The following is a 112,235-nucleotide window of genomic DNA, read 5'->3' as shown; positions in this document are numbered from 1 at the left end:
CTGCTCATTGCCGGCCAACAGCGCACGATAGGGGATGACGAGATCGATCTCGTCGGCGCCATCGGCGATCGCCTCGCGTGCTTCGGCGGCGACATCAGCCACTTCCATATCGCCGGCCGGGAAATTCACCACGGTCGCGATCCGCACCGCATGGTCGGTTCCGAGAATGCCGCGTGCCTGGGCGACGAAACGCGGCCAGATGCAGATGGCGGCGGTGTGGCCATAGGGTGACTGGGCGCGCGCGCAGAGCGTCTCGATCTGCGCCGGCGTGCAGTCGTCCTTCAGGTTGGTGAGATCGAGAAGGGAAAGCGCAACGGCCGCCGTTTCTCTAAGGGAATGGCTCGTCATTGTTCGTTTCCTCCGTCCGCAATCATTTCCTTCAAGATGGCGGCAAGGCGAGCGCCGCCGACCGGGGCCATGTCCTTCGTCTCTTCATGCGTAAGCTCGGCGCCGGTCATGCCAGCCCCATAATTAGTAATGACGGAGGCGGCTGCAACCCTCAGGCCGAAAAGTCGCGCAAGAATAACTTCCGGCACCGTCGACATGCCGACGGCATCGGCACCCAGAATGCGCGCCATGCGGATTTCCGCCGGAGTTTCGAAGCTCGGGCCTGAGAACCACATATAGACGCCGTGCGACAGCTTGACCTCGGCCTTTTCCGCCGCCTTGCGCATGCGCATGATCAGGTCGGTATCATAGGCACTGGTCATGCCGACGAAGCGCTTGTCGCTTTCCTCGCCGATCAACGGGTTCATGCCGGAATAATTGATGTGGTCGGTGATCTGCATCACCGATCCCGGCGGCATTTCCTCGCGCAGCGATCCGGCCGAATTGGTGAGGATCAGCGTCTCGACGCCGAGAGCCTTCAGCGTCTCGATCGGCACGCGCATGGCGTTGGCGTCGCCCTTTTCATAATAATGCACCCGGCCGGACAGCATGATAACCGGCACGTCGCCGAGATAGCCGGCGACCAGCGTGCCGGCATGACCGGAGACGGCGCTGACGGGGAAATCGGGAAGATCGGCATAGGGAATGCGCACGGCATCCCTCACCTGATCAACCAGGGAACCAAGGCCGGAGCCAAGGACGATGCCGTAGCGCGGCTGGAGATCACCGAGCTTTGCGGCCAGGAGTTCGACGGCGGCGCTCATCCCAGTATCTCGGTTTCGAAGCTGAAGGGCAGCATCTCGTCCATGGTCATGGTCTTCTTCACGCCGGTTTCGTCGCAGAGATAGATGCGGGTTTCCTTGCTGGCGAATTCGGCGATCTTCTGCCGGCAGCCGCCGCAGGGCGGGCAGAGCGGCAGCTTTTCGGCAATGACGGCCATTTCGACGATCTTCTTGGCACCGGCCATGATCATATGGCTGATCGCGGTCGGCTCGGCGCACCAGCCCTGCGGGAAGGAGAGGTTCTCGATATTGGCGCCGGTATAGACCTTGCCGTCCTCGGCGCGGATGGCCGCGCCGACGGGGAATTTCGAATAGGGGGCATGGGCAAAGGCCATCGCTCCGCGAGCGGCCTCAAACAGATCATGCGACATGGATCAGCGCTCCTTGGTGTAGGGCACGCCGCCCGCCTTTGGCGGTTTGGCGACGCCGATGAAGCCTGCGAGCAGGATGCAGGTCAGAATATAGGGCAGCGCCTGGAAAATCTGCACCGGCACTTCACCGATGCCAGGCACGGCCTTGCCCTGCATGAAGTTGGCGAAAGCATCGAGGAAGCCGAAGAGCAGGCAGGTGAACATGACCGGCACCGGCTTCCATTTGGCGAAGATCAGCGCCGCGAGCGCGATATAGCCCTTGCCCGCAGACATGTTGTTGATGAAGGCGGCCGATTGGGCGATGGCAAGATAGGTCCCGGAGAAGCCGCAGAGAATGCCGGCGACGATCAGCGACCGATAGCGCAGCCACTCGACGGAGATGCCGGCCGTATCGACGGCGCCCGGATTTTCGCCGACGGCGCGCAGACGCAGGCCAAAGCGAGTGCGATAGAGGATCCACCAGGAAATCGGCACGGCGAGGAAAGCGAGATAGGTGAGGATATTGTTGCCGGAGATGACGTTGGCATAGAGCGGCCCGATGAAGGGGACGTCATGGATGGCGTTGGCACCCGGCAAGGTGATCGAAGCGAAACGCGCCTCGGCCGGCAGCGTCGGCGTGCGTCCGCCCTGGCCGAACCAGGCCTGGCCGAGCACGATGGTCAGGCCGGCGGTCAGGAAGTTGATCGCAACGCCCGAGACGATCTGGTTGCCGCGGTTGGTGATCGAGGCAAAGCCATGCAGGAGGCCGAGGGCGACCGATATGACGATACCGGCGCCGAGACCAGCCCAGGCCGAGCCGGAGACGGAGGCGACACAGGCGGCGGCGAACGCGGACGCCAGCATCTTGCCTTCGAGACCGATGTCGAAAATGCCGGCGCGCTCGGAAAACAGGCCGGCAAGGGCCGTAAAGATCAGCGGAATCGACAGGCGGATGGTCGAGCCAAATATGCTGATGAGGAGATCATAATATTCCATCGTCCGATCCTCAGGCCCTGGCTAATTTTTGATAGGTGCGCACCATCGCGGGCCGGAACATATATTCGAGCGCGCCGGCGAACAGGATGACGAGGCCCTGGATGACCACGATCATGTCGCGCGTGATGTTGGGCATGTCGAAGGAAAGCGCATCGCCGCCCTGGTAGAGAATCCCAAACAGGATCGCCGCCAGGATGATGCCGACCGGATGGTTACGGCCCATCAGGGATACGGCGATGCCGACGAAACCGGCGCCAAGCACGAACTCGACCTGCAGGCGGGCCGAAGCGCCCATCACCGGATTGAGCGCCATCATGCCGGCCAAGCCGCCCGAGAGCAGCATCGCGATGATGACCGTGCGGGCATACGGAATGCCGGCATAGACGGCAGCCGTTGGGCTGAGGCCGAGCGTGCGCATTTCATAGCCGAGCTTGGTGCGCCAGACGAGCATCCAGACGAGGAAGCACATGACCAGCGCGATCAGGAAGGACACGTTGAGGGGTGCCGCACCGATCGTCGAACCGAAGATGCCCATTAGCCAGTCCAACTTCGGAAGCTGACCGCCCGCGAGGAAGGTACGGGTTTCCGGCGCCATCTTGCCGGGCACGATCAGCACATGCACCAGGATGAAATTCATCATCGCCGAGGCAATGAAGTTGAACATGATGGTGGTGATGACCACGTGGCTGCCGCGCTTGGCCTGCAGCCAGGCGGGAATGAGAGCCCAGAGCGCGCCGAAAATGGCCGAGCCGATGACCGCGAAAGGCATCGTCACGTACCAGGGTACATACTTGTCGAGCGTCAGCGCCACAAGCGCGCAGCCGAGGCCGCCGACATAGGCCTGGCCTTCCGAGCCAATGTTGAACAGGCCGGCATGGATGGCGACGGCCACCGATAGGCCGGTGAAAATGAAGCTCGTCGCATAGAACAGCGTGAAGCCGATGCCCTCGCCGCTGCCGAGCGCGCCCTGCAGGAGCAGGTTCAGCGCATCCAGCGGGCTTTCGCCGATGAACCAGACCACGAGGCCGGAAATCAGGAAAGCGATAACGAGGTTGAGGACCGGGATCAGGCCATAATTGATCCAATTGGGAAGCGGAACGGATGCAGTGCTCATCAAGGCCTCATGCGGCAATGCCGGCCATCATCAGGCCGAGTGTCTGTTCACCGGCGTCAGCCGTTTTCTCGCCGACGACGTGGCCGGCGAACATGACGAGGATGCGGTCCGAAAGCGCGCGGATTTCATCCAGCTCCACCGACACCAGCAGGATCGCCTTGCCGGCATCGCGCATCTCGATGATGCGGCGATGGATGAACTCGATGGCGCCGATGTCGACGCCGCGCGTCGGCTGGCCGATCAGCAGGGCCTTCGGGTCGCGCTCGATCTCGCGTGCGACGACGATCTTCTGCTGGTTGCCACCGGAAAAATTGGCAGTCTTCAGCCGGGCGTTTGGCGGGCGAATGTCGTATTTCTCGATCTTTTCGATCGCATCCTTGCGCATGGCATCGAGATCGAGCATGCCGGCCCTGCCGTATTTCACATCACGGTGGTAGCCGAGCATTGAATTTTCATATTCCTCAAACTTGAGGACGAGGCCCATGTGATGGCGGTCTTCCGGAATATGGGCGAGGCCGAGTTCACGCAAGGCCGCGGGATCGGCGGTGCCGATCGGCTCGCCGTGCAGGTGAATTTCGCCCGAGGCGGGCTTGCGGATACCGGCGATCGCCTCCAATAGCTCCGACTGCCCGTTGCCGGCGACGCCAGCGATGCCGACGATCTCGCCGGCACGGACGTCGAAGGAAACATTGTCGACCATGGTCACGCCACGGCCGTCCTTTACGGTCAGATTGCGGACGGAGAGCACGACCCCGCCGGGATGGGCAGAGCCTTTTTCGACGCGCAGCAACACGCGACGGCCGACCATGAGCTCGGCAAGCTCTTCGACGGTGGTTTCCGCCGTCTTGCGCGTGGCGACCATTTCGCCGCGGCGCATGACCGACACCGTATCGGTAATGGCCATGATTTCGCGCAGCTTATGGGTGATAAGGATGATGGTCTTGCCCTGATCGCGCAACACGCGGAGAATCCGGAACAGATTGTCGGCTTCGGCCGGTGTCAAAACGCCGGTCGGCTCGTCCAAGATGAGGATCTCGGCGCCGCGATACATGGCCTTCAAAATTTCGACGCGCTGCTGCTGACCGACGGGAAGCTCCTCGATCAAGGCGTCCGGATCGACATCGAGGCCATAATCCGTTTCCAGGCGCCTCAGTTCGGCGCGGGCAGCCGTGACACCCTTCGCCAACAAAGCGCCGCCTTCGGCGCCGAGCATGACGTTCTCGAGCACAGTGAAATTATCGACCAGCATGAAATGCTGGTGCACCATGCCGATGCCGGCGGCAATGGCCGTCTGGCTGTCGCGGATGGCGATGGGATTGCCGTTGATGCGGATCTCGCCGCTGTCGGCGTGATAGAAGCCGTAGATGATCGACATCAGAGTCGACTTCCCGGCACCGTTCTCACCGATGATTCCGTGGATCGAGCCCTTGGAAACGGTCAGGTTGATGTCTTTGTTGGCATGGACGGCACCGAACTTCTTGTCGATGCCCACGAGTTCGATGGCAGGCGTTTGGCTCACTACGCAGCTCCAGAAATCAGGCTTCCGGATAAGAAAAGGGCGTATGACGTTTGAATACGTCATACGCCCTTATTTCATATCAGCTCTTCGGGCAGGCGTTGTCGGTGGTGTAGTCGTGCACCTTGATCGTGCCGGAGATGATGTCGGCGGTTGCCTTGTCGACGGCGGCCTTCATTTCCGGCGTGACGAGCGGCTTGTTGTTGTCGTCCATAGCAGCACCCACGCCCTCTTCCTTGAGGCCGAGTTCCTGCGTACCGGCCGTGAACTTGCCGTTCTTGGCATCGGTGAAGGCGTTGTAAACGGCGAGGTCGACGCGCTTGACGACGGAGGTCAGGACCGAACCCGGATGCAGGTAGTTCTGGTTGGAGTCGACGCCGACCGAAAGCTTCTTGTTGTCGGCAGCCGTCTGCAGCACGCCGAGGCCAGTCGCGCCGGCAGCCGCGTAAACAACGTCAGCACCCTGGTCGATCTGGTTCTTGGTGAGCTCGCCGCCGCGAACCGGGTCGTTCCAGGCAGCGCCGGTCGTGCCGGTCATGTTCTGGAAGACTTCGATCTTCGGATTGGCGGCGCGGGCGCCCTGCTCATAACCACATTCGAACTTGCGGATCAGCGGAATGTCCATGCCGCCGACGAAGCCGATCTTGCCGGTCTTCGAAGCCATGGCAGCCATGACGCCGGCGAGGTAGGAACCTTCATTTTCCTTGAACTTGACGGAACGAACGTTCGGCAGGTCGAGGCTGTCGTCGATCAGAACGAACTGGGTCTTCGGATATTCGGCAGCAACCTTCTGCAGAGCGGACGTCCAGGCGAAGGAGACGGCGATAACCGGATTGAAGCCCTTGCTGGCGAAGTTGCGCAGCGCCTGTTCGCCCTGGGTGTCGCCCGTCGGCTCGAAGTCGCGATAGGCGACGCCGGTTTCCTTCTTGAACCTTTCGGCGCCGTTATAGGCCGCTTCGTTGAAGGACTTGTCGAACTTGCCGCCGGTGCCATAAACGATCGCCGGCTTAATGTCGGCCGCAAGCGCCGTTGCCGACATGGCAGCCAAGGCGAAAAGGGTCAAAAGGGATTTTTTCATGAGTTGCAGCCCTATTGTTGCTATCTTGTTGGGTCCTCCCGCAAGCCCGTTGACCGGACATGTCTGCGGAACCGCCGGCCTCCCCCGAGGCCAAGCTGGCGCATCCTTGCATGGCTGCAGGAAAAATTCACGAGAAATTTTTCAGTTGGTAAAGATTTGTGGGAATTGCCAAAAACCCGCCCAAGAGAGCTGATTTTTGAACATTTTAGCCCTCAAACTGCGATTTTATTAGCCAAACAAGGTCGGATGGCCGATGTGGCAAGAACGGTCTTAAACGCTTGCGGCATTCACGATCGGTTGCCTCGATACTCGAGTAATCTATATCAAAGCGATTGTCCAAAACGCATTTGATCGCCCGATTTCGCGAGGCAGCTCGTCGTGTCGAAATCCCTCAGTCATAAGCTTTTCATCATCGAAGTCAGAACCTCGCGCAGTCCGGTTCGGCCGCGTCTTATATCGCCGACACCCGGCTCCGCATCGATCCGTCCGGCATTGTGGGCGTCATACAATTCCGCAACCAGTTCGGCATAGCTTGCGCTTATTCCTCCCCGAACGAGTGCAGGGATCCAGTCCAGGCGAGGCATCTCGCTGGCGTTAATTTTCCGGCCGGCAAGCTCTCCAGCAATCCGCGCAACATCCTCGACGCTGTAGCGATCTGGCCCCTCCGCATGAATGATGCTGAGAGGTGCCTGGGTGCCGGATAGCAGCAATTCGCCCGCAATAACGCCGACATCGGGAGCCGACACGGTGGGAAATAGTTTGGTGACCGGATGATGCAGGCTTGGGAGCACCCCGGTCTCGATCGCGCGTCCGATCTGGCGGCTCCAATTCTGCATGTGTTCGGCCGAGCGCAGGAAGGTGAGAGCGGCGGGGAGCTTTTTCAGTTCGGATTCCAGATGATGGAAAATCAGCGTGATGCCTGTGTCGGATGCAAGATGCGCGCCGTAGTCGGAGATCGCTAGAACGGAGCTCGGCCTGCTCCGGTCGAGTGCATCGACGATCGTTCTTATGCTGTTTTTCATCTCCGCGGCTGCATCATCCGCCTGAACACTTGTGGGGCAGATGATCTGCACGGCCGTCGCGCCGCTCATGCTTTCACTGAGAGCCGCACTGTCCTGAATGTCGGCTATGGCGATATCGCAACCCATGGCACTGAGATCATCGGCGCTATTTTGACGTCGAACGACGGCTCTTACCGGCGCGCCATGGCGGCGGAGTTCGGCAATCGTCGCCCGCCCAATCTTTCCGGTCGCGCCCAAAATTACGAACATCTCTTCATCCTCAAACGTTCATCGTGGATGTGGAGCATGCTGTTTTTATGCGTCCTGTCGCACAGGATCGGACAATGGGGAGCAGAAACGGACAGCAAAATTAAGTGCCGACGCGACCTTCCCTGGACTATCGCCGCATGCGGGCGATGCCGGTCGGTGTTATGCCGAGAATGCGCTTCATCGCCTGTGCCATATGGCTCTGATGGGCGAAGCCTGCGGCGAGCGCGATCTGGCTGATCGACAGCTCTCCCATGGCAAGCAGGTGTCTGGCGCGCTCCACCCGGCGGCGGATCACATATTGATGCACCGGCATGCCGAACGAGCGGCGAAACAGCACCTTCAGATGCGAAACGCTGATCGCCGCCACCTCCGCCAACTGTGCCAGCGATAAATCCCCATCAAGATGGGATTCAATGAACTCGACCAGCCTGCGTCTCTGGTTCGATGAAAGCTTTTGCCTAGCCGAAACGGTTGTCGCATCGAATGTACCACCGATGAGCCGCACCGCCAGCGCCCTGCCAAGGCTTTCAACGAACAGGCGATCGGCGGGTTCATCCACCTTCGTTTGCGTTTCCAGCGCCAGGGCGATGTGCTCGATAGCTGGATCGCGATGCTGAAACTTGGGACGGATGGCAATGCTGTCGGGATCGATCTCCATATCCTCCGCCGCACTGCGCATGATCGCGGGGCTTATCCAAAGGCGCAGAATCGTGCAGTCGGCGTCGTCTTCCCACTCACCATCCAATCCGGCCGGAACGATATCGATATCGCCATGCGACTGAACGCGGCGATGCTGCCGGCCGTCGCACCGGCAGGAGGCGTTAACCGGCGCTCCCATATGAATTCCAAGACGGTGAAAGGGTGTTGCGGGAATGTATGTCAGGCCAGCAGCGATATGCCACCGGGTCGCTCTGATGCCGAAGGGGCCGAGGTCGTGGTCAAGCAAGTTCCATCTCCCGTCTCCAGCGCCCAGTGGACCGGATTCTTACTGCGCCCGGGCGGTCTAAACGCTGAAGCGACCGGCAACCGGCGGCTTCTTGTAGGCGGCCATCCACAAAAGCAGCGAGATCGCCAAGAACACCGCGAAAGCCGGCTGGAACAGCAACCACTGCACGGCCAGATCATAAAGGCGCGGATGGATATAATAGGAAATCAGCGACTGGACGGTCGCAAGGGACGACGGGCTGACATCGTTCCAGGCATCCTCCATCGGGGTCAGCACCACGGCGGAGGCCGCAACCGATTGGATGGAATCGATGGTGCCGGCGACCACCGCAACGACCAGCGCTACAAGGCTGGCAAAACGCAACAAGAAACGCATCGAACCCTCCGCATACTCACTTCCCGTCGGCCGTAGTCGACTGGGTTACTGCATTCCGCTCCGTCCTTCTTCTTAGATATGATCGGAGCCGGATAAGCGCAATGGACCAAAGGTCTGGAGTTTTCTGTCGGGAAGTCAAAAATCTGTCAGATTCGGGTTGATCCTAAGAAATTCATCGGTATATATCGCGGCCGTTCCGACGATTTGCCTCCTGACCGGTTGCGAAACGCCAAAGGACAGGTGGCCGAGTGGTTTAAGGCGCACGCCTGGAACGCGTGTGTACGTGAAAGCGTACCGAGGGTTCGAATCCCTCCCTGTCCGCCATTTTTGAAATTTTCGATAATCATTTCAGCTTTTTATTCTCTTGCCGTCGCCGCCAAGCGTCATGCCGATCGACAGCATGACGCCAGCGAGCATTAGGCGGCGAGAACTTTGAGTGTGAGCCGCATCGGACTCTCTCTTTTTTCTTCTTTTCAGTTTCTTGCCGCAGCCGCATCTATGCCACGCAGATGCCAGGGACCTCGACCTTCTGGAAGAGATGGGGCGAGGCAACGGACGAGGATGGATAGACTGAGATTTTTTTCTTGAACTCCGGATGCGTGAAGGCGGCTCGGAAATCAGCCATAGTCTCCCAGACGGCATAGTTCAGATAGGCGGGGCTCTCGCCGACCGCGCGATGAAGCTGGGTCGAAATGAAACCCGGCTGCCGCTTCATGAACGCGGCATCGTCTTGCCATGCATTGAGGAACGTCTCCTCATCCGCCTTATCGAGCGTGAAGAGATTCACGAGGACAACGGGGGCGGCTTCGACGGTGATTTGGCGGTCAATTGGAAATGAGGGGTCCATTGGGCGCATTGGTGACATGGTGTGCTCCGTTCGATATGGTTGCATGATGTCAATCTGACGCCATACACGTAGATAATTGACATTATGATGTCAAATAGAATATAGGATGACAAATGCAAGAGACCAAACGAACGCCGGTCGGAATCGCTCTGACCGGTCTGATTCTCGATCTATTCAGGCTTCACAGCCGCGTGCTCGCCTCCGGCGACAGGCTGGTTGCTCCGCTCGGCCTGACGAGTGCCCGCTGGCAAATCCTCGGCGCTATCAATTCGGCGGACCGGCCGCAGCCGGTTGCGTGGCTGGCGCGCGACATGGGAGCCAACCGCCAAAATGTGCAGCGCATCGTCAACGATCTGGAGAAGGACGGACTCGTTGCCTTCGAACCCAATCCGCACCACCGGCGGGCGCAGCTCATCCTGATGACGGACAAGGGCAAACAGACATTCGACGCCGCCATGCGTCTGCAAGCACCCTGGATCAACGATCTCTCGGACGGGCTCTTGGTCGAGGACATCGAAACGATGCGCGGGGTCATGTCGACGCTGCGCGGCAAACTGGAAAGAAATGAAGATGCTGAAGAGCAGGTCTGATCGCTATGGCGCTGTCGCAGTCTCAATTCACTGGCTGAGCGCCATCCTGATCCTGGCCCTGCTCGGCTCCGGTTTCCGGGCCGCAAATGCTATGGACGCGGCCAGCAAGGCTGCTTTCCTGCGTTTCCATATTCCAGTAGCGATCGCAATTCTGTTCTTGACGCTGCTTCGCATTGTCTGGTGGTGGCGTTTTGATCGGAAGCCACTGCCGGCGGAGGGATTGCCTCTCTGGCAGGAGCGCATCGCGGGCGGGGTTCACATCGCCTTCTACCTCGTCATTCTTGGTATGGCTGCCAGCGGCATCGGCATGATGATCCTAAGCGGCGCGGCACCCGCTATATTTGGGGCGCCTGGGGCGATGTTGCCCGACTTCACCGATTATCCGCCGCGAATACCGCATGGTTTGGGTGCCTTCTTGCTTGTCGGGCTGCTGGTGTTTCATGCCGGTGCGGCCCTTTATCACCAATTCGTTCGCCGCGATGGTCTGCTCCAGCGCATGTGGTATCCCGGGTCGTCTGGCAACTAGAGATGTGCTGAGTCCACGCGCAAGCCTCGGGACCTCACCTTCGGCCTCTTATTATTTCATTGCGATCCCGCCTTGCCTTTCGCCACCGTCCTCAGATGCTCGACCAAATCGCGCGCAAAGGGAGACAGGTCCTCAATAGCACGCATGCAGAGCAAGAGACGGCGTGTTGCCCAGTCGTCGGTCAGCCGGACAGAGCGAATGGGCATCGATCGACGGCATTTTTTCGCGGCGATTTCCGGCACGATCCCGATGCCGACGCCTTGCGCCACCATTCGGCAGATGCCCTCGAATGTTCGCATCCGGACCCGAAACTTCAGCGGATGGCCCGCACGGGCCGCATGCTCGTCGATATGCTCCTGCAAGGGGCTGCCGATCGTCAATCCGACGAATTCCTGTCCGACGACTTCCGCAAACGCAAGCGCCCTTGCCGAAGCCGAGGGATGATCGGCAGGCACGACCAGGACAAGGCGGTCGACGGCGAAAGGCAGGAGCTGCAAATTGCCGGCATCGACGGCATCCGAGATAATGCCGATCTCCGCCAGGCCGCCCGCCACCGCCTTGACGATCTCGGTGCTCAGCCGCTCATTCAGAACGATGTCGATATGTGGACGCGTTGCGAGATAGGGCGCAAGCGCCTCGGGAAGAAATTCCGTAATGGCGGCCGTGTTCGCCAGCAGCCGGATATTGCCCTTCAGCCCCTTGGCATAGACGCCCAACTCGCCCCGCATATGGTCGATCTGCCGAAGGACGATGCGCGCGTGGTGTGCCAGAGCCTCGCCGGCGGCCGTCGGCGTGATCCCCCTGCGGCGGCGTTCGAGGAGCCGCACGCCGCTCACCTCCTCCATTCCGCGAAGCCGTTCGCTGGCCGAAGGAAGCGCGAGGTTCGCGCGCACCGCTCCATGGGTGATGCTGCCCGCCTCGACGACGAGCAAGAACAGGCGGAGGTCGGTGAGATCGAAACGCATGGACCGGAAGGCTATCATGCCCCCAGCCTTCGGAACAGCCTAAGGCTCAGTTAGGATCATCCGCATTGCGGGCCGCTGACAGAATTGCCACAAATGGCGGCATGTTCGACCATTCTTCCTGGCTGATCCTTGCCACCGCTTCAACTTTCCTCCTCGCCGGCATCGTCAAGGGTGTCACCGGAATGGGCTTGCCGACGGTCGCCATGGGGCTGATAGGCGCCATCATGCCGCCGGTGGCGGCAGCCGCCTTGCTGATCGTGCCATCCTTCGTCTCCAATGTCTGGCAGTTGTTCGCCGGACCGAGTTTCGCAGCCCTCGCCGGAAGGCTATGGCCCATGCTGCTCGGCATTCTTGTCAGCACGGTCGCCGCCACCTCGATGCTGGCGAGCGACAATACGCAGTGGACCACGATGGCGCTGGGTGCCGCCCTGATCATCTATGCCGGCTACACCCTGTTTGCCCGGCAACTGTCCGTGCCGAAAAGGGCCGAACCCTGGCTGTCGGCGCTGATCGGTCTGATGACCGGCGCGGTCACTGGCGGTACCGGAGTCCTTGTCATTCCCGCCGTTCCCTATCTTCAGGCCCTCGGATTGGGGAAGGACGATCTGATTCAGGCGCTCGGGCTTTCCTTCACGGCTTCGACCATCGCTCTTGCAATCGGACTGGCGGCGCGCGGAGCCTTTCAGCTCGACAATCTGGCGATGTCCTCGCTCGCCGTCGCGCCGGCGCTGCTTGGAATGTGGCTGGGGCAGGCGATCCGGCGGAAGGTCAGTCCCGCAACGTTTCGCCAATGGTTCCTTGTCGCCCTCATCGTTCTCGGTGCGGAGCTCGCTCTGCGTCCGCTCTTCTAGCACAGCATCGGCCTGCGAAGCCCTCTTCCGGGTTTCGAGTTCACGGCGTCATGCGATATAAGGGCGGCATCAGGGAGGCGGATCAGCATGGAATTCCAGGACGACGATCTCGAAAAATTTGCCACAGACGGCGCGGCGGCGCTGCCGGCAACGGATATCCAGGGTCATGTCGAAAACGACGGCGCCCGCATTTGGTATGCGGCCTACGGGTCCGGCATGCCGGTGATCCTGCTGCATGGCGGTCTCGGAAACAGCGGCAATTGGGGATATCAGGTTCCGGCCTTGATCGATGCCGGCTATCGCCCCGTCGTCATCGATAGCCGTGGCCACGGGCGCAGCACCCGCGATTTGCGGCCCTATAGCTATGAGCTGATGGCATCGGACGTGCTGGCCGTGATGGACAGGCTGCACATTGAAAAAGCAGCCGTCGTCGGATGGAGCGACGGGGCATGCACCGGCTTGATCCTCGCCAGGACCAATCCGGCGCGCATTAGCGGCGTTTTCTATTTCGCCTGCAACATGGACCCCAGCGGCACGAAGGAATTCGTGCCCACGCCGATAATCGACCGCTGCTTTTCCCGGCACGTGAAGGACTATGCCGCGCTCTCGGCAACGCCGGATCAGTTCGACGCCTTCGTCCAGGCGGTCAGCCTGATGCAGCGGACGGAGCCGAACTATTCCGCCTCCGATCTCGCCGAAATCGACGTACCCGTCGCCATCGTGCACAGCGAGCACGACGAATTCATCAAGCGCGACCACGCCGACCATCTCGCCCGCAGCATCCCGGGCGCGGGGCTGATCCTGCTTCCCGCCGTCAGCCATTTCGCACCGCTGCAGCGGCCGACGCTGTTCAACGATGCGATGCTGGCTTTCCTCCGCAAGAACATCTGGTAGCCGAAGGCTCTGGCAGGAACGCGGCGGAATCATCATTCTCCGGATCTTGCTTGCGCGGGATTTGGTTGCGCGCGTCCGATTGTTCGGATAAATGATGGTCATCATATTTCGAATACTCCCCAGACCGAACCGCCGCTGACCGGCCCTTCCGCCCAGGGAGCAAAATCCGCTCCAGGCAGGAGAATTTCATGACAACTACTTTGTTTTCGCCGCTCGCCGTCGGTCCATACGAACTGGCGCATCGTGTCGTCATGGCGCCGTTGACGCGCATGCGTGCAGGCCAGCCGGGCAACGTGCCTTCAGCGATGAACGTCGAATATTATGCGCAGCGCGCATCGAGGGGCGGGTTGATCATTTCCGAGGGTTCGCAGATTTCGCCCGCCGGACAGGGCATGCCGGCAACACCGGGCATCCATACGCCGGAGCAGATCGCCGGCTGGAAAGCGGTCACCCAAGCGGTTCACGCCAAGCGCGGCCGGATCTTTCTGCAGCTCTGGCATGTTGGCCGCATTTCCCATTCCTCGCATCAGCCTGATGGCGACCTGCCATTCGCGCCGTCGGCGATCGCGGCTGCCGGAAATGCTTTCACGGCGTCATTCGAGCGCGTGCCCTTCGAGACGCCGCAGGCAATCGATACTGATCTGATGCCCCTGCTGATCGACGTCTACGGCCGGGCGGCTGCCAATGCGAAGGCGGCCGGTTTCGACGGCGTCGAAATCCACGGCGCCAATGGCTACCTGATCGAACAATTCCTGCAGGCCCGTTCGAACCAACGCAGCGACCAATATGGCGGATCGATCGAGAACCGGACACGCCTGCTGCTCGAAGTGATCGAGGAGGTGTCCAAGGTCTGGGGTTCGGATCGCGTCGGCGTCCGCCTCTCTCCCTTCGGCATTGCCAATGACAGCGGCGAGGACGATCCGTTGCGGCTCTACGGCCATGTCATCCGCGAGCTCGACCGGCTGCACCTTGCCTATCTGCACCTGATCGAACCGCGCGCCAGCGGCGCCGGCCAAGCCGAAGTCGACCACAAGAACGTACCGTCGGCAGCGGAGCTCTTCCGTCCTGCTTGGTCCGGAACCTTGATCGCCGCCGGCAATTTCAAGCCTGAAACCGCCGAGACTACCCTCGCCGCCGGCCATGCTGACGCCATCGCTTTCGGCCGACTGTTCATCGCCAATCCCGATCTGCCGGAGCGCATTCGCCGCGGCGCGAGCCTCAACCCCTATCATCGCCCGACCTTTTACGGCGGCGGCGCAGAGGGCTATACGGATTATCCGACATTGGACGCCAGGGAGGCTGCGGAATGAGTATGCCAAGCGCCATCATCGTTGGAGTGGGAGCGGAACAAGGTCTCGGCGCAGCCCTCTGCCGGCTGCTGGCCGACAAAGGCTACCATGTCATCATCGCCAGCCGGACGTTGGAAAAGATCACCAAGGTCGCTGACGCCATCAATGCCTCTGGCGGCAGTGCCGAAGCGATAGAAACCGATGCGACCAACGAAGCCGCGGTGAAGCGGCTGTTCGAGCATGCCTTTGCGCCGCAGGATGAGATCGATCCGCCGGACTTCATCGTCTTTAACGCCGGCATCAATCGTCATGTCGGCTTTCGCGGCGTCACCGCCGCCGAGTTCGAGGAGTTCTGGCGCATCTGCTGTTTCGGCGGCTTCCTCGTCGGGCGGGAGGCGGCCCGGCATCTCGTCCCCCTCGGACGCGGCACAGTGATCTTTACCGGCGCTTCGGCAAGCCTGCGCGGCAAGGCAGGATATGCGCAGTTCGCCGCCGCCAAGGCGGGCTTAAGGATGATCAGCCAGAGCATGGCGCGGGAGTTCGGGCCGCTTGGCCTGCATGTCGCCCACACCATCATCGATGGCGGCATCGACGGCGAAAGATTGCGGTCAAGGCGGCCGGACGTGGAGGCCGACGCACTGCTCAACATCGATGCCATCGCCGAGACCTACTGGCATATCCACCGCCAGCATCCCTCCGCCTGGACGCAGGAGATCGACCTGCGCCCCTATAAGGAAACGTTCTGAGGCCGGCGCTTACCAGCGCCGACCCCATAAAAATCCTCAGCCGGCAGGAAAGGGATTGCGTTCACTAAAGCCGCGCTGATGCCAATAGGGGTAGGTGGGCGTTTGGGCGCTGGCGGCGTCGAGGCGGGCGACCTGCTCCGTTGTCAGGTTCCAACCGACGGCACCGAGATTGTCGCGCAACTGGCCTTCGTCGCGGGCGCCAACGATAATGCTCGACACTGTCGGCCGCTGCAGCAGCCAGTTCAGGGCCACCTGCGGGATAGTCTTGCCGGTTTCCTTCGAAATCTCGTCAAGCGCATCGACCACAGTGTAGAGATACTCGTTGTCCACCTGCGGGCCACTGTCCGCCGTCTTGTGCAAGCGGGTGACCTCCGGCAATGGTTGGCCTCGACGAATCTTGCCGGTCAGGCGGCCCCAGCCGAGCGGGCTCCAGACGACGGTGCCGACCTTCTGATCGACAGCAAGCGGCATGAGTTCCCACTCGTAATCGCGGCCGACAAGCGAATAATAGGCCTGGTGCGCGACATAGCGCGGCAGGTTGTGGCGATCGGCCGCCGCCAATGACTTCATCAGGTGCCATCCGGAGAAATTCGAGCAGCCGACATAGCGAATCTTGCCGGCACGCACGAGATCGTCGAGCGCCGACAGCGTTTCCTCGACCGGTGTCATGGCATCGAAGCCATGCAACTGGAAGAGGTCGATATGATCGGTCTGCAGGCGCTTCAGTGAAGCTTCCACGGCCTTGATCAGGTGGAAGCGCGAAGAGCCGACATCATTCGGCCCATCGCCCGAGCGAAAGGTTGCCTTGGTGGAAATCAGCACCTTGTCGCGGCGACCCTTGATCGCCTCGCCCAGCACCTGCTCGGCAACGCCGCCGGAATAAACATCGGCGCTGTCGAAGAAATTGAGACCGGCATCGAGGCATATATCGATCAGACGGCTTGCCTCATTGACGTCGGTGGCGCCCCAGGCACCGAAAAACTCGCCTTTGCCGCCGAAGGTGCCGGTACCGAAGCTCAGGACCGGCACGCGAAAACCCGATCCGCCGAGATAGCGATAGTCCATAACATAACCTCCAAAAGGATGGATGCATCAAAGATGGCGCGCGAGAGCGAACCGTACAGAGGTCGGACCGCACTCGTGCTTGAGTGATGTGTGGCGGTTACCCGGTTTGTTCAACACCTTCGATGCCCGCCGTCCGCATCTCGATCACTTGGCGGGCGGCCGCTGCGGCGGCATCCTTCTCGCTTGCGACTTGGACCGTCGGGAAGGCAAAATGGATGTCGTTTTCATCGAAGGCCTGCTTGATCATCGCCAGGGCGTTACGACGGATGACGGAGACTTCGCCGGGCTTGGTGGTGATCGCCAGCCTAATCTCGATCGCGAAATCACCGAACTGCTCGACACCCTTCATCTTCAGCGTCTGGATGATGTTGGGTGCCAGTTCCGGATCATCGAGCAGTCGCTGCCCGATCTCCTTGATGATCCGCTTGGTCTTCGTCAAATCGGTGTCGTAGGTGACCTTGATGATGATCTTGTCGATCGCCCAATCGCGGTTCATGTTGTTGACCGCTCCGAGCGAGCCGAAGGGAACCGTCGCCAGCGGGCCGCGCTGATGACGAAGTTTCACCGAGCGAAGGCTGAACGATTCCACCACGCCCTTGTGGTTGCCGCTTTCGATATATTCGCCGATGCGGAAGGCATCATCCCAGAGATAGAAGATGCCGCTGATGACATCCTTGACGATGGTCTGCGCGCCAAAACCGACGGCAACGCCAACCACACCGGCGCCGGCGATCAGCGGCCCGATCTCGATACCGAGACCCGACAGCACCATCATGATGGCGATGATGCCGATGGCCACGGCAAGGATATTGCGGAAGATCGGCAGCAGCGTGTGCAGCCGAGCGCGCCGGGCCCTCATCTCCTCGCTGTCGCTGACGAGCGGCGCAGACGCGGACAGCTTGGCATTGATGTAGGTCCTCGACAGATGCCAGAGCAAATCGGCGGCGAGCAGAATGACGATGCCACCGATGATGCCGCGTGCGATGCGGTCGATCATGGATTCAGGCGGCCTCATCATCATGGTTGCTTCAACACCGAGCATATGGCCGAGCCAGAGGGCAGCAAGCGCGATGATGACGGCGCGTACGCCGCGGTCGAGCAGCACTGTCGCAAGCGTGCCAGCACCGAGAACACCGCCAGCCGCATCATGCAGCGCTTCCACCGCCCGCGACGACACCGAAAGCGCGCGCGGCAGCAGAATGACATAGATGCCAAGCCAGAGCAGACCATTGAAGCCGCTCACCCACAGGCACCAAAGCGCGGCGAAATAGATGGTCAACAGCCACGAGATGACCTTCCTGCCATTCGTTCCAGCATGCGCGGGACGCGCCCAGACAGCTTCGACGGCAATCAGGAACAGGCCGATGCCAAGCGTATAGCCGACAAGAGCGCGGGCGCCATCGGAGAAGCCGAGCGGCTCCATGGCCTGGACCACCGCCCAGCCGCAGGCGAAATAGATGACGAAAAGGGTGCCTCGCCTGTACCAGTATTTCGCGACGCGCCGCCGCTCGGCGATCCGCGCAGCGCCACCATCCTCATCGAGAACATCGCTCGCCCTTCGCATCGCTATCAGCTCCATCAGCAGTCTGCCGAGCGAGACCGCCAGCCTTATGGAGACGATCGCGATGACGCAGGCGATTGCAAAACTTTCGATGATCGGCGGCCAATCGAAGATGAGAAGCGGAACCAGCATCGCCACGCCATGAACGATGGCCGGCACCACGCCGCCCATGAACTGGAAGCGCGCGGCCTGCAATTCGGTCTCAACCCCGGCCGCCCGCTCGGTACGCTGCATATGCTTGGCATTGATCAGGCGGGCAACCACCAGTTCGGCCACGAGACCAAAGAAAAACAGCACCACCGCCTGAATGCCGATGCGCACCCGGCCCGCCGCCTCACCTTCGTTTTCAAGCCGCTTGGTGGCCGTCATCACCTCGGAAGGCAATGTCATCGCGGCTTGAGACACTATCTCCAGGTGCCGTCGGGTATGGCCGAGCGTATCGGACAATTCCGACATCTGGCCGCCGCCCGAGCTAGGATTGTCCGTCGACGCAGGCTTGGCATTCACCTGCGACGCAAGCCACTGTTTGACGTCGGGCTCGTTCATCAACTGAATGAGTTCGCGGACCTTCTCCGGTGGCGGAGCGGCGGCCGATGGTGCGGCCGCAGTTTGCGCATGGACCGCAGCCGGTACGGCAAATGCAATAAGACATAGAAGCAGAGCTCCAATCGACCGCCTGCCACCCCCGACAATACTCATATGCGCCGCCCTTCTCGCAATCGGCCCGACCAGCCTGTTTTTGCAGACTATACGCCTTTTTAGTGCGGACAAGCAGGCACTTACGCAAGTCACGCAATCAATTAGGTATCGGCATTGCACACGAGCTGGTGGCACGTTAGGTTTTGCAGGAATACCGCTTGGGGATGTATCGCGTGTTCAACTTCCTGAAAAAGCTCTTCGGCAGAGGCAAACGGCCGAACACGCAGATCGAGCCGCCAGCCCCGCCCGCGCCACAGCCTGCCGGCACGCCGGCGATCAAGAGCCTCGATCTCAACATTCCTGACGAAGCGCTGGAAAACGAGGCGCGCTTTGCCGCCTACCTGCAAGAGCGCCTGCCCTTTTTCGGTGAGGTTATCAAAGTCGACTATGATCCGGGCGCTGGCAGCCTGACGCTGCACAGCCGCAACGGCGACACGATGACGAAATTCCTGAGCAACGCGCTGCTGGCGCTGCGCGAAAAGAAAGGACAGGCGCGCGCCCGGGCTCTGCTCAACTATCTCAACATGACCGAAGCGTTGGAAGGCGGCGACGAGCTCGGCAAGGTGCTGCCGGTGCTGAAATCGCGCAGCTTCGTCGACGTGGCGCGGCAGCAGATGATACAGGCAGTCAAGGACGAACCCGAGCCGCCGCAATTCGTCTATCTCGATGAGGCCGAGAATCTGGTCAGGCTTTTCGTCGTCAATGGCGAGACCGCGGTCAGCTATGTCATGACCACCGCATTGGACGGCTGGGGCATTGACGTCGGCGAACTGGCGGATACGGCGCAGGATAACCTCTATAAGTTCCTGGCGAAGACCGGCGTGCAGATCGCCAAACGCAGCCAGTTCCAATATGTCGAGATCGACGGCCAGTTCGAATCTAGCGTCGCCTTCCTGCCGAAATTCTGGGCGCAGGTACAGGATCAATCCGGTGGCGCTGCGCCGATCGCTGCCTTCCTGTCACGCGACAAGGTATTCTTCACCCACGAAAACGACGCCCAGGGACTGCACCTGCTCGAATTGATCAGCACCGACCTCAGCGACGTGCCCTATGTGATCTCACCCGATCAATATCGCTGGGAGGACGGCAAATGGTCGCTGTTTAAGCGGGTGGGGCGGAGCGTGCAGTGAGGCGTTGTTATTTGTAACCGTCTTCGCGGCCGTGGCGGATAGCTGCTATGAGGACGTCTTCACCAAGATATTGATAAAGAACAATATAGCCATCCCGCCCAAACGTAACGATGAGCTCGCGTAATCCTTGTTCTGAGCCTTCCACGGGCCGCCCCATATCGGGCTGGCTCGACAATATCTGAATTGTTTGAATAATCCTTGCTGATGCCTTCCTCGCCGCGGCAGCATTTTTGGACCGCAGAAATGCCCTCATCCGCTCGAGGTCACGAAGAGCGCGCTGCGTCAGCCTTACCGATGGCATTCAGGTGGGGCCTTCTCATCGTCGTCGCCCCAAGTCTCTAACCAAGCAATGACTTCATCGCCCGTCACATGCAGGCCCGTCGCCTGATAGTCGTCCAATGAACGACGCACATCCTGCAACAGAGAGTCGCGCTTTTCCTCACGTTCCACATACTGCCTGACGGCTTCGTTCAGCAGCCGATTCGGGTGACGGTGGCGACTGGCAGCCAGCTTCTCCAGGCGCTCGTTCACGTCAGGATCAATTTCTACACTGGCCTTCAAAGCAGGTGACATCGAATTCTCCGGAGGTGGCCGATACCGACGATATAGTATCAGCCCCTTGCATAAAGAACCATCGGCTGGTTCCTGCCAAAGGAATGCTTACACCAGCACCTCTTGATCGACGCGATCCTCGGCTCCAAAGAACTTCAGATAACGTTCGACCTCTGCAGGCTCGCCCGTTGCCTTCTGCGGATTGTCCGAGAGCTTTACGGCCGGGCGGCCATTGGCTTGGATCACCTTGCAGACGATAGAGATCGGGTTGAGACCCTCGATTTCGGTGGGGGCGCAGCCGGCGAAATCATTGGTGAGGTTGGTGCCCCAGCCAAAGCCCATGCGCACGCGGCCCTCGAAATGCTTGTAGGTGGCGATGATCGCATCGACATCCAGGCCGTCGGAGAAGATCAGAAGTTTCTGGCGCGGGTCGCGGCCCATCTTCTTCCACCAGTCGATGATCTTCTCGCCGCCTTCGATCGGAGGTGCACTATCCGGACGAAAACCGGTCCAGTCGGCCACCCATTCCGGCGCGTTGCGCAGGAACGAAGCCGTGCCGAAGGCATCGGGCAGAACCACCAGCAGGTTGCCGCCGTAGAGGCGGTTCCAGTCGCGCAGCACCTTGTAAGGCGCCTTGCCAAGCTCATCGTCGGTCTTGGCGAGCGCCGCCGCCACCATCGGCAGCTCGTGCGCGTTGGTACCGACGGCCTCGAGATCGGAATCCATGGCGAGAAGGACGTTGCTGGTGCCGGTGAAGGCATGGCTGACGCCTTCCTTCAGCGCTTCCACGCACCAACGCTGCCAGAGGAAACTATGGCGCCGGCGGGTGCCGAAATCGGAAATACGCAGGTTCGGCAGCTCTCTCAGCCGCTCGACCTTTTCCCACATCTTCGCCTTGGCCCGCGCGTAGAGGACATCGAGCGTGAAGGGACCCAGCGCCTTCAGCGCCGCGCGCGATCGGAGTTCGTTGATGATGGCGAGGGCCGGAATCTCCCACATTGTCGTTTCCTTCCACGAGCCGTGGAAGTCGAGAATATACTGGCCGTCACGCTTGGATAGCTCGTACTCCGGAAGCTGAAAGTTCGACAGCCAGGCCAGGAATTCCGGCTCGAAGATCTGGGCGCGGCCGTAGAAGCTGTTACCCGCCAGCCAGATCATCTCCTTTTTGGCAAGCCTGAGCGTGCGCGCGTGATCGAGCTGCTCGCGCAATTCCTTCTCGTCGATCACTTCGGCGAGCCGGACGCTCTTGGTGCGGTTGATCAGGGAGAAGGTGGCGTCGACATCCGGATAAAGCTTCCAGATCATCTGCAGCATCAGAAGCTTATAGAAATCCGTATCGATCAGACTGCGGATGATCGGATCGAGCTTCCAGGTATGGTTATAGACACGGGTGGCGATATCCGTCTTCGTCATCTCGTTCCTGCCCGTCTCCCTGCGCCCCGGACGTCATGCGTTCCGCCTTCCAGCTCACTGGCGGCGGGTATAATGCTCTTCTTATCAAAAAATGTTGAGCGAAAGTCCAGTCACTGAAAGAAAATTGATACTAAATTAAAACGCGCTGCTCCGGATAGTGGCGGCGCGGCCTTGGATCGAGACTGATGACCAAATTCGTTACGGCTGGGAATTGCCTTGAACCGGCGGTTTTGGAGCCGTGGTCTGATCCTGGGTTGTAGTCTCTGGCGCGGTCTGCGTGGGTCTGCTGTCCCATAATTCCACCAGCGCCCAGACGACCGCTGTCAGGGCAAGCGCGACAAGGAGCACCGCCAACACCCGGCCGCCCATGTGGCCTTGTTTGGCCTCGGTCGCCGGCAACTCCCTTTCCTCATGCAGACGGCGATCAGAATCCTCCCAATGCGTATGGGTTTCCAGCTTCCGTGGCATGACAGCCTCCTTCCAAATTCGCCTTGCGGCGATGTTTTTTGGAAAACGGAGGCGGCTCTGGAAGGTTCCGAAGGCGCTCAATAGCCCCGGCGGCGATCCACCAGATATTGCAGCGGTTCGCCGCGTTCAAAGCGGGCGATTTGCTCTTCGACATGACGCATCAGCGAGTATTCCTCGGAAACCGCCGCATCATGCGGGGTGATGACGACATTCTCCATGCCCCAGAGCGGGTCGTCCATCGGCAGCGGCTCGACATCGAAGACATCGAGTGACGCGCCGCCGAGCACGCCGGTTTCGATCGCCGAGGCGATATCGGCCTGAACCTGGCTCTTGCCGCGTCCGGCATTGATGAACACCGGTTTGCCCAGAGAGCCGTTACGACGGAGCTTGGAAAAGAGCGAGCTATTGTAGAGCCCCGTCGTCTCCGGCGTCAGCGGGAGCAGGCCGACGAGAATATCGGTCCTCGCGAGAAAAGCATCGAGTTCGCCGGCATCGAACGTTTCCATGCCGTCGATCTGCTTTTTCTGCCGCGACCAGCCGATGACGTCGAAGCCCATGACCTTGAGTTTGGCGGCGGCATCGAGGCCGAGAACGCCGAGACCCATGACACCGACCGTGACTTCGCGCGCCTCAGGCGCCAAAAGATGGCCCCAGACGCGCTTGCGCTGGTGCCTGAAGTGACCGAAGACGTCGCGCAAATGCATGAGGCATTGCAGCACGACCCATTCCGTCATGCGCACCGTCAAGCTGCGGTCGACGAAACGGACGATGGGAATGTCGGGAAGGTCGGCGATATTCATCATGGAATCGACGCCGGCACCGCCGGAAAAGATCACCTTGAGGTTGGGTGCGCGCTGAAAAAGATCGGCATCCGGCTTCCATAGAAGGGCATAGTCGACCTGGCTCAGATCCGCGCCCTTGTTGGCGGGATCGGCGAGATTGATGCTGCCGCGATCCGCAAACGCGGTTTTAAGGGCTGCTACGATGGCCTCAGGCGTGAATTTCAGATCGACGAGAACAGGGCTTTTGACCGGCATGGCGATTGTCTTTTATTGCTGGACGGCGGCGGTGGGGACCGCCTCGATGTTGAAGGCTGCGGCGAGAAGCGCCTTAGTGTAATCCTCTTTGGGCGCACGGAAAATCTCCGCTGACGAACCCTGCTCGACGACCTTGCCGAAGCGCATGACGATCAGCTCGTTGGCAAGCGCCTTCACCACTTTCAGATCATGGCTGATGAAGAGGTAGGCAAGGTCATGGCGCCGCTGCAGGTCGCGCAGCAGATCGACCACCTGGGCCTGCACGCTCATGTCGAGCGCCGAGGTCGGCTCGTCGAGCATGACGAAACGCGGCTTCAGCACCATGGCGCGGGCAATGGCGATGCGCTGACGCTGGCCGCCGGAGAATTCATGCGGGAAGCGCCAGCGGGTCGAGGGATCGAGGCCGACCTCTTCCAGCGCCCAGCAGACGCGCTGATCGCGCTCTTCCGCCGACAAGGATTGCTCGTGCACCTTAAGCCCTTCGGCAATGATTTCGCCGACCGACATGCGCGGGCTCAGCGATCCATAGGGATCCTGGAAGACGACCTGAAGCTGGTTGCGCAGTGGCCGCATCTCCTTGAAGGAATAATCCGCAATGTCCTTGCCGACAAAACTGATGCGGCCTCTGGAGGAAATCAGCCGGGCCAGCGCCAGGCCAAGCGTCGTCTTGCCGGAGCCGGATTCACCGACGACGCCCAGCGTCTGCCCAGCCCTGAGCCTGAGATCGATGCCGTCGACCGCCTTCACATGGTCGACTACCTTGCGCATCAGCCCAGCCTTGATCGGGAACCAGACCTTGATGTCGGTGCCTTCCATGACCAGGGGCTTGCTGATGTCTCCCACCGGCGGCTCGCCGCGCGGCTCGGCGGCAAGCAGATGCCGGGTATACTCATGCTGCGGATTGGTGAAGACCTCCTCGACCGTGCCGGTCTCGACGATATGGCCCTTAGTCATGACGCAGACGCGATCGGCAAATTTGCGGACGATGCCGAGATCGTGGGTGATGAACAGCATCGACATGCCATGCGCACCCTTGAGGTCGCGCAGCAGTTGGAGGATCTGCGCCTGCACCGTCACATCGAGCGCCGTCGTCGGTTCGTCGGCAATCAGAAGCTCCGGCCGGTTGGCGAGCGCCATGGCGATCATCACGCGCTGACGCTGGCCGCCCGAGAGCTCGTGCGGATAGGCCTTGAGGCGCTTTTCCGGCTCGCGGATGCCGACCTGGTTCAGGAGATCCAGGATGCGGCTACGGGCCGCCGGGCCGACCACGCCCTGGTGCAGCGCCAGGATTTCGCCGATCTGCTTTTCGATCGTATGGAGCGGATTGAGCGAGGTCATCGGCTCCTGGAAGATCATGGTGATGTCGTTGCCGCGCACGGCACGCAACTCATTATCGGACGCCTTCAGCAGATCCTTGCCCTTGAACAGGATTTCGCCCGAGGGATGGCTCGCGGACGGATAGGGCAGCAGTTTCAGGATCGAATTGGCCGACACCGATTTGCCAGACCCGGATTCGCCGACCAATGCCAGTACCTCGCCCTTGGCGATATCGAAGGAGACGCCGTCGACCGCGGTCGAAGTTTGGCCGCCCTGATGAAAGGCGACGGATAAATTGCGGACGGAAAGCAATGGGGCGTGGTCTCCGCTCATCGGAACGTCTTCCTCGGATCGAATGCGTCGCGGACGGCCTCACCGATGAAGATCAGAAGCGACAGCATGATCGACATGGTGAAGAAGGCGGAGAGGCCCAGCCAGGGGGCCTGCAGGTTGGATTTGCCCTGCGCGATCATTTCGCCAAGCGAAGGCGAGCCGGGGGGCATGCCGAACCCTAAGAAATCCAGCGAGGTCAGCGTCGTGATCGAGCCGGAGAGAATGAAGGGCACGAAGGTCAGGGTTGCGACCATGGCGTTCGGCAGCAGGTGTCGGTACATGATCGTGATGTTATTGACACCGAGCGCGCGGGCGGCGCGCACATATTCGAAATTGCGCGCTCGCAGGAATTCGGCACGCACGACGCCGACCAAACCCACCCAGGAAAACAGAAGCAGAATGCCGAGCAGGATGAAGAAGCCGGGCGGCAGGACCGAGGCGATGATCAGCAGAATGTAGAGCACCGGCATCGACGACCATATCTCGATGAAACGCTGCAGGAGAAGGTCCGTCCAACCGCCGAAATAACCTTGGATAGCGCCGGCGGCAACGCCGACGACTGCCGAGCAGATGGTCAGCGCCAGGCCGAACAACACCGAGATGCGGAAGCCGTAGATCATGCGCGCCAACACATCGCGCGCCTGATCGTCCGTGCCGAGCCAATTGAGATTGCTCAAGGTGCAATTCGGATCGGCGACACCTTTTTCATAGCCGGAGCAGCGCTGTTCCTTGCTCATCAGCCAGAAGGGGGCGGTCGGGGCCGAGGTTCCTTTCGGAAGGTTCGAATTGGCGGTCTGGTAGGAATAGTGGATCGGCGGCCAGATCATCCAGCCGTTGGCGTTGATTTCGTCCCGAATATCCTGTGCGCGATAATCGGTCTGCGCGAGGAAGCCGCCGAACTTTTCCTCGGGGTAATCGACGAAGACTGGCGTCAGGATCTCGCCCTTGTAGGAAATGAGGATCGGCCGGTCGTTGGCGATGAATTCCGCCCCGAGACTGAGAACGAACAGGATCAGGAACAGCCAGAGAGACCAGTAGCCGCGGCGATTCGCCTTGAAATTCTGCCACCGGCGAACGTTCGTCGGGGAAAAGAGGCCTTTGCGCGGCGGCTTTACCGCTGTCGGGGTCGTCGAATTGGTCGCCACGTCCATCAGACGTCCCTCCGCTCGAAATCGATGCGCGGGTCGATCCAGGTATAGATCAGGTCCGAGATCAGGCCGACGAACAAGCCAAGCAGCGAGAAGATATAGAGCGTTGCGAACACGATCGGATAGTCACGCTGGACGACGGAGAGATAGCTGAGGCGGCCGAGGCCGTCGAGCGAGAAGATATTCTCGATCAGCAGCGAACCGGTGAAGAAGGCCGAGATGAAGGCCCCGGGAAAACCGGCGATGACGATAAGCATGGCATTGCGGAAGACATGGCCGTAGAGCACCCGCCGCTCGCTCAGCCCCTTGGCGCGGGCCGTGATGACATATTGCTTCTTGATCTCTTCGATGAAGGAATTCTTGGTGAGCAGCGTCGTGGTGGCGAAGGCGGCGAGCGACAGCGAGATCAATGGCAGGACGAGATGCCAGAGATAATCGATGATCTTCTGCCACCATGTAAGATCGGCAAAATTGTCGGAGACGAGGCCGCGCAGCGGAAACCAATCGAGGAAGGAACCGCCGGCGAAAAGCACGATCAGCATGATGCCGAAGAGGAAGCTCGGAACGGCATAGCCGATGATAATGACGCCGGATGTCCAGACATCGAAGGTCGAGCCATCCTGTATCGCCTTGCGGATGCCGAGCGGGATGGAGATGGCATAGGAAAAGATCAGGATCCAGATGCCGAGCGAGATCGACACCGGCAGTTTCTGCCCGATGAGGTCGATCACCGTCGTATTGCGGAAGAAGCTTTCGCCGAAATCGAAGCGAATATAATTCCACATCATCTGCCCGAAGCGCGTAAGCGGCGGCTTGTCGAAGCCGAATTGCTTGTCGAGCTTGGCGATCAGCTCCGGATCGAGCCCCTGGGCGCCGCGATATTTCGAACTGCTGTCATCGACGTTCTGCTGGCCGAGCACATCGGTGCCGCCGGAAAGACGGCCATTGGCATTGTCCGCCTGGCCGGTCAACTGCGCGATGACCTGCTCGACGGGACCGCCGGGCGCGAACTGCACGATGGTAAAAGAGATCGCCATGATGCCGATGATGGTCGGGATCATCAGCAGCAGACGTCTGAGGATATAGGCGCCCATCAGTCCGTCACTCCCCCATCGAGGAATATGCCTGCTCTCGCCTCAATCCATCCGTCGTTCAAGTCGCTTATTCCCTTCCGCCGAATTGAGCCGGCGCAGTCATTTCAGGCTGAAACTGCCGAATCGGCATAAGGCATTTGGAGCCCAGCATGCCCGTCATTGCAAGAGCCGCTCATTTGCCGGCGTTTTTCGACCACCATGTCTCGGGAAAGCCCATCGAATATTCCGGCAGGTTGGCGGGATGTTCGAACTTGTCCCAATAGGCGATGTGAAAGCTCGTGGCATAGAACAACGGAACGACATAGTGGTGGGCGAGCAGCGCGCGGTCGAGCGCCCTCGCCGATGCCTCCTTCTCGGCGACATTCTTGGCATAGATGACCTTGGTGATTAGCGCATCGATGCCGGGATCGGCTATGCCGGCATAATTTCGAGAGCCCTGGCGATTAGCGGAGGCCGAACCCCAGAAATCGATCTGCTCATTTCCGGGATTGAGGGTCTGAGCCCAGACATTCCAGATCATGTCATAATCGAAGCTGCGCACCCGATTGATATATTGCGAGGAATCGACCGTGCGCACGCGCGCGTCAATGCCAATCTTCTTGAGGTTCTGCGCATAGGGCAGCACCCATTTTTCAACAAAAGGGCTGCCGAGAAGAATCTCGATGGAAAAGGGCTGCCCGGTCTTGGCATTGACCATCTGGTTGCCCTTGATGACATAGCCGGCATCCTTGAGAAGCGCGATCGCTTTGCGAAGATTGTCGCGCGATTTCTGCGGATCGCCCCCCACGGGATTGCTGTAGGGGGTCGTAAAGACCTCAGGCGGCACCTTGTCCTTGATCTCGTTCAGAATATTCAGCTCTTCGCCTTGGGGCAAACCGGAGGACGCAAGCTTAGTGCCGAAGAAATAGCTGTCGTCACGGCGATACACACCATAGGCGACGGTGCGATTGATCTCTTCGAAATCAAAGGCGTAGTTGAGCGCTTCGCGTACGCGCTGGTCCTTGAACTGATCACGGCGCATGTTCGGCACCAGCGCCTGCATCACGCCCGTTGCGCGCAACGGATTGGGCAGGTCTTCGCGCTTGATGCGTCCATCCTTGGCAGCAGGGAAATCATAGCCTGTGACCCAGCGGCTGGCGCTGTTGTCCTGCCAGAAATCGACATTGCCGCCGCGAAAGCCTTCGAATTCTACATCGTCATCGCCGTAATAAGCGTATGAGATCGCTCCGAAATTGTTCTCGCCGACGTTCACGGGCATGCTCTTGCCCCAATAGTCGTCGCGAAGCTCGTAGCGGATGGTAGACCCGGGCGATACCGAAACGATCTTGTAGGGCCCGGAGCCCATAACCGGCTCCAGCGTCGTGCGCGTGATGTCGCGCGGCTTACCGTCAGGACCCGTGCCTTCCCACCAATGTTTCGGAACGACCAAAAGCTGACCGAGAATGGACGGTAGTTCGCGGTTGTTCTTTTCGTCGAAATAGAAGGTGATGTCGCGATCACCGGATTTTTCGGCTCGCGTTACATGCGAATAATAGCTTGTCAGGAAAGGATTGAGTTCTTTCGACTTTTCGAAGCTGAATATGACGTCCTCGGGGGTGACCGGCGTTCCATCGGCCCATTTCGCCTCTGTCCGCAAACGGAACGTGGCGCTTGAGACATCGTCCGGATAGGACACGCCCTCGGCAAGCTGGCCGTAGGAAGAGAAAATTTCGTCGTCGGCCGACTTCAGCAGGGTATCAAATACAAGGCTGAGCCCCGACGCCGGATTGCCTTTTAGCAGCACCGGATTGAGCGTGTCGAAGGTGCCGTTGGAGGAAAGCTTCAACTCGCCGCCCTTCGGCGCGTCCGGATTGACGTAGTCGAAATGCTGGAAGCCGGGCTGGTATTTCAGATCGCCGAGAATGGCCGTGCCGATGCGGAATTGCGGCTCGTCGGCGTTGGATGGCGCCGGCAAGGCCAGCAGGCAGAAAAGAGAAGCAACCAAGCCTGCTTTCAACCGCGACAACGCCATTCATGATCCCCTGTGATTTGACTGGAATCAAGCATAGGCCAAATACGGGCAAAAAACAGGACGGATTGCTCATCTCTTCGCAAACCGGCCCATTGCCATCGCATGAAATCAGGCTTTTGCCGCAGCTTCTTCAAGGCGTTTGCGCAGCATCAGGCGCAACTCGCGGACAAGACGCCGGTCGCCGGCCGCTTCCGGCTCGTTAGCGGCAACGACGGCGATGCGCAGCAGTTCGAGAACGATCGCCGACATCAAGGCGACATCGTCCGTGACTGGCGGCTCGGCTCGCCGCAGAATGGCGGAAATCAGCTCCTTCAGCTCGGCCCGCGAACGCATCTTGCGGTCCTTCGGCACATCCCGGCGGGTGGCAAGCACCGGAAATTCCGGAAACTCCTCGATGAAAGCGCCGAGCCTGTCGAAGATTGCCTCGCCGCTGTCGGCCGCCGAAAGGCCGCCGCTCTTTTCCGCGATGTCCTGAAGCACCACTTTCAGCCGCTCCAGCCGCTCGATATGCAGCGCTTCGGCGAGCAGCGGCTTTGTCGGAAAAAATTGATAGAGCGAGCCGATCGACGAGCGCGCTTCGGCGGCGATCTCCGTCATCGTGGCCGCGTCATAGCCCTTCTGAACGAAGATTTTTGCGGCCGCTTCCAAGAGCACGGCAACGCGATCATGCCCGCGGCGGCGCTTCGGAACACGCGTCTGCGGCTCCGCGCTTGATTTTTGCGAGGATTCGCTCATGTTTGTCATTGTGAGGATACCCTCATATTTCCCCGGAGCCCCCTGATGCCTCTTTACGATCCCCAAACCACCGCACTTGTCTCCATCGATCTGCAGGGCCTGGTTCTCAGCCGCCCGCTCGCACCCCACTCTGCGCAGCAGATCGTCGAGAATACAGCCGCCATCGCCAGGAAATTGAAAGCCGACGGCGGAACCACAGTCTTTGTGACGGTTGGATTTTCCGCAGACTATGCCGACGCTGTCAACCAGCCCGTGGACGAAAGCTTCAGCTTTCCAGAGGGAGGTTTGCCGCCGGCAGCTCTGGCGGCACCCGCCGAAATCGCTGCGCTGATACCCGACATCGCCATCGTCAAGCGCCAATGGAGCGCCTTTTACGGCACCGAACTCGATCTGCAACTGCGCCGCCGCGGCATCAAAACACTCATCCTTACCGGTGTCGCCACCAATTTCGGCGTCGAATCGACCGTTCGCGACGCCTATGCGGCCAATTATGCCGTCATCGTCGCCGAGGATGCGGTAACGACCTTGTCGCAGGAAATGCAGGATTTCGCCTGCACAAAGGTGTTGCCGCGGCTGTCGCGTATCCGCAAGACGTCGGAAATTCTGGCTGATTGATCATGCACTTAGCGCTCCGGAGCGCCGATATGCGACGGTGCATTAGCCTCGCGCGATAAAACACGGATTCACCAAAATCGCTTTTCAAGGTAGATTCACCCGCAAATCACTTCGGCCATCGCCGGCAGCTTCTCAAGGAACCACATGATTTCTTTCCTGGTTCGGACCCTCAATGTGTTCAGCAAATTTTCCCTCGCCGTAACGATCGGGGCTGGTCTCGTCAGCGGCGATGCGCTGGCGCAGCAGGCAACCCCGTCACCCGGCAGCGCCAAGGCGATTTTCGGGGCTGTGACACTGCCGACGCAGGGACCGCCGCAATCGCTGGGTTTTTATGCCAAGGGCTGCCTTTCCGGCGCCGAAGCGCTGCCGGCCGATGGGCCGACCTGGCAGGCCATGCGCCTGTCGCGCAACCGCCGCTGGGGCCGCCCGGAAATGATCGGACTCCTCGAGCGCCTGTCGCGCGACGCGGCCAAATATGACGGATGGCCGGGTATCCTGGTGGGCGACATCTCGCAGCCACGCGGCGGGCCGATGTTCAACGGTCACGCCTCGCATCAGATCGGCCTCGATGCCGACGTCTGGCTGACGCCGATGCCATCGCGGGCTTTGACAACGGCCGAGCGCGAAACCCTACCGTTCACTTCGATGCTGGCGAAGGACAAATTCCTGACGATCAACGACAAGGTCTGGACGCCGGAGCATGCCCGCCTCCTGATGCGCGCCGCCAGCTACCCCGAAGTCGAGCGCATCTTCGTCAATCCGGCGATCAAGAAGAAGATGTGCGACACGTGGACCGGCGACCGCACCAATCTCGGCAAGCTGCGCCCGGAATATGGCCATGACTCGCATTTCCATATCCGCCTCCGCTGCCCCGCAGGCTCGGCCAACTGCAAGCCGCAGGCACCCGTTGCCGCCGGCGACGGCTGCGACAAGTCGCTCGCCTGGTGGTTCACACCCGCGCCCTGGGCCAAGCCGAAGCCCAGCACGAAGCCGCCGGCAAAGCCGCGCGAAGTCATGGTTTCCGATCTGCCGAAGGCCTGCCAGACCGTGCTGAATGAACCTTCCGTCGCCTCGGCCCGCGCCGCCACCTTCGGCGCCAAGGCCGCCGCTGCTACCGCTGCGACCGGCGCGCTGCCGGTTTCCAGCGCCGATACGGGCAGCACTCCCCCGGACAGCATTCCGCAACAGTAAGGGCGGCAGGGCCGGTTCGGCCGGCTTGACCCGTCATTCAAAAGCCCGTCTTTCAAAGGGCTGTCTCTTGGTATAGAAGGCGGATAAATCGATTAAAAGTTTTGGGCGGAGTGAGAGTTTCATGGCCGGCAAATGCATCGCGCTGATCGCGCATGATCAGAAAAAGGATGCAATGGCGGAGTTTGCACGCCGCAACCAGGATGCGCTGGCCGATTGGCATATTGTTGCCACGGGCACGACCGGCGGCCGCGTGCTCGATGTCTGCCCCGGGCTTAAGGTCACCCGCATGAAGAGCGGTCCGCTCGGCGGTGATCAGCAGATCGGCGCCATGATCGCCACCGGCGAGATCGATGTGCTCATCTTCTTCATCGACCCAATGACCCCCTTGCCGCATGATGTCGACGTGAAAGCATTGACGCGGCTTGCCGTTCTCTACGACATTCCCATGGCTCTCAACGAAGCCACCGCAGAACGACTGATCAAAACACTGAACCATTAATCCGCCTCGGCGGCAGACCACGGACCTGGCCATGCCCAAACTCAGCCACAGCGAAGCCCCCCTGCCCTTTCCTATCCTGATCGGCGATATCGGGGGAACCAACGCACGCTTTTCCATCCTCGTCGATGTCTATGCCGAGCCGAAGCATTTCCCGAACGTGCACACCGCTGATTTCAAAACGATCGACGAGGCGATCCAGCAAGGCGTTCTCGACAAGACGGCGGTGCAGCCGCGCTCGGCGATCCTTGCCGTTGCGGCGCCGGTTCGGGGCGACGAAATTCCTCTAACCAATTGCGACTGGGTGATCCGCCCGAAGACGATGATCGAAAATCTCGGCCTCGATGATGTGCTGATCATCAATGATTTCGAAGCGCAGGCGCTGGCGATCGCCGGTGTCTCCGAGGAGCATCGCGAGACCATCGGCGAAACGTCGGAAGGCATGATCGCATCGCGCGCCGTATTGGGGCCGGGCACCGGGCTTGGCGTTGCCGGCCTCATCCATGCCCAGCATACTTGGATCCCGGTGCCTGGCGAAGGCGGACATATCGATCTCGGGCCGCGCAGCGCGCGCGATTTTCAGATCTGGCCGCACCTGGAGCCCATCGAGGGCCGCATCTCCGCCGAGCAGGTCCTCTGCGGCCGCGGCCTGCAGTATCTCTATCACGCGATCTGCAAGGCTGATGGCATCGAGCCCGTGCTGACACAACCGGCCGATATCACCACCCACGCACTCGCCGGCACCAACGCTCAGGCCGAAGAGACGGTGACCCTGTTCGTCACCTATCTCGGTCGTGTCGCCGGCGACATCGCCTTGATCTTCATGGCGCGCGGCGGCGTCTACCTTGCCGGCGGCATTTCGCAAAAGATCCTGCCGGCGCTGCAGAAGCCGGAATTCCGCGCCGCTTTCGAAGACAAGGCGCCGCATAGCGCGCTGATGAAGTCGATCCCGACGCATGTGGTGACCCATCCGCTCGCCGCGCTCGCCGGCCTCTCTGCCTACGCCCGCATGCCGGCCAATTTCGGCCTGGCGACGGACGGCCGCCGCTGGCGGCGCTGACCAAAGGGGCAGCAACAGATGATCAAGCGCGGTCGTTGAGAGGATCGAACCGGCGACCACGCGACGCCTTTTTGGAGGAGTGGCCTTACCTTATAATAAGCTTGGCTCCATGACCTGCCTTAACCAGTGCAACAGGCCATATCTAGCCAAAACCGTCCTAACTCTTTATAGACCCGCGAAAGCACGTGCCATATGCGGCTCGCTTGGTTTGAGACAGGAAGCCGATATTTGAAGTCGCCGGACACCAAAAAAACCGATATCGACAGTGAGACGATCGCCGCTGTGCTGAAGCGTATCATTGCTGAAAACGGTCGTGACCATATCTGGGGCTACTCGATCGCAATATTTTGCCTCGTTGTGGTCGCAGCGTCGACGGCGACGATGGCCGCGGTTATGAGACCGATCGTGAACGGAGCTTTCTACGAGCGCCGCGCCGAGGTTATGTGGCTGATTTGCTTTGCGATATTAGCCGCTTTTGTGGCCCGTGGTTTTGCTGGTTATTTTCAATCGGTCATTCTGTCCAAAATTGGCAATGACATCATTGCCCGTTATCAAAGGCGCCTCTATGCACATCTGATGACACTGTCGGTTGGCTTCTTCAGCGAAGCCCGTTCGGCTCAGATTGCGGCGCGAGTTAGCCAGAACGTTTCCGGTATCCGCGATGTGATGAACCTTATCATCACATCGACTGCGCGTGACTTTTTGTCATTTGTCTTTCTGCTGGCCAATATGGTCTATCAGGATCCGCTGCTCAGCCTCCTATTCTTCGTCATTGCGCCGCCTGTGTTTCTGGCCTTGCGCCACATCTCAAGGCGCCTACGCGCCGTTACGCGCGAGGCTGTCATTCTCAACAGCCGCGTGCTCGGCGCGATGCAGGAGACTATTCAAGGGGTTTCCATCGTCAAAGCCTTCACGATGGAGCGCGAGCTCGAACGCAAAGTCGATAAGCTGATTACGGCGGCTGAAAACCGACAAAACCGAATTGCTCGTATTTCCGAGCGTAATGGCCCGCTGATCGAAACGGTCGCCGGCTTTGCCGTGGCCGGTGTGTTTGCATACGCTGCCTATCGTTCGATCTATGAAAACGTTCCGCCGGGCGCAGTGTTTTCGTTCATCGTGTCGCTGCTGCTCGCCTATGATCCGGCCCGGCGTCTTGCCAAATTGCAGGTGCAGTTAGAGCGCGCCGTCGTCAATGCGCGCATGATCTACGAATTGCTCGATATGGAGCCGCGTCAGCGCGATCTGCCTGACGCGAAGCCGCTCGCCGTCACCGAGGCCCGCATCGAGTTTCGCGACGTTCACTTCGCCTACGGCGACGAAGCCGTTCTATCCGGCGTGAGTTTCGTTGCTGAGGGCGGAGAGACGACGGCCTTGGTCGGCCCTTCCGGCGCCGGCAAGTCCACCGTCATCAATCTTATTCCGCGCTTTTACGATCCCAAAGCCGGCAGCATCTTCATCGACGGGCAGGACATAGCGCATGTGACGAAGCAGTCGCTGCGCGAACAGACCGCCTATGTCTCGCAGCAGCCCTACCTCTTCGAAGGCACGATCCGCGACAACATTCGTTACGGTCGTCCGGAAGCGACGAATGCCGAAGTCGAGGAGGCCGCCCGGCTCGCCTATGCCCATGATTTCATCCAGGCGCAGCCCCAGGGCTACGACACGCCGGTCGGGGAAAACGGCGTGACGCTTTCCGGCGGCCAGCGCCAACGCCTGTCGATCGCCCGTGCGCTGGTGCGAAACGCGCCGATCCTGTTGCTGGACGAAGCGACGTCGGCGCTCGACACCGAGTCGGAAGCAGCCGTGCAGAAGGCGTTGGACGAAGCCATGAGCGGCCGCACCGTCGTCGTCATCGCCCACCGCCTGTCGACGGTCGTGCGGGCGGAGAAGATCATTGTCATGCAGAACGGGCGCGTCGTCGAAGAGGGCAACCATGAGACGCTTGCGACGGCCGACAATGGCCTCTACGCTCGCCTCAACAACCTTCAGCGGCCGGTCGTTTCCGGCACTTCCCGAAAATAAGACGATAGAGAAGACATGAGCGACGATGCGATGAAGCTGGTGGTGGTGGGCGCGGCAGGCCGCATGGGACAGGCGCTGATCCGCCTCATCCACACCACCGAAGGCGCAACGCTGCACGCCGCCGTCGCACGTCCAGGCTCCGCTTTCATCGGCAAGGATGCCGGTGAGATTGCCGGGCTGGGGCCGATCGGCGTTCCGGTCACCGATGACCCGCTTTCCGCCTTCCTGCATGCCGAAGGCGTGATCGACTTCACTACGCCCGCCACCAGCGTCACCTTCGCAGGCCTCGCCGCCCAGGCGCGCATCGTCCACATCATCGGTACGACCGGTTGCTCGGCGGAAGACGAAGCCAAGTTCAAGGCGGCCTCCCGCCACGCCCGCATCGTCAAATCAGGAAATATGGGCCTCGGCATCAACCTCTTGAGCGTCCTTATCGAGCAGGCGGCGCGCGCGCTTCCGCCGGCCGATTGGGACATCGAGGTCCTGGAAATGCATCACAGACACAAGGTCGATGCCCCATCCGGCACCGCGCTCCTGCTCGGCCAGGCGGCGGCAAAGGGCCGCGGCATCGATCTCGGCGAAAATTCTGTGCGCGTGCGTGACGGCCATACCGGTCCGCGGCCGACGGGCACCATCGGCTTTGCCACGCTGCGCGGCGGCGGCGTCATCGGCGATCACTCGGTCATCTTCGCCAGCGAGAGCGAGCGGCTGACACTTTCCCACAATGCCGGCGACCGCTCATTGTTTGCCCGCGGCGCGCTTCAGGCAGCGCTCTGGGCGCGCGACAAGAAACCCGGCTTTTATTCCATGCTCGACGTTCTCGGGCTTTCCACACGTTGATCCCATCCTGGAGCGGTTCAGCACGGAAACGCTCCAGCCTTTTGTTCTTACGCAATTCCGGACGGAAAACCGCTAAGCACTTTTCCTGGAATTGCTCTATCAAGGAGGAATATTTCATGAGCGGTACTCTCGTCCTCGTTCGCCACGGGCAGAGCGACTGGAATTTGAAGAATCTCTTTACCGGCTGGAAGGACCCCGACCTCACCGAACTCGGCATCGAAGAAGCCAAGACCGGTGGCGAGGCGCTTGCCGATTACGGCATCAAGTACGACGTCGCCTTCACCTCCGCGCTGGTCCGCGCCCAGCACACGCTGAAGATCATCCTCAATGAAGTCGGTCAACCGGACCTCGAGACCATCAAGGATCAGGCGCTGAACGAGCGCGATTACGGCGATCTCTCGGGCCTGAACAAAGACGACGCACGCGCCAAGTGGGGCGAAGAGCAGGTGCATATCTGGCGCCGCTCCTACGATGTTCCGCCGCCCGGCGGCGAAAGCTTGCGCGACACCGGCGCCCGTGTCTGGCCCTACTACCTCACGGAAATCCTGCCACGTGTTCTCGCCGGCCAGAAGGTGCTGGTCGCCGCTCACGGCAATTCGCTGCGCTCGCTCGTCATGGTCCTCGACCGGCTGACCAAGGAGCAGATCCTGGCGCTCAACCTCGCGACCGGGGTACCGATGGTCTACAAGCTCAACGCCGACTCCACCGTTGCTTCCAAGGAAGTGCTCGGCGACATGTCGGGCGCGCATTAACACCTAGAAATACTAAACCACCCCTCATGCGGTTGACGGCAGAGGGGTGGGAAATTTGGCATGACGTGTTACGTTGTACTAACGGTGTAACACATGACATCAGATATGACAGACGCCACGTTCACGTTTCGAGTTGAGGAAGACTTGAAATCTGCCTTCAACGAGGCGGCGCGGGCGCATGATCAAACCGCGGCGCAACTGCTTCGCGCATTCATGCGCGACTACGTGAAGCGCCAGCAGAATGAAGCTGAATACGACATCTGGTTTCGTCAGCAAGTTCAGGCGGGGCTTGATTCCGCCAATGCCGGCAATCTCATTCCAGCCGATGAAGTAGAAGCCGAGTTCGCTGCTTTGCGGGAAGAAACACGCCGCAAGCTAAGCAGAAAACCCTCGTGAATCTTATCTGGACTCCCGAGGCAAGAGCTGATCGACACGCAATTTACACTTATATCGAGGCGGATAACGCTGCCGCCGCGCTCGCGCTTGACGAACTTTTCGCCAAGAGATCAGCACAGCTTATTGCGCACCCAATGACGGGCCGTCCTGGTCGCGTGTCGGGAACGCGAGAGCTGGTCGTCCATAGACACTATTGCTGATTTACGATCTCGCGGACGAAACGGTGCGAATACTCCGCATTCTCCATGCTGCTCAGCAATGGCCTCCGAGCGGGATTGGACCGATTTCCTAAAGCCTTTCAATTCTCGACGGTGAAACGGACCCTGTCGGCGGCGAAGCGGGAAATCGAATATTGCACCGGAACATAATCGAGATCGGAATTGAGCGCCTGTGCGACCAGCACGATGGCGCCCGGGGATAATTGCAGGTCGGCCAGATCGCCTTCGTCGGCATGCGTCGCGGTGATCTCGGTGACGACGCGCACATAATCCGGCACGCCAAGCTCACGAAATGCCTTGGTGATCGATCCGGTCGTCCGGTAGATCTCGGCAATAGCGCCGAAGCGATCCGCCGGGAACCAACTTGTGGCCCGCGAAACCGGACGGTGATCCGCCTGACCGAGCGTTTCCAGGCGCACAAGCCGTGTGCCGGTCTTGATCTTGAGCTGCCGAGCCAATTCCGTACTCGCAGCCTCCTCGCTGGCGGCCAGCAGGATACTACGGGTCTCGCGCACCTGATCGCCAATGCCTTGCGAAAACCGCGTTCGCTTTGAAATCGGGAAGCTCAGGCGCTCCTTGCGCTCGATCAACGTTCCGCGCCCCTGCACGGCCCTAACGATTCCTTCCTGCGCCAGCGCCGCAAGTGCACTTCGTATCGTATGCCGGTTAACCCCGAACTGCAGCGCGAGCGCCGTTTCCGGCGGCACCATGCCAGTGTCGTCAAAATCGCCGTGGTTGATCGACGTGCGAATCCGGTCGGCGATCTGCCGCCAGAGCGCCACGCCCGTCTGTCTTTGTACCTTCTGCCCCGCCATATCGCCTGCTGCTAATGTCACACGCTTGTCACGTCTCGCCAATAAATATAAAACTACCTTGTATGGTTGTCTATATCAATAGACATTTTGAGGATGACGCGATGAATTCAGCACAGAGGCAAGAGGCGGCAGCGCAGGAGCGCCGGGAACGCAAGCGCGCCGCCGATCTTTTGGCGCGGGCCGAACGCGAAGAGCTAGACGCGGCCTGGGAAGCATTACCCAACAAGCCCGTGGTTCAGCCCGTACGAGGACCGGAAACCGGGCTCGTCATGGTGCGCGGCCGCATCGGCGGCGGCGGTTCGCCCTTCAATCTCGGCGAGGTCACTGTGACGCGCGCCACCGTCAAGCTCGCCTCGGGTACGATCGGCCACGCGCATGCGCTCGGCACCGACCGCGATAAGGTGCGGCTCGCGGCGATCTTTGACGCGCTCTGGCATCAGCCGGCCACCAAGGAGTTCGTCGAGAAAGCCATCCTGCTGCCGGTCACCGATCGGATTGCCGAATATGACCGCAAACGCGCCGAGGAAACGGCAGCCACCCGCGTCGATTTCTTCACCATGGTCCGCGGAGAAGACAAATGAGCCTTTCCACCACCTCTACGACGCGCGGCAACGATGCGTTGACCGGCGGTTTCGCCGATCCGGTGTTCGACGCGCAGAGCGTCTTCAAGATGATGATGGATGCCATGGCGCGGCCTGGCATCATCCAGACGATCACCTCCGATATCGCTCCGCCCGCTCCCCTCGGCTTTGCTGCCGGCGCAATCGGCCTCACGCTTTGCGATCATGATACGCCGGTGTGGCTATCGTCCAGTCTCGCCAAGTCGGCCGCGCCGGAATGGCTGAGCTTCCATACCGGCGCAGCGGTGGCATTCGACAGGATCGAGGCGCGCTTTGCCTTTATCGAGGCCGGCATGGCGCTCGCTTCCCTCAACCAATTCGCCGTCGGCACTCAGGAATATCCCGACAGATCGACGACACTGCTGCTCGAAATCGCAGCCCTTGAGGGCGGCAAGGAACTCGCGCTCTCAGGCCCCGGCATTGCCGGTATCCGCATGATCGCTCCGATCGGCCTGCCCGATACGTTCCTGCGCATCTGGAACGACAATCGCGCGCTTTTTCCGCGCGGCGTCGATCTCGTTCTGACGGCGGGACGGCAATTCCTTTGCCTGCCGCGCACCACCAAGATCATCGCGACGGAGATGTGACGCATGTATGTTGCCGTTAAAGGCGGCGAAGCCGCCATCGCCAATGCTCACCGGCTGCTCGCCGATCGTCGTCGCGGCGACCGTTCGCTGCCGGCCATCGGCATCGACCAGATCGTGGCGCAATTGGCGCTCGCCGTCGACCGCGTCATGGCGGAAGCCTCGCTTTACGACCGCACGCTGGCAGCCCTTGCGGTTCGCCAGGCGCGCGGCGATATGATCGAAGCGATCTTCCTGCTACGCGCCTACCGCACCACGCTGCCGCGCTTCGGCTATTCCCAGCCGCTAGATACGTCGGCGATGAAGATCGAGCGCCGCATCTCTGCCACCTACAAGGATCTGCCGGGCGGCCAGCTTCTCGGCCCCACCTTCGACTATACCCATCGCCTGCTCGACCCGAGCCTGCTCACCGATGCGCCCGTGGACGAGCCGATGCAACGGCCGGCGGAGGAAGGCCGTGTGATGCGCGTCTCGGAAATTTTGAGCCAGGAAGGACTGATCGAGGGCGACGGTGAAATGCCGATCGACCACGAGACCGGCGACCTGACGCGCGAGCCGATGGAATTCCCGATGACCCGCGATCTGCGCCTGCAGGCGCTTGCGCGCGGCGACGAAGGTTTCCTGCTGGCGCTCGGCTATTCGACCCAGCGCGGCTATGGCCGCACCCATCCCTTCACCGGCGAAATCCGCATCGGTGAAGTGGAGGTCGAACTGGACGTGCCGGAACTCGGTTTCGCCGTCTCGCTGGGTAGCATTCAGGTTACCGAATGCCAGATGGTCAACCAGTTCAAAGGCTCTGCCAAGGCGCCGCCGCAGTTCACCCGCGGTTACGGCCTCGTCTTCGGCCAAAGCGAACGCAAGGCCATGGCGATGTCGCTGGTCGACCGGGCGCTCCGTGCCGATGAATTCGGCGAAGATATCGTCGCACCCGCCCAGGACGAGGAATTCGTCATTTCCCATTCCGACAACGTGCAGGCGACCGGCTTCGTCGAACATCTGAAGCTGCCGCACTATGTCGACTTCCAGGCCGAACTCGACCTGGTGCGCCGCATGCGCCGCGACTTCGAAGCCGCCCGCGATGGCGGCAAGGATCCCCTGACGGAGGCAGCCGAATGACCGAACTTGCCACCTATAATTTCGCCTATCTCGACGAACAGACCAAGCGGATGATCCGCCGCGCCATCCTGAAGGCGATCGCCATTCCCGGCTATCAGGTGCCCTTCGCCTCGCGCGAAATGCCGATGCCTTATGGCTGGGGCACCGGCGGCGTGCAGTTGACTGCCGCGATCATCGGGCCGGATGATGTCCTCAAGGTCATCGACCAGGGCGCCGACGACACGACCAACGCCGTCTCTATCCGAGCCTTCTTCCAGAAGGTCGCCAATGTCGCCGTCACCACCCGCACGGACGAGGCGACCATCATCCAGACACGCCACCGCATCCCGGAAGGCAAGCTCGGGCCCAATCAGGTGCTGGTCTACCAGGTGCCGATCCCCGAACCGCTGCGCTACCTGGAGCCGCGCGAGACCGAGACGCGCAAGATGCATGCGCTCGAAGAGTACGGTCTCATGCATGTGAAGCTCTATGAGGACATCGCCCGCAACGGTCGCATCGCCACGACTTACGCCTATCCGGTCAAGGTCGCCGGCCGCTACGTAATGGACCCATCGCCGACGCCGAAATTCGACAATCCGAAAATGCATATGTCGGATGCGCTGCAGCTCTTCGGTGCCGGCCGCGAGAAGCGCATCTATGCAGTGCCGCCCTACACGGAAGTCGTGAGCCTCGATTTCGAGGATCATCCCTTCGAAGTGCAGCGCTTCGACAAGCCTTGTGCGCTCTGCGGCGCCGAGCAGGTCTATCTCGACGAAGTGATCCTCGACGACAAAGGCGGGCGGATGTTCGTCTGCTCCGACACCGATTTCTGCGAAGACCGCCGCGCCCATGGCCATGCCGGCCCCATGTTGGCGGCCAATGGGCTGGCTTCCAACCAGGAGGCCGCCGAATGAGCGACACGCCACTCCTCAAGGTCAAGGACATCTCGAAATTTTACGGCAGCCGCATCGGTTGCCGCAATGTGTCCTTCGACCTCTGGCCTGGTGAAGTGCTGGCGATCGTCGGCGAATCCGGCTCCGGCAAGACGACACTGCTTAATTGCATTTCGACCCGGCTGCTGCCGACCACCGGCAGCGTCGAATACCATATGCGCGACGAGACCTATCGCGATCTCTTCCGCATGAACGAGGCCGAGCGGCGCTTCCTGATGCGCACAGACTGGGGCTTCGTCCATCAGAACCCCGCCGACGGCCTGCGCATGACGGTTTCGGCCGGCGCCAATGTCGGCGAGCGGCTGATGGCGATCGGCAACCGGCATTACGGCAATATCCGCAACACGGCGATCGACTGGCTGGAACGTGTGGAGATCGACGCCGACCGCATCGACGATCAGCCGCGCGCCTTTTCCGGCGGCATGCGCCAGCGCCTGCAAATCGCCCGCAATCTGGTGACCGGTCCGCGTCTCGTCTTCATGGACGAGCCGACCGGCGGCCTCGACGTGTCCGTGCAGGCCCGCCTGCTCGATCTCGTCCGCGGCCTCGTCAACGATCTCGGCCTGTCGGCCATCATCGTCACGCACGACCTCGCCGTCGCCCGGCTGCTTTCGCACCGCATGATGGTCATGAAGGACGGTGTGGTGATCGAACATGGTCTCACCGACCGCGTGCTCGACGACCCGCGCGAGCCATATACGCAACTGCTCGTCTCTTCGATCCTGCAGGTTTGAGGAAAAACCATGGCAACCCCCCTCGTCGTTTCCGAAGTCTTCAAGAGCTTCACCATGCACCTGCGCGATGGCATCCGCCTGCCGGTCGTCGCCGATGTCTCCTTCTCCGTCGCATCGGGCGAATGCGTGGTGCTCGGCGGCCCTTCCGGCATCGGCAAGAGCTCGCTTCTGAAGATGATCTACGGCAATTACGCCGTCGATAGCGGCCAGATTCTGGTGACGCATCGGGAAAGGATCATCGATCTCGCCGCCGCCGATCCGCGCACCGTGCTGGAAGTTCGCCGCCATACCATGGGCTATGTCAGCCAGTTCCTGCGGACGGTGCCGCGCGTTGCTGCCATCGACGTGGTTGCCGAGCCGCTGCTGGCGCGTGGAACAAGTGCCGAGACCGCTCGCGAAAGGGCGGGCAACCTGCTGGCGCAGCTCAACCTTCCGGAAGAGCTTTGGCAATTGCCGCCCGCCACTTTCTCCGGCGGCGAACAGCAGCGCGTCAATATCGCCCGCGGCTTCATCACCGATCATGCCATTCTGCTGCTCGATGAGCCGACCGCCTCTCTCGACGCGAGAAACCGTGCCGTCGTGGTCGACATGATCGAACAGAAGAAAAAGGCCGGCGTCGCACTCCTCGGCATCTTCCATGACGAGGAAGTGCGCGAGGCCGTCGGCAGCCGCATTCTCGACGTGTCGCAATTTTCGCCCAGAAAGTCCGCCGCATGAGCCGCAAATTGGGCGAGACGCCTTTCATCAGCCCCTCGGCGAGCGTCAGCAACTCGACGCTCGGCCGCTACACCGAAGTCTCGGACCGCTGCCGCATCGACGAAACGGAGATCGGCGATTACTCCTACATCATGCAGGATGGCGCGGTCTGGTGCGCCACCATCGGCAAATTCGTCAACATTGCCGCGGCCGTGCGCATCAATGCCACCAACCATCCGACCTGGCGGGCGACGCTGCATCACTTCACCTATCGCGCCGCCGACTATTGGCCGGATGCCGATATGGAGACGGAATTCTTCACCTGGCGGCGCGACAACCGCGTGACCATCGGCAACGACGTCTGGATCGGCCATGGCGCCACCATCCTGCCGGGCGTTACTGTCGGCAACGGTGCGGTCATCGGCGCCGGCGCTGTTGTCTCCAAGGATGTCGCCCCCTATACGATCGTCGGCGGCGTGCCGGCCAAGCTCATCCGCCAACGCTTCACCGAAGCTGTCGGCGAACGCATGGACAAGCTTGCCTGGTGGGATTGGGATCATGCCACATTGCGCACCGCGCTTGCCGATTTCCGCGCCCTTTCGGCCGAGGATTTCCTAATCCGCTACGGCGCATGACGCCACTGCGCGGTCCTCGCGCAATCCACCCACAAATCCTCTTCGAAGCCCGAAAATCTCCCCGGTTTTCGGGCTTTTGCGTTGCCGTTACGGAAGGGCGCAAACAGGGAGGAATTGTAACAGCAGTTACACAAATCTGACATTGGAGGTTCATGAACCGGGACTAATGCGTTGCTCATGCTCAGCGCATGGCAGCGTCGAAGGCTTCTTCGAAGCGAAGGATTATGCGCTCGTCCAACAGATTTCCGCGGCCCCGACGTCAACGTTTGTTGCGGCGGAGCCGGGCAGCCGCGAAAGGAAAGCCTCATGTTCGAGCTGAAGAATGTCTCGCGCCGGTTCGGAAACAAGCTCGCTGTCGATTCCGTGACGTTAGACATTCCGCAAGGACAGATGGTCGGCATCATCGGCCGTTCCGGCGCCGGCAAGTCCACGCTGCTGCGCATGATCAACCGACTTGCCGATCCGACCTCCGGCTCCATCCATTTCGCCGGCACCGAAGTCTCGAAGCTGCGCGGCCGGGCGTTGCGCAACTGGCAGCGCGATTGCGCCATGATCTTCCAGCAGTTCAACCTGGTTCCCCGTCTCGACGTTCTCACCAACGTCATGCTCGGTCGCCTGAACCAGCGTTCGACCACGCTGAGCCTGCTTTCCATCTTCAGCCGCGAGGAGCGCATCCAAGCCATTGCGACACTCGAACGTCTCGGCATCGAGCAGACTGCATTGCAGATGGCCGGCACGCTGTCGGGTGGCCAGCAGCAGCGCGTCGCCATCGCCCGCGCCCTGATGCAGCAGCCGAAAATGATACTTGCCGACGAGCCGATTGCCTCGCTCGATCCGCTGAACGCCAAGATCGTCATGGATGCGCTGCGCGACATCAACGAGCGTGAGGGCATCACCGTCATCACCAACCTGCACACGCTGGATACGGCGCGCAATTATTGCGAACGCATCGTCGGCATGGCGGCGGGGCGCGTCGTCTTCGACGGCAAGCCATCAGAGCTGACGGCCGCGGCGGTCAAGGAAATCTACGGCACCGACAAGGATGGCGCCGGGATCGACGAGACGATGACGTCGACCGCCATCAATCTTTCCGATCAGCCCGCGCAAGCCGCGGCAAACGCATCCGCCGGCCCGCAACCGCTGGCACTGGCACTGGCCGGTCTCTGAGCGAGACGGCCGCGATCGAAGGCCCGCGTCAAGGGCGCATTTCTTCTAGACCGAAGACATCCGGGGACACCGGTTAATCAGGAGACGAACCCATGTTGAAGAAGACCCTTCTCGCAGCCACGGCGCTTCTCGCGCTCGCTGGCGGCGCTGCCGCTCAGGACATCAAGGAATTCCGCGTTGGTATTCTCGGTGGCGAAAACGAAGCCGACCGCCTGCGCAACTACGCCTGCCTCTCCGACCACCTGAAGAAGGAGTTCGGTTTCGAGAAGGTATCGCTGTTCCCGGCTGCCGACTATGACGGCGTTATCCAGGGCCTGCTCGGCGGCACGCTCGACTTCGCCGAACTCGGCTCTTCCGGCTATGCAGCCACCTACATCAAGGACCCGAAGGCCGTTACCCCGATCCTGACCACGCAGCAGACGGACGGCTCGACCGGCTATTACTCGATCGGTCTCGCTCTGAAGTCCTCCGGCATCAAGACGATCGCCGACGCCAAGGGCAAGAAGCTCGGCTACGCCGATCCGGACTCCACTTCGGGCTATCTCGTTCCGCTGACGCAGATTCCGAAGACCACCGGCATGCCGAACGACAAGTTCTTCGCTTCGACCCAGTTCAACGGCGGTCACGAGAACAACCTGCTCGCCGCCTATGACGGCAAGGTCGATGTTGCCGTTGACGACTCTTCGGGCCTTGGCGATTTCAAGGACGGCTACACCTCGGGCACCTTCCACAAGGAAGTCGACAAGGGCGCCGTCGATCCGAACAAGCTCGTCGAAGTCTGGCGTTCGCCGCTGATCCCGAACGGCCCGCTCGTCGTTCGCAACGCCCTCGGCACCGAATGGCAGGCCAAGCTGACCGACTTCTTCCTGAAGCTCCCGACCACCGATGCCAAGTGCTTCTCGGCGATAGAAGGCGGTGACTTCAAGGGCTACGTCAAGGTGAACCCGGACTTCTACAAGGCCGTTGTCGAAGTTCGCAAGGCTGCCATCGGCGGCTAATCCCTATCCAGACTGCAGGGCGGCCGGCGACGGCCGCCCTTTTCCTATCACAAGGGCAGGACATCAAGGGCAGGACATTCATGACGATTGCCGATACTCAGCTACAGACGCAAAGCGCTCCCCAGGGCGCCAAGGATATCGGCGACGCCTGGAGCAGGATGGTGGCGCGCCGCCGCCTTTATACCGGCATCGGCCTGCTGATCCTGATCATCGCCTTCGTCAGCTCCGTCCGCTTTGCCGACGAGAGCAATGCCGGCCATTTCTTCGATCGCCTGCCGCATCTTTTCGATTTCCTGACCTGGCTCATCCCCAAGGATTGGGCCGACGTTTATCGCGCGCTCTTCGACTTGCCGAGCCCCAATGGCGCAAACGGCGTCGGCGGCGAGGAGTTCAATTTTCCGAACGGCCGCGTCTATGTCTGGGGCAACTTCTATATTCCTGAATATTTCGAGCTGATGATCATCACGATCAACGTGGCGCTGGTTTCCACCATCATCGGCTTCGTCGTCGCCCTGCCCCTCAGCTTCTTTGCCGCGCGCAACATGTCGCCGTCGCATCCGGTTCGTCTGGTGACCAAACGCTTCATGGAATTGCTGCGCGCCTTTCCCGAAATCGTCATCGCCGGCCTGTTTTCGGCGATCCTGTCGATCGGCCCGATCGCTGCCATCATCGCCGTCGGCCTGCATACGATCGGGGCACTCGGCAAGCTGTTCTACGAAGTGATCGAGAATATCGACATGAAGCCCGACGAGGGCATGAGGGCGGTCGGCGCGAGCTGGACGGAGCGCGTTCTCTTCGCCGCGCTGCCGCAGGTTCTGCCGAATTTCATGTCCTATGTGCTGCTGCGCCTGGAGATCAATGTCCGAGCCTCCACCATCATCGGCGCCGTCGGCGGCGGCGGCATCGGCGAGGAGCTGAAGCTTTCGATCTCGCGCGGCTTCGGCGCCAAGACGGTAGCGCTCGTGCTGCTGCTTTTCGTGACGATCGTTGCCGTCGACCAATTTTCCGCATGGCTCCGTCGCCGTCTCGTCGGCGAACATGCCTTCCTTCTGCAACACTGAGGTTGCCCATGTCCGTCATCGACGCCGGTCGCATGCAGGAAATCGAAGCACGCTATCCGGAGATCCTGCACCGATCATTCCGCCAGCGCTTCGGCGCGCTGATGATCTTTCTCGGCGTGATCCTTTACGGCATCTACGCCGTCTGGTTCTTCGACCTGCCGAAGATCATCGCTGAGGCGCATTGGGAACGCGTCGGCATCTATCTCAGCGAATGGATCAGCTACGACGTGCAGCCGGAATTCCGCGTTTCAGGCGACAAGATCAGCGTCAAATATCCGCGTTTTTCGCCGCTCGGCGATAATCCGCACCCAGATTGGGTGACGAACAATCCCGACGGCAGCCTGACGATCTCGGTCAGCGGCACCGGCCGCAGCGTAACGGTGACGAAGACGCAAGCGATCCTCACCGCGCATGGCGTCACCGTTCCGATCGATTTCACCGGCGACGCGCCGAAGCTCCTCGGCTCGGAACCGCCGCCGTCGTGGATCACGGTCTATGACGACAACATCCTCGCCAATATGGGCTTTGCCGGCGACGTCAGCATTTCCACCGACCGCGTGAAGATCCGCAAGCGCTTCCTCGGCTGGGCGAATTTCGTCTTCGACACGCACTCGCCTTTCTTCGACAAGCCGGCAAGCGAAGTGATCGGCCTCATCGTCTCCGGGCCGCGCCTCGACCCGGCGCAATCCAATCTCTCGCTGGCCTTCGACAACATTTGGAACAATGGCGCCTGGCAGCATGGGGACGTCTGGACCAAGCTGTTCCAGACCATCGTCATGGCCTTCCTCGGCACACTGCTGGGATCGCTCGCCGCCTTCCCGCTCTCCTTCCTTGCGGCCCGTAACATCACGCCGAGCCGCCTGGTTAATCAGATATTGAAGCGCTTCTTCGACTTCCTGCGTTCGGTCGACATGCTGATCTGGGCGTTGTTCCTGACCCGCGCCTTCGGCCCCGGCCCGCTCGCCGGCAGCGGTGCGATCTTCCTGACGGAGACCGGCACGCTGGGCAAGCTCTACTCCGAAGGGCTCGAGAACATCGACAACAAGCCGCGCGAAGGCGTCAAATCGACGGGCTCCTCAACGGTTCTCGTGCATCGCTACGGTATCATGCCGCAGATCGTTCCCGTCATCGTCAGCCAGACGCTCTATCAATGGGAATCGAATGTGCGCGGCGCCACCATCATCGGCGCAGTCGGCGCCGGCGGCATCGGCCTCAAACTTTGGGAAGCCATGCGCACCAACGCCAATTGGGAAAACGTCGCCTATATGGTGCTGCTGATCCTGATCGTCGTCTTCCTGTTCGATGCCGGTTCCAACGCGCTGCGCTCACGCCTGATGGGGACGCAGAACCGGTAAGAAGCCTTCAGAAAAATCGTGGCGCATCATCATTTTGTCACGGGAATCCGGTAGCGCAGGTCGGCAAGACAACATTGCTCGAACCCGCTTTAGCCGGATTCGAACCGCTGCTGCCTTGCTGCTCTTGCGGTTTGTCGCAAATCACCCAACAGTGTCTCGCGCAGCCGATTTTTCCAAGGAATGCAGCCTTGCGCTATGCTCTCTATTTCACGCCGCCCAAAGACGATCCGTTGACCGCGCTTGCCGCTCTCTGGCTGGGCCGCGATGCATTTTCCGATGAGATCTTTTCCGATAAGGCCATGGGTCCCGTGCCGGAAAGCCATGCCGAACTGACCGCCGATCCGCGCCGCTACGGCTTTCACGCCACGCTGAAGGCACCGTTCGAGCTTGCGAGCTCGGTGACCGAGCGCGATCTTCTCGATGTCGCCACAGAATTTGCTTCACAGACCAAGGCTTTCACCATTCCCGAGTTGGTGCTTGGCCAGCTCGGTCAATTCTTTGCGCTCGTGCCCGGCTCGCTTTACCAGCCGCTGCAGGATTTTGCCTCGCGCGTGGTCAAGGCTTTCGAACCGTTCCGGGCGCCGCTTTCGGATCACGACATAGCCCGGCGTAAGCCGGAAGGCCTGACGGAACCGCAGCGCGCCAATCTGCTGCGCTGGGGCTATCCCTACGTCAATGACGAGTTCCGCTTCCATATGACGTTGACCGGGCGCGTCCCCACCGAACGTCAAGCCGACATGCACGACGTCCTGCGCGCGCGCTTCGCCGACCATATCGGCAAAGCGCTTCACGTTTCCGGCCTCGCCGTCTTTATCGAAGAAGAGCGCGGCGCTCCCTTTACCGTCCGTTCCTGGCTGCCGCTTTCCGGCGCCTAATAGCGAAAGACCTGACATGACCAAAGAAACCGTCCTTTCCAACGCCCGCATCGTCCTCGAAGACAAGATCGTCGAAGGCTCCGTGCTGATCCGTGACGGTCGCATTGCCGGCATTTCCGAGGGCAAGTCCGCTATCGGCGAGGATTTCGAGGGCGATTACCTGATCCCCGGCCTGGTCGAACTGCACACGGACCATCTGGAAGCCCATTATTCGCCGCGCCCCGGCGTGCGCTGGAACAAGACGGCCGCCATCCAGGCGCATGACGCCCAGATCGTCACCTCGGGCATCACCACCGTATTTGACTGCTTGCGCATGGGCTCGGATGAAGACGGCGGTTTCGAGCGCGGCGAGATGCGCGACATGGCCGACGCGATCCAGGCGGCAGAACGCGAAGATCGGCTGCGCGCCGAACACCTGATTCACCTGCGTTGCGAAGTCTCCGCCGACAACGTCCTCGATCATTTCCAGGACTTCGAAAAAGATCCTTACGTCCGCCTGGTCTCGCTGATGGACCATGCGCCCGGCCAGCGCCAGTTCCAGACCATGGATCAATACATCTTCTACTATCAGAAGAAGCGCGGCTTGAGCGACGAGGCCTTTGCCCGTTTCGTCGCCAAGCGCCAGGAAGAATCGGCCAAATACGCGACCCCACATCGCGACGCCATCTCCAAGGTCTGCGCCGAGCGCGGCATCACCATCGCCAGCCATGACGATGCGACGCTCGCCCATGTTGACGAAGCCATCAATTATGGCGTTCGCCTTGCGGAATTCCCGACCAGCATCGACGCCGCCAAGGCGTCGCACGGCGCGGGCATGAGCGTGCTGATGGGCGCGCCTAACATCGTTCGTGGCAAGTCGCATTCCGGCAATATCGCCGCCCGCGATCTCGCCGAACTCGGAGTCCTCGACGTTCTGTCCTCCGATTATGTGCCGCTCAGCCTGCTGCATGCTCCCTTCATCCTCGCCGACGAGGTGGAGAGCATTTCGCTGCCGCGGGCGATCGCCATGGTGACCGCAACCCCGGCAAAGACCGTCAGCCTGAACGACCGTGGCCGCATCGCCGAGGGCCTGCGCGCCGATCTCGTGCGCGTCCGTCGCGATCATGGTGTGCCGGTGACGCGCGCTGTCTGGCGAGAAGGACGGCGTGTCGCATGACGGTGGAGGCCCACATAAAGCCGGCTAACAGCCTATCGGCCGATACCGTCGGCATCATGGCCGTGGTGGTCGGACCGAGTGGGGCCGGCAAGGATACGCTGATGAATCTTGCCGCCCGGCATTTTGCCGGCCGGCCGGATGTTCATTTTGTCCGCCGCGTCATCACCCGGGAAAGCGATGCCGGCAACGAGGATCACAAAAGCGTCTCGGACGCCGATTTCGACGCCATGGAGCGAGCCGGCGCCTTCGCCGTCTCCTGGGAAGCGCATGGGCTGAAATACGGAATTCCGGCTGCGGTCAGGGAGGAGCTTGCCCGCGGCCATCTCGTCATCGCCAACGGCTCGCGTTCCGTGCTCGACCGCTTCCAGGCCGCCTTTCCGCAATTGAAAGTCATCAATGTCACGGCGCGGCGCGAGGTATTGGCAGAGCGGCTGATGGCACGCGGTCGCGAAAGCCGCGAGGATGTGCTGAAGCGGCTGGAACGTAGCTCGCTCACCGTCAACGGCAGCTACGACGTCGCTGATATCGACAATAGCGGCACACTCGACGAGGCCGAACGCGCTATCATTTCCGTGCTGGAAGCGCTGATTGGGAAGTAAGCTGCCGGTGTTCCGCCCGGCGCATTTTTTTGCACACCAAATCGCGGATCTCTCACCGCCTCATGCTGAGGTGCCTTGGCGCACAAGCGTCAAGGCCTCGAAGCAGGAGGTGGCCCGGTAGCAATACCTCCACCCGTCCTCGTGGTTCGAGGCTTCGGCCTTTCAGGCCTCCGCACCTCACCATGAGGACCGACCTCCTGCTGCGCCCGCGGCTCAATGCGCCTCATCCCAATTGTGAGCCGCGCGGGCATCCACCTTCAGCGGCACGGACATATCCACCGCCGGCATGGCGGCATTTTCCATTACCGACACGATGATTGGCGTCGAGCGCTCGACATCGGCGTCTTCGACTTCGAAGATCAGTTCGTCGTGCACCTGCAGCAGCATGCGCACGCGATCGGCGAGGCCGGCTGCCGCAAGCGCCGGCTCCATCTTGATCATGGCGCGGCGGATGACGTCGGCGGCGGAGCCCTGGATCGGCGCGTTGATCGAAGCGCGTTCGTTAAAGGCGCGCACGGACGGATTGGAGGAGCGGATTTCCGGAAAATGCACGCGGCGGCCGAAGATGGTCTCGACATAGCCCTTGTCGCGCGCGGCCTGCTTGGTGCTTTCCATATAGTCGCGGATACCGGGGAAACGCTCGAAATACCGCTTGATGTAATCGCCGGCTTCCGAGCGCTCGATCGACAATTGATTGGCGAGACCAAAGGCGGAAATGCCGTAGATGATGCCGAAATTGATCGCCTTGGCGCGGCGGCGCACTTCGCTCGGCATGCCCTCGATTGGCACGCTGAACATTTCCGAGGCCGTCATGGCGTGAATATCGACGCCGTCGGCGAAGGCCTGTTCGAGCTGCGGGATATTGGCGACATGCGCCAGCACACGCAGTTCGATCTGGCTGTAATCAGCGGAGATCAGCTTATGGCCCGGCGTCGAAATGAAAGCCGTGCGGATCTTGCGGCCTTCAGCAGTGCGAACCGGGATGTTCTGTAGGTTCGGCTCCGAGGAGGACAGGCGTCCGGTCGTGGTCGAGGCCAGCGAATAGGAGGTATGGACCCGTTTGGTCTCGGGGTGGACATAGCCCGGCAACGCATCGGTATAGGTCGATTTCAGCTTGGTGAGCTGGCGCCAGTCGACGATCTTGCGCGGCAGCTCGAAGCCGGCGGCCGCCAGGTCTTCCAGCACTTGCGCCGAGGTCGACCATTGCCCGGTCTTGGTCTTGTTGCCGCCGGCAAGGCCCATCTTGCCGAAGAGAATATCGCCAAGCTGTTTCGGCGAGCCGATGTTGAAGCGCTCGCCGGCCAGCGTGTAAATTTCATCCTCAAGGGCCGCGGCGCCCTGCGCCAGCTCGCCGGAGAGGCGCGACAGGATCTGCCGGTCGATGGTGATGCCGCGTTCTTCCATGTGGGCGAGAACCGGCAACAGCGGCCGCTCCAAGCGCTCATAGACGCTCGTCAGCTTTTCCGCTGCCAACCGCGGCTTCAGCACCAGCCAGAGCCGCAGTGTCACATCGGCATCCTCGGCGGCGTAGGCCGTGGCGCGGTCGATATCGACGAGATCGAAGGTGACGTTGGATTTGCCGCTGCCGGCGACATCCTTATAGGCGATCGGCTTGTGGCCGAGCCAGCGCTCCGACAGGCTGTCCATGCCGTGCGTGGCATTGGCGCCGCCATCGAGCACGTAGGAGAGCAGCATCGTGTCGTCAAAGGCCTTGAGCTCGATGCCATAGCGCTTCATCAGCAGATAGTCGTATTTCAGGTTCTGCGCGATCTTGAGGACGGAGGCGTCTTCGAGCAGGTCCTTCAGCCGCGGCAGGGCATCACGCAGCGGGATCTGATTGTCCACCAGCCCGCCGCCGAGCAGATCGCCGACGCCGTTCTTGTGCCCGAGTGGCACGTAGGCAGCGCGGATGACCGCACCGGAGGGATCGTTCCGGTTGTCGGCGATCGCCAGCGAAAAACCGACGATTTCGGCTTGCATGGCATCGAGCGAGGTCGTCTCCGTATCGAAGGCGACGATGCCGGTTTCGCGCGCGTCCGCGATCCACCGATCAAGCGCGGTCACGTCGCGGATAGTGACATATGTGGAATGATCGATCGGTGCGGTGGCAAAGCTTGCCGCCCGCGCCTTGGCGAGTTCGGCCGGCTCTGCGGCACTCTCCGACGCCATGCGCGACTTGACGACCGGCGCAGGCACGGAGGCACCCTCGGCCGCGACCTCGCTGCCGGCAACAAGATCGACATTTTCGCCGACATCCAGGTCGGGGCCATGGGCGGTATCGCCCCATTCGACCTTGACCTCGGATGGTTCGATTGCAGCCGCGTCGCAATTGCAGGCATCAGCGACGCGACGCGTCAGCGAGGTGAATTCCATCGTCTTCAGGAAGCCGACCAATTTCGGGCCGTTCTGCGGCTCGAGCACCAACGCATCGAGCGGCAGCTCCAGCGGCACATCGGTCCTCAACGTCACCAACTGCCGGGAAATCCGGGCGAGCTCGGCATTGGCGATGATGTTTTCGCGGCGCTTCTGCTGCTTGATCTCTCCGGCGCGGGCGAGCAGCGTATCGAGATCGCCGAACTCCTCCAGAAGCTGCGCCGCCGTCTTCGGGCCGATGCCGGGAATGCCGGGCACATTGTCGACGGAATCGCCGGTCATGGCCTGCAGGTCGATCATCTTTTCCGGCGGCACGCCCCACTTCTCGACGACATCGGGGATGCCGATCTGCTTGTCCTTCATGCTGTCATACATATGGACCATGGGAGTGACGAGCTGCATCAGATCCTTGTCGGAGGAGATGATGGTGACGTCGGCGCCGATCGCCTCGGCCTGGCGGGCATAGGTGGCGATGATATCGTCAGCCTCGAAGCCATCGGTCTCGATGCAAGGCAGGTTGAAGGCGCGCGTCGCCTCGCGGATGAGCCCGAATTGCGGGATCAGCTCTTCCGGCGGCGCTGAGCGGTTTGCCTTATAGGCATCATAGATATCCTTGCGGAATGTCTTCGAGGAGTAGTCGAAGATGACCGCGAAATGCGTCGGCGTGACGCCGACCGAGGTGTCGCGCGCCGAGGTCAACAGCTTCCACAGCATGTTGCAGAAACCGGAGACGGCGCCGACCGGCAATCCATCGGATTTGCGCGTCAGCGGCGGCAGGGCATGAAAGGCCCGGAAAATGAAACCGGAGCCGTCGACGAGGAAGAGATGATCACCTTTTTTCATGGAAGCATGGATAGCGTGGCGCACCTCCAACGTCCATATAAAGTTCCATCTGGCGATGTGCAGACAGGGCAAAATCTCTCACCGAAACGTTACCAATTTTTAATCAATCTAATCTGCGGATTCCCTTGAAAAACCATATTTGCAGCCTCATTTCATACTCACCGGCGATTGATTACGCCGAGGGTCTGGCAACCGGCCTGTCCCCCGCCATGTCAGACTTGGACAAAGGCCTATCCCCCTCTCCGGGCCTTTGTCCCCCCTTCTGAAGCCGCCATGGTCCCCCCTCCAGGCCATGGCGGCTTTTCTATTAGAATCCATTAACATAGCCAGCAAAACAAACCGCAAAATATAACCCGAATTTGGCTTGCCTTAGACGTATTTCACCCAAGATTTGATGATTGTTTTGCTCCAAAATACGGGCATACTTGCAATCATGGGATTTAATCGGATGGACTCTGCGGCCTACCTTGCCAATCAGATGGCGAAGGGATTTGCCCGCTCGTTGCAACAACGGGCGGCGGGGCTTGGCTTTTCGCCCGGCCAATTTCCGATCCTGCTCGAATTATGGTCCGAAGACGGGCTGACGCAGAAACAATTGCTGGAGCGCGTCGACATCGAACAGGCGACGATGGCCAACACCCTGTCGCGCATGGAACGCGACGGGCTGGTGGAACGCCGGCCGCATCCATCCGACAAACGCGCGCAACTGGTCTTCCTGACCGGCAAGGCCACTGCCATGCAGACGGAAGCCGTCGAGGCGGCGATGGCGGCGGACAAGGAACTGTTCCGAGGCTTCCGCAGCTTCGAGCGCGAACTGCTGCTCGAATATGTCCGGCGCATCCTGGAAAACGCCAAGCAACTCTAGCTCTGTCTCTCGCGTTCAATTGATCGGGCATTCGGAAGTTTTCGATTTTCCTGCCTCGAAACCGGGCCGGCTTTGGTCTATCGTCCGGCCAATTTTCACGTAAGGAGTCGGATATGACCGATGTATCGCCCGTTCTCGACCGTGCGGACCAGAACCTTCCGTCCAGCCTCGATAATCTGTTCGAACTGCTGCGCATCAAATCCATCTCGACCGATCCGGCCTTCAAGGCGGAATGCCGCAAGGCGGCGGAATGGCTGGTCGCCTACCTGACCTCGCTCGGTTTCACCGCTTCCGTGCGAGATACACCCGGCCATCCGATGGTCGTCGCCCATCACGACGCAGCAAATGGCGATGCGCCGCATGTGCTGTTCTACGGCCATTACGACGTGCAGCCAGTCGATCCGATCGAGCTTTGGGAGAGCGATCCCTTCGAGCCTGCCGTTAAGAACTTGGGCAATGGTCGCAAGATCCTGACCGGCCGCGGCACCTCCGACGACAAGGGTCAGTTGATGACCTTTGTCGAAGCGGTCCGGGCCTACAAGGAAATCAAGGGTGCGCTTCCGGTCCGCATCAGCATCCTGTTCGAAGGTGAAGAGGAATCCGGCTCACCGTCGCTGAAGCCTTTTCTCGAAGCCAATGCCGCCGAGTTAAAGGCGGACTATGCGCTGGTCTGCGACACCGGCATGTGGGATGGCGATACGCCGGCAATCTCGGCCGGCTTGCGCGGCCTCGTCGGCGAAGAAATTATCATCAATGCCGCCGACCGCGACCTGCATTCCGGCATGTTCGGCGGGGCGGCGGCTAATCCGATCCATATCCTCGCCGGCATCCTCGCCGGCCTGCATGACGAGACCGGCCGTATCACGCTCGACGGCTTCTATGACGGCGTCGAGGAGACGCCGGGCAATATCAAGGCTTCTTGGGAAACGCTCGGCATGACGACGGAAAAATTCCTCGGCGAAGTCGGTCTCTCCATTCCCTCGGGCGAAAAAGGCCGGTCAGTGATGGAGCTCACCTGGGCGCGGCCGACGGCTGAGGTCAACGGCATTACCGGCGGCTATACCGGCGCCGGCTTCAAGACCGTCATCGCCGCCAAGGCGTCGGCGAAAGTTTCGTTCCGCCTCGTAGGGCAGCAGAACCCGGAAGCAATCCGCGAGAGTTTCCGCGCTTACGTGCGCTCGAAGGTTCCGGCCGATTGCTCGGTGGAATTCCACGAGCATGGCGCCTCGCCGGCAATCCAACTCTCCTACGATTCGCCGGTGCTGACCAAGGCGAAGAATGCTCTTTCCAACGAGTGGCCGAAGCCGGCTATCGTTATCGGAATGGGCGGATCGATCCCGATCGTCGGGGATTTCCAGAAGATGCTCGGCATGGAATCCCTGCTGGTCGGTTTCGGCCTCGCCGACGATCGCATCCATTCGCCGAACGAGAAATACGAGCTGAAATCCTATCACAAGGGTATCCGCTCCTGGATCCGCATCCTGGATGCGCTTGCCGCTTAAGCTACTAAGCGGTGCTGGTGCCTCTCACCTTCTCCTCTCGGGGAGAAGGTTCCAACCCCAACGGCTGCTCCAGCAGCATCGTCGGTTCAACCGGAAAGAGGCTATCTGCCGACCACGTCGAAGGCATGCGCCTTGCCGAGCACGCTGACATGGACAGTGCTGCCGATCTCCGGCAGGCCGACGCTGGAGCTTTTGATGGTGAGCGGCGCGGCGCCTACAGCATTGGCAAGGGCAAGCGTCACCGTGCAGACCGCGCCGCCGAATTCGACGTCGATGACCTCGCCCGCGCATAGGACACCGGAAGTTTCGCCATCGATCGCATTGAACCGCAATTGCTCAGGGCGCAGCATGATTTCCGCCCGGCCCCGGCGGCCGTTCGCGTCGGTCGGGATGCGGCCAAGCGCGCAATCGGCAAAGCCATCGCCCAGTTCCGCCGGCAGCAGGATGGCGTCTCCAAGGAAAGTGGCCGTCTCGCGGTCGCAGGGATTGAGATAGAGCGTTTGCGGCGTTCCGGCCTGCACCAATTTACCCTCGCGCAGCACGGCCACCTGATCGGCGAAGGAGAGCGCTTCCGCCTGGTCGTGCGTTACCAGGATCGTGGTGATACCGGCGTTCTGCAACACGCGGGCAACGGCCTTGCGCATGTTTTCTCGCAGGCCGGTATCGAGCGCGGAAAAGGGCTCGTCCAGCAACATCAGCCTGGGCTTGCGGCCGAGCGCACGGGCAAGCGCCACGCGCTGCTGCTGGCCGCCGGAGAGCTGGTGCGGGCGACGATCGAGCATGCCGCGATCGAGCTCCACCATATCGATCAGCGCGTTGATCTGTTCGGCGCGATCGGCCAGCCCGCGCTCCATCCCAAAGCCGATATTGTCCGCCACGCTTAAATGCGGAAACAATGCGCCGTCTTGCGAAACGATGCCGATGCCGCGGCGGTGGGCAGGCACGACGGCTGGCCCATTCGCCAGCAGATGATCTTCCAGCACCACCTGGCCGGCATCCGGAGTCTCGAAGCCGGCGATGATGCGCAGCAGCGTCGTCTTGCCGGAACCGGAAGGGCCGACGACGGCGGTGCGGCTGCCGGCGGCGACCGTGAGGTCGATATTGTCAAGCGCGTGCACCGGGCCATAGTGCTTGCTGATATTCTTGATCGCCAGAAAGGTCATTGTCCGGCCGTCCGCTTGGATTGCGCATAGAGAAGAAGGGTGAGCGGCAGCGACAGCACTACCATCATGAAGGCATAGGGCGCGGCGGAGACATAATCGATCTCGCTGGTGAGCGACCAGAACTTCGTCGCCAGCGTCTCCGTGCCGTTGGGCGACAGCATCAGCGTCGCCGTCAATTCGTTGGTAATGCCGAGAGCCGCAAGCGCCACGCTCGCCGCGAAACCGGGAGCGGCAAGCCGCATGGTGATCTGCCGCACGGCTTGGCCCGGCGTGCGTCCCAACGCCATGGCGGCGCGTTCGAGCTCGACCGGCGCCTGGGCGATGCTGGAGCGCAAGCCCACCATGGCGCGCGGCAGGAACAGCAGGACGTAGGCGAGCAGCAGTGTCGCAAAGGTCTGATAGAGCGGCAGTATCAGCCGCACGGTGATCGACACCAGCGCCAAAGCGACCACGACGCCCGGCAGCGAGCCGACATAATAGTGGCAGGCTTCGAGGATGCGCTGTAGCCGGCCGGGCGCGCGTACCGAGAGCCAGGCCATGGGGATAGCGGCGATGGTGGCCAGCACACCGCCTGCAACGGCAAGCACGATCGTCTGCAGCAAAGTTGAGCCGATCGTATCCATCCGCCAGATGCCGGCACCGCCGAGATAGAGCCAGCGCGCCAGCGTCACGAACGGCACGCCGAGCGTCAGCACGGCCGCTGCCAAGGGCAGCGCAATGGCCGGGATGACGAACCAGCCGAGACGACGGCGGTCCGCCGGCCGGGCCGCACCGGAGCCGACACGGGCATACCGCTCATTGCCGCGCACCAAGACCTCGATGCCGAGCAGCAGAAGGCAGCAGAAGACGAGAACGCCGCCGAGCATGTTGGCGGCCGGGCTGTTATAGGCGGACTGGAACTGGTCGACGATCGCCGTCGAAAAAGTGTCGAAGCGGATCATCACGTAGAGACCGTATTCCGCCAGCAGATGCAGCCCGATCAGCAGCGAGCCGCCGCAGATGGCGAGGCGAAGCTGTGGCAGGATCGCCCGGAAGAAGACCCGCCAGGGGCCGAGGCCGAGCGAGGCCGCGGCATCCTCGATCGCCGGATCGAGGCGGCGCAACTGTGCAGCCACCGGCAGATAGAGGAAGGGATAATAGGCAAGCACGGAAACCAGCACGCCGCTCCAGAGCCCGCGCATGCCCGGCAAGAGGCTGACCCAGGCGTAGCTGTGCACGAAGGCGGGCACCGCAAGCGGCGCGACCGCCAGCCAGGACCAGATGCGGGAACCCGGGATATTCGTCCGCTCGGTCAGCCAGGCGAGCGTGACGGCAAGCGCGATGCAGAGCGGGATGGTGCAGACTTCGAGAAGGACTGTATTGGTCAGCAATTCGCCGACGCGACTGCGGAAAATGAGCGCAATGGCGTCGCTCCAGCCGGTGTCGACCATGATCCAGACAATGAAGCCTAGCGGCACGAGGCTCAGAAGGGCGACGACGGATGCAAGGGCGATGACGGAAGCGTGCGGGACACGGCCACCGGACGCAGCGGTCAACGGAGGTAATCGCAGGGCAGCGGCCTGAGCGGCCGGCGCGGCATATGTGTTCTTCTGCAGCAAGTCTTAGCTGCCTTTCACGCCCTGAAATAGGAAAGCAATCGCCACTAAAGGCGATTGCCGGGATCGAAATGGCCGAATGGCCATCCGCATGCCCCTAGCAGGGCATGCGGACCGGATGCAAGGGGCTACCCTTCATTGACGCATAAGCCTTTCCGAAAACCGCTTCGCAGTTTTCGGGGTTATGCGTTAGATCAACCCGGCTTCGGTCATGAGATCGGTGACCTTCTTGCTGTTCAGCTTGGAAGGCTCGACCTTGGGCGCCTGCAGCTCGGAAAGCGGCACGAGCTTCGGGTTGGACTGAGCACCATTGCCGACGGCATATTCATAGGAATCGCCATCACGCAGAACGGCCTGGCCGCCCTTGCCGGTGATCCACTTCAGGAACGCCTGAGCTTCCTTCTTATGCTGGCTGGAGGCGAGGACGCCGCCGCCGGAGATGCTGACGAAAGCGCCCGGATCCTGGTTCTTGAAATAGTGCAGCGCGACGTTCTTGCTGTTTTCGCCCGTCTTCGCCTGATCGCCGAACCAGTAATAGTGATAGATCACGGCACCCTCGATCTCGCCGGCATTGACGGCCTTCATGGCAACGCTGTTGCCCTTGTAGGGTGTTGCGTTTTCCTTCAGCGCCTTCAGCCAGGACTTGGTGACGTCCTCGCCCTTCAGTTCGAGAAGCGCGCTGACGATCGCCTGGAAGTCGGCGCCGGCCGGCGAGGCACCCCAACGGCCCTTCCACTTGGGATCGGCGAGGTCGAGCAGCGACTTCGGCAGATCGCCCTCTTTCAGCTTGGTCTTGTCATAGGCGAAAACCGTCGAGCGGGCGGCAACGCCGACCCAATCGCCATCAGCCGCCTTGAAGGTTTCCGGTACCTGCGCCAGCGTATCGGCATCCACCGGTGCAAAGAGCTTGCTGGCGTCGACCAGCGTCATGCCGGGAGAATTTTCGGTCAGGAACACGTCTGCGGGAGATGCGGCGCCTTCCTCGACGATCTGGTTGGCGAACTGCATGTCACTGCCGTTGCGGATCGTCACCTTGATGCCGGTTTCCTTGGTGAAGCCATCTGCCCAGGCCTGCGTCAACGCCTCGTGCTGTGCATTATAGACGACGATGCCTTCAGAATCGGCGGCGTTGGCCGTCAGCGGCGCAAGCGCAAGACCCGCGGCAAGCGCCAAGGCGCTGGTGAGATGGGTAAAGGAAAAAGTCATCGGCATCCTCTCGCTGAAACCCGTCCGTGACGGTGGTGCGGTAGCCTATATTTTTCTTGACTATCGTTTTCAAGTTTCAGCACGTTCTTTTTTATCACAAAAGTTTGAAAAGGGAGTCAAGATTTGGGGGTCGCTCCCTGACAAGGTCCGACCAAGTGCGGGAGATAAAGGTCTGATCAAAGAAAAAGCCGCGGCGCTTTCACACCGCGGCTTTCTTGATGCTTCAAAGCTTCGATCAGTTGTCGCGCGTCTCGAGCGTTTTGCTGAAGAAGATCGCAACGAGCGTGCAGACGACGCCCGAGAGCAGGTAGAGGCTGGTATAGACTAGGCCGAACTGGCTGGAGAGGGCGAGCGCGACGAAGGGTGCGAAGCCGGCGCCGATCAGCCAGGAGAGGTCCGAGGTCAATGCCGAGCCACTATAGCGATAGTTCCGGCTGAAGCGTGAGGCGCTGGCGCCGGCGGCCTGGCCGAAGGAGAGGCCGAGCAGCGTGAAGCCGACAACCACGTAGATATGGCGACCGGTGACACCGCCATCGAGCAACCAGGGTGCGACGAAAGCAAAGGCCGCGATCAACACAGCGCCAAGGGCAAGCTGGTTGCGGCGGCCGATACGGTCGGCGAGCAGGCCGGAACAGACGATTGCGGCGATACCGCAGATCGCACCGAGGAATTCCACCAGCAGGAACGAACCGGGGGATTGCGCGCTGTAGAGCGTCACCCAACCAAGCGGAAACACCGTGACCAGATGGAAGGTCGCGAAGCTTGCCAGCGGCACGAAAGCGCCGATCAGCACGTCGCGGCCATGCACGCGCAGAAGCTCCGTCATCTTGACCGGTTCGAGTTCATGGCGCTCCAGCAACGCGCCGAATTCCGGTGTGGCGACCAGGCGGAGCCGGGCGAAGAGAGCCACGACGTTGACCATGAAGGCGCAGAAGAAGGGATAGCGCCAGCCGTACTCCAAGAAATCGAACGTCGAAAGACTCGTTACGAAATAGGCGAAAAGAGCGCTCGCCAGCATGAAGCCGGTCGGCGCGCCGAGCTGCGGGATCATCGCATACCAGCCGCGGCGATCGGCGGGCGCGTTGAGCGCGAGCAGCGACGCCAGGCCATCCCAGGCGCCGCCGAGCGCTAGACCCTGGCCGATGCGCAGGGCCGCGAGCAGGATGATCGCATAGACGCCGACTTCGCTATAGCCGGGCAGGAAGCTCATTGACGCCGTGGAGCCACCGAGCAGGAACAGCGCGACCGTCAGCTTGACGCCGCGGCCGTAGGTGCGGTCGATCGCCATGAAGATGAACGAGCCGATCGGGCGGGCGATAAAGGCAAGCGAAAAAACCAGGAAGGAAAGCAGCGTGCCCTGCAAGGGATCCGCGAAGGGGAAGATCAGCTTCGGGAAAACCAGGACCGATGCGATGGCGTAAACGAAGAAATCGAAAAACTCGGACGTGCGACCGATGATCACGCCGATGGCGATATTGCCGGGGTCGACAGTGGCGCGAGCATGCATGTTGCGTGCATCGCGTTCTAAACCTGAAGACGTTGGATTTAAGGATTCATGTGTGGCGCTGGCCATATACGGGAGCCTCCCTCTCCGGACGCGAATTCCTCCACGAAATCGCGTCGAGGTAAGATGTTTTATCAAACTTACGAACTTATCAAGTATCGTGCATGGAATAATTCGCGAATTGGCGATTGGATCTGGCCTAATTTCCGTCTTTTGCCGCCACAATCCCACGGCGGCGCGCTGCGGCCGGTAGCCATATCCGCCGATCTCGGTATATTAGCCGCAACAAAGCAACTGCGCGTTGGAAAACCTTCTGGATTTCTCAAGATTTTCCCGATAGGGGAAGTTGCGCCCCGATACCGCATTGCACCCAAGCTTGCTGCGGTGCGACGAAACACCTCATACCGTTCATGACCGCCGTCCTTTAGTCGCCATACGGTCAATAACAAAAAGAGCTTTGAGACGTGCCAAGACTATCGAAGATTTTCAGCCGCTTATCCGTCCTACCGCTCATCTTGCTGCTCTCGGGCTGCAACATGGTGGTGATGGCTCCCTCCGGCGACATCGCCGTGCAGCAACGCGACCTTATCGTCGTCTCGACCGTCCTGATGCTGTTGATCATCATACCGGTGATTTTCCTAACCCTGTTCTTTGCCTGGAAATATCGCCTGTCGAACACGACAGCACCCTATAATCCGGACTGGCATCATTCGACCCGCCTCGAGCTCGTCATCTGGTCGGCGCCGCTCGCCATCATCATCGCGCTCGGCGCGGTGACCTGGATCAGCACCCACCAGCTCGACCCCTACCGGCCGCTCGACCGCGTCGCCGCCGGCAAGCCGGTGACCACCACGACAAGACCGCTGAATGTCGAAGTCGTGGCGCTCGATTGGAAATGGCTGTTCTTCTATCCCGATCTCGGCATCGCCACGGTCAACGAAATGGCCGCGCCGGTGGATGCGCCCATCAACTTCAAGATCACGGCCTCCTCGGTGATGAACTCGTTCTTCATTCCCGCGCTCGCCGGCCAGATCTACGCCATGCCTGGCATGGAAACGAAGCTGCATGCCGTCATCAACAAGCCGGGCGAATATCAGGGCCTGTCCGCCAACTACAGCGGCGCCGGCTTCTCGCATATGCGCTTCAAGTTCCATGGTCTGAGCCAGGCCGACTTCGACCAATGGGTCCAGAAGGTCAAGAGCCAGGGCTCGACCCTCGGCCGCCCGGAATATCTGACGCTCGCCAAGCCGAGTGAAAGAGAGCCGGTGCGTTACTACAATTCGGTCGACGACGGCCTATACGACGCCATCCTCAATATGTGCGCCGATCCCAGCAAAATGTGCATGGGCGAGATGATGCATATCGACGCCAAGGGCGGCGCCGGCAAGGACAGCCAGGAAAACCGCGAGCGCCTGATCTACGACAACCGCGGTGCGGATGCAGGCGAAGTGACGCCGGTCAAGGCTGACGGCAGCGCTGGCCATACCATGCAGCAAGGCGACAACTCGATGCAGGGCATGGGCTCCATGCAGGGCATGGATATGGGCAACGGCTCTTCTTCCGATTCGTCGACCGGTTCGGCGCAGCATCAGGGTCACTGATCCGGTGCGCTCAATAACAAGACATTCATAAGGGACAGAGGCGATCCATGTTTTCCAACCCGGACCTCTATAAATTCATCTTCGGTCGGCTGACGCTCGATTCGATTCCCTATCACGAGCCTATCCTCGTCGTGACCTTCATCGGCGTTGCCCTCGGCGGTATCGCCCTTCTCGGCCTGCTGACTTATTTCCGTCTTTGGGGCTATCTCTGGAAGGAATGGTTCACCAGCATCGATCACAAGAAGATCGGTATCATGTACGTCGTGCTGGCACTCATCATGCTGCTGCGCGGCTTCTCCGACGCATTGCTGATGCGCCTGCAACAGGCGATCGCCTTCAACGGTTCCGATGGCTATCTGCCGCCGCACCACTACGACCAGATCTTCACCGCCCACGGCGTCATCATGATCTTCTTCGTGGCGATGCCCTTCGTCACCGGCCTAATGAACCTCGTCGTGCCACTGCAGATCGGCGCACGCGACGTCTCCTTCCCCTTCCTCAACAACTTCTCGTTCTGGATGACGACGGCCGGCGCGATCATCATCATGATCTCGCTCTTCATCGGCGAATTCGCCAAGACCGGCTGGCTGGCATATCCGCCGCTTTCCGGCATCGCCTATAGTCCCGACGTCGGCGTCGATTATTACATCTGGGGCCTGCAGGTCGCGGGTATCGGAACGACGCTTTCGGGCATCAACCTGATCGCGACCATCGTCAAGATGCGCGCTCCGGGCATGACCTTCATGAAAATGCCGGTCTTCACCTGGACCTCGCTCTGCACCAACATCCTGATCGTCGCGAGCTTCCCGATCCTGACCGCCACGCTCGCATTGCTGACGCTCGATCGCTACGCCGGCACGAACTTCTTCACCAATGACCTCGGCGGCAATCCGATGATGTATGTCAACCTCATCTGGATCTGGGGCCACCCGGAAGTCTACATCCTGGTGCTGCCGGCCTTCGGCGTCTTCTCGGAAGTCGTCGCCACCTTCTGCGGCAAGCGCCTGTTCGGCTACGCCTCGATGGTCTACGCCACCTGCGTGATCATGATCCTCTCCTACCTCGTCTGGCTGCACCACTTCTTCACGATGGGCTCGGGCGCCAGCGTCAACTCCTTCTTCGGCATCACGACGATGATCATCTCGATCCCGACGGGTGCGAAGCTGTTCAACTGGCTGTTCACGATGTACCACGGCCGCATCCGCTACGAAGTGCCGATGCTGTGGACCGTCGGCTTCATGGTGACCTTCACCATTGGTGGCATGACCGGCGTCATGCTCGCGGTTCCGCCGGCCGACTTCGTGCTGCACAACTCGCTGTTCCTGATCGCCCACTTCCATAACGTGATCATCGGCGGCGTGCTCTTCGGCATGTTTGCGGGTGTCAACTACTGGTTCCCCAAGGCCTTCGGCTTCAAGCTCGATCCTTTCTGGGGCAAGATGAGCTTCTGGTTCTGGCAGATCGGCTTCTGGTTCGCCTTCATGCCGCTCTATATCCTCGGCCTGATGGGTGTTACCCGCCGCGTCAACCAGTTCGACGATCCGTCGCTGCAGATCTGGTTCATCATCGCAGCCTTCGGCGCCGGATTGATCGCCATCGGCATCGCCTGCTTCCTCATCCAGCTCGCCGTCAGCTTCATGAAGCGCGAAGAGCTTCGCGATCACACCGGCGACCCCTGGAACGGCCGTACGCTGGAATGGTCCACCTCGTCGCCGCCGCCGGCCTACAACTTCGCCTTCACGCCGATCGTCTATGATCACGACGCCTGGTGGGACATGAAGAATCGCGGTTACAAGCGTCCGACGGAGGGTTTCATCCCGATCCACATGCCGAAGAACACTGGCACGGGCGTCATCCTCGGCGTTCTCTCCATCGCCTTCGCATTCGGCATGATCTGGTACATCTGGTGGCTCGCCGCCATTACCTTCGTCGCCATGATCGCCATTACGATCGGCCATACCTTCAACTATAAGCGCGACTTCTACATTCCCGCCGACGAGGTCGTGAAGACTGAGGCCGAGCGCACGAAGGCGCTCGCAGGACAGGTATAAGACCCATGACGACCCATACCGTACCCGCTTCCAAGGATGGCGAAGCTACCGCCTTCTACCTGACGGAGGAGCATCATCCGGAAGGCAGCACGATGCTCGGCTTCTGGCTCTACATCATGAGCGACTGCCTGATCTTCGCAGTGCTCTTTGCGACCTATGCCGTGCTTGGCCGCAGCTATGCGGCCGGTCCGTCGCCGGCCGACCTGTTCGAGCTGCCGGTCGTCGCCCTCAACACGACGATGCTGCTGCTCTCCTCCATCACCTATGGCTTCGCCATGCTGACCATGGAGAAGGACAACAAGTCGGCGACGCTGTTGTGGCTGGCGATCACCGGCCTGTTCGGCGCCGCCTTCATCTATTTCGAACTGAACGAATTCTATCACCTGATCCTGGAAGGCGCCGGCCCGCAGCGCAGCGCCTTCCTGTCGGCCTTCTTCACGCTGGTCGGCACGCACGGCCTGCACGTCACCAGCGGCCTCGTCTGGCTGATCACGCTGATGGTGCAGACAAGCCGGCACGGGCTCATTCCCGCAAACAAGCGCCGTCTGATGTGCCTGTCGATGTTCTGGCACTTCCTCGATGTCGTCTGGATCGGCGTGTTTTCCTTCGTCTACCTCATGGGAGTTCTCGGATGAGCTCGAACGCCAATTCTTCGCATCATTCCGCCGACGCCCACGCTCACGGCCATGGTCACGGTCATGGCGGACACGAGGCCGGCCACGGCACATTCAAGAGCTACGTGACGGGGTTCATCCTCTCCGTCATCCTGACTGCCATCCCCTTCTGGCTGGTCATGGCCAAGGTCTTCTCCGATCCGGCCGTCACCGCGGCGTTGATCATGATCCTCGGCGCCATCCAGATCATCGTGCACATGATCTATTTCCTGCACTTGAACACCAAGTCGGAAGGCGGCTGGAACATGATGGCGCTGATCTTCACCATCGTGCTGGTGGTCATCGCGCTTTCCGGCTCGCTCTGGGTCATGCACCACCTCAATTCCAACATGATGCCCATGTCGCCCGACATGATGCGCAATATGCCGTAACAAACCGGACGGCGGGTGTCCCCACGGATGCCCGCCGCTTTTCCAGCGTAAGATTTCCGCTGGGCTACTGCTTCGAGCATCCGATGGGACGAGCAGCAGTATTTTTTAGATGATGCATGATCTTATCCGAACGCCGCCTCGCACTTTTCGGAATCATGCGACAGCGCCTCCGATGGAGTTCAGCGCCTTGACCGATACCCCCACCGACACTCTTTCCAAAAAGCCCCGCTCCACGCTCGCGCTTGCCATCTGGGTAATCCTGCTTCTGCTATTGACCGCAGCGCTCATTGCGCTCGGCACCTGGCAGGTGAAGCGGCTGTCCTGGAAGCTGGATCTGATCGCCCGCGTCGATGCCCGGGTGCATGCGCCGCCCGTGGCCGCCCCCGGCCCGGCGGAATGGTCCGCGATCGACGCCGCCGGCTACGAGTACAAGCATGTTCAGGCGACCGGCACCTTCCTCAACGATAAGGAAGCGCAGGTCTATGCCTCGACCGCGCTCGGCCCCGGTTATTGGGTGCTAACGCCGATGAAAGCGGCTGACGGCACGATTATCATCGTCAATCGCGGTTTCGTGCCGACCGACAAGCGCAATCCGGACACCCGCCCCGCCGGCGAACTGACCGGCGAGACGACCGTCACCGGCCTGCTCAGGATCAACGAGCCGAGGGGCACGCTGCTGCGCTCCAACGTGCCATCGGAAGAGCGCTGGTATTCCCGCGACGTTACGGCGATCACCGCGGCGCGGGGCCTTCAAAACGTCGCGCCCTATTTCATCGATGCGGACGATACGAAAAATCCGGGCGATCTGCCTGTCGGTGGCCTGACGCAGATCGTCTTCCCCAACAATCATCTCGTCTACGCCATCACATGGTACGGGCTTGCCGTAATGACATCAGGCCTTGCCGCCTATCTTATCTATTTTGAGCGGCAGCGAGCGAAGGCCAACCGCTAACCACTATCTTACGGCATTCGGAAAACGAAGCTGCCAGCGGCGGCCGTCGCTGGTCATCTCCACGATGCCGAGCGGTTCCACATCGATCGTCCAGAACGCGACAGGCGGCGCTTGTAGCACATGGAGAATAGCGGCGCGAATGACGGTCGCATGCGTGACGACGACGGTGTGACCGCCATCGCCGGTGTGGCTCTTCATCCAATCGCCGACGCGGGCGAGGACGGCGGATAAGGGTTCGCCACCATGCGGCGCCGCATCCAAATCCAGCATCCACCGCGACAGCGCTTCCGCATCGGCTTCGTGTAACTCGGTGATCGACCGGCCTTGCCAGCGCCCATAGTCGCACTCGCGGAAAGATGGTTCCGTTGCAGCGTCAAGTCCCATAGCCACAGCCGTCTGGCCGGCCCGTAGAGCCGGGCTCGTCCACGCGCGGTCGACCGTTCCAAGCTGCGCGGCAAGCAGGCCGGCCTGTTGAGTGGCCTTTGCCTCCAGCGGCTCATCCACCGGAAACCGGTTCTTCCGGTTGGCTTCGGTCATTCCGTGGCAGACCCAGCTCAAACGCGCTCTCATAATATCCTATATCCTCAGAGGGTCCGCTGCCGCGACTTTCGATCACGGCAACGCCTTGATTGACAATCGTCTTTGCAGCCAGCTATAAGCTTAGTCTTACGGGTGTGGAAGCCGGTGAAATCCCGGCGCGGTCGCGCCACTGTAATCGAAGGGCGGATACCGCCCCTAGAGAGCCAGACCCTTCCCGTAAAAAACCCTTCCGTAAATGGAACGCGCTCTTCTTAAAGGGAAATAAAATGGCTGATACCACCTTCGCATCGACCGCAATCCCGACGCCGATCCCGGTTGGCGAAATCATGCCTTGGGCGATTTTCGCCGGTCTTCTCCTCATGCTGGCGATCTATTTCATCGGCACCGAGCAAGGTGCGACCGCACTGATGTCGGGCTCCTATGTGCACGAATTCGTGCACGACGCGCGCCACCTGCTCGGGTTCCCCTGCCACTAAGGGGTCTGGAACATGGTTGGACGTCTTTTGCTCCGCGGCATGCTGGTCGGAGTGCTGGCGGGTGTTCTCATTTTTGCCTTCGCCCATACTTTCGGCGAGCCGCTCGTCGAGCGGGCGATCGCGTTTGAAGAGCAGGCTGCCCAGGCGGCAGGCGAAGCCCCGGAACCGGAGATCATTAGCCGCGCCACCCAGGCAGGCCTCGGCCTCTTCACCGGTGCCTTGGTCTATGCAACGGCAGTCGGCGGGCTCTTCGCCCTGGTCTTCGCCTATGTCTACGGCCGTGTCAGCCCCTTTGGCGCCCGCGGCACTGCCGCGCTGCTGGCGATTGCCGCCTTCATCGCCATTTCCCTGGTTCCCGACATCAAATATCCAGCCAATCCGCCAGCGGTCGGCAATCCGGACACGATCGGCGCCAGGACCGAGCTGTTCTTCGTGATGATCGTTGCCTCCGTCGTCGCCATGGTTGCCGCGGTGTCCCTCGTCCGCGGTCTGGTAACACGCTACGGTTCATGGAACGGCGTGATTTTCGCTGGCATCGCCTACATCGTGTTCATCGGCCTGGTTCAATACCTCCTGCCGACGATCAACGAAGTGCCGGAGCAGTTCTCCGCCGTCGTGCTCTGGCGCTTCCGCATCGCGTCGCTCGGCATGCACGCGATCCTGTGGGCGACACTCGGCCTCGCCTTCGGGGCATGGGCCGAACGTGACCTGCCGCAGGTTCGCTACGGTCGCACATCCATTCGCCGGGCCTGAAATGGCAAGCCTGACATGTCCCCCGCATGACTTTTTGCGGGGGATATACTGGCTGAGACCAGCCATTCTGTTTTCGGTCTTTTATCTGATCTGCGCACTCAGCTTGCCGCTGGAGGCGAAGGCGCATAGCGGCAGCTCGTCCGGAACTCGTGCGGGCATTCCGATACCAAGCTTGACCCATGGCGAAATGGCCGTGATCGCTCCTTACTACGGGCGCATCATCGCGCTTGCCTCATCGGCGTCCGATACCGACGAGTCCTTCCGTCGCGTGCTGAACTTCGCACAGATCCAGCGTGCCTATTGCCTTTGGGGCGTCATGCCGGGAAGCGTTGGCGATGAGGACAGTCCTTTTAACGAATGCTCGCATGCCTATCTCGCCGCCGCCAAGATGGCGCTGCTGCAGATGCGTACGATGAAGGACGAAATGGCTGCCGCCGGCGAGCTCGTCTCGGAGATCGACGGCGCGCTGGTACGCAACAATCTGTCGCTTATTCTCTGCCAATTCAGCAACGAAGGCTTCAACACGGCCGACTTGATCCGGCCACGGCTCGCCGGCATCTTTCTGCACATCAAAAGCCTCGCAACAACGATGCTGGCGCTGATGACGGCAGTGACCGCGCTGTGGTGGAGCGCGCGGCTCCTGCGGACGAAACCGGCCATTGCCGATTAGAGCAATTCCAGGAAAAGTGCGAAGCGGTTTTCCGTCCGGATGCGTAAAAACAAAGAGATAGAGCGGGAAAGCGATTCTATGAATCGCTTTCCCGCTCTAGTAGACGACACCCGCCGTCACCGGACGGCGGTGTGCCTTATTTTACCAATCACGCGGCCGGCCTCGCCAACCACCGTCCCATCCGTCACGATAATAGGGGCGATGGCCATACCAGCCCCAACGCGGCGGTGGCGCCCTGTAATATCCCCAGCCATAACCGCGCGGCGGCCCATAGCGATTCGGCCGGCATACGCCGCGCGGCGTCAAATGCCAGCCACGGCCGCAGGCATAATCAACGTTGACGACCGGCGCTTTAGCCACGGTCCCAACAGCGGCGATAGGCATTGCTTCTGCCGAAGATACGACAAGGCTGCCGAGTACGGCAGCAACGGCAATCACGGGCAATCTCATCGTGATGATCTCCATTCAAGTCCCTTACAAGCGGATTTAAATCCCCGCTGGCTGAACCCCGGGTGAACCGAAAAAGGCCTTTTCGCGGCAAAATCAAGACGTTGAACGTGGAGTTGCAATGCGCGTGTCGCCCACTGCCGCCTTAGGAGAGACGTTCGCAACAAGAAGTTCAGTATCGACACCACGAGTACGCGTCACGAGAGCGTCATCAACCGCGCTTAAATGAAGACCTTATTTGCGATAGGGAGTTTGAGATGGTCGACGTCGTTTCAAGCAATTCGGAGGGTGGTGACCACCCTATTCACGGCGCAGGCGGTTCCGCCAAATGGTTCCTGCCGCTCTTCGGCATCGTCGTACTCGGCGGCCTTGCTTACGTTGGCTATGCCCTTGGCAACGATCTTGCCAATGCGGCGGCGGTTCCGTGGATCCTGCTCGGATTGGCGTTGCTGATCGCGCTCGGCTTCGAATTCGTCAACGGTTTCCACGATACGGCCAATGCGGTCGCTACCGTCATCTACACCCGTTCGCTGCCGGCCGAATTTGCGGTTATCTGGTCGGGATTCTTTAATTTCCTCGGCGTGCTGACCTCTTCCGGTGCCGTCGCGTTCGGCATTCTGGCGCTGTTGCCCGTCGAACTGATCCTGCAGGTCGGCTCGGGCTCCGGCCTTGCCATGGTCTTCGCCCTGTTGACCGCCGCCATCGTATGGAACCTCGGCACCTGGTATCTCGGCCTACCGGCTTCGAGCTCGCACACGCTCGTCGGCTCCATCATCGGCGTCGGTCTTGCCAATCAGTTCCTGGCGCCGGCCGGTTCCGCCACGAGCGGTGTCGACTGGTCGCAGGCAAGCAATGTCGGCCTGTCGCTGCTGCTGTCGCCGATCATCGGCTTCTGCCTAGCCGCTGTGTTGTTGCTGGTCTCCAAAGTTCTGATCCGCAACAAGGAGCTTTATGAAGCGCCGAAGGGCAATACGCCACCGCCGCTGTGGATCCGCGGCCTGCTGATCTTCACCTGCACCGGCGTCAGCTTCGCCCATGGTTCGAACGATGGCCAGAAGGGCATGGGTCTGATCATGCTCATCCTTATCGGCCTAGTACCGACCGCTTTCGCGCTGAACAAGACGCCCGATGTCAATTACCTCGATGCCTACAAGGCAGCCTCGGCGCAGGTCGAGACGGTACTCGGCAAGTATGTGAAGGCCGGCGTCGCCACGCCCGCAGACCCGAAGGCTGCCGTCAGCGTTGCCGTGAAGAGCAAGACCTGGACGGACGAAACGACGCCAGCACTGCAGGCCTATATCCACGCCACCAGCGCTGAAATCGCCGCCTATCCGAGCGTCGAAAAACTGCCGAACGGCCTGGTCGGCAACGTTCGTAACGACATCTACCTGATCGGTGAATCGTTGAAGCTCATAGACAAGCAGAAGCTGCTGCAGATGAGCCCGGATGATCTGAAGGCCGTGACCAACTATCACGCCGCGGTCGATCACGCGACCAAGTTCATTCCGCTCTGGGTGAAGGTTGCGGTGGCGCTGGCACTCGGCCTCGGCACCATGGTCGGCTGGAAGCGTATCGTCGTCACCGTCGGCGAAAAGATCGGCAAGACGCACCTGACCTATGGCCAGGGCGGCGCCGCCGAAGTCGTCGCCATGCTGACGATCGGTGCGGCCGACCATCTCGGCCTGCCGGTTTCGACCACGCACGTCCTGTCCTCCGGCGTCGCCGGCACGATGGCCGCCAATGGTTCCGGTCTGCAGTGGTCCACCGTCCGCAACATGCTGATGGCCTGGATTCTGACGCTGCCCGCCTCGATCGCGCTTGCCTTCGTGCTGTTCATCGTGCTGCGCCAGGTCTTTTGACCGGTGCCGCCGAGCTATCGAGCTGCGGCGGCTCAGCAGGCAAAAATATCGTCAAGAGATGATGGCGCCCTTGAGGCGCCATTATTCTTGCGGCTTGTTGCCGTTGGCGCCGAGACCGGAGAGCTTGGCGAGTTCCGAACGGCGATTCGCATAATTCTGGGCGACCATCGGATAGTTGGGAGCAAGACCCCATTTTGCGCGATATTCCTCGGGCGTCATGCCGTAATGAACGCGCAGGTGCCGCTTGAGCGTCTTGAAGCGTTTCCCGTCCTCGAGGCAAATGATGTAGTCGTTCGTCACCGATTTCTTGAGATCGACGGCCGGAACAGGCTTGGCTGACTCCATCGGAGATGCGGATCCATTCAAAGCCTGCAGCGCTTCATGCACATCCGCGATCAGCTTCGGAAGGCTGCCGGCAAGAACAGGGTTGTGGCTGACATAGGCCGAAACAATCTTCACACAGCCGTCAAACAGAACATGCGTTTGCGACTGGGGCAGGTCTCTTCTACTATTGAAAGCATCCATCATCGTTTCCCGAATCTCATGTGGCCTGGCGTCGGCCGCCTCGCGTGACTGCTTCATGTACAAACCCATTCGTGAATCTTGCATCGGTTTCAAACTCCACAGGTTTTGGTTGCGGCACCCTTGGCATTTCTTGATGAGGACGCCTGCTCATTGCCGGTCTTTCTTCACGGGCTCTGCATGGCCAGCCGCATCTACAGGATCCGCAAAGTCCTTTGCAGGATCTGCAAAGTAGGTGGCCAGCTTGGTACACAGGAGGATGAGGGGAATGCCGAGCATGAAGGCGGCATAGGTTGGATTGCCGTTGCAATGACGCAGTGTCTGAAGGATGAGTTTTCGCTCGACATCCTCCACCGTCTGGCCGACGAGAACGCCGACGGCGGTGTTCACGGTGCGCGGCACAAGGTTGTCGTCGCTGGCGGAGAGGTGTGCGACGATCTCATCGATCAGCCGCTCTTCGCTCGCCGTCGCCAGTACGATGCCGGTGGCGCTGTCGAGTTCACAAAAGACATAAAGGCCGTTTTCGGGATCGATCGTGACCCGTCCGGAGGCATTTCCCGAGATGTTGTGAATAACGATGTGCGGCTCGTCTCCGCCCACAAGAGCGAACGGCAAGTCGCTACCGATGTACGAAGCACCGGGGAACAGGCCCTGCAACTCCTCGAATAGCAGACTAAGCCGAGCTTGCGCCTGCACATCCTGTGCGGCCGAGAAATCATGGTCCCGAGCGAAGGAAGGATGTTTGATCATGCCGTCACCTCCGCGATCAAGCCGCGCGTCCCGCCGATGGACTCCTGGCCCCAGGTTCGTTTTGCCGAGCAGCTTCGCGAGACAAGGCGCGGAATATTCATCCAACCTCCCGTAGGCCGAATTTACGCATTTGTGGAAGCTGCTGAAGCGCCATGGGCCTGGACAGAAGGAAGCCTTGCGCATGCGTCCCGCCGGTCGAGCGTGCCGCCTCCAATTGCGCCTCGGTTTCTATCCCCTCGACAACAACCAGGGGCGCCAGACAGGATGCAAAACCGACCAAGTGATACAGGCTATCATGGCCATCCCGGCCGGGCCTGATATCGCGGATGAAGGACGCATCGATTTTGACGATATCGGCCGTAACCTGCAGCAGGTGCGAGGGGGTCGCATAGCCGGTGCCGAAATCATCGATCGCAATGCGGCAACCGAGTGCACGTATCATCTTCAACCGCTCGACGGGCGCGCCGACGAGCGGATAGGTCTCGGTAACTTCAACGACAAGCCGGGACGTGAGCTCGGGCTGGCGGCTGATTCGATTGAAGATGTCGGCAAATCGATCCGGCGCGGACAAAGTGGCTGCGGATAGATTGCAGCCGAGTGTCAGTGCCGCATCCGCCGTCAAGGCAGACAGAACCAACTCCAGCATGCGGAGATCGAGGTCGAAGCGACCTTCCAGTCGCTCCAACTGCGGCACGAAGGCGCCTGCGGTGTGAACGACACCCTCGGCATCCGTTACACGCGCCAGGCATTCGGCATAGAGGATCGCTTCAATGTCTTGGGCGTCATGGATCGGTTGTACGACAAAGCTCAAGCCGCCCTTGGCGATTGCCTTTAAAATCAGGGCGCTATGCCCCTTGTCAATCCGGTTTCCTCTACCGCTCATCAAGCCTCCAAAGGCTGCAAGATGGGCAGCGAACAGAAATTCGGAAAGAAAAGGGAACGTCTGAAAAAGACGCAAAGAAGGGGGGAGCATGGGATTTCTGGTGCCTAAAAGCCGCCTTTTCCATCTCCCGGACCCTTTAGCTCAAGGTAACTAGAATTTTCCTTCCCCAAGCAGAAATGTCGCATCAGGGCGACAACTGACTTAGAATCACTATATTACTAATATGTAAACTAGTGTCATCGAACATTCAATTGATACGAGTTTTTCTAGTTACTAATTCAATTACTGCCGAAGCGGGCGGCGACAATCTTCCGCCGCGAACCATGGGGCCGCTATATTGAAGCATGGCTTAGACGCCCAAGTTTCTCCGGCACGGGTTCCGTTAAAATCCTGACAGGCTTACCGTTCGGGATCGCCTGCATCGGACTGCGGCCACCAGTTCGCTTGCCTTGCCTCCCGCAGGGCGTGGTCGAGCGGCGGGAGATCTGCATGCCACAGCCGCTCCCATTCGAGGCTCATGACGCCGTCATAGCGATCGGCGGCCAATGCGGAGAGCAGCGCCGCCATCGGAAACTCGCCGGCGGCGGGGGGCGTGTAAGTATATGGCAGCTTCCCGCTTTGCTTCGAGATGCTGTCCTTCACATGCAGGTGCCTGGTGTTGCGACGGACTTGCTTCCAGGTCTCCGCGGGATCTTGTCCGCCTTTGCGCCAGGTATGATGCGTATCCCAGAGCAGGGCGCAATCGGGTGCCGCTTCCAGAAAGCGGCCGAGCGCGTCCGGATGCACCAGAAAATCGTGTGTCTCCACCATGATATCCGATGCAAAACCCTCGCGCCTGGCCGTCTCGCGCCACCATTCCAGTGTCGACAGCGCCTCGGAAAGTTCGCCGGCATCACCGGTGCCGCCGCCATCGAAAATGCGCAGCGCTTTTATGCCGGCCGCCTCGGCCCAGGGAAGGTAACGCAGGAACTCTTCCTTCGCTTGCGGCGCAGCGCCGACGAGGCGCATCGACGTGTTGAGCGCACAAATGGCCACAGGGGCTCGCTCGAGCGCATGGACAAGGCCTGCCGGAGTGCCGAACCGCTCGGCAAAATAGGCCGGCAGATCGATCATACCGCCGAGAGCACGAATTTCGATCGCATCGAGGCCATGACGTGCGGCCAGAGCCAGGGCTTCATCCAATTCCAGCTCTGCGCAGCCTAGTGTCGAAAATGCCAGCGATATCAGTGGGGCTTTGACGTCAACGGCGGTAACCATCGCATCCTCCGCTTGGTTCCTGGGATATGAATAGGCGACGCTCGCCAACGCGATGTCTCTCGAACCAAGCGCGACGCTAGTAACTAAATGGATAATTGTGAAGCAACCTCTGAGCGTCAAGGGGCCATGGTTGTCATGGCTCCCAAAAGGGAGCTCAGCCCACCCTTTCAAATGCGCCGATCCACGGCGTCCATGATTCTTATCAAAGGCCGGGAACATTCCCTTCAGATGATGGTTTTCTGTGCGTGATCGAGGGGCGCGAAAATTCCCACCAAAGCATTGGCGTCCGCCGGCACGGCATGCGTCGAGACAAAAATTTCCAAAAAACAATCATTGATGTGGAGGAGAGCATAATGCCGACTGAACAGGGACATGAGTGGATCAAAAGACGTGCATATTCTCTGTGGGAAGAAGCGGGCCGTCCTCACGGCCGTGATCAGGAACATTGGAATCAGGCTGTTGCCGAGCGGGAAGATCTTGAGCGCACGCGGGCTTCCGTGGACGGCGAAGACATTCTCATCAAGTTCAGGGGAAAAAAGCCCATCCTCGGTAAAGCACCAGAACCTCAACCATTCTCGAAATTGACTGGCACGAGATAAGGCTCGGTATCTCCGAGGCAACAGCCAAGCCGTCGCATGGGAAGCTGCCGAGCATGTCGGTGGCCCTAATGAGGTTTGCCGTCACTGATGGCGGTACGCTTGATAAGCGTTAGCTGCCGAAGATCGTCCGCATTGCCTTCAGGAGGGCGCGCGCACTGCGCTCCTGTCCGGTTTTGGAGAGAGGCAGATGGCGCACATGATCGGCTCGGGCGGAGAGTCTCGCAGCTATCTCCTCCGCCATGGCCGGGCGCGCGCCGAGCAGCGGCGCAAAGCTCTGTTGATCGATTTCATAGACGGTGACGCGCGTGAGCGCCTGCAGTGTGCAGACTTCGCCCATTCCCGCAAGCAAGCCGCTCTCGCCGAAGAAATCCCCGGGCGAAAGCCGTCTCTGTTCCTGCTCGCCATAGCGCATTGCGAGGATCCCTGCGCGAATGATCATCATCGAGGCCAGCATTTCTCCCTGATGAACAATGATGTCGTTCTTCTGATATTCACGGACCGCGCATGATCGGGCCAGAAGTTCCTTCTCCGACATCGTCAGACCGAAGAAAATGGGAATCGCCTCAATGAGGGCAAGCGGCGTTATTTCAGGCGGCTTGGCGCGCTCTTCGCTGGGCGGTTCGCTCATGAGTGCGATAGCCGATGGTGGCATCGCCAACAGCAATCCGGCGGATTTGCAGTGGCGATAAAACAGATCCATCACTTCATTTCGGGCTTTCGTGCGCAGCGATGGATTCCTGACCCAGAACTGCAGCTCGATTTCCAGGGCGACAGCGTCCAAATTCTTCAGCGCCACCTGTGGGGGCGGTTCCCTGACGATCGAATTACAACCGGCCAAGACCGACTGCATGACGTCCTCGACGATGGAGGGCATCCGCGTCGGCGCCACCCGCACCGTCATTTTGAGAAGATGCGTTTCATCGGGCTGGCTGATGTTCGTCAGTCCGAGTTTGGCAAGGACGCTGTTGGGCAGAGCGACGACGTTGTTTGCTCCGGTCAGAACCTGTGTCGACCGCCAGGTGCTGGCAATGACACGCCCCTCCGTCCCGTCCGCGAGCAGAATCCAATCGCCCAGGGAATAGCTCCGCCCGAGAGTAAGAGCGATGCCGGAGAAGACATCTCCGAGGGTGTTTTGCAGTGCCAGACCGAGGACGATAGCAATCACGCCTGATGTGGCGACCAGCGTTCCGATCGGAATGCCAAGCACGAAGGCCAGCGCCGACAAGGTGACGCAAAGATAGACCAGCCCGACCACGATATCCTGGAGAAGGTGCTCCTCGTGTGGCTTGCCTTCGAGAACCAGGTAGATGCGCACGAAACCGATGATCGCCCATGCGAGATGAAGCCACCACAGCAATTTCGCCATGATGACGGCAAAAGCATGCGCGTCTTCCAGGCCGTAGCCTTGAAACCGGATAGGCGAGATGTCGCTGCCGATGAGAACGGCGGTCATCGCGGCAAAGAAGCCAATCTCCACGACAAGCCGGAGGTTCACACGCCAGCGCGGGATCAAATGCCACACGACGATGCCGGCCAGCTCGAGAGTGATCAGCCATGCAAGAGAAGTCCTCGCGAGTCCTTCAAGATATAGCTGCAGCATGATGATCATCTCGGCGCGCGTGGAAAAGCTTCCTACGAGCCGGACGGCTCGGGCAATTGCGAAGGAACCGCCTCAATCCCAGGCGCGATGGAATGCGACGACGGCTAATGTCGGCAATGTTTGAACATCGGGCCGATTAGGCAATCTCAAGCCACCATCAGTTACCGGTAGCCCAATCCCGCTATGTAATCTGCGAGCATATGCTCCTGTAGCTGTTCTTGCTCAAACAGCACCTTCATCGCATCGCGGATATCGAGAATGCCGAGAGGCTTCGAATCCGCGCCGAGTACCGGCATGTTTTGCAGACGCTGCGCCACCATGATCTGCCAAGCGGCTAGGAGCTCGTCATCGGGATCGCAGGAAACGATATTCCGACTCATGAGTGTCACCACCGAAGCGTCCGGTTCTCGGTCCATAAGGTGGCGAATAAGGTCGGACTTGCTGAGCACGCCGGTTGCCTTGCCATTTTCGCCGCTCACGACAGCCAATCCTATCCCGGGATTGGAAAGCGAGAGGGCGGCGGTTTCCAGCGTGGCGTTGATATCGATCACCATCAGGCGAGCCGATGTCATTGTGTTTAGTCGTTCGATCCGCATCATGGCCTCCTGAGGTGTCCGAGGGGCGACAAGTATTTCATTCGAGGTTTCGGCTATCCCCGAGACCGAAGAGCCCGATCGAGGTGGCGCCGCGACGCGGCGCCACTTTCACAACACCAGCAAGTCTTGGGAACGAACAGCGTCAGCCTCTGTGCGAATGCGCGAGCGGGCGAGCACGCATTGTTTTGCTGGCATTTTCACTGACGCCGTGATGATCGATCGTCAGTTCTTGCGAGCAGATTGGCTGAACCACTGGTCGAAGCCGATGGCGCCCAGGCGCGGGTTGTCGCCTTCCTCCGGGACGAGCGAGCGGTCATCCAACTCCGTGCCGAAATAGAGTGCGTGCGGATCCGCAACGACCTTGCGCGGATCATTGGCCGCTTTCAGGAACCGCGCGACAATGTCGGTGAAGCGCCCCCTCTCCGGCCCGGCGATGTAAACGATGCCGTTCGCCGGCGGCGCAAGCGCCACGTCCGCCATGACATCAGCGACGTCGTCCGACGCAATCGGCTGAAAATTGACGGCCGGCAGGTGCACGGTCTCACCGACGGTTGCCGACTGAGCGATGCCGGCCAGGAACTCGAAGAACTGCGTCGAGTGAACGATGGTATAGGGTATCCCGGAACTCCTGATCAGATTCTCCTGGGCCATCTTGGCGCGCAAATAGCCGCTGCGCGGCAGGCGCTCGGTCCCGACGACCGAGAGCGCGATATGATGCTTAACGCCGGCGGCCGCTTCTGCGGCAAGCAGGTTTCGGCCGGAGGTTTCGAAAAACTCCAGAACGGCCTTGTCCTCGAAGGATGGCGAATTTGCCAGGTCAAGCACGACCTGTGCTCCAGCGACGGCCTGGGCCAATCCTTCGCCGGTAATGGTGTTAACCCCCGTATTCGGGGAGGCTGCTATTACTTCATGACCCTTCTTGCGCAGCCTCTCCGCCGTCTTTGAACCGATGAGGCCCGTGCCGCCAATAATAAGGATTTTCATGTCCAGTCTCCCGATTTGCGGTTTTTAAAATCGCGTTGCTCTTGCGGTCGGTCACGACCAATGCCGGGGAGAATGCGCCAGCTCGGCGCGCGAGCCTATCGAACGGAAGCATTGGCCACACGATGCCAAAGTACAGGTCGGATACATCGGGCGGATGGAAATCCTAGTGGAAGCGCGCCCGGGTCTGCGACTTCGGGCACTGGCTGGGTTCGCCGTGCATGCAGATAGCCGGCGGCGACACTTATGCTTCACCCTGAATGCTCGGATTCAAGGCAGTTGTTCCGCCGTGGCCGTCGCGCTGTGCCTCGTTGCCTGAGCAGGCGTTAGGTCGTCGAGCGGTTACCAAATACACGAAAGCCCGCGCGATGGCGGGCTCTCGTGTATTTGGTATCGGTGCGAGGCTTTGAAGCTTGGGCTTTCCGGTTATGGTCAGCCGGCTGCGGCGGTATCGCCAGCGAAGCGGAATGCTTTGGGGTATTGATATTGGAATGTTGTTTGGGAAGGCTTGGTTGCGGGGGCAGGATTTGAACCTGCGGCCTTCAGGTTATGAGCCTGAGATCGACTTTCATATCCATTTGTAATTATTACATAATTTCAATCTGAAAAAATTTTGTGCTAAAATCTGTGCTAAACACACATTTTGACGCCCATTTCGGCGCTCGCGCCTCGCTCCATGGGTGTCACTGCGTGAGCTTGGATTTCAGCTAATCAACATCAGAAACGCGGAGAACGCCGTCCTCTCCTGGGGAAATCCGCGTCAGGGTTGCCACTTTCGTATTCAAGCAATAGACGATCAGCCCGACCTTGCTCATCCAAGGACACACGGCGCCGGATAACCTTACTTCGGAAGGCCGCATCAACAATCTCGATCTCCGACATTCCCAGGTTGGCAACGAGATGAAGGAGTGTCCTTTGCCCTTCATCCGCTCTCATTTCTTTCTCATCACGCAGATGGCTTTCCAGCCGCAATCTCTTCTGTCGGCGTTCCCAGAGAAACCGGCCGTAAGCCCAAACGGCAATGACGGCTGTCAGAATCGCGGCGATATTGGCAAAGATTTCGAGATGTTTTTCAGTGAACATCGTATACCTGAGCAAGGGTTAAGAAGGCTCTGCAAGATAGGACAGGGCTTTATCTACGCGATATGATATTTCAAGCGACGCTTGACGAATGCGGGCTGAGAACCTTCAAGGATGTCAATGATCCGCTGATTGATACGGGGATTCTCAATAGCCCCGCTTTCATAGCTGAAGCGATAGCTGTCAGCCTTGTCGAGCTTGACGTAAATGATTTGTTCTGCGTCAGCACCCACAGCAAGGTTTGGGTTGTGAGTAACTAAAATGACCTGCCTGTGCTTCTTAGCCTCCCGAATGCAATTTGCCAAAATTGCAAAGATACTCTCGTTGTCGAGGTTGTCCTCGGGTTGATCGATAACGAGAGGGATATTGTCTTTGTCGAGCTGCAAGTAGAAAACCAGAAGCAGCAAGCCTTTTTCGCCCGGCGAAAGCTCGTTCAAGTTTTTACCGCCAAGCCGAAGCTCATACGATGCCGCAAAGTATTCCAAAGAGTACAGGAAGTCGTAAAAGTCTTTGACGTGCACAACCTGCTCCTCAAGGAGCAAGGGCGTGCCTCCCTCTTCCGACGTCATTTCGGCGAGCACTTTTTCGACAAAGGCTTCAACGGAATCAAAACTATCCCAATCAACCTCACTGACGAGACCCTTCAACACGCGCTCTGGGTCATTTGCACCGTGGAAAGGCCCTCTACGGTTTTTCTTAATTAACTTGAGGAAATCCTCAGAAAAATCACGTTCAAGAACGAACGAAGCCGTTATTTCGACCGAAAAGCTAGCTGTCCTCACCACCTGAAGTCTCTGGTCAACGCTTGCTTTGATATCGGCGTAGAATTTCAGAACTTTCTGTTTACTTTCGAATATCTGACGCGCAAGACTTGAACGCAAAGTGCGCTTCTCGTTGATCTGAGCGGCCAAATCTGTGTCGATGAACGCAATTTGCGCCTCTAGCGCTCGGATGGTTCCGCCTTGAGGGTCAACCTCACTGCCTAAGATGCCTGCTCGTTGGCTGTTCCATTGAGCCAATTTGTCAAGGTAAGCTTGGTATTTCCGCTGCGGAGTACCCAACTGTTCCCTGAGAGCATCGATTGTCGCGACGTGAAAGGCTATTGCACCACGGATATCAGGAAGGCCGACAATTGCGCGAAAATCGTGATCGGGTTCAAATACAACCGCATTGTCTCTCTCAAGGGTGGATATGCGATCTCCAACGGACGTCCGCTGAATTTCAACATCCGTAAGGTCGATCTGCATTTTGACGATCTTATCGATATCCAGCTCAAACTCTAACGCGGTTGGACGAAGGGCATCCGTGCCCTCCTTTACCCTGGCGCTCAGGCTTTCAATGGCGTCCTTCAAAGAAAGCAGCCGCTGCTGACGGTTCTTCAGTTGACTAATCGTATCTACCGCTGACTGCTCCGCCCGACGAAGCTCGTCCAACTGATTGGCAAGTTGCTGAAGGCGCTCGGAAAGTTGGCGTTGCTCTTCCGTCTGAGAATCGGGTGCAGCAACTTCGGCTGGCTTCGCAGCCTCAAGCGCCCTCAGTTCCTCTTTCTTGGCATCGAGTGCTGCGGCAAGGCTCTTTCGAAATTGAGGGTTCGCGCTAGTCTCAAGCTCCAAAATCTCAAAGTTGACCTGACGAAGTCGTGTCTTAAGCGCACTCGTTTCATTCCGGCTCTGCTGCGTTTTCAGATCCTGAAGATCCTTAAAAGACCCTGTACCAAGACGCTCGGTCTCTTCCACATGGGAAAAGACCACATCCTCAATCTCACGCCGAAATTCATCGATCTGGATTTCATTGGTCAACTGCTCAAAATAGTTTTGTGGCAGGTAACGAACACCTTCCGGCTTCGTGCGATCAACGGATTCGCTAAGCCGCTTCCCAACCGACGTTTTGCTCTGCCACAAAACTTCCGCCTGGAAATTCTCGGCATAGCCGCGTTGGCGAAACTTTTTGTTGTCGGGCGAGTCCGACAGAAACGAAAAGTACGCTTCTAACCGGCTGTCCCCAAGCAGGCCGATGATATCGACAAGGGCGCTCTTTCCACTTCCCTTATTGCCAATGATTGCCGTGAGCTCCGGGTTCAACGGAACATCGACACCTTTGAACCAAATACCGCGCGAGCCATCGTATTCAGGGATATGATTGATCTTCAGATTGCTCAGCATTTTCGTCGGCTGCTGGGTCTTTCTTTGCTCAACCGGTGGTTCAGCGCCAATGAAGACCCGCGACTCAGGTTCAAAACAGATCTGCTGCAATCCCCGAAACGTTAGATCGGCTTTAATCCAGGCAGGTGGATATCCAACAACATTTCCGTCGAGACGCTCTAAGTCCGCGAATGAATGGGCGTCACTTCCGGACACCGCCGGTTTTGGCAAGGATTCACCGCTGTCGTATCGACCCGCGCCTAGAAAATATTCTCGGCTGTTGGCATCACCAAAAAACAGATCACAATTGCGATCCAGCTTATCTGATATCAACACCTTCCTTTGGGATTTGGCATCCGTGGTACGGATGCCATCGTTCTTGGCGGGAAAAGCCAGCAAATAAGGTTTAGCATCTCCAAAAGTGTCTTCGAGGGCGGCTTTCACATCATCAAAGGACACTGAAGCAGATGCGTAGTCTTTTGTCGTGCTGAGGTCTGAGCAAGGTATGCGCGCGCCAGAATCGTCGTCACCTTTCGTTTTTAAGGTCGCAAGAAAGCGTTCAATCTTATTGCGAGGGCATTGATCTACATCATTATCGAAGATCACATGCAGATTGGGATTGCCATTTTTGGCATCGATGGAATCCGACAGCCTAAGCTCAATATTAATGAATAAGGCTTTGGATGATTCCGGATATTTGGCTTTATATCTGTCGATCAGCGTGAAAATTGTATCACAGCTAAAATAGTCGGTTATGCCATAAGCTTGAGGTGCAGCAGCTTCCAAAGCATCGATGTATTTCTCCCAAATAGCATCATCACTGCTCCCTTCAAAACCGTTCGAAAGTTTCGTGAACGGGGTATGGATATGCAGATCCCAGCGACGCCAAACCGAGCCAACGTTCCCCCCCATGCAATACTCCCGTTTCGCCCCCATAAGTTGCTGTCAGGAATATTACATCTGCCTCCAAAATGAAAGCAACTACTAAGGGCCTATCTGCGCACCGGATATACATGCAGCAACTGCGCCGCTTGGCAGAGCGACAGAGACAACTTAGGGGGTGGTAGCAATATTAGCTAAGCCCACGAGCTTAATCGGGTCGAGAGTCTCAAATTGCCATCGCGGCAACCTGTCCTTCTGAAGAAGCGCTTCAAGGAACGCACCCAACTCGTCTTTGCTGCCAATACCGAGCAAGTTTTTGATTTTATCGAAATACCGCTGTGACTTGGCACGGGCGAAGATTTCGAAAGGCCCCGAAAACCTGTCGGCATAGAGAAGGGTTTCAGGCCACCACTTCCGCCATTCCACCAGCCTTTCGCCGCGAAGATACGCAACAAAATCTGCACACATGACGTGCTGAAAATCTATTCCAGTTCCGGCATTGCGATCCTTCAACATATCGGCACGCAATGATAGCCGCCTTAATTCGTTTCGCTGGTTCCTGTGGTCTAGCGAGCGCAGGGTTTCCCGGAACACAGTAAAAGCATGCATTTTGTTATCGCGTTCGCGGCGATCATCCCAATAATATTCGTTATCAAAAAACCATTGAGCCGCGTCAAACCGCTCATGCTGCAGGAATATCCCCACGCAATACAAGAACAGCTCGTGAATAATGAAGCGATAGTTATCAAAGTCCCACTCGCTCCAGCTTTGAACGTTTTCCGGCCTGTCGAAATACGGGATACATTTCTCAAAGAATCGGTGCAGACTCTCTAAATACTCCATCGCGTGTGAATACCGAGCAATAACGGAAAAAAGCTCGACAATCTCATTACGGTAGGGAGTGAATTCTTCAATGCTTGCAACTACCTGATCATCAAACGTTTCTCGTGTGGCATGTTCCGTGCGCAGCCTAAACGCTTCAAGTCCCTCGGCGATGATGTCAAGGTATTCCCGCACGGCCGGAACTGCGTTGGAAGCTCCCGTGCGTACCGCCTCCATAGCTCGCCGGTGTGCGGCAGAGGATAAAATTTTCCCGGAAACGGTTTTCCCCTCCAAGAAGGAGGGTCTCTGCCCCTTTTGCGGACGTACATGCAGTTGTTGGCCCCAAGCCCAACGCACGATCCTGTCAAATTCCGTGGCATATGTAGAAGCACTGGTCAGGTCAAAATAGATGCGACCCTTATAGTAGACCGGCAGGAAAGGCTTCCCCTCACCATCTCGCTCCCGCACCACCGCCGCAAACTTATCTTGCGCCGTATGAGCGTATATCTCAGGAGTGATGATTTGAGCTTCCGTACCCGCTCCGCCCTTACGCCCATCCGATTTCCTGGCGTACATTTCATCGCAGATGAGCAGGACTTTTGTGACAGTGGGGTCGCTCACCATGCTTTCCATAAAGGCGTTGGCATCATGCCCCGGCTGCAAATCCCACTTGTCGAGAATGACGTGTATCCCTTGGCTCGTTAGCTCCTCGGCAAACTGAAGCACCCAAGCCTCATGATCAGGGGTAGTCCAGCTATAGGAGATAAAGAGCTTCGGATCGGCCGTTTTGGTATCAATCATTTTCGTCTAAGTTTCCGTTTTGTTCCAAATTTGCAGCATTAGAATGCTTCCGTGCAAAGTCAATACGAGGCAACCCAACTAGCCAACACCGCGCTCTGCGCCATCAGCTCTCAACCGCTACTCGTCCATCAGTGGTGGTAGAATGCGAACCAGATCTCCGTGGATGTCGATCTCATATAGGGACGACAACATAGCAATCTGTATACCCACAAAGGCTCGCAACTCCCCAAGCGCAGTAAAGAACCCTGCTGGATGCGTTCCACGACGCAACCGACCGTGAGACTCATCCCGATCAAAGTAGGGATCGCGACGACGTTCCATGATGTCGTCGAATGTTGGGTACGGTTCATCAAGAAATCGGCGGCAAGCCGCGCCAATGGCTCGAACATGTGCCACGCCTGGCGCCTTCTCGCTAAGAGCACCCACCGCCGTCGTGCATTCGGCGCGGATCATATGAATGGACGAAATCACGTCGTCCTCGACCTCGGCAGGAAGGGGATTAAACAGGGCGCGACGGTCTTCCAAGAACGCGAGAAATTTGCGAACGGCATCGCGATCGGAAGTGGGCGGATTCCACGAAACCCCAAACCATGGCGTTGAGACGCCGGTTATCCGCTTCAGCATGTCCTTAGCTCGGATTAGCAGCGCCATTATTCCCACATCCGATTTGCGTCGAAATCGATCTTGGCGGCTTTCAACTCTTTCACCAGGGCTTGTTTCCAGCCATCGGCGGCATCCATCTCCGTGTAGACAATGCCGAAGAGGTCAGAGGGAATTTCCACATTACCCTTCCGCAACAGGCAGACGCGCCCCCTGCCCAGCTTGCCCGCAAAATAGCCAAGTTCAAAAATGACATTCTGCCGTGCACGCTGGTTCTGCCCTTCGGCAGATACCGCCGATCCGACATCGTCGGGGGTCAGCAACACCACGGCAAAACCTACTTCGGCAGCGCTGGCTTCATACTTCTCGATGATGGTTCGACCTTGGTTCGGCTGCTCTTTGAGGATGATCACCTCCAGCTTCAGCTTCTCCAAAAACCGGGCAAGACCATTTAACGCGCCGTCGTCATGCCCGTGGACAATGAAAATCTTATTCGATGTCGGCATGACGAGCTGTGGCTTCTGACCGGAGGTGGTGACGTAGGTTTTGTAATCCCGCACGAACGGAATGATGAGTTGCCCGGTTATGCCGTTGATACCCGACATAATCTTTGTTCCAGAGCCATGATAGATATAGCCAAACTGCTCCATAAAGCGGGGGTCATCGGCAAACTTGAAGATCAGCAGGAGCGTTAGGCCCAATGTCTCTTCGGGGTCTTCCGGCCATTCGATAGTCCCTTCCCCCATTCCTCCCTGATCGGAATCCTGCCCCTTCAGAAAGCCTTCCAAATCAAGACCGCTCGTCAGCTTCGCATTTGCCGCCGCCAGATCATCATGACGCAACAGACGGGCGAGTGTTTTCAGCGGCTTTTGGTAGGTTTGGTATTGGGCACCCTGCAAGTCCAACACCGCATTATTGATCTGAGTAAAGAGATTCACGCCATCCATAGTTATTGTTCACCTTCCTCAAGACGGGCGGCAGCCGCCTTCTCAATAAGGGCTTCTCGATATTGCTCTTTCATGCCCTCAATAAGAGGCGCAACAAACGGATTGGCCGCGTACTGTCCCACGCGCTCATCGATCATCGCTTCAATCTGACTGATGGCATTTTCAATGCTCGCCGGATCATCGGGGGTAAAGGTAACGGTGCCGATCTCGCCGTCCAATTCGGCGAGAGCCTTTTCAGCGTCTTTAAGCTGACGGGTCAGTCCATCAAGACCAGAAATTTTCATGTGACCTCCGTGATTCTCTGAAATCGACAATACCACCTGTACGATAGTTTGATTTATATTCGCAAAATTTCCTCAGATTCTTTTTTTGGCACTTGCCTTCAATCTGAGGATGCGAAATCTTACGTATCCGTAGAATTTCATAGTTTTAAATACTTCATACCGTCTCATTATTCACTTATCACCACCCTCAAGGGAGTCGTTATGCGTGCATTGCTGTCCCTTATGCTCATCCCCCTGCTCGCGACCTCTTGCGCCGGTGTGCAGGTCAAACGGGTTACCTCCCGCGACCAATCCGGTATCCGCTATTGGCGACCCGCGCCGTATCTGGCCCTTGTGGAAACCAAGACGGACAAGACGGTCACCTGCGATGTGAAGTCATTCTATCTGCCCGACAAGACCGAGGAATACGCGATAACGATTTCGGCCGGTATGGGCGCGGTCAAGGCGACCCCTACCCTCACCGATGGTTGGAATCTCACCAGTCTCAGCACCGATGTTGACAGCAAGACAAACGAGAACATCACCGCCATTAAAGGCTTGCTCAAGGAAGCCGCCGGGATAGTTGGCCCGAAACACCTAGCCCCACCTGCGTCGCCCCCTGCGAAATGCGAGGGCATTTTCAAAGTGGAGTATGACCAATCCGGCAACTTCAAAGGCTTCAAGAAGATACCCTTGGCCATCAATTGACGTGACCGGAGAGCGGGTATGAGCTTGCAGGGACACGTTGACGCTATCAAGCGGCACATGCGCAAAGCGGAACAAGCCGACAACCGGCAAGATCGCGATAGGGAACTACATCATGCACGGATCGCCTATCGCAACCTTTGCAAGGAGTGCGAGGCGAAAACAGAAAAACAAGTCCAGCGTGATAGCAGTGAAGCTTACAGCATTTGGAAATATGGCGTTCCCGGTCTTTAGCTGGTGCCGGTAGCGGGACTCGAACCCACACTCATGGCGAAGCGGATTTTAAGTCCGCTGCGTCTACCAATTCCGCCATACCGGCACAGGTATTATGTTACCATAACGAAGCTTCGGGCAGCCAGCTTTATGCTGCGGCCGCACTGCCAATTGGCCTTGCTAAAGTGGCATCCTATAACCGGGAACTTCTACGAAACGCACGCCCGCCGCATTCTCCTTCTCGAAAAGACGAACAGGCTCACCGCTGCTGAGGTCAATAATGCGGTAGGCACCATTGGCGTTGAGATAGACATGGTGCCCAATCAGCCGGAGTGCGGTTCCCCCGTTGCCATAAGGTCGGGAACTGGGCGCATCCAACGCCGGAATCGTCCAAGATGTCCCGTACCTGTCAACGGCCTGCACCTGTTGCACAGTATTGAAAATGGCATTCCACGCCTCCCCTTGCGACCGGGCGGGTGCATTCTGGCTCAAGGCTTCCAACACACGCTGCAACTGCCCTTGTCTCTGTCTATCTCGTCTCATATCCCACCTCTCAATTCATTCGTTTCGTAGAGCGTAGGATTTAAGAAAAAGTTGTAAGATTACGATCGTTTCTATCTGTAGATGAAAACAACATTGTGTTGCGCCAAAACATTATGGCCCTCGGAAGATCGACACACCTTGCCGCCGTTGCAAGATATAGCCTCGTGACAGCGGCACATCGAAATGCAATCATTCCGTGAAACGGGAGATGCTGCCACGCATGAAGAGATTGCTTGTCTGCCTGCTTATGGCTGCTGGAACCTGCGGCACCGCTCATGCCGATGGCATCCCGAAATTCAAGGACTACCCAGCTAAGGCTTACAGCGGGGAGGAAGCTCCCTTGCGGCTGAACACTCCTCAAGCACAACAAAATGGCCCAAGACTCCGCAAAGCCGTGGAACAACCCATCAATTTCGGGGGCCGCTACGTGTTCGCCCAATGGGGCGCGGGCACGCAATGCGATACCGGCGCGCTGATCAACGTGGCTACGGGCGAAGTCCATTTCCTGCCCTTCGCCGCCTGCAACTGGTCGGGATTCAGCAAGCCATTCGAGGTTCGCAAAAACAGCCGCCTGCTGGTCGTAGCCGGACAGGTCGGCGAGACCGGCGCAATCGGCGCGCATTACTTCGAATTTACGGGCAAGGAATTCAAGCCAGTCGGCGAAAACGTCAAGTCGCTAACATCCGTCGAACCGGCAGCAGGGCCAACCGAGCCGACAGCAGACGCCGAAATCGCATTTCCTGATAACCGCAGCCTGGATGCGCTCTCGCAGGCAATCGTGTTTGCCATTCACCGCCCCGTATTCCACAAGGATTGGGTCTCCGATACTAAGATATTTGGGCCGGTTCAGGCCAAAAAGCTCGCGAACGCCTTTTATGTGACGTCGATCAGAAAGACCGTCGAGCATCAAGGAAGCAGTTACACGCTGCTGTACAACACCGATGTGGATTTGTTTGCCATCATAAAGGTTCCCCCTAAAGGGGAGCCGTTTGCGGGTTTTGTGCCGGGGCAGCAGATATCCGAAGAACTCTACAAGCACGCCGATAACCCACAGTACCTCGCAAATATGCTGGGAATCCGACAGGGGGTCGTAAGACATTTCTTCGACCACTTTCAGGATATCAAGGTACTGGATGAGCTTTTCACGCTTTATCAGGTCGATGAAAAACGCTCGCTCCCGGTCAACAAGAGCATGGTCAGTTTCGCCAAGCTGCTTAGTGCAAAAAAGCCGTGCCGTGAGGCATTCGAGAAGATGCTGGAGACTGCTGAATTTCGTTTTCCAGATGGCAAAACATCAAAAGATGTCGGCAAATTCTACTTGTCCATCTGGTTTGCCCAGCTTGAGAACGAGAATGGGACTGTCAAAGTAGATGGAGCTGCTGCATTCCATGATGTCGCGACCAATCGCTACGGCGGTTATCTGATTTTTGATCCGCAAGATACGGCATGTAAGCCGACCAGGCTTATCACCAACGCCTTTTAACCCTTTCAACGGGAGAGTTTATTGCACAAGGGATGGCACATCAGCGCGTCGTTCGCTGCGTTTCTTGTTCTGGATTCCGAATGCTGGGCGGAAGAAAACTCTCCTCTCAACGCAACGCTCGACGGTATCGATGTTGGTGCAACGGTGGCAGAATTTGGAGGAATTGAATCGCCAACACTTAAGGGATTGGGCAAGGCAGCCGGCGGAGCCGGTATGGTTCTGGATATCTACAGCACAATCCAGGAAATAAAAAATAGCCAACAGGATATAACGTCAAATGACGTAGCCCCCCTTGGTCTGCCATTACTCGCTTTAAACCCCGTCGGTGAAACCGTCCTCACTGCATACGGCGCATATAAGTTCTACAGCTTTGTCGTTTCTCCCAAGGTTCAACAGGAAACGCCCATCAACTTCTCCCTAGACGTAGACCCGGAGTGGGAGCGCCGACTACAAGACAACTACGACAAAGGGCGGCGATCATATGCAGAGGCACAAGCGGCATCGCTGAAGCACGTGCAAGGATGGCTATCGCCAACTGCTACGAGCACCCCCGACTGCGGTTCAGCGGAAGGATATAATCAACCCGGCACTACCGACTGCGCAGCAAATGAGCCGGAGGCCACCGGCACCCAAACGGGCTGGCGGCAGACATCATTTAACGCGAGCTATGACAACCCGCCACCCCTCGCTGACCAGTGTTTCGAACTTCCCGACACCATCGAAGCCTACACGAAGATGCAGGCGCACGAACTCACATCATCCATGGGATGCACAATCACCAATCTTTCTGTGGTCAACACCAACAACTCGGTCTTCACTTACAGTTGCCAGAATACTTCGGTGAGTACGACATCCGGCTCGTTCGAAATCTATATGACGGACACCAAAATCCGGACAATACGGCACGAGCGCAATACTCATGTGGGCGAGATGGAAGAGGAAGCTTCTTATGAAAGATGCGATCTTCCTCCCGGAGCCGCGTCGCTTACCAACAGCGCCAGCGGCACGACTGGCAAACAATAGTGGAGTGCCAAAACCTTCCAACCGAGCGGGCTAAGATCGCACCCGCAAAATCGTACTTTCACTAACCCCAAAAGCCAGTGCAATCCGCGCATACGGCTCGCCGTTAGCCTTTCTTTCCATTACTTGAACCTTCTGACACGGACTCAGTTTCGGCTTCCGCCCGAACTTCACACCGCGCCGCCGCGCATCCTCGCGCCCGTGCGCGGTGTTTTCAAGAATGCGCTGCCGTTGCCAGCGGGCCGCCCAACCGACAATGAACAGGATCAGGTCGGAAAACTCCGAGGTCGTGTCGATGAACGGTTCATCGATCAGGCGCAGACCCGCGCCCGCCTTCTTCACGGTATCCACGATGTTCAGCATGTCGAGCGGATGGCGGGCAATCCGGTCGGTAACGGTGGCAAGCACGAGATCACCGGAGCGGAGGGACTGGAGAAGTTTGGCAAGCTCCGGGCGACCATCCCGGCTCTTGCCGCTGCGCTTCTCGTGGAAGACCTGTACGCATCCGGCCGCCTTCAGCTTGGCGAGTTGATAGGCCAAGTCCTGCCCCTTCGTGCTGACGCGGGCATAGCCGAGAATCCGGCCAGAAACGTGTGTATCCCTGCTCAAAACTTTCCTGAATGGCGGAAAGTCTTGAGTTCCATGAATATTGTTAATTATAGGCCGAAGCCTTTACGCCTGTTTACAGGTGGTCAAAAGTCACGACTTTTGCAAGTGGGGCGGATTCACATTCTGTTACGGGTTTGTACTTCAGTAATGCTTTAAATACTCGATTCTATTCCATCGCCATTTGGCCCTGCAGGCTCCCAGCGCCGACCGTCAAAAATCGTGATTTTTGCTACCCAGAGAAGGCCGAGGGCGTTGGCCCTGACGGCGGATTCCGCCGTCATCCCGGCCCGGAATCCGCCCCGATTTTCGCACCTGGGGGTCTTCCGTGCAGAATACATTCAAGAAATCGACATTTCTCTATATCGCGGCGGTGTTTCTACTGCCGTTCTTTGTCAGGGTGACAGGACTGCATTTTCCCATTCATCCCGCGATCATCACCGTGCCGGTGTTCGCGTTTCTGGCCTACCGCTCGTACCGCAGCGGGACTATGCCAGCCTCGGCCTCACCAACAACGCCCTCTGTCAGGGGGCCTAGCCAAACGCAAATGATTGCCATCCTGTCGGTCATCGCAGTGGTTCTCATCGGCTACAGCGTCCGCACCGGGCACCTCTTCGTGGCGGGGATCTCGAAGCCGCCGATTGAAGGCGCCTACCGCGACAAGAGCGGCGCCAAGGTGGAATTCGTGGGCGACGGCAGCCTGCTTGTCACCAACGGCACCAACACGGACACGGCCCGTTGGTCACGCATGGACGATACCCGTATCCGGCTCGAACCGGCGCAAATCGGGTTCCTCGGCCAAGTCTGCGAATACCGCTTCCGCTCCTACGGCGACCTGTCCATCGCAGGCTGCGATTTCCGCATGAACCTCACCCGTATGTAATCCGGAACCTTCCCATGAAAACCACACTGCTCGCGGCCGCGCTCGCCGCAACCCTCCTGCCTGCCTGCTCCAGTGAAGCCTCCAGCCCGTTTGCGGGCAAAAGCGAAGCCGATATCATCGCCTATCTTGTTTTCGGCATTGAAGTTCGAACCAAGGTTGTAAAAATGGCAGATGGCAGCGAGGCTGTTATTTCCATTGAAAATGCTCCAAAGCCAAGCGAGACGCCTCAAAGTGTGGGTCTCTATGAAGCCTTCAGGAGCACCAAGGGAGAGAAGACATCACTATTTGTCCTATCCGTAGCGCCGCAGGATCATTGCACGGCCCTTATGCGGTTCGAACCTGATGTGCCAAAAGACATGGAGTCACGAAGCGGGCGGGGTCGTTACCAGCTCGACTTTAGCGGATTGACCAGCGTAACAGCGCAGGAAACGGGTGATTATGGAGTTGGAGGGCCTGTCGTATTCGAGGGCGCGAAAATGAAATGCGTGTCCAACACCGAAGCCTGTGAGCTACAGAATATCGTCTTGGAAAAGGGGAAGTGGGATTACCGGTTCAACATCGTTGACAGTGCCTACGACGCCTACAAGACCCTCAATGACGTGAGTGGGCATAAAGAAGAGATTCGGAGGAATGTGCAGGAACGCCTGAATGAAGCCGTTGCATATTACCGGACTAATTTTTGCAAACAAAAGGGATGAGCACCATGAAGCTCATCCGTCCCGTTCTTTATGCCGCCCTTTGCCTGACCTTGGCCAATCCCCCACAAGGCTTCTCCGCCAGCTTCCGGGCCGGTTTCCCTCCAGCCGCCGCCCCGGAACGTGTGCCGGTCGAACTGGTGCGCCATAAGACCAAAAGAAAACCCTTACCGTTCCGGGCCGAACCAGCCCCCGGTGATGTCAACCTCGGCCCGGTGGTCAAGGCCCGGCCCGGAAAAAATGACCGCTTGGTCGGCCGGGTACCGAACTCTCAGCGGGGCACGCCCCGCGACAATGCCGCCGCCAAGGCCTTCATGGGCCTGATGCTCGGCGCGGCCGTGGGCGCGGTGGCCGGGCAGTCCGGTGGGGGTGGCAACTCCTACGGTGGGCACGGCGGCGGCAACCGCCGCAACGGTGGCGGCCCATCCTCCGCCCATCATTGCAGCGTGGACTATACGACGCCGAATCCCACCAGTCTGTATTGCCGCTAGAGGTAAACCCATGAGACTTGCCCGCTACGGCCTAGCCTGCCTCCTGATCGCAACCCTTCCGGCCGCCGCCACCCCGGCGGCCGCGATGCTGATGGAACAGATACCGACCATCGACCCGCTCGGTACCTCCTGCGCCGCCTATCTAAAGAAAACCCGCCTGAGCAGCATCGGGCGGTTCGTATTGGCCATGAACCTGCTCCCGGTCACGGCCAACAGCCCGGTCACCGGCAATCCCGGTGAACCCAGCCTCTACGGTGACCTGGCCGGGCTGATGGTCATCCCGGTTGACCCTCCAAGCTACGCCACCATCGTCACGCGCAAGCTGCCGTCATGGCTGTTCCTGTCGTTTGATGCCGACCCGGCCGCAGCCGGAACCCTACGCCGCGGCCTTGCCTTTGCCGCCCCCAGGACATGCCAAGCCGGAAAAAACCAGTACGTGCCCCTCGACGCCGTGCCGCTCGACCTCAAGCGCCAACTCCTGCGCGCCCTTATCGACCTCCGCAACGGCGGAACCGGCGACCCGACACGATTGGCATGGGAGGACTACTCGCGGATTGGCAAGCTCGCCCCGGCCAGCGTCGATGCGGAACTCCAGAATGCCGTGCAGTCCCTTCCACGCAACTAAGGACTGAGTTCTATGCCACTTGCCCGTTACGGCCTTGCCTGCCTCCTGACGGCCGCCCTTCCGGTTACCGCCCATGCCGACTCCCGCCCGCCGCTTGAGCGGCAGGCGTTCAAGCTCGATGCCGAAACCGGCTGCTTCGACTACAAAGGCACCGCTGCGGAATTCGTCGGGCGGTTCAAGCGCGGCTCCTATGTGACCGTCACCATGCAATCTCTCGATGCCATGGGCGTGCTGGTTCCTCCGTCACAGGAACAGCGGATTCCGCTGATGGACGGCCCCGGCCATCCCTTGGAAAGTCCCTTGCACGCCAAGGCTTACTGGTTCGGCCCGTTACCCAAGACCGGCCCCTACACGTTCACCTTCATGCCGCGCTCCTTGGTCGGGCATCCGGCAAGCGTCTTGATTTGCGGCCGCACATTCGCGCCGGGAAGCCCGGAGGAAGCGGCCCACAGGAACAAGGTGATACAAGAGCAAGTCGATAACGACCCGTACATGAGGGACATGCTGGAAGCGCCCAAAGCTCTCCCCGACAACTAATCCCCATCAACCTCGCTGTGGAATCCGTTCCATGACCACACACCCTAATAGCGCGATCCGTCCGGCTTCGAGCTTTTCATCGTGAAAGCGAGGCCACTGTGTATTTCAAGCCCCATATCTGGAAGCCGAGAAACTAACTTCACGTTTTTTCCAAGCGTCGAAAAGCCAGATAATCTGCAACGATGACAGGAATAACTTTTGCCACTTCTTTCAAATTATATGCATGGTTGCGCGGGCGAATATCTGCTGAATCCACCTGAAAATGAGGAGGTATTTCAGGATAATAGATATAAACACCGTTCTTTATTGAAAGAACCATAAAACTATCCTCCAATGGGCCTATGACTTCTCCATTCGTTTTGAACTTCCTGTCATATAGACCTACACCACCTGGTGTTGGCGCAATATAAAAACGCTCTTCTTCCATGAACGGCATTGACTTCAGGAGCTGTTCAGCTTCGCTCAGTCTATTCTTATAAGCTTCCGCCTCCGCAGCCTTCTGAGAATCGGTCAACTCCGGCAGCGTAGGAGTAAGCAGGCTCGGATTACGGATATATCGGTCAGACGCCTCGGAAAGAAGGTCGTCAAAGCCATTCTGAGTGGGAACATCAATCGTAAGGGGCTCCCTCCGAATGTGAAAAATGCCTTCAAGCGTTTTGGCGATGTACTCAAGATTCGTTTCCACTGAGGCCAGCCGCGCTTCAATGATCCGCTGACGCTCATCAAAAATCTCGGCATTGTTGTGCAGGAAGTCTGCGGCCGCAATGAACTTCCTCGCGGCTTCCCGATCTTCCGCTGTTCTTGTGGTAAATTCTCTGACCGCTTCGGCAAAAACCCGTGACGCGTTCCCATCCTGACTGTCGGCAAGCTCCCTCACTTTTACATAGAGCTTTTCCGGCAGCGAAACGCTCCGTTTTACCGTCTTCTCATTCTCGGATTCATCTACCATAGAAAAAATTATCCTAGTTTAGGTTGATTTATTAGAATATTATTCTATATAGATACTAACGCTTCCCGTTTTACAAATCTGCGCGTGGTCGTGCTGGCGCAGTAGAGAGGTTCGCCCTCTCGTGGCAACGGTGTTGATCGGGTTACGTTCTTTGACCGATCAACATCCTGCCATTCATACATCCCCCACCCGGTAGGACGCAATCCTACCGGGTGGGGGATACTTTCATACCGCCAGTAGGATCGTTATTTCGTTGAAATCAATGCGTTTTTTCAGAAGGCTTGGACTGCTCCCCCACGACGGAGCATTCAAACAGAGAGAAAGAACGAGCTATGAACAACACCAATCTTCAACGCATCCGCACGCTGCTGCCATGGAAACTTCCGCAGACATCAATGACCGCCGTATCCAAGACGGTCTGGGTTTCCGATGCCGAAGTGCACCAGATCTTCAGCCGCACCCGCTGCTACTACACTCTCATGAACGGTGTCCGCCGCATTGAAGCGGACGGCATTTTCATCCGCTACGAGCGGAGTAAGCAAGGGCCGCTCGGCTACGTCTACCATAATCCCCTGAACGGCGAGAACTGGCTGTGGGTCATTGGCCGCCAATCCCGCAAACCCTTCGCGCTCGCCCGCGTCAACTGAGCCGCCGAGGCGGAGCGTACTGCTCCGCCTCCCCTCACCCTATCAGGAGATTTCAACATGGCTATCCGCATCTCGGGCGCAGAAAGCGCACCCCGTACCGTTACCGTGACCGCTACCATCCGCAACAAAGCACCAACACCGAACCCCACCATCATCCACGAACCGGAGATTCTGCCTCCTGTTCGCCAAGCCACTCCATCAATTCCTCTCAACGCAGCCCCGCTCTCCCCGGAAACTGTCAAGCGCATCATTGAAAAAGCCATCCAGCACTATGACGTGCCTGGACTGTCGATTTACCCAGTACACGCAGGATGGCTTAAATCGTCTGACGGCACCACGTTTGGCATTGTGGAACATCGCAACACCGGCGTGCGATATCAGGTGATGGTCTGCCCGAAGACGTTCAAACCGAAGAACCTCGGCCCCATCGACGCCTGACCTATGACAGCGATTGCCTCCTTGTTCCTCCAACTGATGGGGCGAGTGCTGCTGATCTACCTCAAGATGATCGGGGTGATTATCAGGCTTCTCATCCGCATAGCAGGTCACATCCTTTTCGGCCTGCTCCGCTGCCTTATCAAGTTCCCTGTTCGACGCGCCGCAGGCCGTCGAACACCGCCCGTAGGGCGCCGGGACGTTCCCCGTCCCGACGCCTCCTATAAAGCATCGCGCGCAGCATCCGTCACCCGGAGGGTCGGAGCGAAGCGGAGAAATGCCCGCATTTGACGGATGCGAGCACGGTGCTCTGCGAACCATGCATATACCGGTGATGCCGGGCCAATCCGGCATCACCACCCGACATAAGACATAACACCCCTCCCCGTAACCCGGCCAACATCATTGCGAAATTCCGGTTCGTGCCGCTTCGGCAGGCACGCCGGTTTGCGCCGGATGCATGCCGCATGACAGGTGAAAGTCATGGATTTGGTCACGCTGCTCTTCAAATCCGCCTACTGGACTTTGACGCTTATGCTGAAAGCCTGCTGGTGGATGCTGAGGCTCCTCTTCCGAGTGAGCCGCAAACGCCACCGCAAGGGCGGCTCCCACGGCTCTTCCCGGTGGGCCACGCGCTGGGAGCAACTGCGCCGGGGAGCCATTACCGGCGAAGGGGTCATTCTCGGACGCGGAGCCTTCCGCCGTTTCCTGCGCTTTTCTTCGGACGGCATGGTGATGGTGTTCGCCTCGATGGGCTCCGGCAAGGGACTTGGCGTGGTCATTCCGTCCCTGTTGACCTATCGCGGATCGATGGTCGTCACCGACCCGAAAGGGGAAAACTACGACATCGCGCGCCGCCGCCGATCGGCCTTCGGCGAAGTGCGGATGCTGAACCCCACCAACCTTGAACATTCCGACCGCTACAATCCGATGGACATTATTCGCGTCGGAACACCCAACGAAGCAGACGACGCAGCCGCACTCGCATCCTTGATGATCAAGCCGGATGCCCGCGAAGCGCATTGGGACGACAAAGCCGCCTCAATGCTGAAGGCACTTATTCTGCACACGCTTCAGGAACCGCAAGAAAGCCGCACGCTGGCAGCGGTGCGCCGTCTCTCGGTCGGTACGCCGCAAGTCTTCCTGGCGACACTCGAAACCATCACGCATGAATCGCCCTCGCTTGCCGCACGCGAGATTGCCGCCGGTTTCCTGACCAGCGCACTCGAACCCGGTGGAGGCTTTTCAGCGGAGTTCAAATCGATCCTGTCCAATCTCCAGAAGGCAACAGAGCCGTGGTCGGCAGGCTCCCCGGCAGGCGTTCTTTCCTCGTCGTCCACGTTCGACCTGTCGGAACTGACGACGGAAACCTCCACGCTCTTCCTCTGCGTGGATGAGGACGTTCTGACCGTTTACGAACGCTGGCTGCGGGTCATGGTCGGCTGCGCCCTGAAAACGCTTACGCGCGCCAAGACGGCCCCGCCAAGGCGGAAGGTCGTGCTCCTTCTCGATGAGGTCGCGGTTCTCGGTCGCCTTGATCCGCTCGAACGCCAGTCCGGCCTGCTCCGCGCCTATTGTACGCCAGTCCTGATCTGGCAGAACCTGCCCCAAATCCATGAGGTTTATGGCAGGGGTGCAGAGGCGTTTCTGGCAAACGCTTCGGCGCGCGTCTTCTTCGGGGTCAACGACAATCACACCGCCACCTACGTCGCCAACATGCTCGGCAACATGACCACGCTTTCCAGTTCGTCGGGGGTCAGCCATTCCGGGGAATTGTGGGACAGCGGCAATCGCCAGAAGGGCCACTCCGAAAGCGGATATTGGCTCCTCGATCCCGCCGAAGTGCAACGCCTCCCCCTCACCCGCACCGTCATCAAGTTCCGCAATGTCCCCTATTCCATCCTCGGACGCCGCATCGATTACCGCAAGGTGTGCCGTTGGCGCGGGAAGTGGGACGCATGGCGGGGAGCATCGCCCAAGCGGCCACGCTTCCGGGGCTGAACATGGCTATCTATCACTTTTCCGGACAGATACTTGGACGCAAGCCGAAACGGAATCCCGATGGCTCTTACCGTCCCGGTTCCAACGCGGTGGCGGCTGCGGCCTATCGTGCCGGAGAGCGGCTGACCGATCGGAACACCAGAGAGGTGCACGACTACAGCCGACGCGGCGGGGTCGCGCACGCGGAAATCCTGATACCTCCCGGTAGCGCCCCATGGCTGACCGACCGCGAAACCCTCTGGAACACCGTGGAAGCCATGGAAGTCCGCAAGGACGCCCAATTGGCCCGCGAGTTCAATATGGCACTACCGCATGAGCTAAGCCGGGACGATCGCCTCGAGCTAGTCCGCACCTTCCTTGAAACCCATTTTGTCCGGCACGGCATGGTGGCGGATTTTGCCTTGCATGATCCGGTGCCGGAACACGGACAGAGCGAGAAAAATTTCCATGCCCATGTCCTGCTGACCCTGCGGCGTGCGACCGCGAGCGGCCTTGATCCGGTCAAGACCCGCCATTGGAACAGCAAGGAATTGCTAAATCTCTGGAGAAGCGAATGGGCCATTGCCTGCAACCTCGCTCTCGAACGCGCGGGAAAACGCGCGAGGATTGATCACCGCACACTGGAGGCCCAGCGGAAAGAGGCATTGGCACGGCGCGATACGGCGCGTGCGCTTGAGCTGAACCGGATGCCGGAAATTCACGTTGGGCCGAAGGCACGCCAGATTGCCCGTGGCGGGCGAAATCCGGTCAGCCAGATACGCGAGGTCAACGCATATCGCCAGAGCACCTCCGCCACGCAGAAGGCGCAACGTCGCCAGCGCAATTATCCCGTCTATGACCGGGGCGCACGACTGTCCTGGCTGGAACAGATTCTTGTCGGCAACAATGCCCAACTCAAGCGCGATCTCGTCGCCATTAATCGGCGGTTCGACCGCATGAATCGCAAGCTCGACTACTGGCAGCGCCGCACCACGTTCAAAACCGAAGGTGCGATCAAGGGGCCAAAGTTCCGGTTTAACCGCTGGAAGGCCGCTCAGGAAGACAAACAGCGCCGGGAGGAAGCCACGCGCAAGGTGGCTCACGCGCGCAAGCGATTGGAGCAGATTGCGCAATTGCTCAAGGAACTGGAACGTGCCGCCACGGGAGTCAACCGCCGCTACGAGCAAGGCTTGATCCGCGCCAAAGAGGTTGAGCGTTGGGTACGGCGAGTGCGCCACGGTGACCGCGCGGCTTCACGGAGGCGCGACCGATGGCACCCCTGAGCAAGCGATTCAGGCCGCGCGCCAGCGTGCCTGCCATCCCTAAATCCACGCCCGTAAGGGCGTTCCTTTCCGGCGGATTGCCACAAGCCTGTGGCTGCCGGAGCACCTATGTTGCGAAGCAATGTATAAGTGCGCTCTTACCCGACTGCCTATCCCGGCCTCCGTAGCCCTGTGGTTTCCCCCGCCCCTGTGTTTCTCCTTCCCCTCGCCAGGATGTCTCTATGTCACACTCTTCCTTCGCCGTTCGCCTCGTCGGCAATCTCGCCGCGTTCGCTGGCTTCGTCCTCCTCGTAGGGTGGAGCATTGACTATGCCGCCGGATGGCTCGGCTATCCGTCTCATGCCTTCTGCACACTGCTGTCCCCCGTGATCATCGTCGCGTACGAGATCGGGGTTCTCATGACCTGCATCGGGGTCATTATGTGGGTGGTGTCGTTCGGGAAGAGTGAGAGCGGCCTGAGCCTCGCAATCGGCGGCTTCCTGCTCTTCGCGTTGCCGCTCGTGCTGCCGCGCTACCTCGGCGTGGCATGTCTATTGTAAGACAAAGTGGATCGCGACCGCGCTTCGCGCGGTTTGCAGGGGGAAACCCCCTGCACCCCCGTGCCCAACCAACCCGATCCGATTCACGTCAGGGGAATATAGGACTCGCCACCATCTCTTCGGATGTCGAGGCAGTCATCGCAAAGCCGAAGAGTGCCGGGGCCACCTAACGGGCGCTCATCCTCCTCCAAGGCATAATCGGCAGCAGGCTGATCCCCGCAAACCGAACACACGGTTACGCTGCCCTCCCGCTCAACAACGTACCGCGTCATCATCGCTTGAGGCGGATTCCATTGCTCCAGGGAGGCAAACCATTCCGGTGTATGAGGCGTCAGCAATGGGCTCTCTGGAGGCAAAGCGTAGCCATTCTCATGAAGCCACGCCTTCGCAACCTGAACCCTCTGACGGTGTAGAGACGCCAGAACATCATAAAGATTCGCCATCAGCTTGAAATAAAGATGGTCATGCTGATGCGCGAAAAGCTGATAGCCCGCACGGTTTATGATGTAGCGGTTTGGCGTTCCCTCGTCCGCAACGACGCTTTGGCAGTATGGTAAGATTTGGTCAGCCGGGCCAGCGCGCATCAAGTCCAGGTCATAAATCCAAGGATTCTTCTCTTGTTCAATCTTCCAGAGCACGAGATAGCCGGAATCGGCCACCAAACGGCAAATGTAGTCATCATCTTCGGGATGCTCGATGAGATGGCCATCGAGATCATCGAAGGTCTGGATATTGGGATTCTTCTTTCGCGCCCCGTTGAGAATGGCGTTGATCGCATTTCTCATGACCTGAGTGGCATCAAGCCTATCCTGCCACGCCGCCATTTCCTCCGCTGCCACAAAAACTGTCGAGTCCGCAACGGGCACCAAAAAAGGGCTGCTTTTGAGATCGCCGGGCGCACAAAAGTTCGCATCGGAAACGAGTGAAATCCCGGCATGAGAGAAGGCTTGTGCCACGAGGCGTGAGCAGAACTGCTTCCGGGTCGGCTGGCGGGTGCCTTTAAGTTTCGTTCTCATCGCCTCGGTCTTGGAATATTGCGTACCAACATGCCCACGCATAAACATGAGAACCGCATCGAGTTGCGGTTTAGAGAGCCCGCCACGCAATCGCAAAATATGCACTGGATGGGCATCCTTGTAGAAAAGTCGCTGTGTATTCCGGGCTTGCACGCCTTCAGCCGTCGCGTCGATAACTGAGTAGCCTTCAACACAGACCATGGCGTGCGAAATATCGCTGCCGGTGGCGAAACGAATCCCCTTGCTGACCTTCGCGGCGGACGTTGTGAGGATGATATCGCCCGGCCTGAGGACTGCATCATTGATCCGCTTCATAGCCCTCTCCGATTTCGCTTGGAACAGCCAACCCTATGCCTTGAAAGGCTCCGTTTTCTCGGCAAGAGCCGCCAAATCCTCGGCAAGACGCACCGGCACATCCATGCGCTCATGCAAAATGCTCATCACACCGAGATCGCCATTATCGAGTTCCCGGAAGAAGACATAGTGATGCTCGTAGCGGCTGAAATACGCCTCGCGCTTCACATCGGCAGGAACGGCAAGGCGCTGCGGCAATTTTCGCCAAATCGCCTTTTCCTCGCACAACCGCTGCAAATGCGTATGCAAGCCGGTGATGTAAGTCACCGCCTGCTTCTCGCCCCACTTCTCAACGGTATCCCGCCAAATCTTGTCCTGCGCCGCATCAGCGCGCGGATAAAAGCGATACGCCACCATCATCAACGGCGCGTATTGCGGCGAATAACATCGTCAGCGGAAACAGCGACAAACTCGCTATCATCCGCGCGCATAGCCGGTGCAAGCTCCTTTTGGAGCGCATCCCACGCCTCATCACGGGTTTGTAGGTCGCGACGGATCAAGGCGCGAATGTATTCGCTGGCGTTCTCATAAAGGCCATCGTCACCAATCTGCTGCTGAATGTGGTCTTGCAGCGCACCGCTGACCTTCACATGAATGCTACCCGATGCCATCGGAACTATCCTTTCGTTACTTCTTAATTGTGGGTAGCGTAGCACATATTGTCAATATTTATCACAGCATGTCTCTTAAGAAGACATGCTGTGTACCCGCAGGCTTGCAGCCATGTGATGCCGCTGATCGAGCTCCATTCCGAGGAAATCACGCCCGCATTGCCGCGCGGCCACAAGACTGCTGCCCGACCCGCAGAACGGGTCAAGCACAAGCTCGCCCGGGCGACTGAACGCGCTCACAAGAGACTCCAGCGGGCGCACCGGCTTCTGAGTGGGATGGATACGGTTGCCGGTACTATCCCAGCAAAGCACGTCATCGAGCGGCCGGGTTGGCATTGATGCCGACCCCTTGGCCAGCAGATAAGCTTGCTCATGGGTATGGCGCAGGAAGCGCTGCGACGAGGCATAGCCTTTATGGAAGACAAGATGACCGACAATCCGGAACCCGGCTTTACGCCAGGCATCCATAAATAGATCAACCTTATTCCAGCCGTAGAAACTGACGGCGAAGCCACCGTTCTTCAGAACACGGTGCATTTCCGCGAACGCGGGCACAAGCCAGTCACCATTGTCATCGTTGGCGACGGTGCGCCCACGACGATCCTGGTAGCGGACGAAATAAGGCGGGTCGGTCAGGATGAAGTCTACCGAGCCGCCCGGCAGGCGCTGCATCAGGGAGATGCAGTCGCCGTACAGGATGGTGTTGCAGGCCGGGCGCATTATGCGTCGTCCCGTTCGGTTTTCGGCTTGCGGATGGTCAAGCGCCCGTTAAGCGGTAGGGCCGTAAGCGTAACGTTGATGCCTTCCCCGTCGCTATGCGTCCATCCGGCACCCACCTTCAGCCAGTGCGTTTTGTCGCCTTCTCCCTCCACGACGTAGACGGCGTAGTCGGGTTTGCTCTTTTGGGTCGGTTTCATAATCGGTTCTCCCGTTGGTTATCCGGCTGCGCCTATCGCGGCCGGTCGGGGGATTTTTGCGACCGTGTTTCTGAGCCGAAGGCGCACGCAGGCAACGGCAACACGGGAGCGTAGCGAATGGAGCGGGCAGCCGATTGCCGGCGGCAGAAACCGGGCGCATACCCCGACCGTTCCGGCCGTGTAGCGCAGTTGGCAACGGAGAATGGTTGAAACCCGCAAAGGATCACACGACCGCATTTCTGGCGATTTGTGGGGAATGAGGCAACAAACGCCACCCTCGCAAGATTGAGAAGTGGCGAAACATCGATGACGTTGAAAATTTGGTTGCGGGAGGTGGATTCGAACCACCGACCTCAAGGTTATGAGCCTTGCGAGCTACCAGGCTGCTCCATCCCGCGTCACAATCAGGGCTTGTATTACGTGAAAGACATTCTGGCAAGAACTTATTTATGGTTGTCCTAATATAGCAGAAGATGGAGAGTATCAGCCAACGGCGACACAGGAGCGCAGCGAATGGGACGGGCAGCCGATTGCCGACGCATACCCCGACTCTTCCGTTCGCGTGGCTCAGCCGGTGACGGGGAACGACGACAGGCAGCGACTCGAATGAAATCCTCTCGAAGAAACGTCAGAAGCGAAATTTCAAGGCATTGCCGATCTGGATTCTGGCAAGCGGTATCATTAAGTTGACGTGGGAATTTTCGGGGAATTTCGATGAGGTTTTTGAGTATCTGGCTTGCCATTACCGGTGTCACGGGAACTATTGTGACGTTCGCTTCTTATAGCCGACTACCCTCAGACGTATTCAGGCTCATCTATGCTCAAAGCCCTGATGGGATTCAGCTCGCTGCGGGCCAATATACAATCCAGCCTTATATATTTGCGACTGCTTCAGTTACCCTCATTTTGTGCATGGCCTTTCTCGTAACAAATGTGATCGACCAGATTCGCGGAAATTCAAGCAATCTCCAATCGCTTCGAAAAGAGCTGGCAACAGCACTCAAAAGTAAACGGCACACTGAAAAAGTCCTTGCTTCGATGAAGGAAGACGTGGCGCGCTTTGCGCATCAAAGTGACATGGCTTCGACACAAGTTCGCTCACTGCACTCTATCAAGCGCATTCACTACAAATTTAGCGTTCTTCCCAAGTACAACGGCCATGTGGATGCCAGATTCGTAATCGAAGCCACCGAAGCAATGATGTTTTGGGATTTCTGGATCGAGTCAGATGACAATGCCATCAAAGTCCAGACGATGGACGACATCTCCGTGAAGTTTGAAATTCTCGAATCCAACACTTCACTCGATATCGTCACATTTCCCATATTGGTCAGGGCCAACAGAGTCGGAGTCTTGGTTGGGTTTATCCCTCCCTTGCAAAAAGGCGCCTCTATCGAACTGGGCGTTAGCTACACATGGCCAGGATTCTTCAACACCCTCAAGCTGCATAAGAAGGATCGCGTTTACTGGGCTGCTCAAACCGCCACCCCACACCAACTGGTGGACAGCACCATCGAAATATCCTCTCCAAGGGGCCTGCCGAAAATCAAATGCAGCAACGATGGAAACAAGATTCCGGGAGAAACTCTAGCGTACAATGGCAGAACAAGAACATGGACGTACAAAGCGTCAACTAATTTCGGCAATAAGCAGGTAAACCTATCGCTCGAAATACCTTAACAGCGCACTCCGCCACCGAAATATACTAAATTCATATAACAACACTACTACAGATAGAGAGAATATGGAAGGATATATGCAAAGAAGGGTAACGCTATCTGAATCATCCAAGCCCACTCACAAGTGGGGCTAATAGGCTTGCCTACGATATCCCACGCTCTACCGGGTACTGGAGAGGAATCGGCGCAGAGCTTCGCCAATATAGCCAGTGTAAGGCTCGAACTCCTCGGTGGTCGTCATTTTAGCGACGCGACGGAAGTTGAAGGCAAACTCGATAGGACGGAGAACTTGAGCTATCTCAAAAATGCGCTCTAGCTGTGCCGGAGTTTCGAGGTCAAGCCAGATGGCGAAATAGGCATCCTTAATACCCTGATAGACCGACGAACCAACATCCATTCCGTGGTTTCGAACGGCACTATCCAGAAAGCCCGCCAAGGAAAAGAACGGATGGGAGATGACCGCATCACCCCAATCGTTGATGAGGAAACGCTTTGCATCCAAGAGGACGTTGTTGTCGTGAAAATCGCAATGCTCAAGCGTTTCCGGTATTTTAAAGTCGGCCAACGCACGACATAAGCGGCGAACCTCGTTTCCACTCCGTTGCAACTTGTCAATTTCGGCTGTTTTCAGACCTTCGCGCGCCAACAGACCGCTGTCATGAACCAGATCATCATAGAGATCGGGAAAGATGGACATCCGCCAGTCGTCAACTCCCAATGCGAGAAGCGAGTCTAAATCAGGAGATAGCGCGCGCTGAATACGGGCATATTGGCCAAGAAGCGTTCCAACGATTTGCAGATCATAGGATTCCTTCAGCTTGCCGCGCAGAGGCTCACCACCGTCAGGCATAAGGAATGCGCCAATAGCCTGATTAGCGGCAAGGACGGGGAGAATGTCGGCTGGAAAGCGTTCGGCCAGACGAGCCATCAACACCGCCTCGCGCGCATAGGCGGGTGCGCTCCATTTCAGATAGACGTTTCCCCGATCGGTGACGAAACGATAGATCTTCGACCATGGAACGGCTCGTATGAGTTCCGGCCCGCCGAGCACATGATAACTGTGAGCCGTCAGCCAGTCTTTCGCCCAATTGATCACGGAATCCATGGCGAGACTACAGCTCCAGAGGCCACCGCTGGTGCGCGTGCATGACGGTCAGAATCTCGATGTCCTGCCCAACCCGGTAGGGAATGATATAGGGAATATCCGTCAGCACCACTTCCCGCGTGCCCTTGATACGACCGACACGCCCCGTTGTCGGAAAATCCACCAGCATGTCAACAACCGACACGATGCGCGCGATGACCCGCGCTGCAGCATCCGGATTGTCCTTCTGAATGTAGTCACCAATCTCATCAAGCCGCCGCAACGCCCTCAGCGTCCAGCGAATACGTTTCCAACTCATGATTGACGGGCGGACTTGACGTATTTCCCGACGACCTTCGCCACGTCATCGTCACTGGCGAATTCGCCCCGGTTGGCTTCAGCCAACCCGGCTTCGATCTCGGCAAGCTGCCACTCCTGCTTCTCCACGAACGCCTCGATGGCTTCAGCAGCCATATACGCGCGAGAGCGATCCAGCTTTTCCGCGATCTGATTAAGCTTGTCCGCGGTTTCATCGGAAACCCGCACGGTAAATGCAGCAGTCATGGCACCTAACTTTCCTTGGTTCATTATGATTATTGGTGAACCAAGCTGGTTCGTCAAGGTTTTGCTCATGAAAGAGGACTTTCGTTGGGTGAATAGATCCCGGCCACACCGGGAGGGCGTGGCCGGATTTGGGAAGGCTAAACCTTCCATGAGCGCCCCGCCAAGCGGGCGCTACGAACCGGCAAGCGGTTCGTGGGACACCCCTTCGGGTGTCTCTTACCGGGCTGTGGAGCCTCGGCGTTCGCGGTAGGGCGGCGGTGCCGCCGCCCTATTCGCCTTCCGCGCACGGTTCACCCGCTTGGGCTTGCGTGCGTTGATAATGGAAGCATCCAACGTCGTCTTGATGTGCGCTGCGTAAAACTTTTCAATCATTTCGACGCTCGTGCGGCAATTTTTGGCAATGGCGTAAACATCTGCCCCTTCCATAAGCCGAAGGCAGATATAGGTATGACGTAGGCTGTAGGCCGTTCGCGGCTTGCCGTCCCGATCCAGCTTGAGGTTCTGCGCTTCAAGAAGATTGTTGAACATCTTGAGATAATTGCCGGGGAACAGAAGATCGGTGGGTTGCGGAGCCTTGACGACGATCTCGCTCCCTTCTTTCTCCTTCCCGCGAACCGGCTTCAACCGGTCACGCAAGCGCTCGTAGGGCTTCACCGCACCCGGCATGGATTTGCACCAGCCGATCCCGCGCTTGCCGCGCACCTCAATTTCAAGGATGCGCTCGCGACTGTCCGCGTCCTCAATAATGGTCACGTCACGATGCTGAAGCTGCTTGGCTTCGTCGGGTCGCAAGCCGGTGTTGCCCATGAACAAGATGAAGTCATGCAACTGCTCGGCTTCCCAGCGGAAGTGCGGGTTCTTCGGCTCCTTGGCGTTTTGGCGCGTAGCCTCATAAAGCTGCTTGTATTCGGCAGGGCTGAACCATGGCCGGTGCATGATTTTCCCTTGCGTCTTGTAGGGCGGCGACAGGTCGGGAAGATGGTTGAGCCACTTGTGGCGAATGGCGGTTTTCAAGACCTGCCGCAAGGTTCCCACCTCGTCATGCAACGTGCTGCGTGCCGGGGGCTTACCCGTGGTGGACGTATTAATGCGGTGAACGCGGTAATCCTGAACCGTCCCGGCATTGATTGTGGAAAGCCCCATCTTGCCAAAGAACGGTATCAGGTGGAGGCGCAAGCGGATGCTGTGGCCCTCCACCCACTTCGGGCTGCGCTCGCCTTCCGTGATGACGGAATACTCTTCCTCGAACTTCTTGGCGGCTTCCGCAAGGGTGGTTTCGGTCTTCAAAATCCCCGCCGCAGCTTTGCCCCGCAAGCCAAGATACCAGTCTTCGGCAAACGCCTTGGCCTGTTCAAGCCCGGTTTCCTTGGTGCTGGTACGGAACTGGCGACCTTTTACAGTCGCCGAGCAATGCCACATCAGCCCCCCGCGCCGATAGACATTGACCTTTCCTCCGAGGATTTCATGGCTCGCCATACCGGCCCCCTGTTCATTTTCTGTTTTCGATATGGGGACAGGGAATCACGACCTCAAGGAGCGGTCAAATCGGCGCCGGGTTTTGTGCTAGGTTTGTGCTAGGGGTAAAAACGACTTCGGCCTCCACTTGGGAGGCCGATAAAGTCTTGATAGTCTTGTAAATTTTTGGTTGCGGGGGCAGGATTTGAACCTGCGGCCTTCAGGTTATGAGCCTGACGAGCTACCGGGCTGCTCCACCCCGCGTTACCAGCGTAAACCGCGTTGCGGTTTGTCCGCCCTGAGCGAACCGTTGGGGTTCGTCGGAGCTTGAGCAAGCCGGGTTGCGGCTTGCGTGATCCGGGCAAATCCGAAGGATTTGTCCCGTGTTCCCGTGGCACCTTATTTCGGAGCCGGGCGTATAACTGTATGCCTTTAGAAGCGACAAAGGCCGCTTTTGAGCGGCCTATTGTAACACGGCTTAGCCGTTTTTGTGTCGAGAAGATTTAAATCATCGGACAAACCCTGATGGGTTTGCTCGGCGTTGCGTTTTGCAGACCTGGCAGCGACCTACTCTCCCGCGTCTTGAGACGAAGTACCATGGGCGCAGGGGCGTTTCACGGCCGTGTTCGGAAAGGGAACGGGTGCAGCCACCCCGCCATAACCACCAGGTCAGCGAAGCGCAACGTTTGAGAAGCTGGTGAAGAGAGGATGGAGGCAATAGCCTTCATGTCTCTTGTCTTTTTTTGAACACGTCAGATGCATCGTGTGATGAACACAAGCAATGGGAACGATCAAGCCAATCGAGCTATTAGTACCGGTAAGCTTCATGCGTTGCCGCACTTCCACACCCGGCCTATCAACGTGGTCGTCTACCACGGCTCTGATAGGGAACACTCGTTTTCAGGTGGGTTTCCCGCTTAGATGCCTTCAGCGGTTATCCCTTCCATATATAGCTACCCTGCTATGCCCTTGGCAGGACAACAGGTCCACCAGAGATATGTCCATCCCGGTCCTCTCGTACTAGGGACAGATCCTGTCAATATTCCTACACCCACGGCAGATAGGGACCGAACTGTCTCACGACGTTCTGAACCCAGCTCACGTACCGCTTTAATTGGCGAACAGCCAAACCCTTGGGACCTGCTCCAGCCCCAGGATGCGATGAGCCGACATCGAGGTGCCAAACAACCCCGTCGATATGGACTCTTGGGGGTCATCAGCCTGTTATCCCCGGCGTACCTTTTATCCGTTGAGCGATGGCCCTTCCACGCGGGACCACCGGATCACTATGACCGACTTTCGTCTCTGCTCGACTTGTCAGTCTCGCAGTCAGGCGGGCTTATGCCATTGCACTCGACGACCGATTTCCGACCGGTCTGAGCCCACCATCGCGCGCCTCCGTTACTCTTTCGGAGGCGACCGCCCCAGTCAAACTACCCACCATACACTGTCCCGGATCCGGATGACGGACCGCGGTTAGACATCCATGACGATAAGGGTGGTATTTCAAGGATGGCTCCACAAGAACTGGCGTCCCTGCTTCAAAGCCTACCACCTATCCTACACATGCCGACACGAATGCCAGTGTAAAGCTATAGTAAAGGTGCACGGGGTCTTTCCGTCTGACCGCAGGAACCCCGCATCTTCACGGGGAATTCAATTTCACTGAGTCTATGTTGGAGACAGCGGGGAAGTCGTTACGCCATTCGTGCAGGTCGGAACTTACCCGACAAGGAATTTCGCTACCTTAGGACCGTTATAGTTACGGCCGCCGTTTACTGGGGCTTCGATTCAGAGCTTGCACCCCTCCTCTTAACCTTCCAGCACCGGGCAGGCGTCAGACCCTATACGTCGTCTTGCGACTTCGCAGAGCCCTGTGTTTTTGGTAAACAGTCGCTACCCCCTGGTCTGTGCCACCCTCACATGCTTGCGCACATAAGGGTCACGCTTCTTCCGAAGTTACGCGTGCAATTTGCCGAGTTCCTTCAACATAGTTCTCTCAAGCGCCTTGGTATACTCTACCTGACCACCTGTGTCGGTTTCGGGTACGGTCTATACGGTGGAGCTATTTCCTGGAACCGCGTCCCTGCAAGATCAATCCAATAAGACCTTACAAGTTAAGCAATCCGTCACTACCACCAGGCCCACGAATATTAACGTGGTTCCCATCGACTACGCGTGTCCGCCTCGTCTTAGGGGCCGGCTAACCCTGCTCAGATTAACTTTAAGCAGGAACCCTTGGTCTTTCGGCGAGAGGGTCTCTCACCCTCTTTATCGTTACTCATGTCAACATTCGCACTTCCGATACCTCCAGGATGCCTCACGGCTGTCCCTTCACAGGCTTACGGAACGCTCCGCTACCACTCCTCAAAGAGGAATCCTCAGCTTCGGTGCATGGCTTTAGCCCCGTTACATTTTCGGCGCAAAGACCCTTGACTAGACCAGTGAGCTGTTACGCTTTCTTTAAATGATGGCTGCTTCTAAGCCAACATCCTGGTTGTTTTGGGATCCTCACATCCTTTCCCACTTAGCCATGACTTGGGGACCTTAGCTGGAGGTTAGGGTTGTTGCCCTTTTCACGACGGACGTTAGCACCCGCCGTGTGTCTGCCGAGTAGTACTTCCCGGTATTCGGAGTTTGGTTAGGATCAGTAAGACGGTGAGTCCCCATAGCCCATCCAGTGCTCTACCCCCGGGAGTATTCGCTCGACGCTCTACCTAAATAGATTTCGCGGAGAACCAGCTATTTCCGAGTTTGATTGGCCTTTCACCCCTAGCCACAAGTCATCCCAATCTATTGCAACAGATGCGGGTTCGGTCCTCCAGTTGGTGTTACCCAACCTTCAACCTGCTCATGGCTAGATCACTCGGTTTCGGGTCTAATGCAACAAACTATATCGCCCTATTCAGACTCGCTTTCGCTTCGCCTACACCTACCGGCTTAAGCTTGCTTGTTACACTAAGTCGTTGACCCATTATACAAAAGGTACGCCGTCACCCTTGCGGGCTCCGACTGTTTGTAGGCATCCAGTTTCAGGTTCTATTTCACTCCCCTTGTCGGGGTGCTTTTCACCTTTCCCTCACGGTACTGGTTCGCTATCGGTCATGCACGAGTACTTAGGCTTGGAGAGTGGTCTCCCCATGTTCAGACAGGATTTCTCGTGTCCCGCCCTACTCTAGGACAATGAATGTATCTACGCGTACGGGGCTGTCACCCTCTACGGCAAACCTTTCCAGGTTCTTCCACTTTAACACTCATTGCCACTGGCCTGGTCCGCGTTCGCTCGCCACTACTTGCGGAGTCTCGGTTGATGTCCTTTCCTGCAGGTACTTAGATGTTTCAGTTCCCTGCGTTCGCTTCTTACACCCTATTTTATTCAGGTGAAGATACCTCATAACAATGCTTAGAAACCAAGCGCGTCTTCGACGCGCTTCCAGGCAATAGGTCTTAGGCAGTAGGCAATAGTTTCTCTTTCAATCCACTACTGCCCATTGCCCATTGGCTATTGCCTCGCGCCTCGCGGCGCGCTTGATTTTCTAAGCATTTAAGGTGGGTTGCCCCATTCGGAGATCCATGGATCAAAGCTTATTCGCAGCTCCCCACGGCTTTTCGCAGCGTATCACGTCCTTCATCGCCTGTGCATGCCTAGGCATCCACTAAATGCCCTTACGACACTTGATCGTTCTCATTGCCAATGCTCATCATTTGCTTGGATTTGGAATTCCTATCCTCC

Annotated in this window: 113 protein-coding genes, 4 tRNA genes, 2 rRNA genes, 2 pseudogenes and 1 riboswitch (1 of these 122 cut by a window edge); of the genes and pseudogenes, 59 read left to right on the top strand and 62 right to left on the bottom strand. The window is 59.0% G+C overall.

Going from position 1 to position 112,235, the window contains the following annotated elements; all coding sequences use genetic code 11:
* The 10 genes from deoC to QA648_RS18300 all read right to left on the bottom strand — a co-directional run.
* On the bottom strand, positions 1-348 hold the beginning of the coding sequence (gene deoC / locus QA648_RS18345; RefSeq protein ID WP_283048544.1) for a deoxyribose-phosphate aldolase. The gene continues 426 nt to the left of window position 1, outside the view; the window shows 348 of its 774 coding nt (coding positions 1-348); the start codon lies at positions 346-348; its stop codon lies off the left edge, out of view.
* Positions 345-1,151, bottom strand: coding sequence for a purine-nucleoside phosphorylase (locus QA648_RS18340; protein ID WP_283048543.1), 807 nt, complete (start codon positions 1,149-1,151; stop codon positions 345-347). The genes deoC and QA648_RS18340 overlap by 4 nt, the downstream gene beginning before the upstream one ends.
* Entirely contained in the window at positions 1,148-1,540 is a 393-nt protein-coding gene (locus tag QA648_RS18335; RefSeq protein WP_104821630.1) for a cytidine deaminase, read from the bottom strand. The genes QA648_RS18340 and QA648_RS18335 overlap by 4 nt, the downstream gene beginning before the upstream one ends.
* 3 nt (positions 1,541-1,543) lie before the next feature.
* Positions 1,544-2,515: an ABC transporter permease gene (locus QA648_RS18330; RefSeq protein WP_104821629.1), complete on the bottom strand. Its 972-nt coding sequence runs from the start codon at positions 2,513-2,515 to the stop codon at positions 1,544-1,546.
* 10 nt (positions 2,516-2,525) lie between these two features.
* A complete protein-coding gene (locus QA648_RS18325) occupies positions 2,526-3,629 on the bottom strand; it encodes an ABC transporter permease (RefSeq protein ID WP_283048538.1) in 1,104 nt (367 codons plus the stop codon).
* 7 nt (positions 3,630-3,636) lie between these two features.
* The gene (locus tag QA648_RS18320) at positions 3,637-5,148 is read right to left on the bottom strand and encodes an ABC transporter ATP-binding protein (protein WP_283048536.1); all 1,512 of its coding nucleotides are present in this window, start codon (positions 5,146-5,148) and stop codon (positions 3,637-3,639) included.
* 79 nt (positions 5,149-5,227) lie between these two features.
* On the bottom strand, positions 5,228-6,223 hold the full coding sequence (locus tag QA648_RS18315) for a BMP family ABC transporter substrate-binding protein (RefSeq protein ID WP_104821626.1): 996 nt from the start codon (positions 6,221-6,223) through the stop codon (positions 5,228-5,230).
* 395 nt (positions 6,224-6,618) lie between these two features.
* The gene (locus QA648_RS18310) at positions 6,619-7,494 is read right to left on the bottom strand and encodes an NAD(P)H-binding protein (protein ID WP_283048534.1); all 876 of its coding nucleotides are present in this window, start codon (positions 7,492-7,494) and stop codon (positions 6,619-6,621) included.
* A 127-nt stretch (positions 7,495-7,621) separates the two neighbouring features.
* On the bottom strand, positions 7,622-8,440 hold the full coding sequence (locus QA648_RS18305; RefSeq protein WP_283048532.1) for an AraC family transcriptional regulator: 819 nt from the start codon (positions 8,438-8,440) through the stop codon (positions 7,622-7,624).
* Positions 8,441-8,497: 57 nt separating this feature from the next.
* Positions 8,498-8,815, bottom strand: coding sequence for a hypothetical protein (locus QA648_RS18300; protein ID WP_104821623.1), 318 nt, complete (start codon positions 8,813-8,815; stop codon positions 8,498-8,500).
* A gap of 234 nt (positions 8,816-9,049) precedes the next feature.
* On the opposite strand from QA648_RS18300, the gene QA648_RS18295 reads away from it, so the two are divergent.
* Positions 9,050-9,139: transfer RNA gene (locus QA648_RS18295), tRNA-Ser, on the top strand.
* A 172-nt stretch (positions 9,140-9,311) separates the two neighbouring features.
* Here the strand turns inward: QA648_RS18295 and QA648_RS18290 are convergent.
* Entirely contained in the window at positions 9,312-9,680 is a 369-nt protein-coding gene (locus QA648_RS18290; RefSeq protein ID WP_283048530.1) for an antibiotic biosynthesis monooxygenase family protein, read from the bottom strand.
* Positions 9,681-9,775: 95 nt separating this feature from the next.
* On the opposite strand from QA648_RS18290, the gene QA648_RS18285 reads away from it, so the two are divergent.
* Positions 9,776-10,252 (top strand): MarR family transcriptional regulator, encoded by a 477-nt coding sequence (locus QA648_RS18285; protein ID WP_283048528.1) that lies wholly within the window; start codon positions 9,776-9,778, stop codon positions 10,250-10,252.
* The gene (locus QA648_RS18280; protein WP_283048527.1) at positions 10,233-10,778 is read left to right on the top strand and encodes a cytochrome b/b6 domain-containing protein; all 546 of its coding nucleotides are present in this window, start codon (positions 10,233-10,235) and stop codon (positions 10,776-10,778) included. The genes QA648_RS18285 and QA648_RS18280 overlap by 20 nt, the downstream gene beginning before the upstream one ends.
* Before the next feature lie 56 nt (positions 10,779-10,834).
* Here QA648_RS18280 and QA648_RS18275 read toward each other — a convergent pair whose 3' ends face one another.
* A complete protein-coding gene (locus QA648_RS18275) occupies positions 10,835-11,761 on the bottom strand; it encodes a LysR substrate-binding domain-containing protein (RefSeq protein WP_349254295.1) in 927 nt (308 codons plus the stop codon).
* 83 nt (positions 11,762-11,844) lie between these two features.
* Here QA648_RS18275 and QA648_RS18270 point away from each other — a divergent pair, with 83 nt between their 5' ends.
* The 4 genes from QA648_RS18270 (at position 11,845) to QA648_RS18255 (ending at position 15,523) form a co-directional block, all read left to right on the top strand.
* Entirely contained in the window at positions 11,845-12,594 is a 750-nt protein-coding gene (locus QA648_RS18270) for a sulfite exporter TauE/SafE family protein (RefSeq protein WP_283048526.1), read from the top strand.
* A gap of 87 nt (positions 12,595-12,681) precedes the next feature.
* Positions 12,682-13,488 carry an alpha/beta hydrolase gene (locus tag QA648_RS18265; RefSeq protein WP_283048524.1) on the top strand — a complete coding sequence of 269 codons (807 nt, stop codon included), beginning with the start codon at positions 12,682-12,684 and terminating at the stop codon, positions 13,486-13,488.
* Positions 13,489-13,676: 188 nt separating this feature from the next.
* Positions 13,677-14,798: an alkene reductase gene (locus QA648_RS18260; protein WP_283048522.1), complete on the top strand. Its 1,122-nt coding sequence runs from the start codon at positions 13,677-13,679 to the stop codon at positions 14,796-14,798.
* Positions 14,795-15,523: an SDR family NAD(P)-dependent oxidoreductase gene (locus QA648_RS18255; RefSeq protein WP_104821617.1), complete on the top strand. Its 729-nt coding sequence runs from the start codon at positions 14,795-14,797 to the stop codon at positions 15,521-15,523. The genes QA648_RS18260 and QA648_RS18255 overlap by 4 nt, the downstream gene beginning before the upstream one ends.
* A 36-nt stretch (positions 15,524-15,559) precedes the next feature.
* On the opposite strand, the gene QA648_RS18250 is transcribed toward QA648_RS18255, so the two are convergent.
* Both QA648_RS18250 and QA648_RS18245 read right to left on the bottom strand, forming a co-directional pair.
* On the bottom strand, positions 15,560-16,588 hold the full coding sequence (locus tag QA648_RS18250) for an aldo/keto reductase (protein WP_283048520.1): 1,029 nt from the start codon (positions 16,586-16,588) through the stop codon (positions 15,560-15,562).
* Positions 16,589-16,685: 97 nt separating this feature from the next.
* The gene (locus QA648_RS18245) at positions 16,686-18,848 is read right to left on the bottom strand and encodes a mechanosensitive ion channel family protein (protein WP_104821615.1); all 2,163 of its coding nucleotides are present in this window, start codon (positions 18,846-18,848) and stop codon (positions 16,686-16,688) included.
* A 164-nt stretch (positions 18,849-19,012) separates the two neighbouring features.
* On the opposite strand from QA648_RS18245, the gene QA648_RS18240 reads away from it, so the two are divergent.
* Entirely contained in the window at positions 19,013-19,978 is a 966-nt protein-coding gene (locus QA648_RS18240) for a hypothetical protein (protein ID WP_283051412.1), read from the top strand.
* Between the two features lie 7 nt (positions 19,979-19,985).
* On the opposite strand, the gene QA648_RS18235 is transcribed toward QA648_RS18240, so the two are convergent.
* The 10 genes from QA648_RS18235 to QA648_RS18190 all read right to left on the bottom strand — a co-directional run bounded on the left by QA648_RS18235 (position 19,986) and on the right by QA648_RS18190 (position 30,095).
* The gene (locus QA648_RS18235) at positions 19,986-20,231 is read right to left on the bottom strand and encodes a type II toxin-antitoxin system RelE/ParE family toxin (protein ID WP_283051410.1); all 246 of its coding nucleotides are present in this window, start codon (positions 20,229-20,231) and stop codon (positions 19,986-19,988) included.
* Between the two features lie 35 nt (positions 20,232-20,266).
* Entirely contained in the window at positions 20,267-20,551 is a 285-nt protein-coding gene (locus QA648_RS18230) for a CopG family transcriptional regulator (RefSeq protein WP_104821613.1), read from the bottom strand.
* An 87-nt stretch (positions 20,552-20,638) separates the two neighbouring features.
* Entirely contained in the window at positions 20,639-21,943 is a 1,305-nt protein-coding gene (gene pncB / locus QA648_RS18225) for a nicotinate phosphoribosyltransferase (RefSeq protein ID WP_104821612.1), read from the bottom strand.
* 198 nt (positions 21,944-22,141) lie between these two features.
* Complete coding sequence (locus QA648_RS18220; RefSeq protein ID WP_283048517.1) at positions 22,142-22,411, bottom strand: hypothetical protein; 270 nt, start codon at positions 22,409-22,411, stop codon at positions 22,142-22,144.
* 77 nt (positions 22,412-22,488) lie between these two features.
* The gene (locus QA648_RS18215; protein WP_283048515.1) at positions 22,489-23,448 is read right to left on the bottom strand and encodes a glyoxylate/hydroxypyruvate reductase A; all 960 of its coding nucleotides are present in this window, start codon (positions 23,446-23,448) and stop codon (positions 22,489-22,491) included.
* Positions 23,449-23,460: 12 nt separating this feature from the next.
* Complete coding sequence (locus tag QA648_RS18210) at positions 23,461-25,098, bottom strand: ABC transporter ATP-binding protein (protein WP_283048514.1); 1,638 nt, start codon at positions 25,096-25,098, stop codon at positions 23,461-23,463.
* Positions 25,095-26,249: an ABC transporter permease gene (locus tag QA648_RS18205; protein WP_283048513.1), complete on the bottom strand. Its 1,155-nt coding sequence runs from the start codon at positions 26,247-26,249 to the stop codon at positions 25,095-25,097. Before QA648_RS18205 ends, QA648_RS18210 begins: the two co-directional genes overlap by 4 nt.
* Positions 26,249-27,340: a microcin C ABC transporter permease YejB gene (locus QA648_RS18200; RefSeq protein WP_283048511.1), complete on the bottom strand. Its 1,092-nt coding sequence runs from the start codon at positions 27,338-27,340 to the stop codon at positions 26,249-26,251. Before QA648_RS18200 ends, QA648_RS18205 begins: the two co-directional genes overlap by 1 nt.
* Before the next feature lie 172 nt (positions 27,341-27,512).
* Positions 27,513-29,351, bottom strand: a complete 1,839-nt coding sequence (locus QA648_RS18195) for an extracellular solute-binding protein (protein ID WP_283048509.1) — start codon at positions 29,349-29,351, stop codon at positions 27,513-27,515.
* A 108-nt stretch (positions 29,352-29,459) separates the two neighbouring features.
* Entirely contained in the window at positions 29,460-30,095 is a 636-nt protein-coding gene (locus QA648_RS18190) for a TetR/AcrR family transcriptional regulator (RefSeq protein WP_283048507.1), read from the bottom strand.
* A 36-nt stretch (positions 30,096-30,131) separates the two neighbouring features.
* Between QA648_RS18190 and QA648_RS18185 the strand changes: the two genes are divergently transcribed.
* From QA648_RS18185 to QA648_RS18145, 9 genes and pseudogenes are all read left to right on the top strand, one after another.
* On the top strand, positions 30,132-30,701 hold the full coding sequence (locus tag QA648_RS18185) for a hydrolase (RefSeq protein WP_283048506.1): 570 nt from the start codon (positions 30,132-30,134) through the stop codon (positions 30,699-30,701).
* Between the two features lie 144 nt (positions 30,702-30,845).
* Positions 30,846-31,892, top strand: a complete 1,047-nt coding sequence (mepA, locus tag QA648_RS18180; protein WP_283048505.1) for a penicillin-insensitive murein endopeptidase — start codon at positions 30,846-30,848, stop codon at positions 31,890-31,892.
* 121 nt (positions 31,893-32,013) lie between these two features.
* The gene (locus QA648_RS18175) at positions 32,014-32,391 is read left to right on the top strand and encodes a methylglyoxal synthase (protein ID WP_283048504.1); all 378 of its coding nucleotides are present in this window, start codon (positions 32,014-32,016) and stop codon (positions 32,389-32,391) included.
* Positions 32,392-32,422: 31 nt separating this feature from the next.
* Positions 32,423-33,448 (top strand): glucokinase, encoded by a 1,026-nt coding sequence (locus QA648_RS18170; protein WP_283048502.1) that lies wholly within the window; start codon positions 32,423-32,425, stop codon positions 33,446-33,448.
* A gap of 228 nt (positions 33,449-33,676) precedes the next feature.
* On the top strand, positions 33,677-35,470 hold the full coding sequence (locus tag QA648_RS18165; RefSeq protein ID WP_104821600.1) for an ABC transporter ATP-binding protein: 1,794 nt from the start codon (positions 33,677-33,679) through the stop codon (positions 35,468-35,470).
* Between the two features lie 15 nt (positions 35,471-35,485).
* Positions 35,486-36,310: a 4-hydroxy-tetrahydrodipicolinate reductase gene (gene dapB, locus QA648_RS18160; RefSeq protein WP_283048500.1), complete on the top strand. Its 825-nt coding sequence runs from the start codon at positions 35,486-35,488 to the stop codon at positions 36,308-36,310.
* Positions 36,311-36,426: 116 nt separating this feature from the next.
* Positions 36,427-37,062 (top strand): 2,3-bisphosphoglycerate-dependent phosphoglycerate mutase, encoded by a 636-nt coding sequence (locus tag QA648_RS18155; protein WP_283048498.1) that lies wholly within the window; start codon positions 36,427-36,429, stop codon positions 37,060-37,062.
* A gap of 105 nt (positions 37,063-37,167) precedes the next feature.
* Complete coding sequence (locus tag QA648_RS18150) at positions 37,168-37,458, top strand: hypothetical protein (RefSeq protein WP_283048496.1); 291 nt, start codon at positions 37,168-37,170, stop codon at positions 37,456-37,458.
* Positions 37,455-37,750: pseudogene (locus QA648_RS18145) on the top strand (type II toxin-antitoxin system RelE/ParE family toxin). The gene QA648_RS18150 and the pseudogene QA648_RS18145 overlap by 4 nt, the downstream one beginning before the upstream one ends.
* A 6-nt stretch (positions 37,751-37,756) precedes the next feature.
* On the opposite strand, the gene phnF reads toward QA648_RS18145, so the two are convergent.
* Positions 37,757-38,491: a phosphonate metabolism transcriptional regulator PhnF gene (phnF, locus tag QA648_RS18140; RefSeq protein ID WP_283051405.1), complete on the bottom strand. Its 735-nt coding sequence runs from the start codon at positions 38,489-38,491 to the stop codon at positions 37,757-37,759.
* Between the two features lie 101 nt (positions 38,492-38,592).
* Here phnF and phnG point away from each other — a divergent pair, with 101 nt between their 5' ends.
* From phnG to phnN, 14 genes are all read left to right on the top strand, one after another.
* On the top strand, positions 38,593-39,072 hold the full coding sequence (gene phnG, locus QA648_RS18135) for a phosphonate C-P lyase system protein PhnG (RefSeq protein WP_283048494.1): 480 nt from the start codon (positions 38,593-38,595) through the stop codon (positions 39,070-39,072).
* Complete coding sequence (gene phnH / locus QA648_RS18130; protein WP_283048492.1) at positions 39,069-39,698, top strand: phosphonate C-P lyase system protein PhnH; 630 nt, start codon at positions 39,069-39,071, stop codon at positions 39,696-39,698. The genes phnG and phnH overlap by 4 nt, the downstream gene beginning before the upstream one ends.
* Positions 39,699-39,701: 3 nt before the next feature.
* The gene (locus QA648_RS18125) at positions 39,702-40,811 is read left to right on the top strand and encodes a carbon-phosphorus lyase complex subunit PhnI (protein ID WP_283048490.1); all 1,110 of its coding nucleotides are present in this window, start codon (positions 39,702-39,704) and stop codon (positions 40,809-40,811) included.
* Complete coding sequence (locus tag QA648_RS18120) at positions 40,808-41,704, top strand: alpha-D-ribose 1-methylphosphonate 5-phosphate C-P-lyase PhnJ (RefSeq protein ID WP_283048489.1); 897 nt, start codon at positions 40,808-40,810, stop codon at positions 41,702-41,704. Before QA648_RS18125 ends, QA648_RS18120 begins: the two co-directional genes overlap by 4 nt.
* Entirely contained in the window at positions 41,701-42,477 is a 777-nt protein-coding gene (phnK, locus tag QA648_RS18115) for a phosphonate C-P lyase system protein PhnK (RefSeq protein WP_104821592.1), read from the top strand. Before QA648_RS18120 ends, phnK begins: the two co-directional genes overlap by 4 nt.
* A gap of 9 nt (positions 42,478-42,486) precedes the next feature.
* The gene (gene phnL, locus QA648_RS18110; protein ID WP_283048488.1) at positions 42,487-43,194 is read left to right on the top strand and encodes a phosphonate C-P lyase system protein PhnL; all 708 of its coding nucleotides are present in this window, start codon (positions 42,487-42,489) and stop codon (positions 43,192-43,194) included.
* Positions 43,191-43,808 carry a DapH/DapD/GlmU-related protein gene (locus QA648_RS18105; RefSeq protein WP_283048486.1) on the top strand — a complete coding sequence of 206 codons (618 nt, stop codon included), beginning with the start codon at positions 43,191-43,193 and terminating at the stop codon, positions 43,806-43,808. The genes phnL and QA648_RS18105 overlap by 4 nt, the downstream gene beginning before the upstream one ends.
* Positions 43,809-44,114: 306 nt before the next feature.
* Complete coding sequence (phnC, locus tag QA648_RS18100; RefSeq protein WP_283048484.1) at positions 44,115-44,975, top strand: phosphonate ABC transporter ATP-binding protein; 861 nt, start codon at positions 44,115-44,117, stop codon at positions 44,973-44,975.
* Between the two features lie 92 nt (positions 44,976-45,067).
* The gene (phnD, locus tag QA648_RS18095; RefSeq protein WP_104821588.1) at positions 45,068-45,973 is read left to right on the top strand and encodes a phosphonate ABC transporter substrate-binding protein; all 906 of its coding nucleotides are present in this window, start codon (positions 45,068-45,070) and stop codon (positions 45,971-45,973) included.
* 80 nt (positions 45,974-46,053) lie between these two features.
* Entirely contained in the window at positions 46,054-47,034 is a 981-nt protein-coding gene (gene phnE / locus QA648_RS18090) for a phosphonate ABC transporter, permease protein PhnE (RefSeq protein WP_283048481.1), read from the top strand.
* An 8-nt stretch (positions 47,035-47,042) separates the two neighbouring features.
* A complete protein-coding gene (phnE, locus tag QA648_RS18085; RefSeq protein WP_283048478.1) occupies positions 47,043-48,389 on the top strand; it encodes a phosphonate ABC transporter, permease protein PhnE in 1,347 nt (448 codons plus the stop codon).
* Positions 48,390-48,577: 188 nt separating this feature from the next.
* Positions 48,578-49,264, top strand: a complete 687-nt coding sequence (locus QA648_RS18080; RefSeq protein ID WP_283048476.1) for a DUF1045 domain-containing protein — start codon at positions 48,578-48,580, stop codon at positions 49,262-49,264.
* A gap of 16 nt (positions 49,265-49,280) precedes the next feature.
* Positions 49,281-50,420 carry an alpha-D-ribose 1-methylphosphonate 5-triphosphate diphosphatase gene (locus QA648_RS18075; protein ID WP_283048475.1) on the top strand — a complete coding sequence of 380 codons (1,140 nt, stop codon included), beginning with the start codon at positions 49,281-49,283 and terminating at the stop codon, positions 50,418-50,420.
* Positions 50,417-51,019, top strand: a complete 603-nt coding sequence (gene phnN / locus QA648_RS18070) for a phosphonate metabolism protein/1,5-bisphosphokinase (PRPP-forming) PhnN (RefSeq protein WP_283048473.1) — start codon at positions 50,417-50,419, stop codon at positions 51,017-51,019. Before QA648_RS18075 ends, phnN begins: the two co-directional genes overlap by 4 nt.
* 213 nt (positions 51,020-51,232) lie before the next feature.
* Here phnN and polA read toward each other — a convergent pair whose 3' ends face one another.
* Positions 51,233-54,235, bottom strand: coding sequence for a DNA polymerase I (gene polA / locus QA648_RS18065; protein WP_283048472.1), 3,003 nt, complete (start codon positions 54,233-54,235; stop codon positions 51,233-51,235).
* A gap of 448 nt (positions 54,236-54,683) precedes the next feature.
* Between polA and QA648_RS18060 the strand changes: the two genes are divergently transcribed.
* The gene (locus QA648_RS18060) at positions 54,684-55,100 is read left to right on the top strand and encodes a MarR family transcriptional regulator (protein ID WP_283048471.1); all 417 of its coding nucleotides are present in this window, start codon (positions 54,684-54,686) and stop codon (positions 55,098-55,100) included.
* A 113-nt stretch (positions 55,101-55,213) separates the two neighbouring features.
* A complete protein-coding gene (locus QA648_RS18055; protein ID WP_283048470.1) occupies positions 55,214-56,602 on the top strand; it encodes a M20/M25/M40 family metallo-hydrolase in 1,389 nt (462 codons plus the stop codon).
* 101 nt (positions 56,603-56,703) lie between these two features.
* Here QA648_RS18055 and QA648_RS18050 read toward each other — a convergent pair whose 3' ends face one another.
* The 4 genes from QA648_RS18050 to QA648_RS18035 form a co-directional block, all read right to left on the bottom strand.
* On the bottom strand, positions 56,704-57,765 hold the full coding sequence (locus QA648_RS18050; RefSeq protein WP_283048469.1) for an ABC transporter ATP-binding protein: 1,062 nt from the start codon (positions 57,763-57,765) through the stop codon (positions 56,704-56,706).
* Entirely contained in the window at positions 57,762-59,363 is a 1,602-nt protein-coding gene (locus tag QA648_RS18045) for an iron ABC transporter permease (protein WP_283048468.1), read from the bottom strand. The genes QA648_RS18050 and QA648_RS18045 overlap by 4 nt, the downstream gene beginning before the upstream one ends.
* A 186-nt stretch (positions 59,364-59,549) precedes the next feature.
* A complete protein-coding gene (locus QA648_RS18040; protein WP_283048467.1) occupies positions 59,550-60,566 on the bottom strand; it encodes an iron ABC transporter substrate-binding protein in 1,017 nt (338 codons plus the stop codon).
* Between the two features lie 235 nt (positions 60,567-60,801).
* Complete coding sequence (locus tag QA648_RS18035; protein ID WP_104821576.1) at positions 60,802-62,139, bottom strand: MFS transporter; 1,338 nt, start codon at positions 62,137-62,139, stop codon at positions 60,802-60,804.
* Positions 62,140-62,196: 57 nt separating this feature from the next.
* Here QA648_RS18035 and QA648_RS18030 point away from each other — a divergent pair, with 57 nt between their 5' ends.
* The 6 genes from QA648_RS18030 (at position 62,197) to QA648_RS18005 (ending at position 67,719) form a co-directional block, all read left to right on the top strand.
* Positions 62,197-62,484, top strand: a complete 288-nt coding sequence (locus QA648_RS18030; RefSeq protein ID WP_158704411.1) for a hypothetical protein — start codon at positions 62,197-62,199, stop codon at positions 62,482-62,484.
* A 50-nt stretch (positions 62,485-62,534) separates the two neighbouring features.
* Positions 62,535-63,671, top strand: coding sequence for a ubiquinol oxidase subunit II (gene cyoA / locus QA648_RS18025; protein WP_283048462.1), 1,137 nt, complete (start codon positions 62,535-62,537; stop codon positions 63,669-63,671).
* A gap of 47 nt (positions 63,672-63,718) precedes the next feature.
* Positions 63,719-65,722, top strand: a complete 2,004-nt coding sequence (cyoB, locus tag QA648_RS18020; protein ID WP_104821574.1) for a cytochrome o ubiquinol oxidase subunit I — start codon at positions 63,719-63,721, stop codon at positions 65,720-65,722.
* 5 nt (positions 65,723-65,727) lie between these two features.
* Positions 65,728-66,357 carry a cytochrome o ubiquinol oxidase subunit III gene (gene cyoC / locus QA648_RS18015; protein ID WP_104821573.1) on the top strand — a complete coding sequence of 210 codons (630 nt, stop codon included), beginning with the start codon at positions 65,728-65,730 and terminating at the stop codon, positions 66,355-66,357.
* Complete coding sequence (cyoD, locus tag QA648_RS18010; RefSeq protein WP_283048459.1) at positions 66,354-66,767, top strand: cytochrome o ubiquinol oxidase subunit IV; 414 nt, start codon at positions 66,354-66,356, stop codon at positions 66,765-66,767. The genes cyoC and cyoD overlap by 4 nt, the downstream gene beginning before the upstream one ends.
* A gap of 187 nt (positions 66,768-66,954) precedes the next feature.
* A complete protein-coding gene (locus QA648_RS18005; protein ID WP_283048458.1) occupies positions 66,955-67,719 on the top strand; it encodes an SURF1 family protein in 765 nt (254 codons plus the stop codon).
* Positions 67,720-67,722: 3 nt separating this feature from the next.
* Here the strand turns inward: QA648_RS18005 and QA648_RS18000 are convergent, their stop codons facing one another.
* On the bottom strand, positions 67,723-68,289 hold the full coding sequence (locus QA648_RS18000) for a histidine phosphatase family protein (protein WP_283048456.1): 567 nt from the start codon (positions 68,287-68,289) through the stop codon (positions 67,723-67,725).
* Between the two features lie 106 nt (positions 68,290-68,395).
* Positions 68,396-68,468, top strand: a riboswitch (cobalamin riboswitch).
* 57 nt (positions 68,469-68,525) lie between these two features.
* Here QA648_RS18000 and QA648_RS17995 point away from each other — a divergent pair.
* The 3 genes from QA648_RS17995 to QA648_RS17985 all read left to right on the top strand — a co-directional run bounded on the left by QA648_RS17995 (position 68,526) and on the right by QA648_RS17985 (position 70,158).
* Positions 68,526-68,735, top strand: a complete 210-nt coding sequence (locus QA648_RS17995) for a CbtB-domain containing protein (protein ID WP_283048454.1) — start codon at positions 68,526-68,528, stop codon at positions 68,733-68,735.
* Between the two features lie 12 nt (positions 68,736-68,747).
* Positions 68,748-69,488 (top strand): CbtA family protein, encoded by a 741-nt coding sequence (locus QA648_RS17990; protein ID WP_283048453.1) that lies wholly within the window; start codon positions 68,748-68,750, stop codon positions 69,486-69,488.
* A 64-nt stretch (positions 69,489-69,552) separates the two neighbouring features.
* Positions 69,553-70,158, top strand: coding sequence for a hypothetical protein (locus tag QA648_RS17985; protein ID WP_283051404.1), 606 nt, complete (start codon positions 69,553-69,555; stop codon positions 70,156-70,158).
* 141 nt (positions 70,159-70,299) lie between these two features.
* Here the strand turns inward: QA648_RS17985 and QA648_RS17980 are convergent, their stop codons facing one another.
* Complete coding sequence (locus QA648_RS17980; RefSeq protein WP_104824939.1) at positions 70,300-70,608, bottom strand: hypothetical protein; 309 nt, start codon at positions 70,606-70,608, stop codon at positions 70,300-70,302.
* Between the two features lie 254 nt (positions 70,609-70,862).
* Here QA648_RS17980 and QA648_RS17975 point away from each other — a divergent pair, with 254 nt between their 5' ends.
* Positions 70,863-72,464, top strand: a complete 1,602-nt coding sequence (locus tag QA648_RS17975) for an inorganic phosphate transporter (protein ID WP_283048451.1) — start codon at positions 70,863-70,865, stop codon at positions 72,462-72,464.
* Positions 72,465-72,545: 81 nt separating this feature from the next.
* On the opposite strand, the gene QA648_RS17970 is transcribed toward QA648_RS17975, so the two are convergent.
* The 4 genes and pseudogenes from QA648_RS17970 to QA648_RS17955 all read right to left on the bottom strand — a co-directional run bounded on the left by QA648_RS17970 (position 72,546) and on the right by QA648_RS17955 (position 75,876).
* On the bottom strand, positions 72,546-73,046 hold the full coding sequence (locus QA648_RS17970) for a MucR family transcriptional regulator (RefSeq protein WP_104821567.1): 501 nt from the start codon (positions 73,044-73,046) through the stop codon (positions 72,546-72,548).
* A gap of 201 nt (positions 73,047-73,247) precedes the next feature.
* Positions 73,248-73,355, bottom strand: a pseudogene (locus QA648_RS17965) (helix-turn-helix domain-containing protein); the annotation flags it as partial.
* A gap of 478 nt (positions 73,356-73,833) precedes the next feature.
* Positions 73,834-74,619, bottom strand: a complete 786-nt coding sequence (locus tag QA648_RS17960; RefSeq protein ID WP_104824937.1) for an EAL domain-containing protein — start codon at positions 74,617-74,619, stop codon at positions 73,834-73,836.
* Positions 74,620-75,018: 399 nt separating this feature from the next.
* Positions 75,019-75,876 (bottom strand): sugar phosphate isomerase/epimerase, encoded by an 858-nt coding sequence (locus QA648_RS17955; protein WP_283048448.1) that lies wholly within the window; start codon positions 75,874-75,876, stop codon positions 75,019-75,021.
* 353 nt (positions 75,877-76,229) lie between these two features.
* On the opposite strand from QA648_RS17955, the gene QA648_RS17950 reads away from it, so the two are divergent.
* The gene (locus tag QA648_RS17950; protein ID WP_104821565.1) at positions 76,230-76,475 is read left to right on the top strand and encodes a DUF2934 domain-containing protein; all 246 of its coding nucleotides are present in this window, start codon (positions 76,230-76,232) and stop codon (positions 76,473-76,475) included.
* A gap of 109 nt (positions 76,476-76,584) precedes the next feature.
* On the opposite strand, the gene QA648_RS17945 is transcribed toward QA648_RS17950, so the two are convergent.
* From QA648_RS17945 to QA648_RS17905, 9 genes are all read right to left on the bottom strand, one after another.
* Positions 76,585-78,075, bottom strand: coding sequence for a cyclic nucleotide-binding domain-containing protein (locus QA648_RS17945; RefSeq protein WP_283048446.1), 1,491 nt, complete (start codon positions 78,073-78,075; stop codon positions 76,585-76,587).
* A gap of 161 nt (positions 78,076-78,236) precedes the next feature.
* A complete protein-coding gene (locus QA648_RS17940) occupies positions 78,237-78,647 on the bottom strand; it encodes a CBS domain-containing protein (protein WP_283048444.1) in 411 nt (136 codons plus the stop codon).
* 246 nt (positions 78,648-78,893) lie between these two features.
* Complete coding sequence (locus QA648_RS17935) at positions 78,894-79,655, bottom strand: SDR family oxidoreductase (protein ID WP_104821563.1); 762 nt, start codon at positions 79,653-79,655, stop codon at positions 78,894-78,896.
* 714 nt (positions 79,656-80,369) lie between these two features.
* Positions 80,370-80,735, bottom strand: a complete 366-nt coding sequence (locus QA648_RS17930) for a hypothetical protein (protein WP_283048443.1) — start codon at positions 80,733-80,735, stop codon at positions 80,370-80,372.
* 53 nt (positions 80,736-80,788) lie between these two features.
* On the bottom strand, positions 80,789-83,785 hold the full coding sequence (locus QA648_RS17925; protein ID WP_283048442.1) for a TrlF family AAA-like ATPase: 2,997 nt from the start codon (positions 83,783-83,785) through the stop codon (positions 80,789-80,791).
* Between the two features lie 141 nt (positions 83,786-83,926).
* Positions 83,927-85,378 carry an SEFIR domain-containing protein gene (locus tag QA648_RS17920; RefSeq protein WP_283048441.1) on the bottom strand — a complete coding sequence of 484 codons (1,452 nt, stop codon included), beginning with the start codon at positions 85,376-85,378 and terminating at the stop codon, positions 83,927-83,929.
* A gap of 117 nt (positions 85,379-85,495) precedes the next feature.
* Entirely contained in the window at positions 85,496-86,029 is a 534-nt protein-coding gene (locus QA648_RS17915) for a DUF6650 family protein (protein ID WP_283048440.1), read from the bottom strand.
* Complete coding sequence (locus tag QA648_RS17910; RefSeq protein ID WP_283048438.1) at positions 86,029-86,925, bottom strand: nucleotide-binding protein; 897 nt, start codon at positions 86,923-86,925, stop codon at positions 86,029-86,031. Before QA648_RS17910 ends, QA648_RS17915 begins: the two co-directional genes overlap by 1 nt.
* A gap of 2 nt (positions 86,926-86,927) precedes the next feature.
* Entirely contained in the window at positions 86,928-87,209 is a 282-nt protein-coding gene (locus QA648_RS17905; protein ID WP_283048436.1) for a hypothetical protein, read from the bottom strand.
* 201 nt (positions 87,210-87,410) lie between these two features.
* Here QA648_RS17905 and QA648_RS17900 point away from each other — a divergent pair, with 201 nt between their 5' ends.
* Together QA648_RS17900 and QA648_RS17895 are read left to right on the top strand one after the other, a co-directional pair.
* Positions 87,411-87,896 (top strand): hypothetical protein, encoded by a 486-nt coding sequence (locus QA648_RS17900; protein ID WP_283048433.1) that lies wholly within the window; start codon positions 87,411-87,413, stop codon positions 87,894-87,896.
* Between the two features lie 18 nt (positions 87,897-87,914).
* The gene (locus QA648_RS17895; protein ID WP_283048431.1) at positions 87,915-88,127 is read left to right on the top strand and encodes a hypothetical protein; all 213 of its coding nucleotides are present in this window, start codon (positions 87,915-87,917) and stop codon (positions 88,125-88,127) included.
* A 1-nt stretch (position 88,128) separates the two neighbouring features.
* Here QA648_RS17895 and QA648_RS17890 read toward each other — a convergent pair.
* Both QA648_RS17890 and QA648_RS17885 read right to left on the bottom strand, forming a co-directional pair.
* Positions 88,129-88,212, bottom strand: a tRNA-Leu gene (locus QA648_RS17890).
* Between the two features lie 74 nt (positions 88,213-88,286).
* Positions 88,287-88,598, bottom strand: a complete 312-nt coding sequence (locus QA648_RS17885; protein WP_283048429.1) for a hypothetical protein — start codon at positions 88,596-88,598, stop codon at positions 88,287-88,289.
* Positions 88,599-88,869: 271 nt separating this feature from the next.
* Here QA648_RS17885 and QA648_RS17880 point away from each other — a divergent pair, with 271 nt between their 5' ends.
* Positions 88,870-90,132 carry a hypothetical protein gene (locus tag QA648_RS17880; RefSeq protein WP_283048427.1) on the top strand — a complete coding sequence of 421 codons (1,263 nt, stop codon included), beginning with the start codon at positions 88,870-88,872 and terminating at the stop codon, positions 90,130-90,132.
* A 21-nt stretch (positions 90,133-90,153) separates the two neighbouring features.
* Complete coding sequence (locus tag QA648_RS17875; protein ID WP_283048425.1) at positions 90,154-91,155, top strand: hypothetical protein; 1,002 nt, start codon at positions 90,154-90,156, stop codon at positions 91,153-91,155.
* A 30-nt stretch (positions 91,156-91,185) separates the two neighbouring features.
* Here QA648_RS17875 and QA648_RS17870 read toward each other — a convergent pair whose 3' ends face one another.
* Positions 91,186-91,692, bottom strand: a complete 507-nt coding sequence (locus QA648_RS17870; protein WP_283048423.1) for a recombinase family protein — start codon at positions 91,690-91,692, stop codon at positions 91,186-91,188.
* 394 nt (positions 91,693-92,086) lie between these two features.
* Between QA648_RS17870 and QA648_RS17865 the strand changes: the two genes are divergently transcribed.
* Genes QA648_RS17865 through QA648_RS17845 form a run of 5 tightly spaced genes read left to right on the top strand, consistent with a single transcriptional unit; the run spans position 92,087 to position 94,989 of the window.
* Positions 92,087-92,641, top strand: coding sequence for a hypothetical protein (locus QA648_RS17865; RefSeq protein ID WP_283048421.1), 555 nt, complete (start codon positions 92,087-92,089; stop codon positions 92,639-92,641).
* Between the two features lie 14 nt (positions 92,642-92,655).
* Positions 92,656-93,339, top strand: a complete 684-nt coding sequence (locus tag QA648_RS17860) for a hypothetical protein (RefSeq protein WP_283048419.1) — start codon at positions 92,656-92,658, stop codon at positions 93,337-93,339.
* The gene (locus QA648_RS17855; protein WP_283048417.1) at positions 93,321-93,827 is read left to right on the top strand and encodes a hypothetical protein; all 507 of its coding nucleotides are present in this window, start codon (positions 93,321-93,323) and stop codon (positions 93,825-93,827) included. Before QA648_RS17860 ends, QA648_RS17855 begins: the two co-directional genes overlap by 19 nt.
* A 10-nt stretch (positions 93,828-93,837) precedes the next feature.
* Positions 93,838-94,452 carry a hypothetical protein gene (locus QA648_RS17850; RefSeq protein ID WP_283048415.1) on the top strand — a complete coding sequence of 205 codons (615 nt, stop codon included), beginning with the start codon at positions 93,838-93,840 and terminating at the stop codon, positions 94,450-94,452.
* A gap of 12 nt (positions 94,453-94,464) precedes the next feature.
* Positions 94,465-94,989, top strand: coding sequence for a hypothetical protein (locus QA648_RS17845; protein WP_283048413.1), 525 nt, complete (start codon positions 94,465-94,467; stop codon positions 94,987-94,989).
* A 139-nt stretch (positions 94,990-95,128) separates the two neighbouring features.
* Here the strand turns inward: QA648_RS17845 and QA648_RS17840 are convergent, their stop codons facing one another.
* Entirely contained in the window at positions 95,129-95,938 is an 810-nt protein-coding gene (locus QA648_RS17840; protein ID WP_283048411.1) for a hypothetical protein, read from the bottom strand.
* A 332-nt stretch (positions 95,939-96,270) separates the two neighbouring features.
* On the opposite strand from QA648_RS17840, the gene QA648_RS17835 reads away from it, so the two are divergent.
* The 5 genes from QA648_RS17835 (at position 96,271) to QA648_RS17815 (ending at position 100,822) form a co-directional block, all read left to right on the top strand.
* On the top strand, positions 96,271-96,585 hold the full coding sequence (locus tag QA648_RS17835; protein ID WP_283048409.1) for a hypothetical protein: 315 nt from the start codon (positions 96,271-96,273) through the stop codon (positions 96,583-96,585).
* A 57-nt stretch (positions 96,586-96,642) separates the two neighbouring features.
* A complete protein-coding gene (locus tag QA648_RS17830) occupies positions 96,643-97,023 on the top strand; it encodes a hypothetical protein (RefSeq protein ID WP_283048407.1) in 381 nt (126 codons plus the stop codon).
* A gap of 480 nt (positions 97,024-97,503) precedes the next feature.
* A complete protein-coding gene (locus tag QA648_RS17825; RefSeq protein WP_283048406.1) occupies positions 97,504-99,021 on the top strand; it encodes a type IV secretory system conjugative DNA transfer family protein in 1,518 nt (505 codons plus the stop codon).
* Positions 98,979-100,283, top strand: a complete 1,305-nt coding sequence (gene mobQ, locus QA648_RS17820) for a MobQ family relaxase (RefSeq protein WP_283048404.1) — start codon at positions 98,979-98,981, stop codon at positions 100,281-100,283. Before QA648_RS17825 ends, mobQ begins: the two co-directional genes overlap by 43 nt.
* Before the next feature lie 221 nt (positions 100,284-100,504).
* The gene (locus tag QA648_RS17815; protein WP_283048402.1) at positions 100,505-100,822 is read left to right on the top strand and encodes a hypothetical protein; all 318 of its coding nucleotides are present in this window, start codon (positions 100,505-100,507) and stop codon (positions 100,820-100,822) included.
* A gap of 83 nt (positions 100,823-100,905) precedes the next feature.
* On the opposite strand, the gene QA648_RS17810 is transcribed toward QA648_RS17815, so the two are convergent.
* The 6 genes from QA648_RS17810 to QA648_RS17785 all read right to left on the bottom strand — a co-directional run bounded on the left by QA648_RS17810 (position 100,906) and on the right by QA648_RS17785 (position 104,118).
* Entirely contained in the window at positions 100,906-102,153 is a 1,248-nt protein-coding gene (locus QA648_RS17810) for a YiiX/YebB-like N1pC/P60 family cysteine hydrolase (protein WP_283048401.1), read from the bottom strand.
* 33 nt (positions 102,154-102,186) lie between these two features.
* Entirely contained in the window at positions 102,187-102,549 is a 363-nt protein-coding gene (locus QA648_RS17805) for a type II toxin-antitoxin system RelE/ParE family toxin (RefSeq protein WP_283051402.1), read from the bottom strand.
* A gap of 2 nt (positions 102,550-102,551) precedes the next feature.
* Positions 102,552-102,803, bottom strand: coding sequence for a transcriptional regulator (locus tag QA648_RS17800; RefSeq protein ID WP_283048399.1), 252 nt, complete (start codon positions 102,801-102,803; stop codon positions 102,552-102,554).
* Positions 102,804-102,878: 75 nt separating this feature from the next.
* Positions 102,879-103,523, bottom strand: a complete 645-nt coding sequence (locus tag QA648_RS17795; protein WP_283048397.1) for a DNA methyltransferase — start codon at positions 103,521-103,523, stop codon at positions 102,879-102,881.
* Positions 103,523-103,720, bottom strand: a complete 198-nt coding sequence (locus QA648_RS17790; protein ID WP_283048395.1) for a hypothetical protein — start codon at positions 103,718-103,720, stop codon at positions 103,523-103,525. The genes QA648_RS17795 and QA648_RS17790 overlap by 1 nt, the downstream gene beginning before the upstream one ends.
* A 321-nt stretch (positions 103,721-104,041) precedes the next feature.
* Positions 104,042-104,118, bottom strand: a tRNA-Met gene (locus QA648_RS17785).
* A 316-nt stretch (positions 104,119-104,434) separates the two neighbouring features.
* Here QA648_RS17785 and QA648_RS17780 point away from each other — a divergent pair.
* Entirely contained in the window at positions 104,435-105,400 is a 966-nt protein-coding gene (locus QA648_RS17780; protein WP_283048394.1) for a hypothetical protein, read from the top strand.
* Positions 105,401-105,559: 159 nt separating this feature from the next.
* Here the strand turns inward: QA648_RS17780 and QA648_RS17775 are convergent, their stop codons facing one another.
* The 7 genes from QA648_RS17775 to QA648_RS17745 all read right to left on the bottom strand — a co-directional run bounded on the left by QA648_RS17775 (position 105,560) and on the right by QA648_RS17745 (position 112,183).
* Positions 105,560-106,504 (bottom strand): aminoglycoside phosphotransferase family protein, encoded by a 945-nt coding sequence (locus QA648_RS17775; protein WP_283048392.1) that lies wholly within the window; start codon positions 106,502-106,504, stop codon positions 105,560-105,562.
* A 7-nt stretch (positions 106,505-106,511) separates the two neighbouring features.
* Positions 106,512-106,802 carry a type II toxin-antitoxin system RelE/ParE family toxin gene (locus tag QA648_RS17770; protein ID WP_283048390.1) on the bottom strand — a complete coding sequence of 97 codons (291 nt, stop codon included), beginning with the start codon at positions 106,800-106,802 and terminating at the stop codon, positions 106,512-106,514.
* Positions 106,799-107,047 carry a CopG family ribbon-helix-helix protein gene (locus QA648_RS17765; RefSeq protein WP_283048388.1) on the bottom strand — a complete coding sequence of 83 codons (249 nt, stop codon included), beginning with the start codon at positions 107,045-107,047 and terminating at the stop codon, positions 106,799-106,801. The genes QA648_RS17770 and QA648_RS17765 overlap by 4 nt, the downstream gene beginning before the upstream one ends.
* A gap of 216 nt (positions 107,048-107,263) precedes the next feature.
* On the bottom strand, positions 107,264-108,523 hold the full coding sequence (locus QA648_RS17760; RefSeq protein ID WP_283048386.1) for a site-specific integrase: 1,260 nt from the start codon (positions 108,521-108,523) through the stop codon (positions 107,264-107,266).
* A gap of 166 nt (positions 108,524-108,689) precedes the next feature.
* Positions 108,690-108,766: transfer RNA gene (locus QA648_RS17755), tRNA-Met, on the bottom strand.
* A gap of 290 nt (positions 108,767-109,056) precedes the next feature.
* Positions 109,057-109,171 (bottom strand): 5S ribosomal RNA (rrf, locus tag QA648_RS17750).
* A gap of 118 nt (positions 109,172-109,289) precedes the next feature.
* Positions 109,290-112,183, bottom strand: a 23S ribosomal RNA gene (locus QA648_RS17745).
* Positions 112,184-112,235 lie beyond the last annotated feature (52 nt).

Origin of the sequence: Rhizobium sp. CB3171, from assembly GCF_029714265.1 — a bacterium.
Classification (GTDB): domain Bacteria; phylum Pseudomonadota; class Alphaproteobacteria; order Rhizobiales; family Rhizobiaceae; genus Rhizobium.
This window is presented reverse-complemented; position numbering and strand designations above follow the sequence as displayed.

Coding starts and splice junctions, on each gene's coding strand:
- QA648_RS18340 (WP_283048543.1), bottom strand. CDS start 1,151: ATGAGCGCCGCCGTCGAACTCCTGGCCGCAAAGCTCGGTGATCTCCAG.
- QA648_RS18335 (WP_104821630.1), bottom strand. CDS start 1,540: ATGTCGCATGATCTGTTTGAGGCCGCTCGCGGAGCGATGGCCTTTGCC.
- QA648_RS18330 (WP_104821629.1), bottom strand. CDS start 2,515: ATGGAATATTATGATCTCCTCATCAGCATATTTGGCTCGACCATCCGC.
- QA648_RS18325 (WP_283048538.1), bottom strand. CDS start 3,629: ATGAGCACTGCATCCGTTCCGCTTCCCAATTGGATCAATTATGGCCTG.
- QA648_RS18315 (WP_104821626.1), bottom strand. CDS start 6,223: ATGAAAAAATCCCTTTTGACCCTTTTCGCCTTGGCTGCCATGTCGGCA.
- QA648_RS18310 (WP_283048534.1), bottom strand. CDS start 7,494: ATGTTCGTAATTTTGGGCGCGACCGGAAAGATTGGGCGGGCGACGATT.
- QA648_RS18300 (WP_104821623.1), bottom strand. CDS start 8,815: ATGCGTTTCTTGTTGCGTTTTGCCAGCCTTGTAGCGCTGGTCGTTGCG.
- QA648_RS18290 (WP_283048530.1), bottom strand. CDS start 9,680: ATGTCACCAATGCGCCCAATGGACCCCTCATTTCCAATTGACCGCCAA.
- QA648_RS18285 (WP_283048528.1), top strand. CDS start 9,776: ATGCAAGAGACCAAACGAACGCCGGTCGGAATCGCTCTGACCGGTCTG.
- QA648_RS18280 (WP_283048527.1), top strand. CDS start 10,233: ATGCTGAAGAGCAGGTCTGATCGCTATGGCGCTGTCGCAGTCTCAATT.
- QA648_RS18275 (WP_349254295.1), bottom strand. CDS start 11,761: ATGATAGCCTTCCGGTCCATGCGTTTCGATCTCACCGACCTCCGCCTG.
- QA648_RS18270 (WP_283048526.1), top strand. CDS start 11,845: ATGTTCGACCATTCTTCCTGGCTGATCCTTGCCACCGCTTCAACTTTC.
- QA648_RS18265 (WP_283048524.1), top strand. CDS start 12,682: ATGGAATTCCAGGACGACGATCTCGAAAAATTTGCCACAGACGGCGCG.
- QA648_RS18260 (WP_283048522.1), top strand. CDS start 13,677: ATGACAACTACTTTGTTTTCGCCGCTCGCCGTCGGTCCATACGAACTG.
- QA648_RS18255 (WP_104821617.1), top strand. CDS start 14,795: ATGAGTATGCCAAGCGCCATCATCGTTGGAGTGGGAGCGGAACAAGGT.
- QA648_RS18250 (WP_283048520.1), bottom strand. CDS start 16,588: ATGGACTATCGCTATCTCGGCGGATCGGGTTTTCGCGTGCCGGTCCTG.
- QA648_RS18245 (WP_104821615.1), bottom strand. CDS start 18,848: ATGAGTATTGTCGGGGGTGGCAGGCGGTCGATTGGAGCTCTGCTTCTA.
- QA648_RS18240 (WP_283051412.1), top strand. CDS start 19,013: ATGTATCGCGTGTTCAACTTCCTGAAAAAGCTCTTCGGCAGAGGCAAA.
- QA648_RS18235 (WP_283051410.1), bottom strand. CDS start 20,231: ATGAGGGCATTTCTGCGGTCCAAAAATGCTGCCGCGGCGAGGAAGGCA.
- QA648_RS18230 (WP_104821613.1), bottom strand. CDS start 20,551: ATGTCACCTGCTTTGAAGGCCAGTGTAGAAATTGATCCTGACGTGAAC.
- pncB (WP_104821612.1), bottom strand. CDS start 21,943: ATGACGAAGACGGATATCGCCACCCGTGTCTATAACCATACCTGGAAG.
- QA648_RS18220 (WP_283048517.1), bottom strand. CDS start 22,411: ATGCCACGGAAGCTGGAAACCCATACGCATTGGGAGGATTCTGATCGC.
- QA648_RS18215 (WP_283048515.1), bottom strand. CDS start 23,448: ATGCCGGTCAAAAGCCCTGTTCTCGTCGATCTGAAATTCACGCCTGAG.
- QA648_RS18210 (WP_283048514.1), bottom strand. CDS start 25,098: ATGAGCGGAGACCACGCCCCATTGCTTTCCGTCCGCAATTTATCCGTC.
- QA648_RS18205 (WP_283048513.1), bottom strand. CDS start 26,249: ATGGACGTGGCGACCAATTCGACGACCCCGACAGCGGTAAAGCCGCCG.
- QA648_RS18200 (WP_283048511.1), bottom strand. CDS start 27,340: ATGGGCGCCTATATCCTCAGACGTCTGCTGCTGATGATCCCGACCATC.
- QA648_RS18195 (WP_283048509.1), bottom strand. CDS start 29,351: ATGGCGTTGTCGCGGTTGAAAGCAGGCTTGGTTGCTTCTCTTTTCTGC.
- QA648_RS18190 (WP_283048507.1), bottom strand. CDS start 30,095: ATGACAAACATGAGCGAATCCTCGCAAAAATCAAGCGCGGAGCCGCAG.
- QA648_RS18185 (WP_283048506.1), top strand. CDS start 30,132: ATGCCTCTTTACGATCCCCAAACCACCGCACTTGTCTCCATCGATCTG.
- mepA (WP_283048505.1), top strand. CDS start 30,846: ATGATTTCTTTCCTGGTTCGGACCCTCAATGTGTTCAGCAAATTTTCC.
- QA648_RS18175 (WP_283048504.1), top strand. CDS start 32,014: ATGGCCGGCAAATGCATCGCGCTGATCGCGCATGATCAGAAAAAGGAT.
- QA648_RS18170 (WP_283048502.1), top strand. CDS start 32,423: ATGCCCAAACTCAGCCACAGCGAAGCCCCCCTGCCCTTTCCTATCCTG.
- dapB (WP_283048500.1), top strand. CDS start 35,486: ATGAGCGACGATGCGATGAAGCTGGTGGTGGTGGGCGCGGCAGGCCGC.
- QA648_RS18155 (WP_283048498.1), top strand. CDS start 36,427: ATGAGCGGTACTCTCGTCCTCGTTCGCCACGGGCAGAGCGACTGGAAT.
- QA648_RS18150 (WP_283048496.1), top strand. CDS start 37,168: ATGACAGACGCCACGTTCACGTTTCGAGTTGAGGAAGACTTGAAATCT.
- phnF (WP_283051405.1), bottom strand. CDS start 38,491: ATGGCGGGGCAGAAGGTACAAAGACAGACGGGCGTGGCGCTCTGGCGG.
- phnG (WP_283048494.1), top strand. CDS start 38,593: ATGAATTCAGCACAGAGGCAAGAGGCGGCAGCGCAGGAGCGCCGGGAA.
- phnH (WP_283048492.1), top strand. CDS start 39,069: ATGAGCCTTTCCACCACCTCTACGACGCGCGGCAACGATGCGTTGACC.
- QA648_RS18125 (WP_283048490.1), top strand. CDS start 39,702: ATGTATGTTGCCGTTAAAGGCGGCGAAGCCGCCATCGCCAATGCTCAC.
- QA648_RS18120 (WP_283048489.1), top strand. CDS start 40,808: ATGACCGAACTTGCCACCTATAATTTCGCCTATCTCGACGAACAGACC.
- phnK (WP_104821592.1), top strand. CDS start 41,701: ATGAGCGACACGCCACTCCTCAAGGTCAAGGACATCTCGAAATTTTAC.
- phnL (WP_283048488.1), top strand. CDS start 42,487: ATGGCAACCCCCCTCGTCGTTTCCGAAGTCTTCAAGAGCTTCACCATG.
- QA648_RS18105 (WP_283048486.1), top strand. CDS start 43,191: ATGAGCCGCAAATTGGGCGAGACGCCTTTCATCAGCCCCTCGGCGAGC.
- phnC (WP_283048484.1), top strand. CDS start 44,115: ATGTTCGAGCTGAAGAATGTCTCGCGCCGGTTCGGAAACAAGCTCGCT.
- phnD (WP_104821588.1), top strand. CDS start 45,068: ATGTTGAAGAAGACCCTTCTCGCAGCCACGGCGCTTCTCGCGCTCGCT.
- phnE (WP_283048481.1), top strand. CDS start 46,054: ATGACGATTGCCGATACTCAGCTACAGACGCAAAGCGCTCCCCAGGGC.
- phnE (WP_283048478.1), top strand. CDS start 47,043: ATGTCCGTCATCGACGCCGGTCGCATGCAGGAAATCGAAGCACGCTAT.
- QA648_RS18075 (WP_283048475.1), top strand. CDS start 49,281: ATGACCAAAGAAACCGTCCTTTCCAACGCCCGCATCGTCCTCGAAGAC.
- phnN (WP_283048473.1), top strand. CDS start 50,417: ATGACGGTGGAGGCCCACATAAAGCCGGCTAACAGCCTATCGGCCGAT.
- polA (WP_283048472.1), bottom strand. CDS start 54,235: ATGAAAAAAGGTGATCATCTCTTCCTCGTCGACGGCTCCGGTTTCATT.
- QA648_RS18060 (WP_283048471.1), top strand. CDS start 54,684: ATGGACTCTGCGGCCTACCTTGCCAATCAGATGGCGAAGGGATTTGCC.
- QA648_RS18055 (WP_283048470.1), top strand. CDS start 55,214: ATGACCGATGTATCGCCCGTTCTCGACCGTGCGGACCAGAACCTTCCG.
- QA648_RS18050 (WP_283048469.1), bottom strand. CDS start 57,765: ATGACCTTTCTGGCGATCAAGAATATCAGCAAGCACTATGGCCCGGTG.
- QA648_RS18040 (WP_283048467.1), bottom strand. CDS start 60,566: ATGACTTTTTCCTTTACCCATCTCACCAGCGCCTTGGCGCTTGCCGCG.
- QA648_RS18035 (WP_104821576.1), bottom strand. CDS start 62,139: ATGGCCAGCGCCACACATGAATCCTTAAATCCAACGTCTTCAGGTTTA.
- QA648_RS18030 (WP_158704411.1), top strand. CDS start 62,197: ATGTTTTATCAAACTTACGAACTTATCAAGTATCGTGCATGGAATAAT.
- cyoB (WP_104821574.1), top strand. CDS start 63,719: ATGTTTTCCAACCCGGACCTCTATAAATTCATCTTCGGTCGGCTGACG.
- cyoC (WP_104821573.1), top strand. CDS start 65,728: ATGACGACCCATACCGTACCCGCTTCCAAGGATGGCGAAGCTACCGCC.
- cyoD (WP_283048459.1), top strand. CDS start 66,354: ATGAGCTCGAACGCCAATTCTTCGCATCATTCCGCCGACGCCCACGCT.
- QA648_RS18000 (WP_283048456.1), bottom strand. CDS start 68,289: ATGAGAGCGCGTTTGAGCTGGGTCTGCCACGGAATGACCGAAGCCAAC.
- QA648_RS17995 (WP_283048454.1), top strand. CDS start 68,526: ATGGCTGATACCACCTTCGCATCGACCGCAATCCCGACGCCGATCCCG.
- QA648_RS17990 (WP_283048453.1), top strand. CDS start 68,748: ATGGTTGGACGTCTTTTGCTCCGCGGCATGCTGGTCGGAGTGCTGGCG.
- QA648_RS17980 (WP_104824939.1), bottom strand. CDS start 70,608: ATGAGATTGCCCGTGATTGCCGTTGCTGCCGTACTCGGCAGCCTTGTC.
- QA648_RS17975 (WP_283048451.1), top strand. CDS start 70,863: ATGGTCGACGTCGTTTCAAGCAATTCGGAGGGTGGTGACCACCCTATT.
- QA648_RS17970 (WP_104821567.1), bottom strand. CDS start 73,046: ATGAAGCAGTCACGCGAGGCGGCCGACGCCAGGCCACATGAGATTCGG.
- QA648_RS17960 (WP_104824937.1), bottom strand. CDS start 74,619: ATGAGCGGTAGAGGAAACCGGATTGACAAGGGGCATAGCGCCCTGATT.
- QA648_RS17955 (WP_283048448.1), bottom strand. CDS start 75,876: ATGGTTACCGCCGTTGACGTCAAAGCCCCACTGATATCGCTGGCATTT.
- QA648_RS17950 (WP_104821565.1), top strand. CDS start 76,230: ATGCCGACTGAACAGGGACATGAGTGGATCAAAAGACGTGCATATTCT.
- QA648_RS17945 (WP_283048446.1), bottom strand. CDS start 78,075: ATGCTGCAGCTATATCTTGAAGGACTCGCGAGGACTTCTCTTGCATGG.
- QA648_RS17940 (WP_283048444.1), bottom strand. CDS start 78,647: ATGACATCGGCTCGCCTGATGGTGATCGATATCAACGCCACGCTGGAA.
- QA648_RS17935 (WP_104821563.1), bottom strand. CDS start 79,655: ATGAAAATCCTTATTATTGGCGGCACGGGCCTCATCGGTTCAAAGACG.
- QA648_RS17930 (WP_283048443.1), bottom strand. CDS start 80,735: ATGTTCACTGAAAAACATCTCGAAATCTTTGCCAATATCGCCGCGATT.
- QA648_RS17925 (WP_283048442.1), bottom strand. CDS start 83,785: ATGGGGGGGAACGTTGGCTCGGTTTGGCGTCGCTGGGATCTGCATATC.
- QA648_RS17920 (WP_283048441.1), bottom strand. CDS start 85,378: ATGATTGATACCAAAACGGCCGATCCGAAGCTCTTTATCTCCTATAGC.
- QA648_RS17915 (WP_283048440.1), bottom strand. CDS start 86,029: ATGGCGCTGCTAATCCGAGCTAAGGACATGCTGAAGCGGATAACCGGC.
- QA648_RS17910 (WP_283048438.1), bottom strand. CDS start 86,925: ATGGATGGCGTGAATCTCTTTACTCAGATCAATAATGCGGTGTTGGAC.
- QA648_RS17905 (WP_283048436.1), bottom strand. CDS start 87,209: ATGAAAATTTCTGGTCTTGATGGACTGACCCGTCAGCTTAAAGACGCT.
- QA648_RS17900 (WP_283048433.1), top strand. CDS start 87,411: ATGCGTGCATTGCTGTCCCTTATGCTCATCCCCCTGCTCGCGACCTCT.
- QA648_RS17895 (WP_283048431.1), top strand. CDS start 87,915: ATGAGCTTGCAGGGACACGTTGACGCTATCAAGCGGCACATGCGCAAA.
- QA648_RS17880 (WP_283048427.1), top strand. CDS start 88,870: ATGAAGAGATTGCTTGTCTGCCTGCTTATGGCTGCTGGAACCTGCGGC.
- QA648_RS17860 (WP_283048419.1), top strand. CDS start 92,656: ATGAAAACCACACTGCTCGCGGCCGCGCTCGCCGCAACCCTCCTGCCT.
- QA648_RS17850 (WP_283048415.1), top strand. CDS start 93,838: ATGAGACTTGCCCGCTACGGCCTAGCCTGCCTCCTGATCGCAACCCTT.
- QA648_RS17845 (WP_283048413.1), top strand. CDS start 94,465: ATGCCACTTGCCCGTTACGGCCTTGCCTGCCTCCTGACGGCCGCCCTT.
- QA648_RS17840 (WP_283048411.1), bottom strand. CDS start 95,938: ATGGTAGATGAATCCGAGAATGAGAAGACGGTAAAACGGAGCGTTTCG.
- QA648_RS17835 (WP_283048409.1), top strand. CDS start 96,271: ATGAACAACACCAATCTTCAACGCATCCGCACGCTGCTGCCATGGAAA.
- QA648_RS17830 (WP_283048407.1), top strand. CDS start 96,643: ATGGCTATCCGCATCTCGGGCGCAGAAAGCGCACCCCGTACCGTTACC.
- QA648_RS17825 (WP_283048406.1), top strand. CDS start 97,504: ATGGATTTGGTCACGCTGCTCTTCAAATCCGCCTACTGGACTTTGACG.
- mobQ (WP_283048404.1), top strand. CDS start 98,979: ATGGCGGGGAGCATCGCCCAAGCGGCCACGCTTCCGGGGCTGAACATG.
- QA648_RS17815 (WP_283048402.1), top strand. CDS start 100,505: ATGTCACACTCTTCCTTCGCCGTTCGCCTCGTCGGCAATCTCGCCGCG.
- QA648_RS17810 (WP_283048401.1), bottom strand. CDS start 102,153: ATGAAGCGGATCAATGATGCAGTCCTCAGGCCGGGCGATATCATCCTC.
- QA648_RS17805 (WP_283051402.1), bottom strand. CDS start 102,549: ATGGTGGCGTATCGCTTTTATCCGCGCGCTGATGCGGCGCAGGACAAG.
- QA648_RS17800 (WP_283048399.1), bottom strand. CDS start 102,803: ATGGCATCGGGTAGCATTCATGTGAAGGTCAGCGGTGCGCTGCAAGAC.
- QA648_RS17795 (WP_283048397.1), bottom strand. CDS start 103,523: ATGCGCCCGGCCTGCAACACCATCCTGTACGGCGACTGCATCTCCCTG.
- QA648_RS17790 (WP_283048395.1), bottom strand. CDS start 103,720: ATGAAACCGACCCAAAAGAGCAAACCCGACTACGCCGTCTACGTCGTG.
- QA648_RS17780 (WP_283048394.1), top strand. CDS start 104,435: ATGAGGTTTTTGAGTATCTGGCTTGCCATTACCGGTGTCACGGGAACT.
- QA648_RS17775 (WP_283048392.1), bottom strand. CDS start 106,504: ATGGATTCCGTGATCAATTGGGCGAAAGACTGGCTGACGGCTCACAGT.
- QA648_RS17770 (WP_283048390.1), bottom strand. CDS start 106,802: ATGAGTTGGAAACGTATTCGCTGGACGCTGAGGGCGTTGCGGCGGCTT.
- QA648_RS17765 (WP_283048388.1), bottom strand. CDS start 107,047: ATGACTGCTGCATTTACCGTGCGGGTTTCCGATGAAACCGCGGACAAG.
- QA648_RS17760 (WP_283048386.1), bottom strand. CDS start 108,523: ATGGCGAGCCATGAAATCCTCGGAGGAAAGGTCAATGTCTATCGGCGC.